Genomic DNA, 115,343 nt, shown 5'->3' with positions numbered 1-115,343 from the left:
TTATCGGCACCCTTGCTACGCCCGCGCTGAGCTTCGCTCAAAGCACGACGCCCATCACGCGTGCGCAAGTGCGCGCCGACCTGATCCGCGTCGAGCAAGCCGGCTATAACCCGGCGACCGCGAACGACCCGCAGTACCCCGCCGACATTCAGGCTGCCGAAGCAAAGGTCGCCGCCGAGCAGCAGCAGGCAGCCGGCGACGTGGGCGGCACGCCGATGAACGGCACCGCCGCAAGCGGCATGCACCCTCACGCTGCCACGCGCGCATCCGCCTCCTGCGTCGGCCCCGTAAGCTTCTGCAATCTCTACTTCGGTAGCTGAACGCCTATGCTGCACACTGTTCGCACTGCCCAGCCGAATCCGTCCGATGGACGGCCGCGCTGGGCAAGCACAGTCCCTTGTCTTTGAGCCCCTATGAACTTCACTCATCTGCTCGCCTTTTACGAAGTGGCTCGTGCGGGCAGCATCAGCGCCGGTGCGGAGCGATTGCACGTGAGCCAGCCGGCCGTGACGCGCGAGATTCGGGAGCTGGAAGATCGACTCGGCATGATGCTCTTCGATCGCCTGCCGCGCGGTGTCGCCCTGACCGAAAGCGGCAAGCTGCTCTACGAGTACGCGAGCCGCATTTTCACGCTGGCGGACGCCGCCGAGAAGGAACTGGCCGAACTCGCCGGCCTCGGCTCGGGGCACATGAAGATCGGCGCAAGCGGCACGCTGGGCGTGTACTTCGTTCCCGACGCGATCGCACAGTTCAACGCACGCCATCCTCACGTTGCCATCGATCTCACGGTCACGAACACCGAACGCGTGGAAGCGGGTCTGCGCGATCTGACGTTCACGATCGGCTTCATTGAAGGGCCTTTCGACGACTCCATTCTTCACGCGCGGCGCATCGGCTCCGACGAGATCGCCGTAATCGCGGCGCCAGGGCATCCATACGCGGGAACGAAGCTGCGCGCGCGGGAACTCGTGAATCAGGCCGTCATCATGCGCGAACCCGGCTCAGGCACGCGCGCCATCATCGAAGAATCGTATCGCCGCGCGGGGCTCGACATCGAGCCGCTGATGTCCGTGAGCGACACGGAAGCAATCAAGCGAATGCTGCTTTCCCAGCACGCGCTCGCCTATATTTCGACGCTCAGCGTGACCGAAGAATTGCGGCGCGGCGAGCTGACCATCATCGAGGTGGAAGACCTGCGCATCGTGCGGCCGCTGCACATGGTATGGGCAAAGGGACGGTCGCTGTCGCCCAGCAGCCAGGCGCTGTTCGACCTGGTAGCGGGCGGCACGCTCAGCACCACGGTTGCCGACGACCCCGCATCAGGCGCTTCCGGAACCGTTGGCTCCGAAAGCGCCCGTAGTGTCAGGCAAAGCCGCCGTTGACGTAGACGATCTGACCGTTCACCCATTCGCCGTCGTCGCCCACCAGAAATGCCACGGTTCCCGCAATGTCGTTCGGCTCGCCAAGCCGCTCGAGCGGCGCGAGATGCGCGAGGTGCTCGATCTGTTCCTCGGTCTTGCCCTTCAGGAAGAGTTCGGTCGCCACGGGGCCGGGCGCGATGGCGTTCACGGTAATGTGCCTGCCGCGCAGTTCGTTGGCGAGCACACGCACCATTCCGTCGACGCCCGCCTTCGAGGCGATATAGGCGCCATAGCCCGGAAACGACTTGGCGATGACACTGCTGGAAAACGCGACGATGCGCCCGCCTTCGCCCAGATGCGAGAGTGCATGAGCCATGATCAGATAGCTGCCTCTCAGGTTCACGCGAATGGTGCGGTCGAACACGTCGAGTCCTTCCGGCACGATCGGCGAGAGCGGCATGATGCCGGCGCAATGGACGACGGCATCGAGGCGGCCGAACGTGTCCATCGTGCGGCGGTAGAGGGCATCGACGTCCGCGGCTTCGCTCACGTCGCCTTTGACGGCGACGGCCTCGCCGCCGCGCCCGAGGATTTCCGTGACGAGCGCATCGGCTCCGGCGGGATTGCCCGCATAGTGGCCGACCACAGCGAATCCGTCCGCTGCCAGACGCAAAGCCACGGCCTTGCCAATGCCGCCCGAGGCGCCCGTGACGAGGGCGACTTTCGACGCTTTCGACATTTCTGCTCCTTTCAGTGTGGTGAGGCACCGGCCTGCCCGGTGCGTGTCCCAATATGCGCGCCGCACCGACACGATGTTTTTCGATTTGCACGCTCTGCAAGCAGACAAACGCAGACACTGCGAAAATCGGCGTCACGAACGAATGCGATGTGCCCGCAAAGGCGCTGCAAAAAGCATTTCAAGACTGTTTTCGCAGCATTTTGGTTTTGTATAATCGCCGCAACTTTCTTGTCGCGACTTCCCGCCGCCGCAGTTCAGGGAAAGTTGTCCACACGCCCGTATCGGGACCTGCCGCATGAATCAGCCAAATGCCGAGGCGATAGCCGCGCCGACACAGAAACCGTTGAATGCGTCCGCGCACGTTGCGAACGAGGCGCTTGTCGAAACAGACGGGCTGTTCCGCGATGCGCCCATTCCGATTCTGATCGAGGACTGGTCAGGTATCAAAGCGTGGGTCGACTCGCTCAGAACGAGTGGCGTAGACGATCTCGAGTCCTACATCGATCGGCACCCCGAGGTGATCGACAGGCTGCGTGAACTGCACACGTTCGTCGATGCCAACGACGCGACGCTCGCGCTCTTCGATGCGGCGTCGAAGGAAGTTTTTTTCGAATGGTCGCGCGAGTTGCTGCCGGCGAACCGGTTCAGCAACTCGCAGGTGCTGCGCGCGATGTTCGAAGGCGACGCATCGTGCCAGGGCGAGCGTGTTCTCACCACGCTCACCGGCCGAAGAGTGCCTATCGTCTGGCGCTGTTCGCTGCCGAAGGACATCGCTCAATATACGCACCTGCATTTCTACGCGTTCGACGTCACCGAGCACAAGGAAAACGCCGACCGGCTGCAGACGCTGCGCGCGCAGATGGCGCGCAACGCGCGCGTCTCGATGGTCGGGCAGCTCGTGGCATCCATCACGCACGAGATCGGCCAGCCGCTCGGCGCGGTCCGCACGGGGCTCGACGCCGCGGTGCGCTGGCTGGATCGGCCCGAACCCAACGTGGCCGAAGCACTCGCCGCGTTCCGCCATGCGTCGCAGTGGACCGACGACATCGCGGGCATTTGCCGGCGTTTGCGCGGCTTTCTTGCGGGCGCGCCAGTGGAGGCGGTCGAACTCGACTGCGCCGAGATCGTGGATTCCGCGATGCTGCTGATCGCATCGGAAGCGAACGCAAACGCGATCACGCTGGCAAAGGAGATCGAGCCCGCAGTCACCGCCTACGCGGACCGCATCCAGCTGCAGCAGGTGCTGACCAATCTCCTGATCAACGGCATCCACGCGATTGCCGCCGCGAGCGCCGCCGGCCGCGAGCCGCTGCTGACCGTGCGGGCACGCCGCTATAACGACTCGCAGACGCTTTTCGAAGTGGTGGATACGGGTAACGGCATCCAGGCCTTGCAGCCCGACGCGATCTTTCAACCGCTTTCCAGCACCAAGAGCGACGGCATGGGCATGGGCCTGCCCATCTCGAAGTCGATTGTCGAAGCGCATGGCGGCGCAATATGGGTGGCGGACACGGGCGACGCCGGCACGCGGTTCTGCTTCACGCTGCCCCGTTCGGCTCGCGCGCACGGCACCGGCAGACCCGTCGCGCACGCCACGCGTGCGGCCGTGCCCGGCAACGACGGTTCGCGCTGAAGCAGCGCAATGCGCATGCACAATTCCCCGGGCTACAGCCACGCCGACGCAACGGCTTCGCACCGTCTAGCGCCGGCAACGTTGGCCACCATCGTGCTCGCGAATGCGATCGAGTTCTTCGACTACTTCTGCTACACGGTCTTCGCCGCCTTCATTGCGCGCACGTTCTTTCCGCATGCCGTAGGCGCATACGGACCGCTGCTCTCGCTCGGCACGTTCGCGGCGGGATTCCTGTCGCGGCCTGTCGGTGCACTCGTCATCGGTACGCAGGCGGACACGGCCGGGCGCAAGCCGGCGCTGTTGCTGACGGCGGCACTCGTCACCGCGGGCTCGCTCGGCGTGGCGCTCACGCCCGGCTATACGACGCTCGGCGTATTCGCACCGATAGCGGTATTGCTCTGCCGGATCCTGCAAGGCGTGGCGGTGGGCGGGGAAATGGGCTCGTCGGGGGCCCTGCTGATCGAGCATTGCCCGACCGGAGGAAAGAGTCTGTACGCCGGCTGGCTGATGGCGGGGCAAGGGCTCGCGCTCGTCGCGGCAGGCGTTTGCGGCATCGCGCTGCACGATCTCCTCACCGCGGAGCAGATCTGGCGATGGGGTTGGCGCGTGCCGTTCGCGCTCGCCGCCGCGCTCATTCCCGTGCAGATCTACCTGCGCCGTCATATTGCCGAGACGTGGCAGCCGCCGCACGAGGCGCAGCCGTTTCGCGGCATGCTGGCCCGCTTGCGCGGGCAATGGCTGCTCGCCATCGTGCTGATCTTCGGCGGCACCGTGCCCACCTATGTAGCCACTTACGCGACCACGTTCGGCGTGGCGGGCGCGTCGCCGTCCGCCTACGCCTCGTTCATGACGACGGCGGCAGTGGGCATGGTCACGCTGGCGCTCTCGGTAGCAGGGGGTCGGCTCGCGGACCGCATCGGCCGCGTGCGAACCATCGCAGTCGCCCGCGCGCTGACGATGTTCGCCGTAGTGCCCGCGTTCCACTACGCGGCTAGGCATCCGCAACCCATCGCGCTCTTTTGCGTCGTCGCGCTGTTTGCGGGGCTGTCCGCACTCGCGGGCGGACCGACCATCGTCGTGATCCTCGAAATGTTTCCGGTACGCGGGCGTGCCCTCGCCATGTCCTTCGTCTATGCCACGGGCGTCGCGCTGTTCGGGGGCACGACGCCGTTCGTCGTTGCCTCCGTCGCCGCATGGAGCGGCTCGCACGCGGCCGCCGGGTGGTACGTGTTCGTGTCCGCCGCCGTCACGTTGATCGCCCTTCTCCTGTTGCGCGCCTCGAACGCCGCGGGCGCGCAAGGCCCCGCCGCCAACGCGTAGCGAGGCGCGTTAGTCGCACGTTAGTCGCCTGCAAGCATGGCATCGTCGCCGTGCGAATCGGCAACGCCCTCACGTTTGCCGACAGCGCGTGCCCCGCTCGCCCGCCACACTCCTTTCCGTCGTCCAGCGCAATGCGCGGCAACCGGCGCGCGCGATGCGGCGCCGCCCCATCGTCGTTGACCCTACGGAAAGGATCGAACCATGTCTCACCATCTCGACTCCCCGCTCGCCCGTCAGGACGTGCGCCTCGATATCACGGATCTGTACTGCTTTCGCGGCGAAACGGGCACTGCGTTCGTGATCAACGTCTGCCACTCGATAGCGGGGGAAGGACGCACGCCCGGCTACCATCCCGAAGGCTTCTATGAATTCAAGATCGATCTGGATCACGACGCCGTCGAGGACCTGACTTATCGCATCACGTTCGACGAACGCGACGCACAAGGCAAACAGCGCTTCGTCGTGCGCCGCATTGCCGGCGCCGACGCAACGGACCCGCACGCGCAGGGCGAAGTGGTGGCGCGCGGCGGCACGGACGAAACGGTGACGGCGCCTTCCGGCCTGCGCGTGTGGGCGGGCCGCGCGGGAGACCCGTTCTGGATCGAACCCGACGTTCTGCATGCGGTGGGCCACGCATTCCAGGACGGCACGCCGCTCGACCTCGGCAACTGGCAACCCGCCGACGCACGCAACCTCTTCGCGGGCCACACGGTGTACTCGATCGTACTGGAGGTGCCCGACGCCGACCTGCTCGCCACAGCCGGCGCCAACCGCAACATCGGCGTATGGGCGGTTGCGACACTCGCCACGGACGCAGGCGGCTGGCGCTCCATCAACCGCGTGGGCCTGCCCATGATTCACCCGCTCTTCACACAGTACAACGAAGTCCTCGGCGACCGCCTGAATGCAGGCCGTCCCGCCGACGACTTCGAGACGTACGGCGCGCAGCTCATCCGTTCCATTGCCGGCGCCGTGCGGGCCAACGGCACGACCGAAGACCCCGAGGGCTATGCCACAGCCGTCGCACATCGCTTTCTGCCCAACATGCTGCCGTACAAGGTGGGCACGCCGGCCGTGTTCGGCGTCGCGCTCTGGAACGGCCGGACCATGACGGACAACGCGCCCGACCTGATGTTCACGATGGCCGCGAACACGCCGATCAGCCTCGGCATCGGCAAGGAGTCGGTCACGTCGAAGCCTTCTTCCACGTTTCCGTACGTGCCCAAAGCCGCCGCATAACGCGGGTGCGCTCCGCCGCGCGAGCCGTGCGCGGCGAGGCGTGCCGCCCTCGCCTTCTCTCTATTGACCGGGTCGCCATGTCTACACGTCCTGTCGCCGCGATGGGCGGTTTCATCGCGCTCCTCCACCTTGTCGGTTGGGGCACGCTGCTCGCGCTCGTCGCGCCGCTGCATCGCGGCGGGGGCTCCACGGCATTGGGCATCGGCGCGGGCATCGCCGCGTACGCGCTCGGCATGCGCCACGCGTTCGACGCCGACCATATCGCCGCCATCGACAACACCACACGCAAGCTCGTGGGTGAAGGCAAGCCTTCGTTGTCGGTGGGCTTCTGGTTTTCGTTCGGCCATTCGAGCATTGTGTTCGGCCTCTCGCTGCTGATCGCGGTGGGCATGCGTTCGGTGTCGAGCCATCTGGTCGACAGCGGCTCCACGTTTCGCACGCTGACAGGCGTACTGGGCGCCGTCATTTCGAGCGGTTTTCTCTTTGTGATCGCGTTGCTGAACGTGGCTGCGTTCCGTGACATCTATCAGGTCTTTTGGCACATGAAGACTGGCCGCTACGACGACGCGTATCTGACGCAGCGCCTCGAAGCCCGCGGCCTCGTGACCCGCGTGCTCGCGCCGCTCATGCGCATCGTGCGCAAGCCCCCACAGATGTATTTCGTCGGCCTGCTCTTCGGCCTGGGCTTCGATACCGCCACGGAAATCGCGCTGCTCGTGCTGACGGGTTCGGGCGCGGCATCGGGGCTGCCGTGGTACGCCATCCTCTGCCTGCCCGTGCTGTTCGCGGCGGGCATGCTGCTGTTCGACACGATCGACGGCTCGTTCATGAGCTATGCCTACGGATGGGCGCTCGACAAGCCCGTGCGCAAGATCTACTACAACCTCGTCGTGACCGGCCTTTCCACCAGCGTCGCGGTGGGCATTGCCACCATCGAAGTGCTGGGCCTGCTCGATGCCGCGCTCGGCGCAGCGGGCAAGCACGGCGTCCTTGCGGCATGGACCTCAAGCGTGAATCTCAACCAGGCGGGCTACGCCATCGTCGGACTCTTCGTCGCGACGTGGGCCGTTTCCGCTGCGATATGGAAGTTCGGACGCATCGAAGAACGATGGTCCGTCGTCCCCGAACACACCGTGCGCGACGCACACGACGCATGACTTCATGGGTTGTCCCATTGACCCGCGTTTCACGCCATCCAACCGTTCAAGGAGATTCGATCATGAACCAAGTCGTCCTCATCACCGGCGCCTCCAGCGGCTTCGGGCGCCTGACTGCCGAAGCGCTGGCGAAAGCCGGCTACACCGTCTATGCGTCGATGCGCAACACGCGCGGCCACAATGCGCCGGTCGCCGAAGAGATGACGGCTCGCGCGCGTGAGGCCGGTACGGACCTGCGCACGGTGGAACTCGATGTGTCGTCGGAAGCGTCGGTGGAGGCGGCGGTCGCGAAAGTGATCGCCGACGCCGGACGCATCGACGTGCTGATCCACAACGCCGGCCATATGGCATTCGGCCCGGCCGAAGCGTTCACGCCGGAACAGTACGCGCAACTCTACGACGTCAATGTGGTGAGCACGCAGCGCGTGAACCGTGCGGTGCTGCCGCACCTGCGCGGCCAGAAGCAAGGGCTCGTGGTGTGGGTATCGAGCAGCAGCGCCGCCGGCGGCACGCCGCCGTACCTTGCGCCCTACTTCGGCGCGAAGGCCGCCATGGACGCCATCGCCGTACTCTACGCGCGCGAGCTGTCGCGCTGGGGCATCGAAACGTCGATCATCGTGCCGGGTGCTTTCACGCGCGGCACCAACCACTTCCCGCACGCGGGCCTGCCCGCCGATCAGGCTCGCGCCGCCGAGTACGAAACAGGACCGTACGCCGGCTTCGGCAAGGAAGTTCAGGAAGCGTTCGCCGCCATCGTGCCGCCGGACGCCGATGCGAGCCTCGTCGCCGACGCCATCGTGAAGGTGGTCGACGCGCCGTTCGGCAAGCGGCCGTTTCGCGTGCACATCGACCCCACCGAAGACGGCGCGAATGTGGGCTTCACCGTCCTGGACCGGCTGCGGGCCGAGATGCTGCATCGAGTAGGGCTAGGCGAGCTGCTCGTGCCGCAGGTCCACACCGCCGCTTGAGCGGGCACGCTGCGTCGGCGCGCGTGCCAGCGTCGCCGGCGCAGCGCGATGCCATCTCGATACATGCCATCCACTCAACCGTCCGGCGCCGGTCGTGCGATGCCCGCCGACCGCGACCGGGCATTCATCTCAAGGAGCGCGGTATGTCCTCATCGTCCGGCAAGGTTGCCATCGTCACCGGTTCGTCGCGCGGCATTGGCGCCGATATCGCCATTCGCCTCGCGCAAGACGGCTTTCGCGTCGTCGTCAACTACGCAAGCCATGCAGGTCCCGCAGAAGAAGTCGCCGCGAAGATTCGCGAGGCGGGTGGCGACGCCTTGCTCGTCAAAGCAGACATTGCCGATCCGGCAGCCACCCTCGCCCTGTTCGATGCGGCCCAAATGGCGTACGGCAGCATCGACGTGGTCGTCAACAGCGCCGGTGTCATGAATCAGGCAAAGATCGTCGATTTTGACGACGCCACGTTCGATCGAACCGTGGCCATCAATTTCAAGGGTGCGTTCAACGTGTCGCGCGAAGCCGCACGCCGGGTGCGTGACGGCGGACGCATCGTGAACCTGACGACGAGCGTGACCGGTATGCGTCTGCCGACGTATGCGGTCTATATCGCCACGAAATGCGCCGTCGAAGGACTCACACAGGTTCTCGCGCAGGAAATGCGCGGGCGCGGTATCACCGTGAACGCCGTGGCGCCCGGGCCCGTTGCCACTGATCTGTTCCTCGCGGGCAAGAGCCCCGAACTTATCGACCGCATGGCGAAAATGAATCCGCTGGAACGGCTCGGGCAGACCGAAGACATCGCGAGCGTGGTCGCCTTCCTGGTGGGCCCGCAAGGCGGCTGGATCAACGGCCAGGTCGTGCGCGCGAACGGCGGCATGTGCTGAATCACGGATGAAACGCGTGGAAGAACGGACACAGGCGTGTCCGTTCCCATGCGTCCATCAACGTTCACCGCGATGCGCCGAGAGCACGGCCTCGACGGCGAGCGATTCCTCCACCAGTTCCTGTACCGACGCACCGATCTTCGCGCGAGCGAACTCGTCAATCTCGAGCCCCGCAACGCTCTCGAACGTGCCGTCGCGACAGATCACAGGCACGCCGAACATGAGCCCTTCGGGCACACCGTAAGAGCCATCGGACGGCACGCTCATCGACACCCAGCCGTCGGCGCTGCCATGAATCCAGTCGCGCATCTGGTCGATGGCGGCATTCGCGGCCGAGGCCGCGGAAGAGGCCCCGCGCGCTTCGATGATCGCCGTGCCGCGACGCGCAACTTCCGGAATGAAGACCTCGCGGTTCCACTGCTCGTCGGCCACGCGTGCCGGCGCCGGCTGCCCGTCGATCAGCGCGAAGCGATAGTCCGGGTACATCGTCGGCGAATGATTGCCCCACACGATCATGCGGCTGACGGCGTCCACCGCGACGCCGCAGCGCGCGGCAAGCTTCGAGACGGCGCGATTGTGGTCGAGACGGATCATGGCCGAGATCGCGTCGGCCGGCAGGTCCGGGGCATAGCGGCGGCCCACCCATGCATTCGTATTGGCGGGATTGCCGACCACGAGCACCTTGATCTCGCGGCTCGCTACCTCGTTGAGCGCCTGGCCCTGCGTGCGGAAGATCGCGCCGTTGGCAGCCAGCAGGTCGCGCCGCTCCATGCCTTTGCCGCGCGGACGCGAGCCCACGAGCATCGCGTAATCGGCGTCGCGAAACGCCACGCGCGGGTCGTCACTGATTTCGATGGAATGCAGCAATGGGAACGCGCAGTCTTCGAGTTCCATCACGACACCACGCAGCGCCTCGAGCGCTTGCGGCAATTCGAGCAACTGGAGGATGACGGGCTGATCTTCGCCGAGCAGATCGCCGCGTGCGATGCGGAACAACAGCGAATACGCGATCTGGCCGGCGGCGCCGGTTACGGCCACACGTCGTGCGGTTTTCGACATCATGAGATTTCTCCAAGGGAGGGGAACGTAAGGGCACAGGGATCGCCGGGATTCCCACGCCCATTCGATACGCCACGCGTTTCGCACACTTCGTGGACCGACGTGGCGTGAGAGCGATCGGATCAGACCAGCGCTGATCGCGAGGGAGCAACGAGGCACGGGGCATGGAACAGTTCGCCACGCGCAAGACCGCGCAACGTACGCGACAGCACGACCACCCAGAAGGCGCCCAGCATCGTCGCGAGCACGCCACCGAACACGGCAAACACAGCGAAGCCTGTCGCGCGATACAGCCCGAAGGTCGCAACGGTGTAGACGCCGAGGGGGAACGTGAACCCCCACCATCCAAGATTGAAGGGCAGGCCTTCGCGGGAATAGCGCACGGTGAAGAGCACGGCCGTGGCCAGCCACCAGAGGCCCACGCCCCACAGCAGCAAGCCGCCGATCAAACCGATTTCTCGCGCGACCAGCGCTGTGGCGGCGAGCGGCGTGCCGGCATACGCAGCGGGCGCGGCGAGGCCGAGGGTCACCAGACCGAGCGCGCCGGTGCCGATTGGACCCAGCGTGAGCCAGCTCGACGGGCCGAGGTCGCGATGCGGAAGCTTGTGAATGACGAGCCGAAAGAAGACGACGGTGAGCACGCTAAACGCGAGCGGCACCGAAAGCGCCCAGAGCACGTAGCCGGCGGCCACGAGGAAGCGGGCCGTTTGCGCATCGACATGCGGCGCCAGCACGGCGGCGCTGGCCGCAGCGACTTCGGGCGCGACGATGGGCAGCAACAGCACCGCCGTGATGCGCTCGAACGCATGGCTTTGGGCCGTGAACATCATGTACGGCACGCCGATGGCCACTGCGATCGCGAGTAGCGCGTCGAGGCACCACAGCTTATAGGCGAGCTGATAGGCGCCGTCGCCCAGATGCGGGCCGGCAAAGAGGACGACTCCGTTGATGATCGGGGCCAGCCCCATTGGCACCGCGCCGAGGAACATCGACTGCAGCGGGTGGTGCAGCATCGGCCGGATCGTCTCGGGATAGAAGATCCCGCGCCCGAGCAGCATCGCCGTGAAGACGGCATAAAGCGCGATGCTGACGGCCCAGAGCGTCTGGGCCAACGTCGTCTGCCCCGCGAAATGCCACGGCAGTCCGGCCAGCACGAGATACACGATCCCGTTGCCCATCGTCATGGCGAACCAGTTCGGCGTGAATTGCCGCACTCTTTCCGCCCATCCTTGCCGACGGTGCGTCGGTAATGCGCCATACGTTTTCGCGTTCATCGCAGTGTCCCTCTTCAAAGGCATCGGATGAATGCAATGTAGAGCGCGGGCTGCCATACGAAAAATACATGTTTGGTATCTGCGGGATACCCGATTGGCATGGCACGCCTGGCATGATCAGCCCCGGGTGAAGAGGCTCGATACCTCCACCAGTTGCGACAACGGACGCTTAATGTGGCCGTCCGCCTTCAGCATGACAAGCCCATGCAGTTGAGCCCAGACCAGATGGGCTTCGTCGTCGACGCGATCTGCGGGAGTCGTAGCGGACAAGGCTTCACGCAAGCGGTTGAAGGCGCCCACGGCGGCGGCTTCCAGCGCGCTTCCCGAGCCCGCCTTGGGCACGAGGTGCGACGCGAACATCAGCCGATAGAGTTCGACATTCGCTTCGCCGAATGCGACATAGGCAAGCGCCATCGCTTTCAGCGCGCCGCCTGCCTCTCCAGCCGATGCGGCGGCGGCCAGCGTCGCCGAGAACTCGTCGAACCCTTCCGTCGTGACCGCCTCGAGCAATGCGTCGCGGTCCGCAAAATGCCGATAAGGGGCCGGCTGGCTAACGCCGGCAAGCCGCGCAAGCGAGGCCAGCGACACCGCATGGGCACCGCTCTGCGCAATCTCTTCCCGTGCGATTCGCACCAGCGTCCGCCGAAGGTCGCCGTGATGGTAGCCGGCCCGCGCGGAGGTTTTTCCGTTTGAATTTTTCGTCATGTGATTATCTATAACATTTTGCTTGACGGCCAGTCAAGCCGCCGCTATGTTATATGTCATCACATCGACGCCTGAGCCCAGACTTCGATGTAACCGAGGCAATCGAGCCAACCGTCTCCATCGAAAGGACTCTCGCCATGAGCCAAATTCTGCTGCCGCTTCCCAGCCGCGATTTCGATCCCTCCGAAGTCGCAGTGAGCTGGAAAATCCTGACCCAGCGCGGCCATCAGGTCGTCTTCGCAACGCCGGACGGCAAACCGGGCGCCTGCGACCCGATCATGCTCTCTGGTATCGGGCTAGACCCCTGGAGCGGCATCCCGGTGCTTCGCAATGTCCGCGTCCTGGGCCGCCTGTTGGGTGCCAACGCGGACGCCCGGCGCGCCTATGCCGAAATGCAGCGTGACGCGAACTTTGCGAACCCCATCCGCTGGGACCAGATCGGACACAAGGACTTCGACGGCCTGCTGTTGGGCGGCGGACACTGGGCGCGCGGCATGCGCGAGTACCTCGAAAGTTCTCACCTTCAGCGCGTCACCACCGACTTCTTTGCCGAGGAAAAACCGGTGGCCGCGATCTGTCATGGCGTGCTGCTGGCCGCCCGCAGCACGCGGGCCGATGGCCTCTCCGTGCTATACGGAAGAAAGACCACGGCGCTCACCTGGGCGCTCGAACGCAAGGCAAGTGTGCTGGCCCATGTCGGGCGCTTCTGGGATCGCAACTATTACCGCACCTATACGGAGGCCGCGGGGCAACCGGCCGGGTACATGTCCGTACAGCAAGAAGTCACGCGCGCCCTCGCCAGCGCCGGGGACTTCGTCGACGTTCCCGCAGGCGACCCCGATTTCCGACGCAAGACGAGCGGTACAGCCCGCGATACCGCGACGGACAATCGTCCCGCCTGGGTGGTGCGCGACCGCAACTACGTGTCCGCGCGCTGGCCGGGAGACGTCCACACCTTTGCCCGCATGTTTGCCGCAGTGCTCGACGCTGCGGCAGTCGAGCGGTCACGATGCGCGGGCGGTGACTCTGGCTCCGGGCAACCGGCCGCACAAACCGCTACCGCTCGCGCCTGACCACACTAACGCCTGCAGAATCGCCAGCAATACGCACTTTACTTCGCATTCCCTATGAATCAGGAAATCATGGTTACTCAAGACGCAGTCGACTATACGCAACACTGGTGGCCCAGTCACAAACCGGCTTTCATGTCGTTGACGAACGGCGGCCCTCAGGTCCGCTATCTGCGCGCGGGCCACGGTCCGGCGCTGGTTTTGCTGCACTCCCTTCGTACCCAGCTGGACCTGTTTCAGCGCGTCATCCCGAAGCTCGTCGGTCGCTTCACCGTGTATGCGTTCGATTACCCCGGCTTTGGGTGGTCGGAAATCGTGCCGGGCGCCGACTATCAAGAGCCGGCAATGCGCACACATGTCGTGAACTTCATCGAACGGCTCGATCTGCGCGACGTCACCCTGGTGGGCGAGTCGCTAGGCGCCACGTTGGCATTGACCGCGGCAGCCGTACTCCGCGATCGCGTGAAACAAGTCGTTGCCTTCAACCCGTACGACTATCTTCCGGGTGTGGAGCGGGCAAATCTGCTCGCGTCCCTCGTCGTCAAGAGCGTGCGCGCGCCCGTTATCGGGCCGGCTTTCGCGGCCATGGAAAGCCGGTCCACACTCGCCGGCATCCTCAAAGGCGGCCTTCACGACCCGCGCAACCTGCCGCCGGACTTCATCGACGAATTGCTGAAAAGCGGAAAACGCCCGGGCTACTCACAGCTCGCGCGCGCCATGTACAGAGCCTTGCCGAGCTACGTTTCGGCAAGACAGGGCTACACAAGGATCGACGCCCCCGTCACGCTGGTCTACGGCGATCGCGATTGGTCGCGTCCGGTCGAACGCGAAGCGAACGTGAAGCTGATCAGGAATGCAAAGACGATCGTTCTGAATGACGCCGGTCACATCGTTTCGCTCGACAAGCCGGACGACTTTGCCCGCTTCGTTCTGGACGCCCAATCAACCCTCTGCCCCGCCGTCTGAAATGCTCCTGGATGACCTGCCCCCCTAGGCACACGCTGCGCGCTCCAACGGCTGGCAGCGTACTCAAACTCACGTTCTATCAAGGACCCACACCGCATGTCGAACACCATTCTTGTTACCGGTGCCACCGGCACCGTAGGCCGCGAACTCGTCAACGCGCTTAAAGCGGCCGGAGCGAACCTCGTGGCCATGTCGTCCACCGGCAAAGCCGTTGAAGGCATCGAAACCCGCCATGCCGATCTCGCGAACCCCGCGAGCCTCGTGCCCGCGTTGCGCGGCATCCACACCCTGTTCCTGCTGCTTCCGCTGCAGGCCGACATGGTCGAACTGGCCCGCAATGCCCTCGACGCGGCCAGAATGGCCGGCGTCAAGCACATCGTTCGCTCGTCGGGGGCCGAAGCCGTGTCCGCAAACCCTTCTGCGGTGGGTCTCGTCCAGAGGCAGATCGACGAGTTGGTGAAGCAGTCCGGTATGGCGTACACGCTGACGCTGCCAAATTGCTTCATGCAGAACTATCTGACGTTCTACGGCGATGCGATCCGCGCAGGGACGCTTTATCTGCCACAGGGCGAGGGAAAGGTCTCGTTCGTCGACGTGCGCGACATAGCGGCCGTCAACGCTTCGATTCTCCGGCAACCTGCCGCGCACGCCGGCAAGACGTACACGCTGACCGGCCGTGAGGCGTTGTCCAACGACGACGTCGTTGAGCGCATTGGCGCAGCGCTGGGACGCAGCATCGGCTACGTGGCCGTGCCGGATGAAGCAGCGATCGCCTCCATGCGGGAAGCGCAGCTGGACGCGTGGTCGATCGAAACCGTCATGAGCTTGAATCGCGCTATCGCGGCCGGCCACGCGGCGGCAGTGAGCCCCGATGTCGAGACGCTGCTCGCGCAGCCCCCGCGCACCTTCGAGCAGTTCGTAACGGATCACGCGGCAAGCTGGGGTGGGAAAGCAGCGCGCTGACGCTGACCGTCCCGGCTGGTACAGTAGGTGCCGCCAGCCGGGACGCAGGACTCGCTTGAAGCCTCCGCTCAATGCGGCAACGTCGGAATCATCCAGCTCAGCACGTGCTGCTGCAGGAACACGAGCACGCCGAGCACCAGCGTCAGGAACACGCTGTGCCAGAAGGTCCGCACGAACACCACGCCTTCCTTGCCTTTGAGGTCCGTGGTGGCCACGCCGGTCGCGATGTTTTGCGGCGAGATCATCTTGCCCATCACACCGCCCGACGAGTTGGTCGCCGCCATCAGCACCGGATCCAGCCCAAGCTGCTTCGCGGCCACCACCTGCAGGTTGCCGAACAGCGCGTTGCCCGACGTGTCGCTACCCGAAAGAAACACGGCGATCCAGCCCAGCGTGGCCGAAACGAGCGGGAACAACACACCCGTGGATGCGACGCCCATGCCGAGCGTATAGCTCATGCCCGAGTAATTGAGCAGGTAGGCCAGCGCCACGATCATCATCACGGTGACGATGGCGATGCGCGTCTGCTTCCAGGTCTGCGCGACGCAGGCAAGGAAGCCGCCGAATCCCACGCGGGTCCACAGCGCCGTAATCACCGCGGCAAGCAGAATCGCCGTGCCGGTTCCGAGCGGCTGAAACGACCAGACCGCCGCATAGGACTTGTGATAGAGCGTCATGTAGACGGCATTGTGCAGGCCGGGCCACTTCACGTTCGCCTGGCCGATCGATGCGATGCCCGCATGCACCCAGAAGATCACAACCACCGAAACGATGATCCACGGCAGCCAGCCGCCGTAGCCGATACGGTCTGCGTGGTTCTTCGCGCGAGCCGAATTGCTCCCTGCATCGCGTGCGATCGCGAACGCCGGATCGGGCTCGGGCTTCCAGACCTTGAGGAAGCTGATCGTGACGATCAGCGAGGTGAGCGACGAGAGCACGTCCGTCAGTTCATAGCCGAGGAAGTTCGAGGTGATGAACTGCGCCAGCGCGAAGCTGCCGCCCGACACGACGAGTGCCGGCCAAAGCTTGCGGATGGAACGCACGCCGCCGTACATGCCCACCACGTAGAACGGCAGCAGGAACGCGAAGAACGGCAACTGGCGGCCCACCATCGCGCCGAGCGTCTGCGGATGCAGCGACGTCACGGCGCCCAGCACCGTGATGGGCACACCAAGCGCGCCGAATGCAACCGGAGCCGTGTTGAAGATCAGCGTGAAGGTGAGCGCCTCGACGGCGGGAAAGCCGAGTCCGACCAGCAGCGCGCTCGTGATCGCCACCGGCGTGCCGAAGCCCGAGATGCCTTCCAGCAGACAGCCGAACGAGAACGCCACGACGAGCAGCACGAGGCGCCGGTCGTCGGGAAGATGGTCGAGCATCCATTGACGGAACTGGTCGAAGCGTCCCGACTTGACCGCGATGTTGTAGAGCAGCAGCGCGTTGACGACGATCCACATGACCGGCATCAGCGCGAGCGTCATGCCGGCGCCTACGGCGTCGAGCGCGAGGCCGGTGGGCATGCCCCACACGCCGATCGCGATCACGAGGCCCGACACCAGCCCCGCGAGCGAGGCCTGCCAGGCGGGCCGGCGCAGAATGCCGAGCATGGCGAGCGCAACCGCGATCGGAACGAGGGCGACGAGAAACGACAGCGCAAGCGAGTTGCCGACGGGTGTCAGCGGCTGCGCGAACAGGGTTCCTGCGGGTAATGCCGAAGCGGCCAAAACGGGATTCACTATGTCTCCAATGTCCCGTGGACGGGACTTTTATCGATATGCTGCCGCGCTCGCAATGAAGCGCTGCTTCGGGATGCGGCGCTGCCCGAAGCAGACGAAAAAAACGGGCGCCGAAGCGCCCGCCCCGTTGCTCAGTCCACCCGCTCCTGACGCTTGAACGCAAGCCGATACCGATGCAGCAGCGGCTCGGTATAGCCGGCCGGCTGGTCCTTGCCTTGCAGCGCGAGCGCGCACGCGGCCTTGAAGGCATACGACGCGTCGAAGTTCGGCGCCATCGGACGATAGTGCGCGTCGCCTGCGTTCTGCGTGTCGACCACGGCCGCCATGCGGCGGAATACGTCGAGCACGAAGTCGCGCGACACGACGCCATGCCGCAGCCAGTTCGCAATGTGCTGACTGGAGATGCGCAGCGTGGCGCGGTCTTCCATCAGGCCCACGTTGTTGATGTCCGGCACCTTCGAGCAGCCCACGCCCTGCTCCACCCAACGCACGACATAACCGAGAATGCCCTGCGCGTTGTTCTCCACTTCGCGGCGGATGTCTTCGTCGCTCCATTGCGCGCGCTCCACGACAGGCACCGTGAGCAGCCCGTCGAGCAGCGCGTCGCGCTCGCTGCGGTAGTCGATGCGCTCCATGTCCTGCTGAACGGCCTGCACGTCCACGTCGTGATAGTGCAAGGCGTGCAGGGTGGCAGCCGTGGGCGACGGCACCCACGCCGTGTTGGCGCCCGCGCGCGGATGCGCGATCTTCTGCTCCAGCATGGCGTGCATCAGGTCCGGCATCGCCCACATGCCCTTGCCGATCTGCGCGCGGCCACGCAGCCCCGCGGCCAGACCCGCGAGCACGTTGTTGCGCTCATAGGCGGTGATCCATGCCGTGGACTTCATGTCGCCCTTGCGCAGCATCGGGCCCGCTTCCATGGCCGTGTGCATTTCGTCGCCGGTGCGGTCGAGGAAGCCCGTGTTGATGAACGCGACGCGCGAAGCTGCCGCCGCAATGCACGCGGAGAGGTTCACGCTGGTGCGGCGCTCCTCGTCCATGATGCCCATCTTGATCGTGGCGCGCGGCAGGCCGAGCAGGTCTTCCACGCGAGCGAACAGCGTGTCGGCGAAGGCCACTTCGCTCGGGCCGTGCATCTTCGGCTTCACGATGTAGATGGAACCCGTGCGCGAGTTGCGCTTCGACTTCAGGTCGTGCATCGCGCACAGCGTCGTCACGACGCCGTCCAGAATGCCTTCCGGAATCTCGTTGCCGTCGCGGTCCAGCACGGCGCCCGTCGTCATCAGGTGGCCCACGTTGCGCACGAACAGCAGCGAGCGGCCGTGCAGCGTGAGCGCCGAGCCGTTCGGCGCGCGGTACGCGCGGTCGGCGTTCAGGGCGCGCGTAAAGGTGCGGCCGCCCTTCGCGACCGTCTCCGTCAGCGTGCCCTGCATCAGGCCCAGCCAGTTGCGGTAGAGCGCAACCTTGTCTTCGGCGTCCACGGCCGCCACCGAATCTTCGCAATCGATGATCGTGGAGACGGCCGCCTCCAGCAGCAGGTCCTTCACGTGAGCCGGATCGGTCGCGCCCACGGGCGTGGAAGCGTCGATCTGGATCTCGATGTGCAGGCCGTGATGCTTCAGGAGAACGGCGGTGGGCGCGGCAGCGTCGCCCTGGTAGCCGACCAGTTGCGACGGGTCGGCGAGCGCCAGCGTGCCCTGTGCGGTCTTGACCGCGAGCGCGCCCGCCTCAACCACGTAGCCGGTCGCATCGCGATGCGAGCCGCCGGCGAGCGGCGCGGCGCGGTCGAGGAAGTCACGCGCGAAGGCCACCACCCGGGCGCCGCGCACGGGGTTGTACGCGCCCTCGCGCGTGGCGCCGCCGTCTTCGGGCAGTGCGTCGGTGCCGTAGAGCGCGTCATACAGGCTGCCCCAGCGCGCATTGGCGGCGTTCAGCGCGTAGCGCGCGTTCGAAAGCGGCACGACGAGTTGCGGACCGGCCTGCGAGGCGATCTCGCTGTCCACGTTCGCCGTGGTCGCCGCAACCTGCGCGGGCGCGGGCACGAGATAGCCGATCTGCGAGAGGAAGGCGCGGTAGGCAGCCAGATCGCGCACCGGGCCCGGATGCGCGCGGTGCCAGCCGTCCAGTTCGTTCTGCAGGCGCTCGCGCTCGGCGAGCAATGCGCGGTTCTGCGGCGTCAACTCATGTACGAGCGTGGCAAAGCCTTGCCAGAACGCATCGGCTGCTACGCCCGTGCCGGGCAGCGCTTCTGTTTCGATGAAGCGGGCAAGCCCTTCGTCGACCTGAAGTCCGTGGTGTTCGATCATTTCGCTTCCTTCCTTCGTCGGCTGATTCTTTAACTCTGATACACGCTCAGGCGGCGACGCTCTTCGCGCCCGCGCTGGCAACCTGTGCGTCCTGGTCGGACTTCACGCCCGACACGCCGACGGCGCCCACGACCACTGCGTCGACGACCACCGGCACGCCGCCCTCCAGTGTCGCGCAGAGTGGCGCGCTAAGAAAGGCGGTGCGACCGCCATTGATCATCTCTTCGTAGGCTTTCGTCTCGCGGCGACCGAGTGCCGCGGTGCGCGCCTTCTCCTGGGCGATGTAGGCGCTGATGGGCGCCGCGCCGTCCAGACGTGCGAACGCGAGCGGGTGCCCGCCGTCGTCCACCACGGCAATGGCCACGGCCCAGCCGTTGCGCTCGGCTTCAGTGCGGGCGGCTTCGAGAATGCGCTGTGCCTCGGCGGCGCCGAGCACGGGTTTGGTCTGCATGTCAGAGGTTCGGTTGAGGGTTGGGGGAAAGCAGGGAATCCACAAGTTCGATCCAGTGGCTGACGGGCGTGCGGCCTGCACCGTTCAGGTGCGTCTGGCAGCCCACGTTGGCCGTGACGATAGCCTCGGGCTGGCCGGCTTCGAGCGCATCGAGCTTGTTGTCGCGCAGTTGCTTCGCGATCGCGGGTTGCGTAACCGAGTACGTTCCGGCCGAGCCGCAGCACAGATGACCGTTCGCTACGCTCGTCAGATCGAAGCCCAGCCGCGTGAGCACGCCCTCCACCGCGCCGCCCAAGCGCTGCGCATGCTGCAGCGTGCACGGGCAATGGACGGCGATGCGCTTGCCGGCGACGGGCGCGAACGCGTCGAGCGGCTCTGCGGCGATGACCTCGACCAGGTCGCGGGCCAGCGCGCTCACGCGCCGCGCCTTGTCCGCATAGGCCGGATCGAAGCGCAGCAGGTCGCCGTACTCCTTCACGAAGGCGCCGCAGCCGCTCGCCGAGATGACGATCGCCTCGGCGCCCGCTTCGATGGCGGGCCACCAGGCGTCGATGTTGCGGCGCGCACGCGCGAGCCCCGCCTCCTGGGCGTTCAGGTGGTATTCGTTGGCGCCGCAGCAACCGGCCCGGGGCGCAGGCGTCACGCTGATGCCGAGGCGGTCGAGCACGCGCGCCGCAGCCGCGTTCGTGTTGGGCGTCAGCGTGGGCTGCACGCAGCCTTCCAGCATCAGCACGCGACGCGCGTGGCGCGCGGGCGGCCGAGGGCTCGGGCGTGCAGTGGGCGCGTGCGCGGGAATTTTCTCGCGCACTACTTCGGGCAGCAGCGCACGCGCGGCGCGGCCCGCACCGAGCAGCCCGGCAAACACACCGGGCCGCGACACGCTGTGACGCAGCCCGGCCCGCAGCCAGCGCTCGCGTGCAGGCCGTACCGTGCGCCGTTCGACCTCGGCGCGGCCGATGTCCAGCAGCGCGTGATAGCGCACGCCGGAAGGACACGTCGTCTCGCAGTTTCGGCAGCTAAGGCAACGGTCGAGGTGCAGGCGCGTCTTTTCCGTCACAGGCTGCCCTTCGAGCACCTGCTTGATCAGATAAATGCGCCCGCGCGGCCCGTCGAGTTCGTTGCCCAGCAACTGGTAGGTGGGACAGGTGGCGTTGCAGAAGCCGCAGTGCACGCAGGCGCGCAGGATGGATTCCGCCTCTTCGGCACGCGCAAGCGACTGCGCGGCTTCGCTCAAATTGGTTTGCATCGTGAGGCACCCAGCGTCAAAGGTCCGCGTACAGGCGGCCCGGATTGAAAATTCCCTGCGGGTCGAGTTGTGCCTTCAGGCGCCGGTGCAGTTGCATCAGGGCGTCGGGCAGCGGCTGGAACGGCGAGTCGGTCAAGCCAGGGGTGAACGCCGTTGCGTGGCCGCCAAGCTCGCGCGCGAGGCTGCGGATGTCATCGGCGCCGGCGGTGGTCTTGAGCCAGCGCTGCGCGCCGCCCCAGTCGAGCAGCGCGTCGCCCGGCAGCGCTGCGAGCGGCGCCTCGAGCGGCACCCCTGCGGGCAGCGACAGGCGCCAGAGCGGCCGTTCGTCTGCGAAAAACGGCAGCGTGAAGTCGCGCAGTTGGGCCCAGAAGGTGGCGTCGGCGTCAGCGCCGCCGATCGCCTCACGAGCGGCCCGCACGGAGCCGGTGCCGCCTTCCAGCCGCAGTTGCAGCACGCCCTGGGCGTAGCAGGCGCCCGTGATGGGCAGCGCGTCGCGGCGCCAGCCGAAGAGCCGTTGGCGCGCGTCCTGCGGCGCAAGTTCAAGCGCGAGGTGGCGCGTGGCGCGCGGCTGCGGCAGCACCTTGAACGACACCTCGGTGACAAGCCCGAGGCAGCCGAAGCTGCCCGCCATCAGCCGCGAGACGTCGTAGCCGGCCACGTTCTTCATCACCTCGCCGCCAAAGCGCAGGTGCCGCGCGTGTCCCGTGATTACCCGGCAGCCCAGCACGTAGTCGCGCACCGCGCCCACCCACGGACGCCGCGCGCCCGAGAGCCCCGCCGCGAGCATGCCGCCCACGGTGGCCGCGCCGCCGAAGAGCGGCGCCTCGAATGGCAGCATCTGCCCCGCTTCGTTGAGCACGGCCTCCACGTCGGCGAGCGGCGTACCCGTGCGCACCGTCATGACGAGTTCGGTCGGGTCGTAGTGGACGATGCCGCGATGGCCGCGCGTGTCGATCTCGCGCACCTCATGTCCATGCGACGCCGCCACGGCACGCCCAAGCCATGCCTTGCTGTCGCCGCCGCGAATGCGCACCGGCGTGCGGGCGGCAAGCGCCGCTTCCACCTGGGCGATCAGCGCGGCGCTGTTGTCCATCGAATCCAGTTCGCGCCGCATCAGAACCGCTCCAGTTCGGGAAAGGGCAGGCCGCCGCGGTGCACGTGCATGGCGCCGAATTCGGCACAGCGGTGCAGCGTGGGGATGTTCTTGCCGGGATTGAGCAGGCCTGACGGATCGAACGCTGCCTTCACGGCGTGGAAATATTCGATCTCGTCGCGCTTGAACTGCACGCACATCTGGTTGATCTTCTCGCGGCCCACGCCGTGTTCGCCCGTGATGCTGCCGCCCACTTCGACGCACAGCTCGAGAATGCGACCGCCCAGCGCCTCGGCGCGGTCCATTTCGCCGGGCTGGTTCGCATCGAACAGGATCAGCGGATGCATGTTGCCGTCGCCCGCATGAAACACGTTCGCGACCTTGAGCCCGTAGTGCTCCGACAATGCGGCGATGCCCTTCAGCACGCGTGGCAGTTCGCGCCGCGGGATGGTGCCGTCCATGCAGTAGTAGTCCGGCGAGATGCGCCCCACCGCCGGGAACGCGTTCTTGCGGCCGGCCCAGAAGCGCTGCCGCTCGGCCTCGTCGCGCGCCACGCGCAGGTCGCTCGCGCCGGCCTCGCGCAGCAGCGCGCCCACCAGTTCGGCGTCTTCCTCCACGTCGTCGCACGCGCCGTCGAGTTCGCACAGCAGGATCGCCTCGGCGTCCACGGGATAGTCCGCGTGAATGAAGTCTTCGGCCGCGCGGATGGCCAGGTTGTCCATCATCTCGAGGCCGCCCGGGATCACCCCCGCGCCGATGATCTTCGCCACCGCGCCGCCCGCGCGTTCGACGTCGTCGAAACTGGCCATCAGGACCTTCACGCTCTGCGGTTTCGGCAGCAGCTTCACGGTGACTTCCACCACCACGCCGAGCATGCCCTCCGAGCCGGTGAAGAGCGCGAGCAGGTCGAAGCCGGGGCTGTCGAGCGCCTCGGAGCCGAGCGTGACGAGTTCGCCGTCGATGGTCAGCACGTCGACCTTCAGGATGTTATGGACCGTGAGACCGTATTTGAGGCAGTGCACGCCGCCGGCGTTCTCGGCGACGTTGCCGCCGATCGAGCAGGCAATCTGCGACGACGGATCGGGCGCGTAGTACAGGCCATGCGGCGCGGCGGCCTGCGAGATGGCGAGATTGCGCACGCCCGGCTGCACGCGCGCGGTGCCCGCGTCGGCGTCGATATCCAGAATGCGGTTGAACTTCGCCATCACGAGCAGGATGCCCCTTTCGAGCGGCATCGCGCCGCCCGAAAGCCCGGTGCCCGCGCCGCGCGCCACCACGGGCACGCCGCGCGCCGTGGCCTCCATGAGCACCGCGCGTACTTCCTCGATGGTGGACGGCAGCGCGACGAGCAGCGGCACCGTCCGATAGGCGGCAAGGCCGTCGCATTCGAAGGGCCGCAGATCTTCGCGGTCAGTCAGGATTTCCAGCGCGGGCGCGCGGACGCGCAGCGCCGCGGCGAGTTCGGCGCGGTCCACCGTCGGCAGCGGGCCGTCGATCGCCTCGTCGTAGGTAAAGCTCATTGCATTGTCTCCATCGCGGGTGCCTCCCCTTGCCGCACCCCGGCGTCTCGAATGCCCGCGATTCTTGGGGCTGGGCGCGCCGCTGTCTACCCCCTTCCGCACTGGTCACACCAGTTCTTTTTCAAGCGCCATTACAGGGGCTCCATTATTTCCATCTATTCCAATAAATTCATGTACTTATGAGATAATCAGGCTATCCCTTAAAAAGTGGTCATACCAGCATGAATAGCAAGGAACAGACGGCCGGCGCCCGGCGCGTTGCCGACGTGGTGGCCGAGCGCATCGAGAAACTGATCGTCGACGGCGTGCTCAAGGTGGGCCAGGCGCTGCCCTCGGAGCGCCGCCTCACGGAAAAGCTGGGGGTCTCGCGCACCGCGCTGCGCGAAGGCATGAAGGTGCTGCGCGCACGCGGCATCATCGAAACGCAGCACGGCAAGGGGTCGTTCGTCGCCAACCTCACGCCGCAGGAGCACATCACGCCGATGATGCACCTGCTCGCGTCGCAGCCACGCACGCTCTACGACCTGTTCGAGGTGCGCGGCATGCTGGAGGCCGAAGCCGCCAGACTGGCGGCGCTGCGCGGCACGGAAGCGGACTTCATCCTCATCACGAGGCGCTATGAGGAAATGAACGCGCCTGAGGCTCAGAATCTACCGCCCGCCGAACGGGCCAGGCTCGATCACGCGTTTCACCGGGCGATCTACGAGGCGTCGCACAACCCCGTTCTCGTCAATACGTTGCAGTCGCTTACCGACCTGCTGCTGAGTTCGGTGTTCGCGTCGGTCAACAACCTCTACCACCGGGAGCCGCTGAAGAAGCAGATCGACCGACAGCACGCGCGCTTCTATAACGCCGTCACGGGACGGTTGCCCGAGCAGGCGCGCCGGGCGGCGAGCGAGCACATCCGCAACGTCGTTGATTATCTTCACGAGATTGAGAACGAAGAGCAGAGGCTCGTGCGGGCAACGCTGCGGCTTGAGGGGTGGACTTGAGGGGTGGTGGGTTTTGTTGTTTGGCCGGTCGCTTTTTTGGGGGGGGGCTGCAGGATGCGTGCTAACGCTGAGATGGACGGCGGGGCGGAATTGAGGGGTTAGGCTTGTAGAGAAAGGCTAGATGGAAACGCTGTCGTCTTCAGGATGGCTAATTGGCGGCGGCGCGGGGTTGAGATATTTGCGGTGCGCCGCTTTTAGATGCGTGGGTGGGGTCGAGCCGAAGGAGTCGTTCACGAGCCCAGCTCTTCGTCCGACTATAGGCTCGGTTGTTAGCCGGGCCCCGCAAAGATAAGCTTCATTCAGAACAATGGGTTGTGTCAGAATTTCTTGGCGCGATCGCGTATGTGTAACCGGACTCACGGGTCCGCCTATTCAGTAGTTAGGGGACAAGAACCGCATCATGGCGAATCGGCCACCACTTACAGACGCTATCGTCGTGGCAGTTTCTCAGCTTGTCGACGATTCTCAAGGCGACCGGCGCGACCCAGCGCACTCGGATATCGAATTCCAAATCGACAAAGCCGGCTTGGCGTCTGCCGATCCGGGTCGGACAAACGGCAAACCAGTCGGAAAATCAAAGCGCGTTCGTGGAGTCTTAAGTTGGGCGCTTTCGAATAACCCTGCCGCCGGAGAAACACTTGTAGCTGGTCTTGTTGCCACGGTTCAAGGCCACGGTGGGTTCCGCGAAACCTCCACCAACTATTGTGGCGCTGAGGCTGTTGCAAATCTTGCCTCGGCTTTCACCACACAAGGGTGGGACCTATTGCCAGACGGATCACTCCAGCCAAAGGTCCTTGATTCCTTGAGAGGTAAGGAACGCACTGCTGCATTGCGCACGTACGCCGATCGTGCACGTCGAGGAGCCTTGGACAGTCCGCTTCTCGCTGGAACAGCCAAAGACCTACTTGAGGCAACAGCTGCCCACGTGCTCGTTCAAAAGTGGGGTAGTTATCCGAGTACGTCGAACTTTCCGACACTGTTAGGGCAAGCATTCACCGCTCTCGGTTTGGCAACCCCAAGTGATGCCGTCGTTTCAGGAGAGCCTGCGCATAAGCGTATGGAGCGCGCTGCATATGAGCTCGGCTGTGCCTTAAATGCGCTCCGCAATAAGGAAGGCACGGGGCACGGTCGGCCATGGGTCAGCGGGATTACGCCGATGCAGGCAACATTTTCTGTGGAGTCCATGGGCAACATTGCATCGCTGATGCTGGATGCTTTGAGTCCATGAGCTTGTCCCCTAATATTTCGCTGCAGCCGACCGTCATCCCGCTGCGCGGGCTGTCGGCGGCTGAGCTCAGGCGTTAGGTTGTCCAGACAGATGACTCGTAAACGAATCTCTGATGATGTTCAAGCTAGTGTTCTTACGCGCTCACGGCGACGTTGTTGCATTTGCTATGGACTCAACCGTGACACAAGCATTAAGCAGGGCCAGATCGCGCATATAGATCAGGATTCGGCTAATGCTGCTGAAGATAACCTCGTCTTCTTATGCATGCCATGTCACGACAAATACGACAGTACCACCCGGCAGAGCAAGAACTTCACGGCTGCTGAGATTCGGCACTTTCGTGAGGAACTCGATCAAGCCCTTACCTCTGCCTTTTCCCAGCCGGTCGCCTTCGGCGAGGTCCTTTCCCAACCACGGCAAAGCTCAGCGAACCATTACATCCGTATTGGCGGGGGCGTCAGTAGCGCCGAACTGACTATTCACACCCTGCCTAACGGCGATGTCCGCGTGGTCGGCGAAGCTCTGTGGGGAACCAATCGGGAGTACGGTCCTAACATCGGCACCCTGGACTTTCTCGCTACGCCAGACGGCGGCGTCGTGCGGTACGAGGATCACTTACTCGGAAAGGAAAGGCCGTACAGGGCCGTTCTGCGCTTCGTCGAGAATGGCCTAGTTTTTGAAGAGGAAGGGTTCAATGGGTGCTTCGGCATGAACGTCACGTTTGCAGGAGAGTACGCAAGGGCAACCTAACAATTCCAAGCCCTCGCCGCTTCGCCGCGCGGCTAAACTCAGGCGTTGACCGTCCGCTTCTGACCCGTCAAGCCCCCAACACCCGAGCGTGACGATCGCTCCGGGCGCAAGACTCATACAAACGCGATGAGTCGACCCGTAGCGGCACCTTGCGTTTCTCCACAACGGACATTCATAGGCATGCCCCACATTTCCCGATCCTTCGCTCAACGCTACACAATCAACACAAAGGCCTTGGGCACACTCAGCGCCCGTTCGTGACACACCCACCAACGATTCGACCACTGCATCGAAACCGCGAAAAAACGCCATTAATCACGCCCCGGTTTCAACGTACGCCCCTCGCCGCATCCCATAGATCTCGATCGCCCAGGCTCGCACGCCATGTTTCAAACTGGGAGCGCCATTGTTCAAAGGGAGCCGTAAGTGGGCGCCGCGGGTCGCCGCTCAAGGAGTACGCCATGCCTTCGATCAGCCACCTTGGCTTAGTTGCGACGGCCAGATTTCCCATTGATTCTGCTTGCCGGTAGTGGATCAGCTCGTGTGCAAGATAAAACGCCTTCCAGCCACGAGGCGCGATAACCAGTCCCAAATTCCCTACGGCTTCTGCCGCGCGCTGCCCCAGTCCAAATAAATCGGCACAGGATGAGGTCGTACAAAACACGACCTGGGGCACCTGCCGAAACGGACCGACCGCAGCCGCTGCCGTAGAGATTCCGCTTTCGTACAGTCGTTGCGCGTCTTCAAGTCGAGCAACGCTGTCGGTGCAGATGTTCGGACGCGGACACGATATCCCCGGCATGAGCGATGGCACGGCAACGCGAAGTGGTTTCACAAAAGCGAGCGCAGCAAGCGGCAGCATTAGCACTGCAAGCATCGACACAAGAAACACGCGTTTCAGATTCATCTCGTTTGCCGTCCTGGTTGAATCATTGAATAGCCTTTCCCGCCATCACCACGCATGGGACGCGTAAGCGTCACCCATGAGACCGCCCGAAGTTGGTCAAACCCGCCCCACACTCACCCGGCGAGAACGGGATCGATCTCATTGCGTGTCAGACCGAATTTCGACATGCGCGCGCGATGGTCCGGCGAACCCAGATATGCCCGAAGCTGCGCGTTTACCGCATTGAGCAAATCGCTGTTTCCTCGATTAAACGAGAACGCTCCGAACGGAAGCGCCCGTTGCGTGCCATTCGTGCCCGGCTCATGCTCCACGGCCTCGAGCATCGAACTGCCCATACGCTGCGCCACGATGCGATTTCCCAGGGCTGTGCTCGCATACGCGTCGATCGCCCCCGAGCGAACGGCAGCAATAGCATCGGCCTGATGCTCGAAGACAACTATCTGATCTTCGCTTACACCCGACGCTCTCGCCGAGTCATGTTGCACCTGTCCCGCAATGATGCCCAGGCGCGCATCGTCGCGTTGGGCGAGTGACGCATAGCTGTCGAGCGCTTTCGGATTTCCCGCCCGAACCAGAAACCCGTCCCCTATCGCCCATACCGGCACGCTGAAGGCGACCAGATTGGCACGTTCGGGTGTCACGAAGAGCGGAACATTCATATCCCAGCGGCCGGCTTCAACGCCGGGCAACAGTTCACTGAACGTCGTCAGGCGATGCTCTATGCGGGTTACTCCGATTGCCCGAAGAATCACTTCGGCCAGGTCAATGTCCGCGCCAGTTGCAGCACGGTCTGCTTTCGTCCAACCGAACGGCGGTTCTTCGATATACGCAATCGTTACCTTCATCGCTGTTTCTCGCGAAATGGAAGCGGCCATCACATCAGCCGATGGTCGACAATTTTATTTGCCTGCGCGGGCATCGCTTTTCCTGCCTTTGCCAGAGACGGCGCGCCGGCTGGCATCCTTCACCAAGCGCTGAGGATTGGCAAGCAGTTCGACCAGCCGTGTCTCGCATCCAGAAAACGAGTACCCACGCCGCTGCGAGACCATGAATGTGAGCGCGCGCATGTGCCATGCACGCCGTCGGAGTTCGACAAGTGTTCCACTCGCAAGGTCGTCCGCAACCATATGACGCGGCATGTGCCCCCAGCACAAGCCACCCCTGAGCAGATCGTGCTTCGCGCCGAGATCATTCACCCACCACTGGCGTTCGCTGGCGACCCCTTGTTGTGTCTTTTCCGCATCGGGCTGATTGTCGGTGACGACAAGCTGGATGTGCCGCCCAAATTCCTCGCGCGGGATGGACCCCGCGATTGCGGCCAGCGGATGCGATGGCGCGCAGACGGTCACCATTTGGGCGTCACATAAATGCTGTCGTTCCATGGTGCCTGGGCTCAGTTCCGGCACGTCCATGATCGTCACCGCCAATGCACACGTGCCGTCGAGAACCAGACGCTCGCCGCCCTGCATGGTCGTCATGCGCAGATTGATGGCAACCGTCGGAAAGTCCGCCTGCACGGTGCGCAGGCATTCGATCAGGTGCGCGCGCGGGAAATAGGTATCCACGGCAATCGAGACCTGGGGGACGCCGGCTTCGGCAATCGCCACCGCGCGCATCTTCATTTCCTCGGTGCGTGAGATCACCCCGCGAGCATCGGGCAGAAGACTGCGGCCCGCAGCCGTAAGCGTCGCTTTGCGCGTGTTGCGCTCGAACAGCATCACATCGAAGGCACGCTCGAGCGCGTTGATCGCGTGACTGATCGCCGACTGCGCTCGCCTCAGTTCCCGCGCAGCCCCGGAAAAGCTTCCCTCATCACACACGGCAACGAAGGCCCGAAGTTGATTGATGGTGACGTTGTCGAGCATGGGTATCCAAAAAGTAGATGACAGCTATAGATATTTAGTCAATTGGCTTCATGAATCAAGAGCGCCAGAATCGTGTTTCCCGCTGTTGTTTCGAAGGATGCACGACATGAACAGACTGAATGGAAAGACCGCTGTGATCACCGGCGGCGCAACCGGCATCGGCCGCGCCGCAGCAAAGCGCTTCATCGAGGAAGGCGCGTTCGTCTTCATTTTCGGCCGCCGGCAGGACGCGCTCGATACTGCTGTCGCCGAACTCGGGCCCTATGCCCGCGCGGTGAAAGGCTCGGTCTCCGATCTGGCCGACCTCGACCGGCTCTACGCGGCCGTGAAGGCCGAGCGCGGAACCCTCGACATCGTCTTCGCCAATGCCGGGGCGGGAAGCCCGCTTCCACTCGGCCAGATCACCGCCGAACACATCGACGAGACTTTCGACACCAACGTGAAGGGCACGATCTTCACGGTCCAGAAGGCGCTGCCGCTGATGGGCCAGGGCGGTTCGATCATCCTGACTGGATCGAGTGCGGGCACCACGGGCGCCCCAGGATTCACGGCCTACAGCGCGAGCAAGGCAGCGGTGCGCAACCTCGCGCGAACCTGGGCAGAGGACCTGAAGGGCACCGGTATCCGGGTGAACGTGCTGTCGCCCGGGGCGACGGCGACCGAACTGGCGAAGGAGGCGTTAGGGGAAGAGGGCCAGAAGGCCTACGGTGCGATGACGCCGCTCCAGCGTATGGCCGATCCCGCGGAGATCGGCGCGGTGGCCGCCTTTCTTGCGTCGTCGGACAGCAGCTTCATGACCGCCAGCGAGGTCGCCGTCGACGGTGGCCTGGCACAACTCTGAGGAGAAGAAATCAAATGACGCAATCGCTAGAAGGCAAAACAGCGCTCGTTACCGGGGCATCACGGGGCATTGGCCGCGCCATCGCCGAACGTCTTGCAAAAGACGGTGCAATGGTCGCGCTAACCTACAACGCCAGCAAATCCAGCGCAGACGAGGTGATCGCCGCCATAGAGAAAGCGGGAGGCACCGCGTTCGCGATCCATGCGGATCTTGTTGATGCAGCGACCATCCCGGCTTTGTTCGAGACACTCGACGGCGAGTTCACCAGGCGCAACGGCAGCAAAACGCTCGACATTCTGGTCAACAACGCGGGCAATTCCGGCTGGGTGGGCTTCAAGGACGCGACGCCGGAAAGCTGGGATACCCTGATGGCGGTCTACGCCCGCGCGCCCTTCTTCATCATTCAGGCCGCGCTCGATCGTCTCGCCGATGGTGGACGCATCATCAACATTTCTTCTGCGGCCGCCACGAAGCCCGTGACGGCCGCGCCCGTCTACTCGATGGCGAAGGCGGCCATCAACACCCTGACCCATACGCTCGCAATCGAGTTGGGGCCACGTGGCATCACGGCGAACGCCGTAGCGCCAGGCTACACGCGAACGGATGCGAACGCGGAGTTTCGGAAGCGTCCGGAACTCGTCAAAGCGGTCGAGGCGCAAATCGCGCTGGGCCGCTTTGGCGAGCCTTCGGAAATCGCCGCCGTCGTGGCGTTCCTGGCCTCCGATGAAGGCCACTGGGTGACCGGCCAGACGATTGAAGCGAGCGGTGGTTACAAGCTCTGAGCGCGCCGGGAAACGAAGGAGAAACAGATGAGTTACGCAATCGTTGGCTTCGGCAAGATCGGCCACGCACTGGCCAGAGCGTTCGCCCGCAAGGGCATCGAAGTATCCGTTGCAACCACGCGCGACCCGGCAAGTTTTGCGTCCGATGCAGCAGCCATCGGACCTACGATCATTCCCCAAACCCTGGCGCAAGCCGTCAAGGCGGACGTCATCTTTCTGGCAATCCGTTTCGAGTCGCACCCGGAGGTCGCGAAGGCGCTGCCCAGCTGGAAAGAAAAGACCATCATCGACGCGATGAACACGTTCGCGCCGCCAGAGGAACTGGACGGTCTTCCGTCCTCGGCTTTCGTCGCGAAAGCGTTCACTGGAGCGAGGCTCGTGAAGGGCTTCAACCATCTGGGCGCCTCCGTCCTTGCCCAGGATCCGGCCGTACACGGTGGCAGGCGAGTCGTGTTCCTCGCGAGCGACGACGACGGCGCCGCAGCGGAGGTTGGCGCGCTCGCGGAAGACCTGGGTTTCGCGCCGGTCAAGCTTGGCGGGCTGTCGGAAGGTGGACTGCTTGTACACGCGCGCGGAGAGAGCTGGGGTCACCTGATCTTCAAGGACCTGGTCAAGTTCGACTGATGAAGAGAGGCGTCGACGCCTGACGCCGCCGGCAGTCGTGACGGGATTCGATGCCCCCAACAACGGCAACGGCGGCACTCGCCCCACCCGCAAGACACCGTCTACCGCCACGCCTGCGTAAACTCTTCGATCACACGCGTCAGATGGGCCTGCATCGCCGTGCGCGCGCCGGTCGCATCGCGCGCCAGAATGGCCGAGAAAATACGCTGATGGTCGTCCTGCGAAGCCGCGCGCAGCGCAGGCGTATGGAAATGCTCCTCGATCTTTTGCCACAGAGGGTCTGCGCGCGAGTTGTCCCACATCGCCGTCACCACGCCTTGCAGCATGCCGTTGCCCGTTGCCCGCGCAATCGCCAGATGGAACTCGCGATCCGCAGCCTCGTTCGCGGCCTTGTCGTCCATGTTCTCGCGCATTGCCCGCATGGCGGCGAAGAGCCGGTCCAGATCGGCATCCCTGCGCTCGGTGGCGGCGAGCGCCGCGATTTCGCTTTCGATCACCGCGCGTGCTCGCAGCGTCTCTATGGGACCCGATCCACGCGACAGTTCGAACCCGATCGATCGCGCTTGCGCCGCCTCGGCCACGTAGATGCCCGAGCCCACGCGCACCTCGACCACGCCCTGCACTTCCAGCGCGATGATCGCTTCGCGCACCTGCGTGCGGCTCACGCCGAAGCGCTCGGCCAGCGTGCGCTCAGAAGGCAGACGCGCGCGCGGCCCGACGTCGCCGGCCACGATCAGATCGTAGATCTGGCTCGCCAGCCCGACGTACGAACGGTCGGCCGCTTCCGCATCGGCGACGCGGCCGTTTGGCGTTTGCGAAACATCGGCCATCCAGTCTTCCCGTAGTCATGGGTGCCGCCAGGCCGGCAGCACAAGTTCGTCAAAATGGTATACCACTTCCCGCGGCACGCCGAGTCCGTCTGCCCGTGCGGCAGCGATCCGCAAGGCATGGCATCACCGCGCGGACAGTGGCCCGAAAGGAAGCACCGGGCGCCGTGGTAAACCACTATCGCGCCTGGATTGGTATGCCAGTGACAATCCGTTGTGTCAGATGGGGAGGCGTTTGCGCAGGCCCTTCTAGTCGCTTCGAGGGAACGCCTTTGAAGAATCCTTTTCGCCGGTTCGGGGCATCCGATCCGGTCCCGCTGTAGCACTTCCGCAAGATTCCCTGCATCACGCACACCGTCCCGGCCATCCGGGCAAGCCGTGCGCCCGCAACCGGTCAACAGGTTCAATCCAACAAACTGGAGACAACATGCTTTCAGGAATCCACGTGCTACGCGCGGCAGCGACCGCGGCATTGGCGCTGTACGCAGGCGCGTCTTTCGCGCAGGCATCCATCGTGTCCGGGCCGTCCAGCGACCCCACCTGCATGGTCCCCTGGAAGAGCGACACGAAGTTCGTCAAGTATCCGAAAAAGAACGGGCCCTACCGCGTCGCGCTGGTGAACGGCTATATCGCGAACACCTGGCGTATCCAGATGATCAAGACGGCGAAGGCCTATACGGCGCAACCGGCCGTCGCCTCGAAGCTCAAGGAATTCAAGGTCGTGTCGACCGGCGAGGACGTGCCCGCGCAGATCTCGGCGGTCAATAACTTCATCGACGCCGGCTACGACGCGATCATCGTGGACGCGCAGAATCCCGCCTCGTTCGGCCCGGCGATCCGCCGTGCGAAGAAAGCGGGCGTCGTGCTGGTCGCCTTCGACAACACGCTCGACAGCGAAGACGCGATCAACGTGGACGTCGATCAGTACGGCCTCGGCGTGCTGTGGGCGAAGTGGCTCGCCGGGCACCTGCCGAACGGCGGCAAGGTGCTCGAAGTGCGCGGCGTGGCGGGCACCTCCGTGGATACCGACCGGCACAACGGCTTCCAGAAAACGCTCGACGCCACCGGCAAGAAGTGGAACGTGGTGCAGGTCTACGGCAAATGGGACGACGGCGTCGCGCAGAAAGCCACCGCCGACGCGATCGCCGTGCAGGGCCATTTCGACGGCATTTCGGCGCAAGGCGGCGACACCGGCGTCGTGCGCGCGATGATCGACGCGAAGCATCCGTTCGTGCCGTTCGGCGGCGAAACGGAAAACGGCTTTCGCAAGTTCTGCGCGCAATACGGCGCCCAGGGTTTGAAGTGCACGTCCGCCGGGAGCGGTCCCGCGCAGGTCGCGGTGGCAATCAAGACGGCGCTCGCCGCGCTCGACGGCCAGACCATTCCCGTGGCGATCAAGCTGCCGCTCGACGTGACCGACGACTCGAAGCTCAAGGCGGGCGTCAACTATTTCCCGAACGAGTCCGACAACTTCTTCGTCGGCAATTCGTTTCCCACGTGCGGCATCAATTTCTCCGCGCAGGAAATCATGAAGCAGAGCCAGGGCAACCAGTAATCCGGTTGGCCCACGACATGACGGGAGACGCAGCATGCCGCAGGACGCGCAGCAGCGGGAGCGACTGGAACGACAGGAACAATCGGAGCAGTCCGAGCAGCTGCTCTTTCAGATGTCGGGCGTGTCGAAGAGCTACGGCGGCGCCGTTGCGCTGGACCATGCGCAACTCGCCGTGCGTCGCGGACGCATCCACGCGATTCTCGGCGAGAACGGCGCGGGCAAGTCCACGCTGCTGAAGGTGATGTCCGGCGTCGTGCAGCCGGACGAAGGCACCATGCGGCTCGACGGCCGCGAAGTCGCGTTCGGCTCGCCTGCCGAGGCGAACGCGGCCGGCATCGTCTGCGTGTATCAGGAGCTTTCGCTGATTCCCGACCTGAGCGTGGCGGACAACATCTTCGCGTCGAACCCGCCGCGCCGCTTCGGCATGATCGACCGCAAGGCTCAACGTCGCCAGGCCGAGGCCGCGCTCGCGCGTGCCGGCGCGCCGGACATCAACCCGCTCGCCAAAGTGCGCGACCTGCCGCTCTCGCGCCAGCAGATGGTCGAACTCGCGAAAGGGCTCGCGCACGAACCGCGCATCCTGATTCTTGACGAAGCCACGTCGGCGCTGACCGCCGCCGACGTGGCGCGCGTGATCGAAGTGCTCAAACGCCTGCGTGACGAAGGGCTCGCGCTGCTCTTCATCTCGCACCGCATGCACGAGGTGAAGGCGCTCGCGGACGAATGCACGGTCTATCGCAACGGCCGTCACGTGATGAGCTTCGAAGCCGGCACGCGCACCGACAACGAGGTTGTCGAAATGATGATCGGCAGGACGTATCAGCATGCTTTCCCGGCCAAACCTGCGAATCACGCTGGCGGTGAAGCCGCCGACGAACCAGCGGAGCCTGGACAACGCCAAACCGCGGCCCCGGTGCTGGCCTGCCGCGACCTCTCCTGGAGCGACACGCTGCGAGGCATCAGCTTCTCGCTCACGCGCGGCGAAATTCTGGGTCTGGGCGGCCTCGACGGACAAGGCCAGCGCGAACTGCTGCTCGCGCTGTTCGGCGTGTTGCGCGGTTGCGCCGGCACGATCGAGATCGACGGCAAGGCCGTGTCGATCGGCAGCCCAATGGCCGCGCGCGCGAAAGGCATCGGCATGGCGCTGATTCCCGAAGACCGCAAGACCGAAGGCCTGATGCTGCCCATGTCGGTGCGCGAAAATCTGTCGTTCGCCGCGCTCGACCGCATGTCCATCGCGGGCGTGATCGACCGCGAGCGCCAGCAGGCGCTGGTCGACCAGATGACCACGCTGCTCGCCATCAAGTCGGCAAGCGTCGACGCGGCCGTGGGGTCGCTCTCGGGCGGCAACCAGCAGAAAGTGGTGATCGCCAAGTGGCTCGCGCGCAAGCCGCGCATCCTGCTGCTGAGCGACCCCACGCGCGGCATCGACGTCGGCACCAAGCAGGAGATCTATCAACTGCTGCGGCGCCTTGCCGACGAAGGCGCGGCCATCCTGTTCTATTCGACCGACTACGACGAGCTGATCGGCTGCTGCGACCGCGTGCTCGTGCTGTACGAAGGCCGCATCAAGAAAGAACTCGTCGGGCAGGAGATCACCGAGCAGAACCTGATCGCGAGCGCGCTCGACCTGCCGGTCGGGCAGCTCTCGCCTTCCACGGGAGTTGCATCATGAGCGGTCTGCGTTACTGGTATGCGGAAAATCGCGGCACGAGCTTCGCGTTCGGCCTGTTCGTGCTGATGTTCGCGATCTATCTGTTCAACTATCCGTCCGCGCTTTCGGCGAACGTGTTCCAGACGGCGGCGAACAAGGCCGTGCTGCTCGCGCTCGTTTCGATGGCCCAGGCGCTCGTGGTGCTGACGGCCGGCATCGATCTTTCCGTGGGCATGATTCTGGTGCTGACGAACTGCATCGGCTCGTGGCTCGTCGTGGGCGACGCGTTGCACAGCGCGCTCGGCATTGCCGGCGTGCTTGCGGCCGGCGCACTGTGCGGCGCGCTCAACGGCGTGATCATCATCTTCGGCCGGCTGCAGCCCATCGTCACGACCATCGCGACGGGCGCGCTGTACTACGGCTTCGCGCTGCTGTTGCGCCCGGTTCCGGGCGGCACGATCAACGACGATCTAGGCGACGCGCTGACCGGCAAGGTAGCCGCCGTGGTGCCGGCGAGCCTGCTGATTCTGCTCGCCGCGGTGGTGATCATCTGGATTCCTTTCAAACGCTCGACCATCGGACGTGCAGCGTATGCGACCGGCTCGTCCGAAGCCGCGGCTTTCCTCTCCGGCATGCCGATTCGCCGCGCGAAATTCGCGAGCTATACGCTGGCTGGTCTGCTCGCCGCGATCGGCGGACTCTTCCTCACCTTCTTCACGGACACCGGCGAAGCAAGCCTTGGCAGTGCCAACTCGTACACGTTGTTTTCGATCGCCGCCGTGGTGATCGGCGGCGTGTCGCTGCTCGGCGGCAAGGGCAGCGCGATCGGCGCGATCTTCGGCGCGTTCGCGTTCCGCTCGATCGGCGACCTGCTCTTCGTATTCAATGTCGACGCGCTGTGGCAACCGCTGTTCCAGGGCGTGATCCTGTTGCTCGCCGTCGCGATCGGGGCATGCGGGCTGTTCAGGGTGCGCAATCGTCTGGAGTGGTTCCAATGACCGACGTTTCCACAAGCAGCCGGGCCACGCTGGTGTCGAAACTCACGCGCAGGGTCGACAAGCCGATTCTCATCTCGTTCGCATGCATCGTCGCGCTGTTGCTCGTGGGCGGCATGTTCTCGCGCAGCTTCACATCCCCCGAATACATCCTGCTGCAATTGAAGGTGGGCGCGTTCCTCGGCATCATCGCGACCGGTCTGATGATGGTGATTCTGCTCGGTCACATCGACCTCTCGCTGCCGTGGACCATCACCGTCGGCGCAATGATGGCGTGCGCCGTCGCGGGGCATGGCGAACTGGGGCGCGTGCTCGCCATTCCGGCCGGAATCGGCTGCGGCGTGCTGATCGGCGTGGTCAACGGCATTCTGGTTGCGCTGCTGCGCATTCCCTCGATGATCGCGACGCTCGCGACCAACGCCGTCGCGCAGGGCATCATGATCGTCTACACGGGCGGGTCGTCGCCGCAGGATTCCGCGCCGGAAGTGATGCGCTGGCTCGCGGCGGGCTGGCTCGTGCCGGGCGTGCCGAACGCGGTCGCACTCTGGGTGGTGATCGGCGGCGCCACGATATTCCTGCTGTCGCGCACGACCTTCGGCCGCACGCTGTACGCGATCGGCAACACCGAGCGCGCGGCGTATCTCTCGGGTATCAACACGCGGCTCGTGACCGTGGCCGCGTTCGCGGTGTGCAGCGCGTTCGCCGCGTTCGGCGGCGTGCTGCTTGCCGGTTACGCATCGAAGGCGGCGCAGTCGATGGGCGACGCCTACCTGCTGCCGGCGATTGCGGCAGTCGTGCTGGGCGGCACGTCGATCCTGGGCGGCCGGGGTTCGTACCTCGGCACCGTGGCTGGCGCGATCCTGATCACGCTGCTGCAGTCGATTCTCTCCGTTGCGCAAATGCCGGAGGCGGGGCGGCAGATCATCTACGGCGTGGTGATCGCCGCCATGCTGCTGCTTTACGGGCGAAGCAAGCGGGAGCGCTAGGTCGCGACCTGTTCTCAGTCGACAATGAACAGCTTCGCACCGGTCCTCGTGTAGGACTGGTGCGGCTCCGCGTTGTCGCCCACCTGGTAGCTCATGCCGGCCGTCAAAACGAACTTGCGCCCGTCTTCAAGCGTCGTTTCCAGTTCGCCTTCCAGGCAAAAAAGAATATGGCCTTTCTGGCACCAGTGATCGGCGAGGTAACCGGGCGTGTATTCGACCATCCGCACGCGGATTTGATTCGGCGTCTCACCAAAAAACCGGGTGCGCCAATAAGCCATGCCGGTTTCGCCGCGGTGCTCCGTTCTTTCAACCTCTGCCCAGTGGGTCGTGCCGAAGGCGAATGCGTCCATTTTCATTCTGTCTCTTCCTTTATGAGTTCCCTTTGCGTCCGCGCAGCGGGGGATGTTCGAACGGTCTCGCTTGCGAGTGTCCTCAACTGGACACGATATAGCCCGCAGAGCCGCATTGCCCGGGTCGCGAGAATTTTCCCGTTGAGAAACAGAGGTAGTTTGGGCTGATGCTGCCTGGCACGGAAGGCAACTGGTTATTCCGGTATGGCTTGTAACAGGCTTCGCCGCGCTTGGCGGCGAGAGCAATTTCGGCCGCCCACTATCGCAACGGCTACGCAGTTTGCAGAACAGACTCGCGCCGCCATCCAGCCGCAGGGAAACGGAATTCTTGAGACTGCGGCCGAGTTCGTGAGACTGGAAAAAACGGAAATTGTGAGACTGCCCGGATCGGCGCCTTGGATAGCCTGAAATCTGGCTTTCCAGAAGCCAGCGCGGTGAGGTGTTCGCCGAACGCAGGTCTCGGATGCCGGGCAGACTCAAACCGGCCGAGGTTGTGTGAAAACTCGAAACTATCCGGTTTTCGGGTGTCGCGTTACCCCTCCCGAGCCGCTTCGAAGCTCGTACGCGGCGATCTGGCGGCCCGGGTTTATCAGCCGGTGCGTTCGGCGCGGGTTTTCACACAGCCTCGGCCCGGAACTGCCTTTCTGCTATCTCAAAAGCAGGCATACTCGCCATCGATAGCTGCGACCAAGCCTCCCTTATAAGCTGTCCCGCCGTTTCTGCGAGCCGAGGGTCCGCTGTAGACGACCGATGTTCCCACTAATAATTCACGATGTTGGAGAGAGCATCGATGAGCACCTCCGATTTTTACGCTGGACTCACTACCCTTCAGTTGCCGCCCGATCGCGACGAGTACGACCTCGGGCACGGACTAACGCTGCGCCGCACGTACGCTCACCTGATGAGTTCGTACACGATGGCGTTCAACCCGCCCGAGGCACCGGGTAAGCATCACCCGGCGCCGTGGAAAGCGACAACGCGTCATGACGCGTTCGACGTGTACACGGAGTTGGTTATCCACAGCAGCTACAAGCCGCCGGGCGATTTGGCACGGTACGATGTAGCTCGAACGATCACGAGCGTGTTGCGGCTGTGCTGCGATCCGACGATACGGTTTCTCGTGCAATCGAGCCATTCCTTCTCCGAGATCGCGGCGATTCCGGATCGCGAGACCCGGCTTACCCCAATTGAATCGACCCCGCAGTACATCCAGCTGGCTCTGGCGCAGCCCAAGCCGTTGATAGGATTGCTGGGTTGGGTCCGAGAATATTGGCCGAATGCCGTGTCGCTCATGGCATCGCACGCCGACTTCCGGCTCGCAATGGAAGCGTTCGAACTCTCTACATTTGTCCCACACCACGCATTGACGCTCGTGTCGCTTTGGGGCGCGCTCGAGGCGCTATTTTCGCCATCAACGTCCGAACTGCGATTCCGCGTGTCGGTGCTGATTGCGTCGTATGTTCATCCGCCCGGCGAAGAACGGCTCGCCCTGCAGCGCGAAATTTTTGAACTGTACGACAAACGCTCTGCCGCGGCACACGGCAAACCAAAGCACAACGATAATCACTTGGTGCAGACGTTCAACATACTCCAGCGCGTGTTGGTTCGGATGATCGAAGACAACGAAGTCCCGAGCAAGGCGGCACTCAACAACATGCTGCTTGGCGCGTCGTGAGCAAATTGCAAGCGTCCACGCCCAATGCGAACTCAGATGATTCCCTTCCTGACAGTCTTGCGAATACCCGATCGAAGCCGGCCAGTCTCACCAATTCACATCGTGGTCCACGTGTGCGGCAAAGGAATTACTAGTTAAGGCGTTGATTTTTTATATGGCCCAGTTTCACGAATTCAGTTGCCCCGCACCAGCCGCGCAGCGGTACGAGCCGTCGTCGCACGCGCATCGTTCGCGGAGCCGTGCGGCATCCGCGAACGTTCGTGGGGGATTAGAAGTGATGCAGCAGCGCGAGACGCACGACGTACTGATTCGGGCCCGATGAGATATCCGCCCCGCCCGGAACGTACGCGTAGTCAAAGTCGGTTCCGGTGTGCGCGTTTATTGCATGCTGATACACGCCTTCCAGGAACACCGACGTGCGTTTCGACATGTCGTAATTGAACTTCGTACTCAGTTGGTGCCACTTGGGATTGAACGCACCGACTGTAGAAGACACGCGCGCCTGCGTGTACGTGTACGCCGCACCCACGTAAAACGCAGGCGTGAGGTGATAGAGCCCGTTTACCTCGAAGTTATCGAACTTCCACGCTTTCCATGTGCCGCCAGCCGGTTGCGTCGTTCCGGTGAAGTACGCATTCGCCGTGGGGTCGTAGACGTCGACATGCGAATACGCGAAGCCGATGAGGGCATTCGCGAACGCGTAATTCACGCCGATGCCGATGTTCTGCTGCGACGACGCGTCGAACGTGTTGTCGCCGGTAATCGCGCCAGTGGAACCGGCATTGCGTGCGTTGTTGATCTTCACATACGACGCGCCTACGGTCAGCCCACCCTGCTGGTATTGCAGCGCCGCGCTATACAGGCGGTTGTTCGCGAAGCCGCCCGCCTGGTTGCTGAATGCGTACATGGCCTCTGCGGTCACGCCGTGCCACACCGGCGAAACGTACTTCACCGAGTTGTTCACGCGGAACGAGTAGTCGGTGTTGTCGTTGTCATACGGATGCGCGAACAGATAGCCGGTCCAGTTCCCGTTTGCGGTGAGCGGGGAGAAGATGTCGACGCTCGGATCGTACTGGCGTCCGATCGTGAACGTACCGTAACGATCGGACGCGATGCCAATGAACGCCTGGCGGCCGAATTCCCGACCGCCCTGGCTCATCTTTCCGTTGTTGACGTCGAAGCCGCTCTCGAGGGCGAAAATCGTCTGGTAACCTCCGCCCAGATCCTCGGCGCCTTTGATGCCCCAGCGGCTGCCGTAATCGTAGCCGCTTTGCAGTTGCACGGTGCCGTGGCCGCGTGCATTGCTCGTGTAGTTGATGCCGTCTTCAATCTTGCCGTACAGCGTCACGCTGCTTTGCGCATGCGCGGCGGCAGCAAGCATGGCCGCGGGCACGACGATCCCCCAACGCTTGTTCATTACGATTTCCCCCAACCCGTTCGTTTTCCGGTCGCAGCGCGTGCGCGCTGCGTATATGTGTCGCGCGTGCCGCGTCGAGGTTTCCCAGCGATGCGACGGGGGGAGTGTAATGAGCCGATTTTCTGCTTTTAGTCCCTCTCAGTGAAAAGGTGCTCTCTAAAATCCGGGCTATTTACCGGGCCAGGAAACGGATAGCACCCATGCTTGCCCTCACTCATTCCACACACCTGAAAGAAGCTGCCCGATCCACGTCGCCACCCTCGTAACGAGGCCATTTCGGGTAATCGCATAGCGGCCTCGTACGTCCTGGGACGCCAGCGGTGTCCGTAGTCACCTGGCCGACCGGCGCCCGTCCTTGCTCGCGCCACTGCTCGAGCGCCGACAACGAATCCCATGTCGCGTTGAAGGTGCTGCTTGCGGCATGCCCCATGCCGGGAATTTCATAGAACCGCACGAACGAATAGACCTGATCCCCGCCGAACTGTGCTTGCAGCCGCCGATAGTATTGTTCCGTCGCGCGCGTGCTGACCAGAACATCGACCAGGCCGTGAACGAGCAGCAGTTTCCCGCCGCGCGCCTTGAACGCAGAGATGTCGGTGCTGGCATCGAGTTGCGAACTCAGGTCGCTGATGCGGTTGGCCCAGACACCCGGCTGCTCCGGATCGAGCGACAGGGAATCGAAGTTGGGGTCGCGCGTGACCGAGTACTTGATCCACTGGTCGGTCAGCACGCTGATGTACGGTGCCGTCGAGGGCATCGGATTCGCCGGCTGGGAAGTGCCGAACGCGAGGAACGTGACGATGGGCTCCACCGGCGAGGTGCGGCTCGTGATACCCAGATCGGCACCCCACACGTTGTAACCCGGATACTGCGTCTCGCCACTCGCCAGCCGGAAGCGAAAGTGCGATGACGTATTGATCGTCTTCAACGCTTCAATCTGTGCGTCCGACAGGCAACTGTCCCCGGTGTCCGCGCCCTTCGCGCAGCGCAACGGCGCGCCGTTCAACGTGGCCGCGGACGGATCGAATCGCGCATTGCATTGCCGCTGATCGCTGATCAGGCCGTCCACCACGCCGTCGAGCGCGTCGCAGGCCTGCATCGCCGCGTCGTACACGGCTTTCCGTTTTCCGACCGAAAGATAGGCGTCAGGCCTCGCGAGCGCACGGTTCATGCGGTGACCGCCGAGCAACGCAGCCGCATCGTCCCATGCCGGATACCAGGCGATTGCGCCGTCCCAATCGGACGGCCAGCGCTGGATCGCGGTGACGGCTTCGCGTCCGCCTGTCGAGCCGCCGGCGAAATACGCCTTGCGTGGCAAGTGCGCATAGCGGGCCTCGATGATGGCGAGCACAGCGTCGTGCGTTTTCTTCAACGCGTCTCCGCCGAAGTTCCTTACCGCCTCGTCGTTGAGCCCGAAGCGCCCGTCCTGAGAGGCGAGCACGTTAGCCTGGTGGCCGGAGTCGCTCGCGAACGTCGCATAGCCGCGACCGAGCGGTACGGGTTTGTCGATTGGCCCATTCGGTACATTGCCCGTCACATCCGGAATGGTGCCGTCGAAACCTCCGCCGCCGAACATGACGACTTTATCGTTCCATTGCGCGGGTAGCGCGGCCTTGAACTGGATGTCGGGTGCCGATCTGTCGACGGGGGCAATCTTGCCCGTAATCGCGCAGTAGTCGGGTAGCGCGCTGGCCCCGCTCCCGCTCGCAGCAATCGGCTTCGCCGCGGTGACGATTGCGCCGGATGTGGGCAATGCGATCTCCGAAGCGGGCACGATAATGCCCTGGAGGCGCTCGCATGCGGCCACGTGTGCGGCGGGCAACGTCGCGGCGAGGCCGGATGCGCACGCCGCCGAAGTGGTGAGGAGGATGATCGCGCGTACAACGCCGAACCTGCGGGGGTGAGCTGGTTTCATGATGTCTCCGTTATGACCGACCTTTGCATCGCGCGATTCGCTCGCGTCTTCTGGCGCATTTCGTCAGGCACCCGTCTCTTGCCTCACTGACCACTGATATTAGTGAGGCAAGAGACGCGATGTAAGGTCATTAACGGACAAGCTGGTGTCCCCGCAGAACACCGTCACCGGCGGCACATATGGCGCGCTCAATGCTTCCCGCCGGCTCGACTTCAATCAGGTTGGCTGCCTAGTTCAGCCGCTTGAGTTCGCCGTCGTCCGCGTACCAGTCGACCGTCTTGCCCGTCGTGTTGATGGTGACTGCACGTGGTTCGCTGAACTGATCGAACGACTCGATGCCCGTTTCGCGCCCTACCCCGCTGTTCTTGAATCCTCCCCAGGGCGACGCCGGGTCCAGACGATGATGGTCATTCACCCACACCATGCCGAATTCCAGCTTGCCCGCCACCCGATGCGCGCGCGCAACGTCCTGCGTCCAGATGGAAGCGGCGAGGCCAAACTGCGTGCCGTTGGCAATGCGGATGGCGTCCGCTTCGTCTTCGAACGGCATGACGACCGTCACGGGTCCGAACACTTCGTCCTGGCCGATCTCCGAATGCGGATCAGCGTCATAGATCACGGTCGGTTCGAGAAAGTAGCCCGACTTCAATGCAGGCGGCACGCGTGCGCCTGTCAGCACTTTCGCACCCGCCGCCTGCGCGCGTTCGAGCATGGCGAGAATGCGCTGCCGCGAGCGATCGGAAATCACAGGGCCAAGCTGAGTCTTTGCATCGGTCGGGTCACCCACGCGAATACGCTCGGCCTTCGCGCGGAAACGTTCGAGGAACGCCGCATACATCGACTTCTGCACGAGGATGCGCGCGCCGCACACGCAGGTCTGCCCCGCGCCGATGAAAGCGGCGAACGCCGCGCCATTCACCGCACGCTCCATATCGAAGTCGTCGAACAGGATCACCGCGCCTTTGCCGCCCAGTTCCAGCGTAGTCAGCGCGAAATTGCGCGCGGCGGCCTCGCCGATCGAGCGGCCCACCTCGGTGCCGCCCGTGAATACGACCTTGCGGATTAGCGGATGCCGCGCGAGTGCCGCGCCCGCTTCGCGCCCTTCTCCGTTCACGACGTTGACGACGCCTCTGGGCACGCCTGCTTCCTGCAGCAGTTTCACGAGCCGCACGGTGGTAAGCGGCGTCTGTTCCGATGCCTTGATGACCACGCTGTTTCCCGTTGCGAGCGCAGGCGCGAGGCTCTTCGAAAGAATCATCAACGGATGATTGAACGACGTCATCAACGCGACCACGCCGAGCGGCACGCGCTGCGTGTAGCAGAGGTAAGGCCCTTCAATCGGAATCACGTCGCTGCGGCGCGTGAGCGCAAGCGCCGCGAAGTAGCGGTAGAACTGCGGCAGCCGTGAAATTTGTGCGCGCGTCTCCGAAATGGGACGGCCGTTGTTTAGCGTTTCGAGCTTGTAGAACTGTTCGAGATCCGCTTCGAACAGATCGGCGAAGCGATTCATGATGCGTGCGCGTTGCTGGATCGACATATCGCGCCACGCCCCGCCTTCGAATGCGCGATGCCCCGCTTGCACCGCGCGATCCACATCGGCAGCCGAAGCCGATGCGAGTGCGCCAATCACTTCGCCCGTCGCCGGATTCAGAATATCGAGCGTGCGGCCTTCTTCAGCATCGGTCCATTCGCCGTCGATCAACAACGGTGCGTCGTAGTGCTGTGTGTTGGTTGTGTCCATTGCGTTGTTCCTGTCAGTTCATCTACTTGAGAGGCGAAGCGTGCGCATCGGCATGAAGCGCGTCGCGCGCAAGCGTGTCTTCCGGCTGAAGGTCTTCGAGTCGCTGTCCCGACGGCTCGACGCCCAGCCATGCAACCACAACGATCTGCACGGCGAGCAAGCCGATCATCATCGCGAGCACGCCGACGATGCCGTATTGCGCGAAAAGCGATACCACGATGAAAGGCGTGACGATGGTGGCGCCGCGTCCCAGCGTGTTGCAGACGCCGGAGGCGCGCAGCCGCACTTCGGTCGGAAAGAGTTCGGGCACATACACGGCGAACAGCAGCGCGACCAGCACGTAGATGGGAACGGTCAGCAGCAGTCCGACGACAGGCAGAATCACGGGGCTCGAGATGAACGGATACATCGCACCGAACACGATCGCAGCAAACGACGAGCCAATGATGGTCCGCTTGCGTCCCCACACGTCGGCCGTGAGCGCGCCGATGGCGGAACCGATAGGCGCGCCCAGCGACATCACGAGCGCAAACCCGAACGACTTCGCAATGCTGAAGCCTTGATGCACGAAGAACGTGGGTAGCCAGGTCACGAACCCATACAGCAGCGTGTTGATGACGACGAGCGTCACGCAGCCGACGATCATCCGTTGCAGCATCGCGCCGCTGAACAGCGAACCGAACGACAGCGTCTGCGGCGCCGCCGCGCCGGGTTTCGTGGACGCGGGCGCAGGCAGCGGCTTGCCGCCTCGCGCAGCCGTGACTTCAGTTTCGATCCGGCTCAGAATCGCGTCGGCTTCCTCATGCCGTCCGACGGAATCGAGCCAGCGCGGCGACTCCGGCAACGACTTGCGCGCATACCAGACGCCGAGTGCACCCACGCCACCGAGCACGAACATCGCTCGCCAGCCGAACGACGGGATCAGCAGCAGTCCGATCAATCCCGCGACAGGCAAACCCGAGACCACGAAAACCGCCATTAACCCTTGCAGCCTGCCGCGCTTCTGCGGCGGCACGAATTCGGTCAGCGTCGAGTAGCCGACCACGTTTTCCGCGCCGAGGCCGAGTCCCATGACGAACCGGCACGCAATCAGCACGCTCATGTTCGGCGCGAGTGCGGCGCCGAGCGATGCCAGACCGAACACGGCCAGATTCGCCTGATACGTGAAGCGGCGGCCGAAGCGGTCGCCGAGAAAACCGGTGCCGAGCGAGCCGAGCATCATGCCGAGAAAAGTCAGCGACACGAAGAGCGCGTTCTGCCCAAGCGTGGAGAAGCCCGATTTCAGCGTCGCACCGAGCACCGTCGATGCGACGTAGATATCGAAACCATCGAAAAACATGCCAATGCCGATCAACCACATGATGCGCCGGTGAAATCCCGACATCGGCAAGCGGTCGAGCCTGGGCCCTGCGTTGACGTTCATGTCTGTCTCCTGTCGACGCGGCAGTGCGTAGCGTTCAACGCTTATCGACGCGCACGTCGTGTTGTATCGAGCTAGCGAAGCACGGCAACGCTCAGCGGGCCTGCATCAATCGCAATGCGTTGACGGTCAGCATGTCGGTCGCGGCGCGGAAGTTCTGTTCGACGCTGCCTTCCTGCGCCGCGAGAAAGAACGCCTTGCACTGCTTCGCGCCGGCTTCGTCGAGCGAGAGAATGCGCGCGGCAAGCGCGTCCGCATCGGCGTGCAGGCTCGCGGGCTCGCATACGCGCGTGACGAGCCCGGCCTGCAAGGCCGCTTCCGGCGCAATGACGTCGCCGAACAGGACCATCGGGAACACGGCTTTGGGCAACGCGTAGCCGCCCAGATAAGCCATGATCGCGGCGGGCGGCAAACCTGCCCGCATCTCCGGGAACGCAAGCCGCGCCGACGACGCGACGAGCGTGAAGTCGCACAGAATCGCGAGCCCGAAGCCGAAGCCGAACGCATCGCCCTGCACCTGTGCAATCGAGATCAACGACGTGTTGCGTACGAGCCGCTTGAGCTCGATCAGACGCGCGACTTCGGCGCGAATCGAGACGGCGTCCCGCCCCGCGCGTTCACGGCCTGTGCAGAACACGTCGCCATTCGCGCGGATGCGCAGCACGCGTGCTCGCGGCTGCACGGCTTCGCTGCGCACCGCGTCCGACATCGCGTCGAACATCGCACCCGACACCTCGTTGCCGGCCTCCGGGCGGTTCAGCGTGAAGGTGAGCGTGTCGCCGGTATGTTCGATCAGAACGGGGGCCTGCAATGGACTGCGATCCATGTCGTCTCCTGTTGTATAATCTGTATACAGCGTATTCATAGAATTTCGAGGTGTCAATGCCCGCCGCAAAAACTGCTTCCTCAAAGGCCACGACGACCCAAACGCGCGAGGCGCCCAGCCTGGAATCGATCGCCACGCGATATCACGCGCAACTGCGCACGCTGGACTCCACGGGCGATTCGTTGAGCGACGGCGTCGTCGTGCCCGCGTTGCGCGAGGCGATCGTGGAGGGCGTGCTCGCGCCGGGCAGCCGTTTATCCGAGGTCCAGGTCGCGAAACAGCTGAACGTCAGTCGCACGCCCATGCGTGAGGCGTTCGCGCAACTCGAGCGCGAAGGGCTGGTGACCATCCTGCCGCGGGTGGGCGCCTACGTGCGGTCAGTCACACTGCGCGACGTGGAAGAGATTTATACGGTGCGTGCCGCGCTCGAATGTCTCGCGGTGCAGCTCGCATCCGAGCGCATGACTGCGCTCGGTACTGCGCAACTGGATGATGTGATCGAGGCGATGCGGACAAGCGTCGATGCGAACGACGTGGCAGCCTATGTCGATGCATTGGACCGCTTTTACACAATCGTCATGACGATTGCCGACAACCGCACGTTGCAGCAGAGCCATGCGTCGCTCATCGGGCCCGTGCGTCGACTGCGCCGCATCGCGATGGCGCGAGGCGGACGCATGCGCGCGTCGTTCGAACAGGCCGTGCGAATTCGCGATGCCATCGTCAATCGCACGAAAGACGTGCAGCAACTGATGCGGGAACAGCTGCAGGGCGCGTGCGCCGCCGCAGTCGATGTACTGAAAAATGCCGGGAAATAGACAGAGAGACAGAGGCAGGCAGGCGCCACGTTCACGCACCCTGCCTGCGTCATGAAGCCCGGCGTGAAACAGCGCATTGCCGCTACCGTCGGGGCGTACGTTCAGCAAACCAGATTGCGATCGACATGACGGCGATGCCGGTCAGTTGCAGGTAGCTCAAATGCTGACCGAGAAATAGCCGGTCTATCAGGATCGCGACCGCCGGATACACGAACTGGAACAACGCGATGCGGCTGGTGTTCAGGCGCGCCATGCCGCTGTATATCAACGTGTAGGCCAGACCGGTGTGAATGGTGCCGAGCCCGGCAAGCCACAGCCACGACGTGCCCAGCGCAGGCCAGCCGTGCTGCGCCGGCCAGATCCACACTGTCAGCGTGCCGATCGCGCACTGCCACCACGCGAGGATGCCCGCAGGCAGGTTGCGCAGACGCTTCGCGATGATCGTGACGCATGCCATGCAGAACGCCCCGACGAGGCACAGCACGACACCGAGCCAGTAACCTTGCCCAACGTCGCCCGCTGCCGGACGTTCGGCCATTCCCGTCGCCAGCACGAGGCCAGACATCGCCAGCGAGACCGCGCCAATGCGCCGCCTGCCGATCGATTCCTTCAGGCACAGGGCACCCAGCACCAGCACCCACATCGGCTGAACGTGAAAGAGCACGATGGCGACCCCGGTCGGCATTCGCGCGATGGCGGTGAAGAACAATGCCCAGCTCAAGACCATCAGGGAGCCGGCGGTGAGCACCCACGGGCCGGTGGTTCGCGTCAGTCGCAAGAATCGCGTCTGGCGACGCAACGCCACCCAGAGCGTGAGACCGATCAGGCCGAGCGCACAGCGGAACCACGTTGCCGTCAGCGGATCGGCGTGCGCTTCCTTCACAAAGATGCCGATCGTGCCGAGCAGCGCGCAACCGAGAACAAACGGCCATACGCCGGTGGAAGGGCCGGCCGCGGCCAGGCCGGCGGGCGCGTCGCGAAGGTGCGGGTTCGTATTCATGCGCCCAGTGTGGATTTCCTTCACTCGAACGAAAAGCGCATAATTCGAAGCCTATCCATTCGAAATTCGAAAGTCGAAAGCGGCGGAAACCATGAAACAGCGCGACGTACAGACAGACTGGCTGAGATGCTTCGTCGCCGTGGTCGATGCCGGATCGCTGTCGAGTGCGGCAGGCGAGGTGCATCGGTCACAGTCGGCGGTGAGCATGCAGCTCAAGAAGCTTGAAAGCGCGCTGGGGCTGCGGCTCGTCGAGCGCGGCCCACGCTCGCTCGAACTCACTCACGACGGCCAGACATTGCTCGGCTACGCCCGCCGAATCCTGGACCTGCACGCACAAGCCCAGATTGCGCTGAAAGGCGAGCAGCTTACCGGCCGCGTGCGGCTCGGCGTGCCCGACGACTATGCCGCGAAATACCTGACGCCGGTGCTCAAACGGTTCGCGCCGCGGCATAGCGGCGTCGAAATCGAACTGATCTGCGAGCAATCGACATCGCTCATTCCACGCGTGGCGAACGGTGAACTGGACATCGCGCTGGTGTCGCGCGATCACGCGCGGCGCGGCACGCTCCTGTTTCACGAACCGATGGTCTGGGTTGGCGCAGCGCAATTCGAGTTGTGGCGACGCGATCCGATTCCCATCGCCGTCTACGAGAGCGAGAGTCTCGCCCGACGCAGTGCGATCCATTCACTGGCGCAGCAAGGGCGGCGCTACAAGGTGGTCTACAACAGTTCCAGTCTTGCCGGGCAGATCGCGGCAGTCGAAAGCGGGTTGGCTGTGGCGGCGCTGACGCAATGTAGCGCGCCCGAACATCTGCGCATTCTTGGCCCCGACGAGGGTTTGGGGCCGCTCGAACCGATGGAGGTGGCCGTCTACCGAAGCCGCGATTCGCGCGGCTCGAAAGCCGTGGACACGCTGCACGGCTTGCTGGTCAAGACGCTACGCCAGTCGGCTTCGGCTTGATACGTATCAAACGGTCGCCAGCGGACGCTCCGTACATTGGCGGCATGGCGAACGAACAACGAACCGGACGGTGGGGCCTGCTGGCCCTCGCACTTGCCGCGGCCGCATTGGCGGCGGGCGGCTATGCGCTGCTGCGCTGGCCCACGTTGTTCGGCCGCGGCAACGCGCCTTCCCAAATCGTGGTGTCGGGCAATATCGAGGCGCACGAGAGCGTTCTGAGCGTCACGCAGGTGCAGGCGCCCATCGTTTTCCTGCCGTTCGACGAGGGCGCACGGGTGCCTCGCGGCACCGTGCTTGCGCGCCTGGACGATCATCTCTACCGGCGCCAGGTGGAGATCGATCGCGCCAACCTCGACGTGCAGACGGCACAAGTGGCCGCCAACCGCAGCACGCTCGACGCCGCCCAGCAAAGCGTGTCGAGCGACCGGTTCGACCTTGCCGAGAAGAAGCACGACTACGAGCGCGCCGAGACGCTCGCCAGTCACGCGGCGGTGTCGCAGCAGGCCCGCGACCTGGCGCTGACGGCGTTCAGGCAGTCGGCCGCCACGCTCGCCCATGACGAAGCGCTCGTCGCCGCCGCGCGCAATAACGTCGCGCTTGCGGCCGCCAATGTGGAGGCCGCGCAGGCACGGCTCAAACTCGACGAAACGACGCTTGCCTACACGGAATTGCGCGCGCCGTTCGACGGCGTCATCGCGGTGCGCGAAGCCGAACTGGGCCAGCTTGCGGGCCCCGGCGTGGCCGTCGTCACGCTCGATGAACTCGACCACGTGTGGCTGCGCGCGTACGTGAACGAGCCCGACATCGGCAAGATTCGGTTGGGCGAGGCGGTCACCGTCCGTACCGACGCCTACCCGGCGAGAGACTACCGCGGCCGCATCAGCTTCATCTCGCCGCAAGCCGAGTTCACGCCGAAGACGGTGGAAACACACGCGCAACGCGTCACGCTCGTCTACCGCATTCGCATCGACATCGACAACCCGACGCACGAGTTGCTGCCCGGCATGCCGGCCGACGCGACGATTCCCACGCGCGCGAGCGGACAATGAGCACGCCGGCAGGCACGCCCGCCATCGTGGTGGAAAACCTGGTGCGGCGCTTCGATGCGAACGAAGCCGTGCGAGGCGTTTCGTTGCAGGTGGAGCGCGGCGAAGTCTTCGGACTCGTCGGTCCCGACGGCGCCGGCAAGACCACGCTGATGCGCATGCTGGCTGGCGTGCTGCGTCCCGACGCGGGCCGCGTGGTGGTCGAAGGCATCGACGTCGCTGCCGACCCCGAGCGCGCAAAGACCGTGCTGAGCTACATGCCGCAGCGTTTCGGGCTTTACGAAGACCTGACGGTCAACGAGAACATCTTCTTTTACGGCGAACTGTTCGAGGTGCCGCGCGCCGAATACCGGCCGCGCGTGGACGAACTGCTTCACGCCGCCGGTCTCGGCCCGTTCAGGCGGCGGCTGGCGGGTCAGCTTTCGGGCGGCATGAAGCAGAAACTCGGGCTGATCTGCGCCCTCGTGCACCGTCCGGCCGTCGTGCTGCTCGACGAGCCCACGACAGGCGTGGACCCGGTCTCGCGACGCGACTTCTGGGCCATCCTCTACCGGCTGCGCGAGGAAGGCGTGACGATCGTGATGTCCACCGCCTACATGGACGAAGCCCAGCGCTGCTCGCGGCTCGCGTTGCTCCATGCCGGGGAGGTGCGCCGTTGCGATACGCCCGAACGCCTGAAGCAGACCATGGCCGGCGCGCTGCTTTCCATTGCGGGCGACGATCCGCGTGCGCTGGAGGCGCAGATCGAGGGCGCGCCAGGCGTGCTGGGCGTGCTGCTGATGGGCGACCGGATTCACGTGCGCGTGGATGACGGCGCACGGCGCGCGCCGGAACTCGAAGCGCGGCTTGCCGCGTGCGGACTTTCGCACGCGCCGGTCGAAGCGGTCGAGCCCGGCATAGAAGACGTGTTCGTCGCGCTCGTGGGAGACACGGCATGACGGCGCCCGAGGCCGAGGCCGCACCCGCGGGCGCCGCACCGCCCATCGTGCTTGCGCGCGGGCTCACGAAACGCTTCGGCAAGTTCACCGCCGTGGACGCCCTCGATCTTTCGATCGCGAAAGGCGAAGTAGTCGGATTCATTGGCCCGAACGGCGCCGGCAAGTCAACGACGATCCGCATGCTCTGCGGCCTGCTGACCCCGAGCGGCGGCAACGCCTGGGTGGCGGGCTTCGACGTGGGCCGCGACCCCGAATCCGTGCGCGCCCACATCGGCTACATGTCGCAGAAGTTCTCGCTCTACGCCGACCTGACCTGTCGCGAAAATCTGCGCTTCTTCGCCGGCATCTATCGCGTGCCGCGGGCGGTGCTCGACGAGCGCCTGCGCTTTGCGATCGAGATGGCCGGCATCGTGGGCCGCGAAGACATGCTCGTGCGCACGCTCGCAGGCGGCTGGCGCCAGCGGCTCGCGCTCGGTTGCGCGATCCTTCACCGGCCGCCGGTGCTTTTCCTCGACGAACCGACTTCGGGTGTCGAACCGCAGGCTCGCCGGCAGTTCTGGAATCTCATCCACCGGTTTGCGGCGGACGGGGTCGCTGTGCTCGTATCCACGCACTACATGGACGAGGCCGAATACTGCAATCGCATCGCCCTCATCGACGCGGGGCGGCTCGCGACGGTGGGCAGCCCGGGCGCGTTGCGGGAAAAGGCGCTCGGCGGCACGCTCTTCGAGCTGGCCGCCGCTTCGCTGGGCGAAGCCGTGCAGACACTGCGCGCGACGCCCGGCGTGCTCGACGCGGCGATCTTCGGCGACAAGCTGCACGTGCTCGTCTGCGACACGCCCGGCGCACCGGCTGCGGCCCTCGCCGCCGGCCTGCCGGCGCGGCTGGCGGCGGCCGGCATCGCCGCATCGGCGCCGCGCGCGATCCGGCCGAGCCTCGAAGACGTATTCGTGCGGCTCGTGGAACGCCCCGCGCAGCAGGAGGCGTCATGAGGCCGCGCCGCCTCTTCGCCATCGCCTTCAAGGAGACGCTGCAGATATGGCGCGATCCGCGCAGCCTCGCCATTGCGCTCTTGATGCCGTTCATGCAGATGCTGCTGCTCGGCTACGGCGTGAGTCTCGACATCCGCCACGTGCCGCTTTGCGTGCACGACGAAGCGCGCACGCAGACGAGCCGCGAGCTCGTTGAACGTTTCGTGTCGTCCGGCTGGTTCTCGGCGGTTCATACGCTCGACAGCGAGCGCGCCGTGCGCGAGGCGATCGATCGCGGCCAATGCAGCGGCGCCGTGACGATTCCCGTGGACTTCACGCGCACGCTGACCACAACGGGCGTCGCGCCCGTGCAAACCGTGTTCGATGCGACGGACACCAACACGACCAACATCGCCACGGGTTACGCACAGGGTGTGGTGGCGCAGATCACGACGGCCTTTGCTGCGCGCTGGGCGTCGGACCACGGGCTGCGAACGTCGACGGTCGGCACGGTCGATCTCGAATCGCGCGTTTGGTACAACGAGGGGCTCGACAGCCGCAACTTCATCATTCCCGGCGTGGTGGCCGTCATCCTCGCGCTGGTGGGCGCGCAACTCACCTCGCTCACCATTGCGCGCGAGTGGGAACGCGGCACGATGGAGCAACTCATCTCCACGCCCGTCACGCCGCTCGAAGTACTGGTGGGCAAGCTCATGCCGTACTTCGCCGTCGGGTTCGTCGATGCGGTCTTCTGTCTCGTGGGCGCCGTCTTCTGGTTTCACGTGCCGTTTCGCGGCAGTCTGCTCACACTCGCCACCACCACCGCGCTCTTTACGCTCGTCGTGCTCGGCATCGGTTATCTGGTCTCGGTGCGCATTCGCAGCCAGCTTGGCGCAAGTCAGGTGGCGCTGCTGCTGACGATGCTGCCCACCACGATGCTGTCGGGCTACACGTTCGCCATCGAGCAGATGCCGGCCCCGGTTCGCGCCGTGACCTATATCGTCTATGCGCGCTACTACGTGGCGATTCTGCGCGCCGTGTTCCTGAAGGGCAGCACGCTGGCCGAACTCGCCGCGCCGCTCGCGGCGCTCACGTTGTATGCCTTCGTGATCGGCTGGTTCAGCGTGCGCGCGTTTCGCAAGCATCTGGACTGAAGCGGGGCGACACCATGTTCGAACGCATCACCGCGATGCTCGTCAAGGAGTTCCTGGAACTGAAGCGCGACCGCTGGGCGCTCTTCCGGATCGTTGTGCCGCTGATCGTGCAGGTGATCGTCTACGGCTATGCGGCAACGTTTACGGTCAACCACGTCGCGACGGCCGTGCTCGATCTCGACGGTAGCGAGGCGAGCCGCGACCTCACTTCCCGCTTCGTCGCCACAGGCCGCTTCGACATTGTCGACGTCGCCCACACGCAGAAGGACATCACGCACGACCTCGACAGCGGCCGCGCCGATCTCGCACTCGTCATGCAGGCGGGCTTCGGGCAGCATCTGCTGGATGGGCAACGCGCGCCGCTGCAAATCCTCGTAGACGGGACGAACTCGAACACCGCGCTCATTGCCCTTGGCTACGCCAGCCAGATCGTGGCCGCGTTTCAAGCCGACTCACAGCGCGCGGCCTGGCCGACGTCCGCGGGCGCGGCACAGCCATCGGTTTCCGTCGCGCTCGTCGCACGCCCCTGGTTCAACGAAGGGCTGGAGGACCGCTGGTTCTTCATTCCCGGCGTGGTTGCCACGCTCACGCTGCTGCAGGTCATGACCTTGACCGCATTTGCGGTCGTACGCGAACGCGAGGTGGGCACGCTCGAGCAGATCATGGTGAGCCCCATCCGGCCCGTCGAATTCATTCTCGGCAAGACGGTGCCGGCGTTCCTGATCGGGCTCGCCGACGTGGCGATCGTGACTACGCTCGGCATTACCTGGTTCGACGTGCCCTTCGTGGGCAGCTGGCTCGTCATGCTGGTAGGTGTCGTGCTGTTTCTGTTTGCCGTGCTCGGCATGGGGCTGCTCATGTCGACGTTCTCGCGCACGCAGCAGCAAGCGTTCGCGTTGAACTTCTTTTTCGTCAATCCGCTGTTCATCCTCTCGGGATTCGCGTTTCCGATCTCGGCCATGCCGCCGGTGCTTCAATGGCTGACGTTTCTCAATCCGCTGCGTTATTTCCTCGTCGTGCTGCGCGCCGTGTTCCTCAAAGGCGCGGGAATGGGCGTGCTCTGGCCGCAGTTCGCGGCCATGGCCGCACTCGGCGTCGTAATGCTGACGTTCAGCGTGCTGCGTTTCAGTAAATCGCTCGATTGAATTCGCCCTTGGCGCGTGGCCCTTCGCCCTTGCCCTTCGCCGTTGCCGTGAACAATCGAACACAACGCACGCGCGGACCCGGGCACTGGCATGAACGCGGGTCAGGTTTTTGCCGAGGCGTCAGCACTTCGTCCGCGAGCGGCTTCAGCCTGCCGCGATCACGAACGTACCGGCCGCCACGAGCGCACCACGCCAGAGCCAGTCGAAGTTGATCCAGCCACGACGCAATAGCTCGAGCCCCAGATACTCGTAGGCGGCAAGCGCGATAAGCGCGGTCGCGCCAAGCGTCGCGAGCGTATGAAGCACCGTAAACTGCAGCGAAACTTCGAGCGGATCGAGCACGCCATGAAGCGCACCGCATGTCGGCAGCAACGCCGGCATCAACATGAGCCCCGCGCCGTGCAGTGTCGCCATCAGCGCCGACCACGCCACGAGCCCGACGAAACCAGCCGTCATGCCGACGCGCACGCGATGCCGGTGGCCATACACCTGCTGCCACGCCGCCCAGCCGATCAGCACGGCACCGAGCATCCAGTGCAGGCGGGAAAGCGGCAGCCACGCATCGAGCACGGCCGCCGAACTCGTGAACAGCAGGATCGAGGCTGCATGGCCCAGTGCGATGGGCGGCAGCGCCATGAGCAACGCACGACGACTGCCGCGCTGCAGCCCCAGCGCCGTCGCGAAGAGCCACCCCATCGCGGGATTCACGCCATGAAAGACCCCGCTGCCGATCACGGCAGCCCAGATGGTCCAGTTCGCGTCGAACAGGCCGCTCATCGCGCACCCGGCACGTTCACAGCGGTTCAGGGGTAGCAGTACGAATCGGACGAACAGTCACCGCCCTCCAGCCGGATCTGGTGCGGCCGGTGCGACTTCGGCCACTCGAGCAGGAAGCGCTCGTCGAACGCGATGCCGCCTTCGGCTGCCGCGTCGAGCTTGACCATCCAGCCGTCGATGCCGTCGGGATAGAACTGCTCGTCGATCGCGCCGTAGAGCGAATTCGTGAAGTACACGCGACGGCCGTCGCGGCTCACTTCGATCATCTGCGGGCCGCCGTTGAGCGCACGGTCCCGCGCACGCGGATGCGCCGCGCGCGAAACAATGCCACCGACACGCACGCTACCCGTGAGGCGCGCATTTTCGGGATCGGACACATCGTACTGGCGCAGGTCGCCGGTGCCCCAGCAGGCGACATACAGGAAGCGGTCGTCGAGCGAAAGGGCGATATCCGTGACGAGGGGCGGCACGGCCGCAAAACTCTTGAGCATGGGCGGAAGCCATTCAGGGTCGGCCGGCTCGGCGGGAATCTCGATGATCTTGCGCGCCGCCCAGCGATCGCCGTCCAGATACCACTGCCAGATCGACGCAGAGAGGTCTTTCAAACTGATGACGGAGTTCACGAAGCCATAGGGCCGCGTGGGGTTGTGCGCGGGCCGCAGTTCGAACACAAGCTGGTTTTCCGCGCCGAAATCGAGCACCTGCTTGTGCTGCCGCGTATGCAGATCCCAGAAATGCAGGCGGTGGCCGTACTGGCCGCCGAGCAGCACCTCGGGAACAAGACCGTTTTCGAAGCTCGCCGGCAGACCCCATTCGCTCGACACGAGCGTGTCGTAGCCAAGGTGCCACCAGCCGTCATAGGCAAGCTGTTGCGGTCCACGATCGATTTCCCACTGGCCCAGGATGTCGAAGCTCTCGTGGTCCATCAGGAAGATGCCGCCCGGTGCGTCCCCGTTCGCATTCGCGAGCGCGGTGACATAGATGCCCTCTGGGCCGCAATGCACGGTGTGCGGCCGCGTGTAGCCCGCCCGTTGCGCAACGGTGTCGGGTTCATGCACGCGCACGATTTGGGGCCGCCGCGGATCGGGCTTCGTATCGACGATATGAATGCGCGACGAACGCAGCCCCGGCACGACGAGATAACGCCGCTCCGAATGCGGATGTGGCGCGTTGGGGCACAGACACGAACTGCAGGCGTTCCAGCCGAAGTGATGGAGTTCGTCGCCGACGTTGGGCATGGGCAGTCTATGCACGATCTGTGCGAACTGTGCCGAGCCGGGGTCGAGATCGACCACGTCGAGCGTGTCGGGTACGGTACGCGCGGGATCGAAACTTGCGACGTACGCGAGTGTTTCCTTTGGAGCGTCGCCTGCCATGCGGGCGGATGGATAGAACGTCGGGTCCGGCTTCCAGGTTGCCATGTCTGCCCCCTCCTCAGTGAGCCCTCATGATGCACCCGCATGCGGCGCAATGCCATGGACTCGCCCCTTATTCCGCGCAGCGAAATGCATATCAGCGAAGGTGGAAGTGCGCGGTGCGAGTACAGGCGTGACATCGCCCCTCCATTTCATGCTGGCCCGCGGTTCGTGTTCCTGCATTCAACCAACGCACCACCATCACTGCGCCCTGCGGCTCGACACCACCACGCTGGAAATCCGCCGAATTCAACTTCACACCTACGCCGAAGCCTGGTGCAATGTCGACCATCGAACTTCGTGGTCTAGGGATGAATGGTTTCGCCGCGATTCAGCATGCCGATGAACTCCGCGATCTTGCGCGCCCGTGTTGCCGGCTTTTTGGCGTTTTGTATCCGGAACAGAATGGCGTAGCGGTTTCGGCTATTCAGCGTCGCAAAGAACGCGCTGGCCTTGGGATTGGCATCCAGCGCGGCCTGCAGGTCGTCCGGTACGACCGAGTTGCTGGCTGACGTATAGGCGGCCTCCCAGCGGCCATCCTCTTTGGCCTTTCCGATTTCCCGCATGCCCGAGGGAAGCATTCGGCCTGCGGCGATCAGCGCTTCGGCCCGGTCTCTGTTGAGCCGAGACCAGATGCTTTTCGCGGAGCGCCGGGTGAAGCGTTGCAGCCAGTATTCTTCGCTTTCCGCCCGTTTCTGACCGTCGATCCAGCCATGACAAAGCGCACTCTCCAGCGCCTGTTCGTAAGTCAAGGCAGGCTGCCCGGCGCCCTTTTTGGCGAGGCGCAGCCATATCCCGGTCGAGGTGCTGCCGTTTTGCGTCAACCAGTTTTCCCATTCATTCTGATCGAGGAATGTCAGCCGAGGCTCAGTCATGGAAGATCCAAATGGTTGCATTCAGGCAGCGAGGCTTTTCGTTCACCGAAACCTCGCAGATTACCGATTTGCGCAGATTTGGGAATACCCGGGTCATCGAGCCGTCAGCGCATATCCATCGGAATGATTCGCTCAGGCACGCGAATGCCGACGACATTCGGAATGAAAGCAATCGTTCAGTCGCAGTCGACCTCTCAAGCTTCGCGCTTAGCTGCCTGAGAGCCGCATGAGGCTTTCAGCCGTGGCAACAATGGCCTCTTCCCGCGGGCGGGGCGACCAGCCCAGCAAGCGCATGGCCTTTTCGCTAGTGGCATTCAGATTCAAGCCCAGCAGCGGCAGCGACCCTCTCAACGCTGGATCCCTAAGTGCGCCAAGGCGCACCAGCCAGTTAGGCAGCACCCGTGTGGATACCTTGCCGGCAGCCGGCCCCACGCGCGCTTTCAGCACTTTAGCCACGTCCGCGAGCCACATGCTTTCGCCGGCAATGGCAAGAAAGCGCTCGCCGCGGGCGGCTTCATGAGTCATGGCTCGCAGATGCAGATCCGCAACGTCCCGCACATCGACAAAACCCGAATTGATTTTCGGGTTTCCCGGCTGGCCGTCCAGCATGTTCTTGATCAACCGGATGGAGTGCGAATAGTCGGCGCCAAGCACAGGTCCGAGCACCGTGACGGGGTTAATGGCAGACAACTCCAGACCCCGCCCTTCCCGGGCGATGAAGTCCCAGGCCGCGCGTTCCGACAGCGTCTTCGACTTCTGATAGGGCCAGACATTCGTGCTCGTCAGGTCGCTCCAGTCGGTCTCATTGAAAGGCCGCGTCATGGGTCCATGTCCCGCACAAATCGCCCCGAAAGCGGAGGTCAGCACCACGCGCCGGGCACCAGCATCGCGCGCGGCGCGCAGCACCCGCAAATTGCCATCGACCGCGGGCCGGATCCAGTCCTCTTCGCTTGCCTGAGTGCCGGTGGGTGTCGGTGACGCCCCGTGTATCACGTAGGCACAGCCGGCTGCAGCCTCTGTCCAGCCTTCGTCCGAACACAGATCGGCAGCGACGAATGACAGGCGATCGCCAGGTTCGGCCCCGCCTCTGCCGAGGTTTTCGCGTACCTCGGCTTCGCGCATCAGCGAACGAACCGTGGTCCGCACGCGATAACCCTCGTTCAGCAGCGCCAGAATGCAGTGCTGCGCAATGAATCCGGTTCCTCCCGTGACGAGAACCCCTGTGTCGTTGCTTTTGCTGGTCATGTGGATTTCCATGATGGCCGTCCGCCGGCAGGCGTTTGATGGCATTGCCTTGAATGTCCCGGGACGAAGAACCGGAAGATTAAGGCGCAACCTCCGCACTGTTAATGCTCTATAGTCCGACTTGCTTGCGCGACAGTACGATCATGAGTGCCGATCCCTTCTCCGACATCCTCAAATTCACGAACGCCGAATCGCTGGTGACAGGTGGCTTCACGGCCGGCGGCACCTGGGCCATCCGTTTTCCGGTACCGGAAAAGATCAAGTTCTTCGCCGTGGTGAAGGGTGCCTGCTGGGTTTGCATCGACGGCGAGACGGAGCCCATTCGCTTCGGAACCGGGGACGTCGGCCTGCTGACGGCGAAGCGCGCTTTCGTGCTCGCCAGTGACCCGGGCATCGCGCCCATCGACGCGATGAGCGTGTTTTCCGGTGCGGGAAGATCGACCGCCATGCTGGGCGACGGCAGCGACTTCGCCTACATCGGCGGCCATGTTCTGCTTGACCCGGCAAGCGGGCAGTTGCTGTCGGACGTCCTGCCGCCGTGGATTCACGTGCCGGCGGCTTCACCGCAGGCCACCTCCTTCCGGTGGCTTCTCGACCAGCTCGTGGAGGAACGTGCGGGCGACCTGCCTGGCGCAGCGCTCGTCTCGGCGCAACTCTCGCAACTGCTCTTCATCCAGATTCTGCGCGCCCACCTGAAAACATCTGCGCCCATGTCGGGGTGGCTGCGCGCGTTGGGCAACCCACGCATCGCGCCCGCGCTCCGCTTGATGCACGACGACCCTGCGCGCTCGTGGCATCTCGATGAGCTGGCAAGCGCATGCGCGATGTCCCGCACCACGTTCGCTTTCCACTTCAGGACGAGCGCGGGTGTCGCGCCGCTGACCTATCTCGCGCAGTGGCGCATGCGCCTTGCCGAACGCACGCTGCGCGACGAGAACACGCCGGTGGCCGTGGTTGCGCAGTCGCTCGGTTACTCGTCCGAAAGTGCCTTCAGCAACGCCTTCAAGCGCATGACCGGCCATTCGCCGAAGGCGTACCGCCATCTCGCGCGGGCTGCCGCTTCCCGCACCGCTGAAAGCGGGACCCGCGGCGCTCGCGAGGAAGAAGCCTGAACCACGCCCCATGTGTTGAACCGGCTGGCGCAAGGTCACGCGCCTGCGCCGCTGCGTCCAATTCAGCATCCACTACAGCCTGTCGAAACGCACCGACATCTATATCTTCGACACGTTCCAACGGAAATCCGGACCCCATGCCGTTGCCGACCTGTACCTGTATGCGCCGTTCACCAGCAGCACGCAGAACGTCGTAGTCGCCGGAATCAGGCACCGCTTGAAATGGGACGACCGCGAGACGACGTTCTGGCGGTCCTGTCATCGAGTACAGAGGGCATCAATGACGATGCGCATGCGAGGCCGGGCGCGACAGGCGCGGCACCGACACAAAGCATGGCGTCTCGCAACAATTACAGCGCGCGCACGATCCCGCCATCCACACGGATGTTCTGGCCGGTGATGTAGCCGGCGCCCTCAGACAGCAGGAATGCGACGGTCTTTGCGATTTCCCCGGTCTTGCCGAAACGGCCGGCCGGGATTCGCGCAACGATTTCGGGCGTCTCCGGCCAGCTATCGATGAAACCGGGCAGCACGGAGTTGATACGAATGTTCTCCTTCGCGTAACGATCCGCATACAAGCGCGTGAACGAACTGAGTGCCGCACGAAGCGCGGACGATACCGGCATCGCCTGCTCGGGCGCATCCGCCGCGAAGCTGGAAATATTGACCACCGCCCCGCCGCCTTGCGCCTGAAAGACCGGGGTCACGCGGCGCAGCACACGTGCCACGTTAAGCACGATCAGATCGAGGCCGGCGTGCCACTGCTCGTCTTCGATGGATAACAGGTCGCCCTTGGGCGGATGGCCCGTGTTGTTCACGACCGCATCGATACGTCCATACTTCTCGAGCGTTTCGCGCACCAGACGGTCAATATCGGCCACCTCGGTCACCGACCCCGACATTCCGAAACCGCCCAGTTCCGTTGCCAGTTCGACAGCGCTACCCGACGGCGACATCAGCGCGACCCTATAGCCGGTGGCTGCAAGTTCCCTTGCTATCGCCGCGCCCATGCCCTTGCCTGCTGCCGTCACGATCGCTACTTTTTCTACAGCCATGATGTTCTCCGGATGGATGGGCCGACCACTGGAAGCAGGCGCCTTTTTGCTGCGTTTCGCCGCAATATAGGACGATACAATGCCAGTGTCGAATGATGATTTCTCCCGTCTGCCAGTAGATTTTCTACACTATGGATACGCGAAAGACACCCGCCTTGCCTCCGCTCAATGCCCTGCGCGCATTCGAGGCGGCGGCACGCAATCTCAATTTCAGGCTGGCCGCCGAAGAAATCGGCGTCACCCAAGGGGCCGTCGCGCAGCAGGTTCGCCATCTCGAAAATGTTTTGTCGCTTCGGCTTTTCGAACGGCTGCCGCGAGGGCTCGCGCTTACAACGGAAGGCCTTGCGTATTTTTCCGCGGTCCAACGCGCGCTGAACATCATCCAGGACGCTACGGAAGCGCTCAATCGCCGGTCATCGTCACTCACGATCAGTACGACCCCCTCTTTCGCGTCGAAATGGCTTATTCCCAGACTGTCCGAATTCAGTGAATCCCATCCGACAGTCGAAGTGCGCATCATCGCCGACGAAAAGCTATGCACGTTCAAGGCCGACGGCGTCGACATCGCCATTCGCCTCGGCAAACCGCCTTTCGGCAAAGGGCTTGTCGGCGAGTTGCTGTTTCCTCTCGAGATTTTCGCGGTAGGCAGTCCGTCGCTGCTCGACGGTCCCAAGCCGCTGACCAAACCATCGGATTTGGCGAGGCACGTGCTGCTCCACGACGCACACGACTTATGGCCGGAATTTATCGCTGCGCTGAAGCAGGGAAGTCGAGTCGACCCCACCAAGGGACCACGCTTCAATCAATCGGCACTCGCCATCGATGCAGCCGCCGCCGGCCAGGGCATCGCATTGACCAGCGAACCCCTCGTCGAGCGAGACATTGCGGCAGGCAGGTTGCGCCGGATTTTCGATTTTTCGCTCGCTCTTTCGCTCGGCTACTACGTCGTGTATCCGGAAGGTTTATCGGATTCGGGCGCAAAGCGAGCCATGCGGGATTGGCTCCTGGCGCAGCGAAACAGGGACGGGCAACACAGCGCCATCAACTCGCTTCACGTCTGATCGACTGTTCACTGCGCGGGCGGAATGCGTGAAGCGCGCGGCATCGACGCAGCAGCACGTCTTCGTTCACGAGCATCAGGCGCATCACGTACGGAGCACGTCGCCTTATCCTCGTCGGCTGCCAAAGCCGGTAAAGAAAGCCTCGGCATTCGCCGCGAGCGTCTCGATGTGATAGCCGCCTTCCTGCACGATCACCGATGGCAGTTGCAACGCGCCGACCGTCTCGCCCAGTCTCGCAAACCCTTCGGTCGTGACAGCCACCTTCGATTGCGGATCTTCCCGATAGATGTCGAAGCCGAGCGCAAGGACCAGCACATCGGGCTGAAAGCGGTTCAGCACACGCAACGCAGCGTCCACCCGCTCGAAAAAGACGGCTTCGGACGAACCATGCGGCATCGGCAGGTTCACATTGAAGCCTTGTCCTGCGTCGGCGCCAGTCTCTTCTTCATATCCCGCTACGACCGGATAGAAATTGGTCGGGTCGCCGTGAATGGATACGTAGAGCACGTCGGCACGCCCGTAGAAAATTTCCTGCACGCCCTGGCCATGATGCATGTCGGTATCGAGAATCGCGACGCGCTCGAAGCGGCTGCGCAGCGCCTGTGCCGCGATGGCCGCGTTGTTCAGATAGCAGAACCCGCCCGCTGCATCGCGCCGCGCATGATGGCCGGGCGGCCGGCACAGCGCCCAGCTTTCGTGCGCACCTTCATTGATGTCCGCCGCGGCGGCCAGCGCGCTTTGTGCGGACCAATAGGCGGCCCGCCACGTGTTCTCGCCAATGGGACAACTGCCGTCGGCCAGATAGCGCGCCGCTTGCGCGAGCACGCCGCGCAGCGGATTGGGCTCGCGCACGTAGACATTCGACATCACTTCATCGCCCCAGTCGTCGGGCATTTTCTTCCAGTCGCGATGCGCTTCCTCAAGGAACCGCAGGTAGTTCATGTCGTGCACCGCGGCGAGCGGCGCGACGCCGCGGTCGGCGGGTTCACGCACGTCGAAGCCCAGCGAGCGCGCGGCGGCAACCAGACGCGCCACGCGCTCAGGCACTTCCTGCGGGGCGCGCATCTGGCCGCGCGACAGGTAACTGCGCGGATGGTGCAGCAACTGTGCAGGGTGAAAGTACGTCTTCATCGGAACACCTTTTCTGCGATGGTTCAGTGTGAATCCACGGTGGAGGTAGAGGCAGATGTGGTGCCGGCGCGCGCAAGCACCGCATTGAGCAGCACATTCGCGCCACGCGTGACGTCGTCCGGCAGCGCGTCTTCCGCTTCGTTGTGCGACAGGCCACCAACGCATGGAATGAAGACCATCGCGGTCGGACAATGGCTCGCCAGCAGAATCGCGTCATGCCCCGCGCCACTCACGATGCGCTCGCTGGTATAGCCGAGCGCGTTCACGGCGTCCTGCACGAGCGCGACGCACGAGCCGTCGAACGGCGTAGCAACGCTGCGCCAGTACGTGTCTACAGCGACCTGTACACCGCGCTGCGCGGCAATGTGCGCGCACGTATCGCGCAACGCTTCGCTCATCGCGTCCACTTCGCCGTCGTCGTGATGGCGCAGATCGACGGTGAACGACACCTGTCCCGCAATCGTGTTGCGCGACGCATCCGGAATGCCGATCTCGCCAATCGTGGCAAGTCCGCGCGGCGCATAGCCCGCCACGATGCGCTCCAGTTCGAGCGCGATCTGGGCGGCGGCAAACAGCGCATCCTTGCGGTACGGCATGGGCGTGGTGCCCGCGTGCGCCGCCATGCCGGTCACCGTGACGTCGAGCCAGCGGATCGCCTGGCCGCCTGTGACGACGCCGATCTGCGTGCCATTTGCTTCAAGCACCGGGCCCTGTTCAATATGCGCCTCGAAATACGCATCCACCGGCGTGCCGGTCGCTCGCGTGCCGCGATAACCGGTCGCAATCAAAGCGTCCGCAAGACTGACGTTGTGTGCGTCGCGTCTGGCGAGCGCATCCGCAAGCGGCATGGCGCCGGTAAACACCGCCGAGCCCAGCATTGCGGGCGTGAAGCGCGCGCCTTCTTCGTTGGTCCACGATACGATCTCGATCGGCTTTTCCGTGACGACGCCGGCATCGTTCAGAACACGCACCAATTCCAGCGCAGCCAGCACACCATAGACACCATCGAAGCGGCCGCCATGCGGCTGCGTGTCGAGATGGCTGCCCACCAGTACCGGCGCTGCGTGCGGATTCGTGCCGTCACGCCGGGCAAACAGATTGCCCACTTCATCGACACTGACCGTCAGATTCGCTTCGCGGCACCACTGCGCGAACAGGGCCCGGCCGAGCCGGTCTTCTTCGCTCAGCGCGAGCCGTCGCACGCCGCCGCCCGGCGTCGCGCCGATCTGTGCCATGTCCATGAGGCTTTGCCACAGCCGCGCGCCATCGACCTTCAACAGAGGTTTCATCGTCATTGCGTCGAATTCCGGTTGATGCTTTCAGTTCACGCCGAGCGCTTCCGCTGCGTCGCTGTGCGTTGCGCGCCGTGCGTCGAGCGCGACGATGCAGATCAGCGAAACGCCCGCGAGACACGTATAGAACACCGCGAGCGGCCACCATTGGCCGACATAACGATGCGCGAGCCACGTGCCGACAAGCGGCGTCAGACCGCCTGCCATCGCGCCGCATACCTGATACGCGAGCGAAATGCCCGAATAGCGCACACGGGTGGGGAATATGCCGCTGACAAAGCCTGCGATCACCGAATAGAAGCCCGACATGCACACCGTCGCAATGGCGATGCCGAACACCATCGGCAACCGCGTGCCGCCTTGCACGAGCACGAACATGGGGTACGGCGAAATCATGGCGAGCAGCGCCATCAGTTTGAGAAAGCGCACGCCGCCCATACGCTCGCCGAGCCACGCGGCCACCGGCTGCCACAGGAACTGGATGACCGCGACCGCAAACAGACAGTCGAGAATCAGCGAGCGCGTCACGCCCACGTATTGCGTGGTGTACGCAATCATGAACGTATTGGTGAAATAGACGCCCGCAATGCCCAGCGTATTCGCGCCCATGCACAGCAGCACGAGGCCCCATGCCGAGCGGAAAACCTCGGCCACCGGCAGTTTCACCGTGCGGTTCGCTTCCTTCACGCGCGCGAATTCCGGCGACTCGTTCACGCCGAGCCGAATGACGATACCGACGACCAGCAGCACCGCACTCGCGAGAAACGGCAGACGCCAGCCCCACGCGAGAAAGTCGGCCTTGTCCATCGACGACACGGCGCGGAACGCCACGAGCGACAGGATCAGGCCCGCTGGGCTGCCGAGTTGCGCGAACGAGGCAAAGAACGTGCGCTTGCCCGGCGGGGCATGCTCGCCCGCCATCAATACCGCGCCGCCCCATTCACCGCCTACGGCGATGCCCTGCACGATACGCAGCGCCACGAGCAGTACGGGCGCCAGCGCGCCCACACTTCCATACGACGGCAACAGCCCGACGCAAACCGTTGCGGCGCCCATCATCATCAACGTGATCATCAGCGCGTTCTTGCGACCAATGCGGTCGCCAAGGTGGCCGAATACGATGCCGCCCAGCGGCCGCGCGAAGAAGCCGACCGCGAAGGTCGCGAACGACGCCATCGTGCTGACGAAGCGGTCGCCCGAGGGAAAGTACAACTCGCCGAACACGAGCGCCGCCGCGGTCGCGTAGATATAGAAGTCGTACCACTCGATCATCGTGCCGATGAACGCTGCCAAGGCGGCGCGCCCGGGCTGGCGGAGTGAAGAACTGGATGGCGTCATGCTGGCTCCTGAAGCACGTTCGGCGTGATGGTGGCGACCGGCGGCGTGCGTGTTGTTGTGAGTGCCTGGGCGGTTTGCCCGGCCTATTTCCCGCGCATGAGCCATTTATCGGTAGCCAGAAAATATTAGTCAAATTTCGAGTTATTATTTCGCGCATAAATCTAGCTAATACTTAACTCGATCTGGCTGCGGCGGGCTGCCGCGAAAGGCATGACGGTGCGCGCGGACCTCGCGAATTTTCTGAACGACCGGCTCGACTGGAACCTGCTGCGCACGTACCTCGTCATCATGCAGGAGCGCAGCCTGAGCCGCGCTGCGGCACGGCTGCACGTGACCCAGCCGGCCGTGAGCCAGGCGCTGCGTCGCCTCGAGGAAACACTGGAGCGCAAGCTGATTGAACGGCGCGGCCCGTATTTCGCACCAACCGAGGCCGGCGAAGCCGTTTATCAGATTGCCAGCGACATTTACGGCAACATCTCGCGGCTCGAAACCGATCTCGACGAGCGCACAGGCGACATCTCCGGCACGATCCGCCTGCTCACGATCAGCCGCATCGAATCGCCGGTCTACGACGAATTTCTCGCAGACTTTCACCGCGCCTATCCACGCATCGATCTGCAGATCGAAGTGATGCGTTCGTCGGACATCATCTCGTCCCTGCTGCAGAAAACGGCGACTGCGGGGTTAGCGCTGTGTCGTACGCCGCACGAAAAGCTCGGCATGCAGTGCTTCCTGAGACAGCGCTATGCGATGTTCTGCGGCCGGCATCATCGGCTGTTCGGCAAATCGCAGCTGGCGATGGAAGATCTGCTCGCAGAAAACTTCGTGTCGTTCACGAGCGACCAGATTGGCGACAGTCTTTCGCCATTGACGGTGTTTCGCGACCAGAAAGGCTTCACCGGGCGAATCGTCGCGTCGTCGCCGAGTCTGGATGAAGTCCGGCGGCTCGTTTTCGCCGGCTATGGCATTGGCTGCCTGCCCGAACATATCGTGCGCGACGATCTCGCCCAGCAGCGGCTGTGGAAATTGCCGCCCGACGAAGGCCTCATCGACGTCGACGTATTCCTGCTATGGCATCGCGAACGCAGAATGAACGCGGCGGACCAGGCGTTTCTCGACAGCATGGAGCGCTGCATGCACCAGTATTCCCTCGTCGAGCGGCTGGGGAAGTGACGCAAGAACGTATCGAGGCCAATTCCGGCGAGCGATACGCTCGCATTGTTCCCGTCGCTCAGTCCGGCACGCTGGCATCGCTCACCCTGTTCACCCTGCCCACCCTCACCACCACGGTCGCCTGAACCCATGGCGCTTGCGCCAGCGCGGCCGTGACCTGCCCGTCATTCAAGGGCAGATCGATCACACGTAATGGCGCCGGGTCGCTGATCAGCGGTGCGTCCTGATCCAGGCGCACGTCGATACGTTGCAGATCATCCGTAAGCCCCACGCCGGTGGCTTTCAGAATCGCTTCCTTGCGAGTCCAGCAGCGTTGGAACAAAGGCAGCCGCTCATGCGGCATCGCCTCGCCGATGCATCGTCGTTCGGCCGGATGGGCCACCGCAGGCAACAAGCCCCGGTAATCGCCTAGGCCCGTAAACGTTTCGAGATCGATGCCCACAGGATCGTGCCGGCTTACGGCACACGCGATCCATCGGCCGGAGTGCGAAAGACTGAAGGCCGGGGCGTTAGGCAAGAACGGCTTCCCATAGGGGCCGAGACGGAACGCGTAGGGTGTAGAGGCACCACGGGAGCGCACCAGGTGATGAACCATCGTGCGCCCCAGCACGAAGTTGTGGCGATCCGAAGGCTGATGGAAGCGCGCTGACCGCTGGCGATCTTCGTCCATCAGCAGGCTGTCATCGCCGAAAGCCTCGGCCCCGTTCAGGACGAGCACGAAGGTGAAGCCGCGCGCCAGTGCGTCGTCACAGGCATGGCGAGCGTCGTGCCATAACGCTGCCGCCGTGGCGTGCAGCACCGTCACGGAGTGGCTTGCACGCGGCACCTTCGATACGTCTCGCCCGGTCATGCCAACTCCCGTGAGTCTCGCCATTTCTGACTGGCGTCGTACTATGCAACCGGCGAGACCGCCTGGTCAGCGTCGAGTCAATTGCGCCGCAACAGCCACATCAGGTACGGACCGCCAATAAGCGTTGCGATAATGCCGGCCGGCATCTGCTGCGGAAACACGACGTTGCGGCCCAGCCAGTCGGAGAGCACCATCAGCAGCGCGCCAACCAACCCTGCCACGAGCATCTGCGAATGCGCCCGTGAGAATCCCATCAGCCGCGCAAGGTGCGGCGCCATCAAGCCGACGAACGACATCGGCCCGATCACCACTGTCGCGCCTGCCGTCAGCGCAGCCGCCACCGCAAGCAGCCACAGTCGCACGTGTCGCGTGCGAATGCCGAGCGCGTCCGAAACGGCACTGCCAAGAGGCAGGATGTCGAGCCATCGCACGCTGATCGAGGTTATGGCTGCGCCCGCCACGGCAGCGGTCGCCACAGCGATAGCGGTCGCGGGAAGCATCGCGTAAGTGGAGCCGTAAAGCATGGCGCGCAGCACACTCGCGTAAGCACCGCCGCTGGCTGTTGCCAGCACCACGACCGATTGGGACAACGCACTGATTGCAATGCCCGCGAGCAGCAGATGCTCGGGCGCGAAGCCGCTACGTCGCCCGATGGCAACGAGCGCGACAAGACTCGTCAACGCGCCCGCCGATGCCCCCGTCAGCAATGCCGGCGTAGACGGTCCCACCAGGATCGCGGCGGCGAGCATGCCGAGCATCGCGCCTCCGCTTACGCCCAGCAAATCGGGGCTTGCCATCGGATTGCCGGTTACGCGTTGCAGCAACGTGCCCGCGAGCGCGACCATCACGCCGGCACCGAGCGAAGCGACGAGCCGCGGCATCCGCCAGAATTCGACGTCCGCCCATTGCCGTGCACCGGTCCACGCCCAGCCGTGCACTGACATCGAAAAACGCAGCGAGACCACGATGGCGATGACGAGCAGCGCGCCCAACAGTAGCGAAGCCCGACGCGCGGAGCCGCGTGCGGGCTCGCCGTCTGACAACGCAGGCTGCGGGCCTTGCACGCGCATGCGGTACAGCATCCAGAGCAGAAGCGGCCCGCCGAGCAGCCCCGTCACCGCGCCGGTCGGAAGCATCTCGCCCATCATGCCCGGCAGACTTTGCACCGCCTGGTCAGCAAGCGTAAGCAACATCGCGCCGGCGAGCGGCGCCCACAGCATCTGCTCCTGAGGCCGGCGCGCGCCCATTGCACGCGCGAGTGCCGGGCCACCCAGTCCAATGAAACCGATGACGCCCACCGCGCTGGTGACAAACGCGCTCAGCAACACGGCGATACCGAGCGCCGCGAAGCGTGCCCACGCAACGGAAAGGCCCAGTTGCCGCGCGCCGCGATCGTCGAGCGAAAAGAGCGTGAGCGGCCGCACGAGCAGCGCGGCGCCGACCGCGCACAGGACGACACGCGGTGCGAGCCAGGTTGCGGTTGCCCATCCGCCTTGCACGAGCGAGCCGCCGCCCCAGATGAACACGGACGTGAGCGAACGCTCGTAGACAATCGTGAGCAATACGGAAAGCGCGCCGCAATAGAGATTCACGATCATGCCGGCCAGCACGACGGAAACTGCGGCGAAACCCTTGCGCCACGTGAGCGCCATCGTCGCGAGCATGGCGAGCGCGGAGCCCGCGAACGCAATGGAGAAGCGCCCATCCAGCGCGAGTGACGGCACCACGATGGATGCCACCGTCAACGCGAAATACGCCCCTGCGGAGACGCCGAGGGTCAACGGCTCCGCGAGTGGGTTACGCAAGACCTGCTGGAAGACGACGCCCGCGAGGGACAAGGCGGCACCCGCCATCAACGAAACGACTAGACGCGGCAGCCAGGCGTAGTGCGCCACGATCTGCGGCAATGACGCATCGGCGCTTATTGATACGATCCCGGGCCATTGCGCGACGGGCAATTGCGTCGCGAGCGTGCGGGCTCCTAGCGCAACCGTCGCGAGAATCAGAAACGTGGCGAGATACCACGCGCGCGGCGTACTGTCGGCGTGTGTGGCGTTCGTAAGGCGATTCAAGTCCCCACTCCCTCAAGCGCCTGCGCAAGGGCGCTCGCAAAACGCATGGACGTCGTCAACCCGCCGAGTGCCGGCAACGATGCAATCGACTGCGCACGATCCTGTTGAACGAAGGGCAGCGCGCGCCACACGGGACTCTTTTGCAGCTGCATCGCCGCGCCGGGCGGCACGCCGATGACGACCGCTTGCGCATCCCTGTCGTGCGCGAGTGCGGCAAGATCCGCTTGCGTCGTCCCTTGAGCGTCGGTCGGGCCGCGCCACGCGTTGCCGATGCCAAGTTGCGCCATCACGCCGCCGAACAGGCTGTTTTTGCCGAACACAGATAGGTGGCGATCGTCGATGGGATGCAGCAGATAGACAGGCCGCCGCGTCGCGCGAAAGTGTGCCAGTCGTTGCGATGCGTTTTTCAGCGCCGCGTCGGCGCGTGCGAACAGTGCATCGGCCGCGGCAGTGCGGTCCAGCCGTTGCGCCAGTTCGCGTGTCGCCATGCACACAGCCGGATAGACCTCGATGCCGGGTCCGAAAAGCGGCACCACCTGGGTGGGCGCGATTCGTTGCAGCAGGCTCATGAGCGGCGCATGCCACGGCGTCACCACGATCAGGTCGGGCTTCAGCGCGCCAATCACTTCGAAGTTCGGCTGATAGAGCAGCCCCGTATCGACAACCGATGCCGGCAACGGCGGATCGCCATCGAGCATGCGGTACCACGGCGGCCGCGAAACGCCGACGGGCACCACGCCGATCGACAACACGATCTCGGTCAGTGGCCAGTCGAGCACGACGATCCGCGGCGTGGACGCCGTGCTAGTGGCAACCGCTGCCTGAGCCCACGCGAAGCCTGCCGGCGAGGCAAACGCCGCAGTCGCCGCTGCCAGCCGCGAGAGTGCACTTCGCCTTCCATGACGAAAACCGGCATCGGCCACGACACAGGCAGCGCGCTTCGCGTCTGAATCGTTACCCGGCATCGGCATAGGATTCCGAACGATTCTCACCACTGATACCGCGCCGTGCCGAGCACCGTGCGCGTCGCGCCCCAGTAGCACACCGCCGACGACGTGCAGTACGAGATGTACTCGCGATTGAAGACGTTCGACACATTGAGCGCGAGACGCCAGTTCTGAATGTCGTAATGCGCGCCGACATCGACGAGCACGCGGCCCGGCACAGTGAACGTGTTGGCGGCATCGCCCGCCGAACTGCTCATGTAGCGCACGCCGGAACCCACGCCGAAGTTGCGCAGCGGCCCGTGGTGGAACGTGTAGTCCGCCCAGAGCGAAGCCGTGTTGCGCGGCGCGATGGTGGGGCGCTTGCCATAGTTGCCCGTCGAGCGCGTGCTCTCGGTCACGATCTGATTGACGAACGCGTACGACGCAATGAGCTTGAGTTCCTCGGTGACGTTCGCATGCGCCTCGACCTCGATGCCGCGGGAGCGGATCTGGCCGGTCTGGATAACGAAGCCCGCGTGCGAAGGATCGACGACAGAGACATTGTTCTGCGTGAGATTGAACGCAGCCACCGAGAAGTAGCCGTCGAAGCCGCGCGGCTGGTAGCGCACGCCCGCTTCCACCTGCTTGCCCGTGGTCGGCGCAAACGGCGCGCCGGCATACGTGGCACCGAGCACCGGCTGGAACGACTTTGCATAGCTGACGTACGGCGCGATACCGCTATCGAACTCATAGGCCAGGCCCGCGCGCCACGTGAAGGCATGGTTGTTCACGTGGTAGGTGGTGGCACTGCCGGTGGTCAACGACGTGGTTTGCTGATTGCCGCCCGCCCAGTCTTCGCGCACGCCAAAGGTCAGCACCCACTTGCGCCAGCGCGCCTCGTCCTGTGCATAGACACCCACCTGGCTCAGCGAGTAATCAAGCCGCGTATTCGCCTGCTGCGTGGGTAGCGACGAGAAATTCGGGTTGTAGAGGTCCACCGTGCCCACCACGCCGTTGCCTTCCGTGTCGCCGAGCATCGAGCGCTGGTAGTCCACGCCGAAGAGCACCGTGTGCGCAACGCTGCCCGTCGCAAATTTCGCCTGAGCGTGGGTGTCGACTTCGAATTGCGAGTAGTGCTCGTTATCGACGTTCGCCCACATCGAGACGGTGCGCTTGTTCGCCGCGAGGGCACTGGTGACCGACGTCTGATAGTAGTGGTCGTCGATGTGCAGGTAGCGAACGTTTTGCGACACGCTGAACGTGTCGTTGAACGCGTGCTCGAACTGGTAGCCGAACCAGTACTGCGTGCGGTGCATGCCGTCCCGGTTCGGGTCGCCGAAATACTGGTCCGGCCCAAGATGACCATTTGGATTACTGAACAGCGTGGCACCCGCCGGCACGGGATTGAACAGGCCACCGTTCGGGTCTCGCTGGAAGCTGCCCTGCAGCGTGAGGGTCGTGTTGCGGTCAGGCCGGATCGTCACCGAAGGCTGGATCGCAACGCGCTGGTCCTTGATGTCGCTCACCTGCGTTTCCGCGGTGCGGCCAAGGCCAGTGATCCGGTAAAGGACGGTGCCGTCCTTGTCCACCGGACCGCTGAAGTCGAAACCGAGCTGGTAATTGTTGTGGTTGCCGATCTGCATCATCACTTCGTGATAAGGCGTTTCGGTCGGCAGCTTGCTCACGTAGCTCACGAGGCCGCCGGGGCTACCCTGTCCGTAAAGCACCGAGGCGGGACCGTGGAGCACCTCCATGCGCTCGATGAAATATGGATCGATACGCGGCGTTGCAAAGCGCGGCGATTGATAGAGATGAAGTCCGTCGAGATACGAGTCCAGCGTGAAGCCGCGGCCGTACAGCTGGTCGAAGCGGACGTCGGTGCCGTCCTGCGTGTAGACGCCCGCGGTGTAGCGCAATGCCTGGTCCACCGTCTGCGCGCCCTGGTCGTCCATCTGCTGGCGCGTGATGACGGAGATGCTCTGCGGGTTCGTGAGCAGCGCAGAGTCTGTCTTGGTACCGGTCTTCGAGCGCGTGGCGACATAGCCCACACCCGGGCCGTCCGGCGCCTGAGCCGACTGCCCGCGAACGTTGACCACCGGCAACACCTGCGCGTCCGATGCTGCGGCGGGTGCGGCGGGTGCGCTCTCCTCACCCACTGCGTGTGCGCTGACGGCCAGCATGGCCGACGTCAAGGCGGCACACAAAGGCCGCAGGCGCAATCCGCGATGCTGCCCGCGTGCGGCCGATATCCGTGAAATTTTCTTGTGTCTTCCCGTTCTCATTGCTCGCTTTACCCCGTTCGATGCCGATCTTGATGTCGCGAAATATTCTCAAAATTCGCCATGAATGTAAACGCAAATCACTCTCATTACGTAAAACGCTTGTGTTGTTGGCAGTTTGTAGGGGCATCCGCCCCTTCGCCCTCCTCGCCTCCAGTCAGGTAGTCACGGTCTGAAGCGCTTCCAGAAGCTGCCCTGCCAGCGCCGGGTGATGGACGATGCTCGTGTGAGTGGCATCCAGTTCCCGCCAGTGCACCTGCCCCGCGGTCCATTGCGCCCAATCCATCCGGCGTCGCGGGTCGGCGGTGCGCAACGCACGCCAGACGTGCAGGTCGGCGTCGATGCGCGGCAACGTGTGGTGCGCCATCAGCGCGGCATGCATCGCGTCGACGGCGAATGCTTCGCCTAGCAGCGTCCGCTCGCCGCGCGTCACAACGGTTTTGTCGAACGATGCGGCCGGCTGCTCGTCCGAGGCCAACGGCTCCAGGCCGTCTTCGCGATGCGTGGCCGTATCCACGATGCCGACGAACGACACGCGTCTGCCGCGCCGCGCCAGTACGTCGGCGATTGCAACGGCGAGCCGCCCTCCGAACGACCATCCGAGCAGCGCGCACGGCCCTTCGGGCTGAAGCGCTTCGATACAGGCGGCGTAGTGGGCGGCCAACGCCTCGAACGTCTCGCCACGCCACGGTGCGCCTCGCAGGGCCGGCGCCTGCAAGGCGATGACGGACACGCGGCCATTCAGCGCCTGCGCCAGCGTGCGGTATTCGCCCACCATGCCGTAGCCCGGATGCAGGGCGAAGAGCATCGTGGACGCGCCGAGCGCATTCAGCGGCACGGCCGGAAGCCGCGCATCGTGTGGCGGTGATGCGTCCGACGATGCGTCCAGGGCGCGCGTGCGCTCGATCGTCTGCCCGCTTTTGCGACGGCGTGCGAGCCAGTCCGACAACGCCGGCGCCGGCGGCACCGGCAAAGCGGACTCGTAGACTGCGCGCGCCACCCAGCTCGCGGCCACGTCGTCGTGACGTGCCCGGGCGTGAAGCGCTTCCGGAGCCGGCGGCCATGGCGACAAGAGCGACGACATGGGCGACGGCCGTGGCGACGCCACCTGCTCGCGGCCCGACGATGGAGCCACACGCAGGTGCTCGACCAGTTCGCCGAGCGTCGTTTCGAACGACGTCATGATCTGTCGGGCAACGGCCTCGCTGACGAATTGCGGCGCGTAGCCCCAGCTCAGCGAAAGCGAATCGCCGGCAATCCAGGCATTGACGTCGAGCGCGCGATCCGGCGTGCGTGCACGCGCCGCCATCGCAGCCCCCGACGACTCGCTCGCAAAGCCGAAACGATCTCCTGTACGGAACGTCTGTTCGAAGCGGCCCAGATAGTTGAATGCAATCTCCGGAACCGGCAGTGCCTTCAACGTGGCCCTGGCGCTTTCGTCCGCACATCGCGTGAGCAGCCCCCAGCCGAAACCACGCCGAGGCACCGCGCCGAGCCGTTCGTGTACGCGCAGCAACGCGTCTTCAGGCGCCACGGACGCGCCCGGCAACGCCAGCGGATACTGCGTCGTGAACCAGCCCACGGTGCGACTCAGGTCCACACCCTCGATCACATCTTCGCGGCCATGGCCTTCCAGCTCGACGAGCACCTCATCTCGCGACGTTACTTCGCATATCGAACGAGATAGCGCCGCGAGCAATACCTCGTCCACACGCAGCCGATACGCGCGCGGCGCCTCGCGCAGCAGCAACGCGGTGAGGTCGGCAGAGAGTTTTGTTCGCAGCGTTTTTTGTGGCTGTGCGTGCGGCGTGCACTCGGAAAAGAGGCGACCGCCACGTAACGCAGGCGCATCGAGCGCGACTTGCCACCATGCCAGCTCGTGCATGAGTTCCGCGGATCTCGCATAGCGAAGCAGATGACGCACCCACGAGCGCCACGATGTCGATACCGCCGGCAACGTGATGGGTTCGCCGCGCTCAGCCTGCCCGTACGCCGTCTGCAGTTCGTCGAGCAGCACGCGCCACGACACACCGTCCACCGAGAGATGGTGGATCGCCACCAGCAGCCGCGTTTCCCCTTCCGGCGTCTCGAAGTACCCCAGCCGCCACACCGGGCCACGTTCGATATCCAGGCTCGCCTGGATGCGCCCGCACGCCACCTCCAGTTCCCCCAGTGACGCCAGCGGTTCGCTGCGCACCAGGTCTTCACCGATCTCATGCGCTGCGATCTGCTTCCAGCCCTCTTCCTGTTTCACGAACCGCAGCCGCAGCGCGTCGTGCCGCTGCGCCAGGGCCCTCGCGGCACGCTCCAGCGCAGGCACGTCCAGACGGCCCCGCACCTTCAGCAGCACCGCCTGGTTCCAGTGCGATTCGCCCTGCGGGTAGCGTTCGAAGAACAGCCGCTGGATCGGCGTGAGCGCAAGCGGCTCATCGTCTTCGACCACGTTCGCGGTGGCCTGCGCTTCGAGCCGCTCCACGCGCTGCGCGAGCGCGGCCACCGTGGGATGCTCGAACACCTGCCGCGGCGTGAGCTTCAGCCCCGCCTGTCTCGCCTTCGCGATGATCTGCAGGCTCTGGATCGAATCGCCCCCCGCCTCGAAGAAGTTCTCCGTCACGCCAAGGTCGTCGCGGCCCAGCACCGCGCACCAGACCGACAGCAGCAGCGCCTCGGTCTCGTTCGACGGTCCCACCCGCCCGCGCGGTACCTCCTGCGGCTGCGGCAGCGCGGCCCGGTCCAGCTTGCCGCTGGGCATCCACGGCAGACGCTCCAGCACCGTCACCGACGACGGCACCATGTAGCCCGGCAGCTTCTGCTCCAGCGTCCGCTGCAGGGTATCGGGCTGTGCTTCGCCCGATACACAGCCAGACACATATGCCGCCAGCCTGCGCTTCTCCCCCTCGCCCGTCACCACCACCGCCGCCTCGCGCACGCCCGGGCACTGCCGCAGCACCGCCTCGATCTCCCCCGGCTCGATGCGCTGCCCGCGCAGCTTCACCTGCTGGTCCAGCCGCCCGAGGAATTCCACCGTGCCGTCCTCGCGCATGCGGCACAGGTCGCCGCTGCGGTACTGGCGTGCACCGGGTCCGCCGTACGGGTCCGGCACGAAGCGCTCCGCCGTGAGCGCGGCACGCCCCAGGTACCCGCGTGCCACCGTCGGGCCGCCGATGCACAGTTCGCCCAGACCGCCCACCGGGGCCCCGTCGCCGAATGCGTCCAGCACGCGGGCCGTGCGGCCCGGATAGGGGCGGCCGATCGGCACCGTTACCTCGCCCGTGTCTTCGTCCTGTGTCCGGCGGTACAGCGCCGCTATCGTGGTCTCCGTGGGGCCGTAGAGGTTGTCCAGCCGGATGTCGCCGAGCGGTCCCCCGCGCCAGTGCGCGAGCGCATCGCCCGGCAGCGCCTCGCCGCCCACCGTCACCTGCCGCAGGCGCAGGGCCTCGCGCGGCGGCGCATGGCGCTGCCACTGCTGCCACAGCGCCGTCGGAATGCGCGCGAAGGTCACGCCGCGGCTCACCAGCCGCTCGCCCAGCCCCTGCAGGTCCCACGGCTGTTCGCCGCGCATCTCCACGGTCGCACCCGTGAGCAGCGCCGGCAGCGTCTCGTGCAGCGCCACGTCGAAGTTGACCGTCGACGAGTGCAGCACCGTGTCGGCCGCGCTGATGCCGTAGGTCGCGAGGAAGTCCTGCAGGTGCGTCCACAGCGCGCCGTGGCTCACCGCCACGCCCTTGGGGCGGCCTGTGGAGCCGGAGGTGTACAGCACGTAGGCAAGCTGGTCGGGATGCAGCGGGGACACGAAGCGGCCGGCTGGCACTTCATCGTGCTGCCCGACATCGATCACCTCGCAACCCGCCAGCACACCGGCCATGCGCTGTGCGCTCACCGCGTCGGCCACCACGCGCGTGATGCCCGCGTCCTGCATCATCTGCGTCAGGCGTGCGGCCGGGTACGCCGGGTCCAGCGGCACGAAGGCCGCCCCCGAGCGGATGATGCCCACCAGCGCCGCGATCAGCGCCGGGCCGCGTCGCACGCACAGTCCCACGCGATGTTCGGCGCCTGCGCCGCGTTCCATGAGTTGCCGGGCGACTGCTGCCGACCATGCATCGAGTTCGCCGTAGCCCAGCGATTCGTCCTCGCAGCGCACCGCCACGGCTGAGGGCGTGCGCTGCGCCTGCGCCACCAGCGCTGCCCCTAAAGACCCGAACGGATAGCGCGTCAACGTAGCCTCACCGGAACCACGCGTCAGTAGCTCAAGCTCGCCGACACGCCGCGCAGAGTCCTCCCCCAGCTGCCGCAGCACCGTCTCGTAGTGCGTCGCCAGACGCTCCACCGTCGTGCGATTGAACACATCGACCGCGTAATTGAACATCAGCCTCAGCGCGTGCCCGTCATCGACCACGTTCAGCGCGAGATCGAACCGCGCCGTGCCCGTTCCGCTTTCCTCGGCCTGCACGACGAGACTCGGCATCGCCACCGACGCCTCGCTCGTCGCCTGTTCGAGGTTGAACATCACCTGAAAGAGCGGCGCGCGGCCAAGGTCGCGCTCGAGATGAAGCGAATCGACCACGCGGCCGAACGACACGTCCTGGTGCTCCTGTGCCTCCAGCACACGTGCATGCAAGCCCGCAAGCAGCGCATCGAACGGCATGGCGCCAGAAACGTCGGCCTCGATGACGAGCGTATTCACGAAATAACCGATCAGCGCCTCCGTTTCGCGTCGTCGCCTGCCTGCCGACGGCACGCCTATGCGTATGCACGTCTGCCCGCCATATCGGTACAGCAGCGCCGCATAGGCGCCGAGCAGCACCGTGAACAGCGTCGTACCGTGTCGGCGCGCGAGGTCACGCAACGGCCGCGCGAGTTCGGCGCTCACGTCCACGCGGCAGCGCCCGCCATCCACGCTGCGCACCGCGGGTCGCGCACGATCGAGCGGCAATTCGAGCGCAGGCCGCTCCACGCCGAGCCGGGCAATCCAGTAGGCGAGGTCGTCGTCGGGCACGCCGTCGCGCCATTCTTCCTGCCACGCAGCGACGTCGCCAAAATGAATGCCGGGCTGCGGCAACGACCGCGCAATATCGCTTCCTTCCCTCTCTTCGCGCCCATCACTTCTAATCGCAGCACCGTACAGCGCCGCCAGTTCGCGCACGAGCAACGCCTGCGACCAGCCATCCGAAACGATGTGATGGGTCACGACGAGCAAAACGTGGCAGTCCGTATCAAGCGCAATCAGATCGACACGCAGCATCGGCCCCGCTCGCAGATCGAACGGCTCGCGCGCCGCTTCGCGCAACGTCTTGCTCAATGCAGCCGGCTCATCGAGCACACGCTCCCGCCACGCGTAGCCTGCTGCGTTAGCGATCCGCTGAAGCGCCGTGCCATCCCGCTCGATGAAGGTTGCGCGCAGCGCACCATGCCGTGCAACGAGCGCATCGAACGCACGACGCAGCGCGCGAACGTCGAGCGCGCCCGTCAGCCTCATCGCACGCGAAAGGTTGTAGGCAGGGCTCGACGGATCGACGTTCCACAGAAACCAGAGCCGCTGCTGCGACGCGGACAGCGGATAACAACGGCCGCCGTCATCCCGCTCGGACGAATCGCGCGAAAGCGGCACGACAGGCAAGTGCGCCGGATCGATGCCCTGCTCGCGCACCCTCTCGCGAAAGCGACGCCGCTGTTGCACCGGCAGTGCCGCGTATTTGCGCGAGATGGCGAGCGCCTGGCTCGTAGCGTCCTGACCGCCCTGAAAGCCGGATGCGGTGTGCGCCACCGCAGGAGCCTCGCCGTGCATCGCATCGGTTTGTGCAACCGCACTGACAGCCGGTTCGTTGGTCGCCGTAGTCGACATATCGTGGAGCGCCTCAATCGAGTTCATCGAACAGTCCGTCGAGTGCCTGCAATGCGGCGGCTTGCGCTCGCGGTGCGTCGGCTGTAGCGGCATCGGCGGCATCAGTGGTATCGGTGGCAAGTGCCGCGGCGAGTCGCGCGGGCGTGGAAGCGTCGAATAGCATCGCGAGCGCCACCTTTCGGCCCAGCCCCTCCGAGAGCCGCGCAATCACGCGCACCGCCGCGAGAGAATGGCCGCCCATTACGAAGAAGTCGTCATCCGCGCCAACGCGCGCAATGCCCAGCACCTCGCCGAATGCCTGCGCGATCAGTGTCTGCGCTTCGCCCACGGGTTCGGCCCACGACACGTCGTCCGCACCCCGATCGCCGAAGCGCGCGAGTGCATTGCGGTCGAGCTTGCCGTTCGCGGTGCGCGGCAGCGCGTCGATTACATGGATCGCGGCCGGCACCATGTAGGCCGGCAAGCGCGCACGCAGCGTTGCCCGCCATTCCTGCGGCAACGCCCGGCCGTCGTTCACCACGACATAGCCAATCAACCGCGGCTCCGCATTGCCCACGCCCGGCACGAGCGCAACGGCCGCGTCGCTTACGCTATCGAACTCGCGCAGCGCCGCTTCGATCTCGCCAGGCTCAATGCGATATCCGCGCAGCTTCACCTGCTGGTCGATGCGACCCAGGCATTCGATGTCGCCCTCGCGCCGCTCGCGTGCAAGGTCGCCCGTGCGGTACATCCGCGCGCCGGGCGGTCCCCACGGATCGGGCACGAAGCGCTCAGCCGTGAGCGCAGCGCGACCGAGATAACCGCGCGCCAGGTTGTCGCCGCCGATGCAAAGCTCGCCGATGCCGCCTTGCAGTGTCAGCGCCCCACTCGCATCGACGATGCGCAGCGTGTTCGCATGCAGCGCGCGACCGATCGTGACGGCCCCGCGAGGCACGACGCGCGCGCACGTGGACCAGATCGTCGTTTCAGTCGGCCCGTACAGGTTCCAGAGCGAGACGCCGCGCGCCATCAATTGCGCGGCAAGGTCGGGCGCCAGCACTTCGCCTCCCGAGAGGGCTGCGAAGCCACGCCCGTCTGCGGGGCCGCGCCAGCCTGCTTCCACCAGCAAGCGCCAGCCGCTCGGCGTGGCCTGCATGGCCGTGGCGCCGCTCGTCTCGATCAGCGCGGCGAGCGCTTCGCCATTGCCGGCCGTTTGCGCATCGGCAAGCTCGATGCACGCGCCCTTCGTGAGGGGCAAGCAGAATTCGAGCAACGAGATATCGAACGAGGACGTCGTGACCGAAAGCAGCACGTCGTGTTCGGAAAGGCCTGGCGCGATACCCACGCTCGCGATGAGCCTCGCCAGTGCGCCATGCGAAACCGCGACGCCCTTCGGACGGCCTGTCGATCCCGACGTGTAGATGACGTAAGCAAGCTGATCTGCAGTAACGGGCCGTGCCGGCAGCGGCCCTGCACTTTCCGCGTTCGTGGGCAGATCTGCGTCGATCACGATGCGCCCATCAAGCCCATCTTCAAGTCGCTCGATTCCTTCGGTATCCGCAATGATTCGCGTAATGCCCGCGTCATCGAGCATGAAGCGCAAACGGTCGGCCGGGAACGACGGATCGAGCGGCACGTACGCCGCGCCGCTGCGCCACACACCGAGCATGCTCGCGATGAGAGCCGGCGATCGGCGCATACAGACGGCGACGCGTTCTTCGCGAGCCACGCCGCTTGCGCGCAGTCGTGCGTCGATTGCCGCAGCCCAGCGCGCCAGCGTCGCATAGTCGAAGGCGGCGCCGTGCTGACGCACCGCGATGCGCGTCGGCACACGCGCGGCCTCGGCGGCGAAGCGCTCGTGGCACGCAAGCCACGCTGTTTCGGGCAACGCTTCGGCATGAGGCGCACCGCGCTGCACGACTACGTCGCCGATAAAACGCGCCGCGTGCTCGCCTTCCTCGGCCAGCGCATCGAGCAGCATCAAATAGTGCCGCTGCAACGCAGCGATCTGCGCCTGATCGAGCCGCCGGCTGTCCCAGCCCCAATGCAGTTCGAGCTGCTTTGCCGGCAGGATGGTCAGCGTCAGCGGATAGTGCGTGCGCTCAACGGCATCCACACGCTCCACGCGCAAGCGGCTCGCGTCGCTGCCCGTCACGCGTTCCGCACGCGCGGCAACGGGATAGTTTTCGAAGACGATGAGGCTGTCGAACAGCGCATCGCCGCTTCGCCCCGCCCATTGCTGCAACGAAGCCAGCGGCGTGTGCTCCACTTCGCGCACCTCCAGGTTCCAGCGCTGCACCTCTGCCAGCCAGTCCGACACCGCTGCCTCGCCGGGTACACGTACGAACACGGGCAAGCTGTTGATGAAGAGACCGAACATCTCCTCCGCGCCTGCAAGCGTGGCCGGGCGACCCGACACCGTGACGCCGAACGCGACGGTGGACTTGCCGCTCAGCCGCGCGAGCAGCACGGCCCACGCGCCTTGCATGAGCGTGTTGAGCGTCACGCGATAACGCTGTGCCGCGCGGCGCACGCGCTGGTCGAGCGCGGCGTCGAGCTGCGTCACGGCCTTTTGTGTCACGGCCCTTTGCGTCACAACTTCTGTCGGCGCGCGCTCAGGGCTCTCACGCGACGCGGCAAGGCTCGCCGTCAGCGTGCCTGGATCGTCGAGCGCCGCGAGCCTCTCGAGCCACCAGTCCCGCGGATCGGGCTGCTTAGCAAGCCACTCCACATAGCGGCGGTACGGCGGCGGCACCGTCGCCACCCGTGCCGCTTCATGCCGTGCGCCGAGCGCGCGTTCGTAGTCGTCGAAGACTTCGTTCAGGAGCCGCGCACCGCTCCAGCCGTCGGTGAGCACGTGATGGTGGGTGCGCACGAGATCGAAGCGGCCGTCTGGACGCAGGAACACGTTGACGCGCATGAGCGGCGCCTGCGATGCATCGATGCCCGCCGCGAGATCGGCCGCTCGCCACGTCGCAAGGCGAGCCTCGTAGTCCGAGGCGTGGGCATTGCCGATATCGCGCCAGTCGTGCACCGTGAACGGCAACGCCGCCTCGCGCTCCACCACCTGCATCAACATACCGTCAGGATGCCGTACAAACCGCGTACGCAATGCGGCGTGACGCGCGACGGCGGCCTGCCACGCGGCGCGTAGCGCGTTGGCGTCGAAGGGACCAGCAAGCGTCAGCTGAAGCTGGTTCACGTAGACGCCCTGGCCGTGAGCAAGCTCGCTGTGATAGAGCAACCCCTGTTGCAGCGGCGTGGCGGGGTAAATGTCTGCAACGCTGCCCAGCCGCAGACCGAGCGCGCGCAACTGCGCGTCGTCAAGGCCCGAGAGCGGGAAGTCGGATGCGCTTGCGCCGGGCGGCGCAACCATGCAGTGCGCGATGAGCGAGCCGACTTCGAAATCGAAGTCGGCTACAAGACGCTCCACCGTTTCGCGATCGATCCTCGCCGGATCGAAACGCCAGCGCAGCAGCAGCGTGTCGCCTGTGACGATGCCGTTGAGGTCCAGCGCGTAGTCGAGCCGCGCGCCGTCGCCGTGCGTGGCGCCCGCAGGCTCGGCGCTGAACGTGAAGCGCGAGTCGGCATCGAGCGACTGATCGAAGCGGCCCAGATAGTTGAAGCTCACCGCCGGACGCCGACGCTCGCGACTCGCATCGAGCAAGCCCCAATGCAGTCCCTTGTGCGGCACGGCGCGCACGCGCGTCTTCACCGCGACGAGCGCGTCGCCGGGCGCGACGTGCGCAGCGGGCAACGCGACGGGAAAACGCGTGGTGAACCAGCCGACAGTGCGACTCAGGTCCACGCCGTCGATCACATCTTCGCGGCCATGGCCTTCGAGTTCGACGGCAACCTCCTTCGCGCCGCTCCATTTTCCGAGTGCACGCGCCAGCGCCGCGAGCAGCAATTCATCGACTCGCGTGCGGTATGCACGCGAAGCGTTTTGCAGCAGATCGCGCGTGCGTGCGGCGTCGAGAGTCCAGTCGAGGGTCGCGCTGTGCGCCATACGCGTGCCCGCGGCGGGGCGGAACGGCAGATCGGCCGCGGCGTCGAACGCGGAGAGTGCCTGCTGCCACCACGATGCTTCGGATTGCACCGGCTCTGTTTGCGCATAGCGAAGCAGATGACGCACCCACGAACGCCACGATGTCGATGGCGCCGGCAACGTGACGGGCTCACCGCACTCAGCCTGCCCGTACGCCGTCTGCAGTTCGTCGAGCAGCACACGCCACGACACACCGTCCACCGACAGATGGTGGATCGCCACCAGCAGCCGCACTTCCCCTTCCGGCGTCTCGAAGTACCCCAGCCGCCACACCGGTCCACGTTCGATATCCAGGCTCGCCTGGATACGCCCGCACGCCGCCTCCAGTTCCCCCAGTGACGCCAGCGGTCCGCTGCGCACCAGGTCTTCACCGATCTCATGTACCGCGACCTGCTTCCAGCCCTCTTCCCGCTTCACGAACCGCAGCCGCAGCGCGTCGTGACGCTGCGCCAGGGCCCTCGCGGCACGCTCCAGCGCCGGCACGTCCAGACGGCCCCGCACCTTCAGCAGCACCGCCTGGTTCCAGTGCGATTCCCCCTGCGGATAGCGTTCGAAGAACAGCCGCTGGATCGGCGTGAGCGCAAGCGGCTCATCGTCTCCGACCACGTTCACGGTGGCCTGCACATCAAGCCGCTCCACGCGCTGCGCGAGCGCGGCCACCGTCGGATGCTCGAACACCTGCCGCGGCGTGAGCTTCAGCCCCGCCTGTCTCGCCTTCGCGATGATCTGCAGGCTCTGGATCGAATCGCCCCCCGCCTCAAAGAAGTTCTCCGTCACGCCCAGGTCGTCGCGGCCCAGCACCGCGCACCAGACCGACAGCAGCAGCGCCTCGGTCTCGTTCGACGCTTCCACCCGCCCGCGCGGTACCTCCTGCGGCGGCGGCAGCGCGGCCCGGTCCAGCTTGCCGCTGGGCATCCACGGCAGACGCTCCAGCACCGTCACCGACGACGGCACCATGTAGCCCGGCAGCTTCTGCTCCAGCGCCCGCTGCAGGATATCGGGCCGTGTGTCCCCGGACACATACGCCGCCAGCCTGCGCCTGTCCCCCTTGCCCGTCACCACCACCGCCGCCTCGCGCACGCCCGGGCACTGCCGCAGCACCGCCTCGATCTCCCCCGGCTCGATGCGCTGCCCGCGCAGCTTCACCTGCTGGTCCAGCCGCCCGAGGAATTCCACCGTGCCGTCCTCGCGCATGCGGCACAGGTCGCCGCTGCGGTACTGGCGTGCACCGGGTCCGCCGTACGGGTCCGGCACGAAGCGCTCCGCCGTGAGCGCGGCACGCCCCAGGTACCCGCGTGCCACCGTCGGGCCGCCGATGCACAGTTCGCCCAGACCGCCCACCGGGGCCCCGTCGCCGAATGCGTCCAGCACGCGGGCCGTGCGGCCCGGATAGGGGCGGCCGATCGGCACCGTTACCTCGCCCGTGTCTTCGTCCTGTGTCCGGCGGTACAGCGCCGCTATCGTGGTCTCCGTGGGGCCGTAGAGGTTGTCCAGCCGGATGTCGCCGAGCGGTCCCCCGCGCCAGTGCGCGAGCGCATCGCCCGGCAGCGCCTCGCCGCCCACCGTCACCTGCCGCAGGCGCAGGGCCCCGCGCGGCGGCGCATGGCGCTGCCACTGCTGCCACAGCGCCGTCGGAATGCGCGCGAAGGTCACGCCGCGGCTCACCAGCCGCTCGCCCAGCCCCTGCAGGTCCCACGGCTGTTCGCCGCGCATCTCCACGGTCGCACCCGTGAGCAGCGCCGGCAGCGTCTCGTGCAGCGCCACGTCGAAGTTGACCGTCGACGAGTGCAGCACCGTGTCGGCCGCGCTGATGCCGTAGGTCGCGAGGAAGTCCTGCAGGTGCGTCCACAGCGCGCCGTGGCTCACCGCCACGCCCTTGGGGCGGCCTGTGGAGCCGGAGGTGTACAGCACGTAGGCAAGCTGGTCGGGATGCAGCGTTGCAGTGAAGCCGCCGGCTGGCACTTCATCGTGCTGCCCGACATCGATCACCTCGCAGCCCGCCAGCACGCCGGCCATGCGCTGCGCGCTCACCGCGTCGGCCACCACGCGCGTGATGCCCGCGTCCTCCATCATCTGCGTCAGGCGTGCGGCCGGGTACTCCGGGTCCAGCGGCACGAAGGCCGCCCCCGAGCGGATGATGCCCACCAGCGACGCGATCAGCGCCGGGCCGCGTCGCACGCACAGTCCCACGCGATGTTCGGCGCCTGCGCCGCGGTCCATGAGTTGCCACGCGACCGCCGCCGACCATGCATCGAGTTCGCCGTAGCCCAGCGATTCGTCCTCGCAGCGCACCGCCACAGCTGAGGGCGTGCGCTGCGCCTGCGCCACCAGCGCTGCCCCTAAAGACATGAACGGATAGCGCGTCAACGCTGCTTCACCGGAACCACGCGGCAACAGCTCAAGCTCGCCGACACGCCGTGCAGAGTCCTCCCCCAGCTGCCGCAGCACCGTCTCGTAGTGCGTCGCCAGACGCTCCACCGTCGTGCGATCAATCCGCGCCCCATCCCACGACCATTCGAGCGCCAACCCCTGCGCTCGCGGAATGATCGCGAGTGCCAGCGGATAGTGCGTCGGGTCCACCGATTCAACGGCGCCAATTTCGAGGTCGCCGTCGCCATCGCGCGCAACGTCCACGGGGTAGTTCTCGAACACCACGAGGCTGTCGAACAGCGCATCACCGCTGCGCCCTGCCCACTGCTGCACCTGCGCGAGCGGTGTGTGCTCGTACTGCCGCAGCGTCGCAAACGCCTGCTGCAAGTCGCGCAGCCACACGCCCACGTCCGCGTCCGCCTTCACCTCCACCCACACGGGTAGCGTGTTGATGAAAAGGCCCAGCATGCGGTCGATGCCCGGCACATGCGCGGGACGCCCCGAAAACGTCGTGCCATACGCAACGCTGCGCCGATGTCCGTAGCGCGCAAGCACCACGGCCCACGCTCCTTGCATCAGCGTATTGAGCGTGACTTCGTAGCGGCGCGCCGCAGCCTGAAGTTGCGAAGCCAGCGTGGCATCGATCCGTTGCCTGCGCGCATGCGTGCCCGCTTCCTGCACGCGTGGCGCAGGAACGCTCGCCGTGAGCGTCGCGGGGTCGTCCTCGCAGAACGCCTGCGCGGTGCGCTCGCGCCACCAGGCCTGCGTCTCAGCGTCGCTCGCCGCCGCGCGAATCCATTCGACATACTGACGATACGGCGCAGCGGATTCAAAAACGACGGACGTACCCGCCACACGCGCCCGATAGTCCCGCAAAATTTCCCCAACCAGACTCGCCACGCTCCAGCCATCGAGCAGCACATGATGGTGCGTCCAGACCAGATCGACCGTGCGTGCGTCGCGCACGAACAGCGCAATGCGCATCAATGGCGCAGCATCGAGTGCCATGCCCGCAGCGAGATCGCGCTCGCGCCAGGCAGCAAGACGCGCATCGTAGTCGCCGGCAGCAGACCAGTCGTGCATCTCGAACGGCAACGTGAGCCGCCGATGGACGATCTGCATCGCCTCACCGCCGTGCGACCACGCAAAGCACGTGCGCAGAACGGCGTGACGTTCGAGCGCGGCCTGCCACGCCGCGCGCATCGCGTCTCCGTCAATCGTGCCCGTGAGCGTGACACGCATCTGGTTCAGGTACGCCGTCTGCCCCGGCTCCGCAACAAGCGAGTGATAGAGCAGCCCGCTTTGCAGCGGCGTGGCCGGATAGACGTCTTCGATGTGCTCGGGCGCGAGACCGAGTGCGCGCCAGAGATCGGTCGAATACGACGTGCCGGTACCCGCGGACTGCGCGTCGCTGCGTGCGTGCTGCGGCGACGCGGCCCGCGCCGCGCGTGCCAGGCTCTCGACAGTCGGCGCCTCGAACACCATGCGCGGCGTCAGATGCAGCCCGGCGTCGCGCGCCTTGGCGACGATCTGCAAGCTCAGGATCGAATCGCCGCCAACGACGAAGAAGTTGTCGGTCACGCCGATATCGTCGCGACGCAATACGTTGCGCCAGACCGCGAGCAACGCTTCTTCGTCGGGGCTCGACGGTGCCACCGCGCGTGTCGTACTCGTCGCTTCGGGCGCGGGCAACGCCCGGCGATCCAGCTTGCCGTTCGGCGTAAGCGGCAAACGTTCGAGTTCCACGTACGAGCTTGGCACCATATGCAACGGCAGACGCGCACTGAGCCAGGTCTGCCAGCGTGCAACGTCGGTTCCGCTCTCGCTGTTTTCGGGCACCACGTAGGCCACCAGCCGCTTTTCCGCACCCTCTCCGCCTGCGACCACAACCGCCGCCTCGCGCACCGCTTCGTGTGCCAGCAGCGCCGCCTCGATCTCCCCCGGTTCGATGCGGAAGCCGCGCAGCTTCACCTGGGCGTCGTTGCGTCCCAGGTACTCCAGGTCGCCATCGGGCAGCCGACGCGCAACGTCGCCCGAGCGGTACAGGCGTGCACCCGGCTCGCCGTACGGATCGGGCACGAAGCGTTCCGCCGTGAGCCCTGGCCTGCCCAGATAGCCGCGCGCGAGCCCCGCGCCACCCACGTACAGTTCACCCACCGCGCCCACCGGCACGCGGTTCAGGTCCGCGTCCAGCACCTGCAGCGTGAGGTCGTCCAGGGGCGTGCCGATCACACTACGCCCCGCCTTCAGTGCCGCGTCATCGAGCAGGCGGTAAGTCACGTGAACCGTGGTCTCGGTGATGCCGTACATGTTCACGAGCGACGGCAGCACACCCTTTGCCTTCGCACCTTCGGCCCAGCGCGCAATGGATGCCGGCTCCAGACGTTCCCCGCCGAAGATCACCGTGCGCAGCGCCGTCAGCGTGTTGTCGCGGTCGGCCTGCGTCAGTTGCACGAACGCAGACGGTGTCTGGTTCAGCACCGTCACGCCTTCGCGCCTGAGCAGCGCGTGGAAGGCCGATGGCTCGCGCGCTGTCCAGTGCGGCACGATCACGAGCCGGCCGCCATGCACGAGTGCGCCGAAGATCTCCCACACGGAGAAGTCGAATGCGTACGAGTGAAACAGCGTCCATACGTCCTGCCCGTTGAAGCCGAAGCGGGACTGCGTGGCATCGAAGAGACGCGCCATGTCCGCGTGCGTGATGCCCACGCCTTTGGGGCGGCCTGTCGAGCCCGACGTGTAGATCACGTATGCAAGCTGCTGCGCATGCGGAGGAACGAAACGCTCCTCTTCAATACCGGCAACAACGTTGCGCAACGCCCCGGCATCGATCACCGGACGCCACGCGAACAGGTCGTCATGCTGTGCGAGGCTTTCGGCATCGGCCACGATGGGGCCCAGCCGCGCATCCTCGACGATGTGCGCAAGGCGCTCACGCGGATACGACGGGTCGAGCGGCACATAGGTCGCGCCCGAACGCAGCACGCCCAGCAGCGCAGCAACCAGCGCAGTGGAGCGCTGCATCGCGACCCCGACGCGCGTTTCGGCCTTCACGCCGCACCGTTTCAGTTCAGCCGCAATCGCGCGAGACCAGACATCGAGCTGCGCGTAGGTCACGCGTTGTTCGCCATCGATCACCGCAATCGCGTCACCGCGTTGCGCCGCGCGCATCGCGATACGCGACGCAACGTCGAGCGGTTCGGGCCAGCACGCCTTGGCACGCGGTGTCGGTTCATCACGCAGTTCGGGCAGTTCGAACGACGCAAGCGGCCGCTCGGGGTTCGTGGTCCATGCGTCGAGCAGTCCCGCGAAATTGTGTGCGAGGCGTTCGATCGTGGATGCATCAAACACATCGGTGGCGTAGGTGAACGCGAGATCGAGCCCCGCATCCGGCCTCTGCGCGATGTTGAGCATCAAGTCGAATTGCGCCTCGCCGTTGTGCGTCGGTTGCACCGTCACGTTCAACGCATCGCCGAACGACGAGCCGAGATCATGGTGTTGCTGTTGATTGACGAGCACCTGGAAGAGCGGCGTTCGCGCGAGGTCGCGCTCGGGCTGCAATGCCTTGACGACGCGCGCAAACGGCACGTCCTGGTTCGCGTAAGCGCCCAGCAGCCGCTCACGCACATCGTCGATCAATTGCCCAACATGCATTGCACCGTGCGGTGCCGTGCGCAGCACGACGGTGTTGACGAAAAAGCCGGCGACGTTCGCCGCGCCAGGCAGATCGCGGCCCGCAAGCGGCACACCGATGCGGATGTCGCGCTCACCGGTGTAGCGATAGAGCAGCGCGTCGAACGCTGCGAGCAGGGCCATGAAGAGCGTGGCCTGGCGCTTGTCGGCCAACGCGCGCAGCGCCTCGGTGGTCGCGGCCGGCACACGTATGTGGAGCCGTGCGCCCGGCGCGCGCCGCGCGTCGGTGCGAATGCGGTCGAATGGCAGCGCGAGCAGGTGCGTCGTTTCGTCGTCGGTGGCAAGTTCGGTGCACCACCAGTTCAACTGGGTTCTCTCTCGCTCGGGCGTGAGGCGCGCGGCGCGCCTCTGCATCACGTCGCAGTAGGCGGTCCATGCGGCAGCGGCAACCGCCGTTTCATCGCCGCGCTCGCCGGCACGACCTGCGGCGAATGCGCGATAGAGCCGCGAAAAATCGTCGAACAACAGGCCCACCGACCAGTCGTCGCCAACGATGTGATGAAGCACGAGATGCAGCACATGCTGGTTGTCGGCGAGACGAACCAGCGTTGCACGCACGGGCGGCTCGGCCATAAGGTCGAACGGCTCACGCGCAAGTTCGCTCAGACGCGCAGTCACCGTTGCCTCTTCCGCGCTTGCGTCGGGCCGTTGCAGATCGAGCAAACGAATTTGTGCAGCCGCCCCGGCATCCACACGTTGATGCGCAACGCCCTCCGTCTCGCCAAAGCGCATGCGCAGCGCCGGATGACGAACGCTCAACGCAGCGAATGCGGCACGCAGCGCGTCCACGTCGAGGCGACCATCGAAACGCAACGCGCCACTCACGTGATAGGCGCTGCTGCGCGGATCCAGCTTCCAGATGAACCACAGGCTTTCCTGCGATGCAGAGAGCGGTATCGGTGCGCCGAGGGCGCAATCCACGATCGGGTGACGCGCGCCGTCGCCTTCGTCGCTGTCGTTACCGCTGAGTGTCGACGCCTCTGCCTGCGCAGACGACGTGCCGCGCACGATCGCGGCGAAGTCTTCGAGCACGGGGTGTTCGAATAGCGCGCGCAGCGTGGGGGCATCGCCGAACACGGCACGCATGGCCGAGATGGCCCGAACGGCGAGCAGCGAATGGCCGCCAAGCCGGAAGAAATCATCGCGCGCGCCAACACGGTCGACGCCCAGCACGTCCTGCCAGATCGCTGCGAGCTTCGCTTCGGTTTCGTCGCGAGGCGCCACGAACGAAAGCGGCGACGTGGACGCGAATTCCGGTACAGGCAACGCCCGGCGATCCAGCTTGCCGTTGGGCGTGAGCGGCAAACGTTCGAGTTCCACGTACGAGCTTGGCACCATATGCAACGGCAGACGCGCACTGAGCCAGGTCTGCCAGCGTGCAACGTCGGTTCCGCTCTCGCTGTTTTCGGGCACCACGTAGGCCACCAGCCGCTTTTCCGCACCCTCTCCGCCTGCGACCACAACCGCCGCCTCGCGCACCGCTTCGTGTGCCAGCAGCGCCGCCTCGATCTCCCCCGGTTCGATGCGGAAGCCGCGCAGCTTCACCTGGGCGTCGTTGCGTCCCAGGTACTCCAGGTCGCCATCGGGCAGCCGACGCGCAACGTCGCCCGAGCGGTACAGGCGTGCACCCGGCTCGCCGTACGGATCGGGCACGAAGCGTTCCGCCGTGAGCCCTGGCCTGCCCAGATAGCCGCGCGCGAGCCCCGCGCCACCCACGTACAGTTCACCCACCGCGCCCACCGGCACGCGGTTCAGGTCCGCGTCCAGCACCTGCAGCGTGAGGTCGTCCAGGGGCGTGCCGATCACACTACGCCCCGCCTTCAGTGCCGCGTCATCGAGCAGGCGGTAAGTCACGTGAACCGTGGTCTCGGTGATGCCGTACATGTTCACGAGCGACGGCAGCACACCCTTTGCCTTCGCACCTTCGGCCCAGCGCGCAATGGATGCCGGCTCCAGACGTTCCCCGCCGAAGATCACCGTGCGCAGCGCCGTCAGCGTGTTGTCGCGGTCGGCCTGCGTCAGTTGCACGAACGCAGACGGTGTCTGGTTCAGCACCGTCACGCCTTCGCGCCTGAGCAGCGCGTGGAAGGCCGATGGCTCGCGCGCTGTCCAGTGCGGCACGATCACGAGCCGGCCGCCGTGCACGAGTGCGCCGAAGATCTCCCACACGGAGAAGTCGAACGCGTACGAGTGGAACAGCACCCATACGTCCTGCGCGTTGAAGCCGAAGCGGGACTGCGTGGCGTCGAAGAGACGCGCCACGTCCGCGTGCGTGATGCCCACGCCTTTGGGGCGGCCTGTCGAGCCCGACGTGTAGATCACGTATGCAAGCTGCTGCGCATGCGGTTGCGCAAACGTTGCGTCTACCTGCGAAGCATCGCCCTGAACTCGCAACACGCTTTCATCAAGCAACGCGACGCCCGGCAGCAGCGATGCAAGCCTTGGCATGTGCGCGGGCTCGGTGAGCACCGCGTCGAGCCCCGCATCGAGCGCGATCTCGCGCAAGCGGTCGTCGGGATAGGCGGGATCGAGCGGCACATAGGCCGCGCCCGAACGCAGCACGCCGAGTATCGCAGCAACCAGAGCGGGCGAGCGCGTCATTGCTACGCCGATGCGACGCTCGCCCGCTCCTGCGCAAACATGCAGGCACCCCTGCGCAATGCGAGCCGACCATGCATCGAGTTCGCGATACGTTACCGACGCGGGCACACCATCGTCGCCGGTAAAGCGGATTGCGACAGCATCCGGTCGCACCCTGGCCTGTGTTTCGATGCGCGTGGTCACGGCCTCGAAAGGGAACGTGGACGATGTGCGCCCGGCATCCGCGGTTACATCGTCGAGCGCGATGTCGCGCAGCCGAGCGTCGTCCGATGCTTCGACCCGTTGAGCCATTCGATCGAGCACGCGTTCGAAATGCGTTGCAAGCCGCAACACCGCATTCTCCGAAACATGCGCGGCGTGCCAATGCCATTCGATCCGGAGCCCCTCACCCCGTATTTGCGGCGCCGTCCCACGCGGTGCAGCCACGAGCGTAAGGGGCAAATGCGTGCGGCTGTAGGCATCGACGCCGCGCAGACCGACGGCCTCGCGCTTCGCATCGATAGCTTCGTCGAGCGGATAGTTTTCGAATACGACGAGGCTGTCGAAGGGCGAACTGCCACGCACTCCCGCCCACTGCTGCAACGAGGCGAGCGGCGTGTGCTCGACCTCGCGCAATTCGGCGTTGCTGCGCTGAAGCGCGGCAAGCCAGGCGGCGATGGGTGCAGCAGGTTCGACATCGACGGCCAGCGGCAGGCTGTTGATGAAGAGCCCGACAATGGACTGCGCCGCGGGCAATTCCGCAGGCCGCCCCGACATGGTGGTGCCGAACACCACCTGGCCGCGCCCCGAAAAATGCGCGAGCACAAGAGCCCAGGCCCCTTGTACAAGCGTGTTGAGCGTGACCTGCGCACGCCGCGCCGCACGTTGGGCACGTGCGTAGTCCATCGCGCCGATTTCGCGCACGACACGCCGGGTCTCGTTCGCGTCGTTCCCAGCGGCGCCTCGCGGCACGCGGTTTGAATCGAAGAACGCATTGCCGCCGAGCGCATCCGCAAGACCGGCGGACGTCTGGAACGCGGCAAGTCGCGTGCGCCAGAAGGCGCTCACGTCGGGCTGCCGACGCAGCCAGCGCACATAGTCCACGTAGCGCGACCCTGGCGCGTTATCGAACGTGGCATCGGGCGTCATGCCGGGCTCGTGTCCATCGACCAGCGCGGCATAGGCGCGCACGACCTCGGACGCCACCTGCGCCGTGCTCCAGCCATCCGTCAATGCATGGTGGTGCGTCCAGAGCACGTCATGCGCACCGTCCGGCCGCACGAAGGCATCGACACGCATGAGCGGCGCGGCCTGCAGATCGAAACCACGAGCCTCAATCGAAGCGCGTGCGCTCTGGAACGCTGCTTCATAGGCATCGGCCGTTTCGGCTTGAAGAGGATGCAGATCGAACGGCAACGCGGCGTGCCGCTCGACGACCTGAAGCGGTTCGCCACCAGGCGGGCAAACAAAGCGCGTACGCAGCACGGGATGACGCGCCACGACGATTGCCCACGCGCGACGCATTGCATCCACGCGCAGGTTCGCAAGGGTCAGGCGCAGTTGCGAAACGTAGAGGCCCGGGTCGCCCGCGAACATGCCGTGAAAGAGCAACCCCTGTTGCATCGGCGTGGCTGGATAAACCGCTTCCACGGCATCGCGCGCAACGCCGGCCTGCGCGAACCATTCGTCTTCCTCTGCTGCGTTGTGCTCACCGGCGACCACACGTTCATCGACCCCAGCGACCGGAGGCTGCGCGGCACCCGGCCTCGGTACATCGGCGGGCAATGCAATCGCGACGCGCGCCGCCGCTTCGATGGTCGCGTAGTCGAACATCTGTTTCGGCGTGAGCTTGAGCCCTGCGCGGCGCGCCTTCGCGATGATCTGCAGGCTCAGTATCGAATCGCCGCCAATCTCGAAGAAGTTGTCCGAGATGCCGATGTCCTCGCGTTTGAGCACCTGCTTCCATATTGCGGCGAGCGCACGCTCGGCTTCGTTGCGCGGCTCGACGCGTACGGTGCGTTGCGCCGTTGCTTCGTCGCAGGACGCAGGCAGTGCCGCGCGATCCACCTTGCCGTTGGCCGTCAGCGGCAACGCCGCAAGCACCTGCAGCGACGACGGCACCATGTAGTCGGGCAATTGCGCGGCGAGCCGTGCGCGAATGGCGTCGATGTCGAGCGGTGCGGAGGACGTGAGATACGCCGCGAGCTTCAACGGTCCGTCGCCTTCGTCTGCACGTGCGATGACAATCGCATCGCGCACGCCTTCCTCGCCGCGCAGCCGCGCCGCAATTTCTTCGGGTTCCACACGAAAGCCGCGAATCTTCACCTGGTCGTCGAGTCGACCGAGGAACGCGAACTCGCCGCGAGGCAAGCGCCGGCCCTTGTCGCCGGTGCGATAGAGTCGCGCGCCGCGTCCCGCGGAATCGGGCACGAAGCGCTCCGCCGTGAGCGATGGTCGGCCCAGGTAGCCGTAGGCCACGCTCGCCCCACCGATGCAAAGCTCCCCTGTCACGCCCTTCGGCACCGCGTTGCCGTCCGCATCGATGATGCGCGCTTCCACGTGCGCGAGCGGCGTGCCGAGCGGCAGCGTCGTCGCGCGCCCGGCGTCGCCCGTGTGCGTGAGTACGCCGACCGCCGTTTCGGTAGGCCCGTAGTGATTGATCAGCACGCAGCCCGAGCGCAGCAAGGCCACCTGCGCAGCGAGCCTGACCGGCGCCGCCTCGCCGCCCACCACGAGGCAGCGTCGCGGCAACACCGACGCAGGCGCATGGCCCTGCATCAACGCATCGAGATGGCCAGGCACGATCTTCAGCAAATCCACCGCATGCGTGTCCATGTAGGTGCCGAAGGCATCGGGGTCGCCTGCCACGTCGGCGTCGATGGCGTGCAGCGTCCAGCCGTGCCACAGCGCGCCGAAGAGCGCCGTGTGACCCAGGTCCGCGGCAGGCGTCGATATCCACGCCGCGCTGGCGATGTCATCCGGCAAGCGCTCGGCGAGGCTGCGCAGATACGCCGCAAGCGCCGCATGGCTCAACATGACGCCCTTGGGCTGGCCGGTCGAGCCCGAGGTGTAAATGACGTAGGCGGGCCAGACGAAGACGCTGTCGTCGGCGGGCGGCATCGGCGCGATCTGCGTGTCGGCGTCATGTGGAACACGCTGCGACTGCGCATCGACCAACGGCACACCTTCAGGCCACCACTCGCCCAGCGTCGTGCCGCTGCCCACGATCACGCGCGCGGCGCAGTCCTGCGCCTGCCAGCGCAGGCGCGCCGCAGGCAACGCAGGATCGAGCGGCACGTAGCAGCCGCGCAGCCGCCAGACGGCGAGCACGCTCGCGACGAATGCGGCACCGCGCGGACACGCAATGGCCACGCGATCGCCGGGCTGAACGTGCGCACGGGCGAGCTTCGACGCGAGACGGCCGGACCACGCCCACAGGTCCTGCCAGTTGAGCGGCCCATCGCGATCCACAACGGCTGTCGCATGAGGCCGCTCGTTGGCGAATCGCGCAACGCGGGCGGGCAAGAAGTGAAGATCGAATTGATTGGCTTGCATGAGGCCCCGTCCTTAGTGCAGGTACGTGTCGGCAGCGAGCTGCGCCGCGCCGGCCGGTTCGTTGTTCAGTGCCGCGTCGTTCGGCTCGCCTTCGGTCTTGCCTTCGCCAAGCATGAATTGCGCAATCGCGCACGCAGGCGCCGCGGCCACTTCGTCGAGCAGCGCCACGTAGTGCTGCGCGAACTGCGCGACGAACGCCTCGTCGTACAGCGCAGCCGCGTAGGCGAATACGCAGTCGAGCCCTTCGTCGCCGCGCCGCAGTACGTCGAGCGCGAGTTCGAAACGCGCTTCGACGGTGCTTGCATCGGTCTGCATGAGCGAGCCGCGCACACCATCCAGGTCGAGCGACGTAGCGAATTCGTCGTGGAGCACGAACTTGATCTGTGCGAGCGGATGCGCGGCGAGCCCGCTTGCGTGCTCGCGCCGCTCGCCGTGCGCGGCCACGACGCGATCGAACGGCACGTCTGCGTTGGCCTGGGCCTGAGTGCTGTCGTCGCGTACGGCACGCAGCAACGTGACGAACGAATCGGAACCCTTCACCGATGCGCGCATGGCCAGCGTGTTCACGAAGAAGCCGATCAGGCCATCTGTTTCCACGCGGTCACGGCCTGCAACGGGCACCGCCACGACGATGTCGCGCGCGTGGCTGTAGCGATAGAGCAGCGCATAGAAGGCCGCGAGCAGCACCATGAAGAGGGTGGCGCGCTCGGCGCGTGCAAGCGATTCGAGACGCGCGGTGAGCGCAGGCGGAACGCACACGCGTGTACTTGCAGCGCGCGGGTCGTATGGCGCGCAGCGCTCATGGTCGGTGGGCAAATCGATGGGCTGGTCGTAGCCGCTGAGGCGAGTACACCAGTAGTCGAGCTGCGCGTCGAACACCGCTCGGCCCTCGCCCGCGAAGTGTTCGCGCTGCCATGAAGCGTAGTCGGCGTACTGCACGGGCAGCGCCGGCAGTGCGGCAAGCACGTTTGTTTCGCCGCGTCGCGCCGCACGATACGCCGCGCCGAACTCGCGCAGCAGAATGTCGACCGACCAGCCATCGACCACGATGTGATGCATGACGATGTGCAGCACATGTTGCGACGCGCACCGCAGGAACGTGGCACGAACAAGCGGACCGCGCTGGAGATCGAATGGAGTACGCGTGCGTTCGTACAACGCGGCATCGAGCGTGCCCCGCTGCTTCGAATACGCTTCGTCCAGATCGACCACGTCCCACGTCCATGCCGACGCCGACTGCTCTGCCGGCACGATCTGCTGACGCGGCACGTCGCTCACTTCGACGAAGCGCGTACGCAACGCTTCGTGCCGGCGCACGAGTGCGTCGATCGCGGCACGCGTGGCATCGATGTCAGGCAGGCCGTCGAACGAGAGCGTGATGGGCACGTTGTACGCGGCGCTCTGAGGATCGAGACGCCAGAGCACCCATAACCGCTCCTGCGGCAACGAGAGCGGCGCATCGCCCGCACCGCGTCGTGCCAGAGCTGCGGGCGCCGGCATATCGCCTGTGAATGAGGACCATCGCGCGTCGAGCGCGACGCCGAGCGCGGCGGGCGTGGTGTGGGCGAACAGCAAACCGGGCGGCACGTCACGTGCAAATCGTTCGCGCAGCCGCGCGGCCACTTTCAGCGCGAGCAGCGACCGGCCACCGAGCAGGAAGAAATCGTCCGATGCACCGGGCAATGGTATGTCGAGCACGTCGCGCCATACCTCGGCAATGACACGCGCGGTTGCCGTCAGGGGTTCGTCATGCGGCTTCTTTGCCGCTATCGCGTCGCGGTTGCGGTAGCGCGCATCGTGCACCGCAAACGGCACGATCGCCGCGCTGCGCCAGGCGTCAAGACAGGCGCAGCGCTGCAGCTTGCCACTCGACGTGCGCGGCAGATCGCCGGGTTCGAGCAGCAGGATCAGTCCGACCTCGTAGCCGAACGCTTCGCCCAGTGCGCCCGAAATCGCCGCGAAAATGCGCTCCGAAGCGATTCGTCTGCCTCGGCCACGTGGCACTTCCGCGGCCACGCCGATCGCTTCGGTTTCCTCTGCACCCTCTGCGCCTTCGACCGGGAACGCCGCAATGCGCCCACGCCGCAGCGATTCGACACGATCGGCCAACACGGCTTCGAGATCCTGTGGGTACACGTTCTCGCCGCGCAACACAATCATGTCTTTGCGGCGACCGCAAACGAACAGTTCGCCTGCGTCGATGAAGCCCAGGTCGCCAGTGCGCAACCATCGGCCGGGAAAACCTGGTGTGTCGTCGAGAAACGTGTCTGCCGTGGCTTGCGCGTTGTGCCAGTAGCCCTGCGTAACACTAGGCCCGCTGCACCATATTTCGCCGACGCGCCCGTCGTTCAGGCGTTCGCGCGTGTCGGGGTCGACGATCGCGAACGTGTGGGCCCATGCCGGCCCACCGCAGCCGACCACGGCCTTGGCGTCAGCATCGCTTGCAGGCGGCAATGCGAGCGGCGTGGGCCTGGCGAGTGCGGACGCTGAAAAACGGCGCTCCGCAGCACCCGTACCGGCCTTCACGCCCGAAACGAACAGCGTTGCTTCCGCAAGGCCGTAGCACGCGTACATGGCACGCGGGCCGAGGCCGTGCGATGCGAAGCGGGCCACGAAGCTTTCGAACGTGGCCTGGCGAATCGGCTCGGAGCCGCAGAATGCGACGCGCAACGAAGACAGATCGAGACCGTCGAGCTGCGCGTCGCGCACACGCTCTGCACAGAGCCTGAACGCGAAGTCGGGGCCGCCTGTGTGCGTGGCCCGCTCGGTCGCCACACCCATGAGCCAGCGCGCGGGGCGTTCGAGAAAATGCAGCGGCGAGACGAGCGTGACCGGAAAGCCACAGAGCAGCGGCATCAGCACGCCGGCGATCAGCCCCATGTCGTGATAGAGCGGCAGCCACGAGAACATGCGATCGCCGGGACGGCAATCCATGGCGTGCGCCATCACTGCCACGTTGATGCACAGATTCGCGTGACCCACCATGACGCCCTTCGGCGACGCCGTGGACCCCGACGTGTACTGCAGAAACGCAATCGCCTGCGGGTCGACGTGCTCGACGCAAAACCCGGCGGCTGGATCGACGTCGCGCGCCGACGCATCGACGAGCACCGCATCCCCCAGCCCGTTACCCGCGACCGCCGCCGCAAGACCCGCGCGAGACGATGCGTCGAGCACCGCGATGCGCGCCGCGCAATCCGACGTCATACGGCGCAACCGCTCCACATGCGCGCTGTGCTGCGCTTCAGGCGGATAGGCGGGCACCGCGATCATGCCCGCGTACTGGCACGCGAAGAACGAGACGACATAGTCGAGACCGCTCGGCAACATGAGCAGCACGCGATCGCCCGCTGCGCCGTGCCGGCGCAATACCGCCGCGAGACGACGCGCGCCGGCGTCGAGCGCTGCGTAGTTCAACTCGCGCGCATCCGACTCGCCATCGGCAAGAAACCGCACTGCCACCTGATCGGGACGCTGCCGCACATGGGCCTGCAACGCCGAAACCAGATCGTATGCCGGCGGCGTGCTCATCACACCTTCAGCATGGCGCGTACCGTCGCGACTCGCGGCAGGGTTCGCGGGGCGCCGCGTCTCGATCACAGTCATCCTTTCCTCCTGGGTTTCGCCATGCTTCGCGTCGGGCATGGCAAAAGAGCATGCGAATTCGCACCGCCGCGCGTACCTGCTAGGCACGGGCGGCGGCACAACGTCGTCATTGCGGGGGATTGGCGCGGCGTTTCTGCGGAACGCCTGTGTAGGGACTGCTTGATGCTTGCCGGGGTTGCCCGATACCTGCTTCAGTACGCGAAGCTGATGGGCGCGCCGCCGCGCGGATGTGGCACGACGCCCATCGGTACGCCGTAGATCTCGGCAAGCGTCGCTTCTTCGATAAGCGTTTGCGCGGCACCGCTTGCCAGCAGCGCGCCGCGCTTGAGCGCGATGAGGTCGTCGCAGAAACGCGCCGCCATGTTGACGTCGTGCAGCACCACCACGACGCCCAGCCCACGCCGCTGGCTGAGCGTGCGCACGAGATCGAGCACTTCGATCTGATGCGCGATATCGAGCGCCGAGATGGGCTCGTCCAGCAGCAGACATTGGCTGTCCTGCGCGACCAGCATGGCGATCCACGCGCGTTGCCGCTCGCCGCCCGAGAGGTTGTCCACGAGGCGGTCCGCGAAGTGAGCGATGTCGGTCAATTCCATGGCTTCGTCCACCCGGTCACGGTCGGTGCCCGTGAAGCGGCCGAGCGCGCCGTGCCACGGATAGCGACCGAGCGAGACCAGTTCGCGCACAGTCATGCCGTTGGCGCCGGGCTGCTGCTGCGGCAAGTACGCCACGCGTCGCGCAAACGCGCGGTTGTCCCACTCGGGCAGCGCTCGCCCTTCGAACGAGAGCGAGCCGGACGTAGGCGTCTGCTGACGCGCAAGCAGCTTGAGCAGCGTCGATTTACCCGAGCCGTTGTGACCGATGAGGCCGCATACGCGACCCGCCGGCAACGTCAGCGTGAGCGGCTGCAAGAGCACGCGTGGGCCCACGGCGAACGACACGTTGTCGAGCACGTACATCGGTTCGCGCTGCGGTTGTCGGGGTTGCCGGGGTTGCCCGATGGAGAGAATCGAAGCGTTGACGTTCATGATGCGGACATTCCAGATTGAGGAGCCACCGCCAGATCGGCGCAATGCACTGCTTCGAGCGGCATGCGCCCAAGTGCAGCGCCCGGCCCCTCTTCGACGATGCGGCCGAAATCGAGCTTGATGAAGCGGTCGGCAAGCGAGAAATAGCGGTCGTCATGCGTGATGACGAGCACGGTCTTGCCCTTCGCTTTCAACCCCGGCAGCAGGCGCCGGTAGAAGACGTCTTTGAACAGCGGGTCCTGGTCGGCGGCCCATTCGTCGAACACATAGAACGGCCGGTCCTCCAGGTAAGCGACGAGCAGCGCGAGCCGCTTGCGCTGCCCTTGCGACAACTGGAGCGTGGAGAAAACGCCGTCTTCCACACGCACCTTGTGGGCAAGCTGAAGCTCCTCCAGCAATTGCTGCGCGAGCGCATCCAGACCTTGCTGCGGCAGGCCCAGCAGGTTCTCGAAGAGGAAGAAGTCGCTGAACACCACCGAGAACTGCTGGCGGTACAGATCGCGTTGCGCTTCCTCCACCGGACTGCCGTCTAGCAGCACGTGGCCGCTTTCCGGCACATAAAGGCCGACGAGCATCTTCGCGAGCGTGGTCTTGCCGCTGCCGTTGCCACCGATCAGAAAGACCACCTCGCCGGGACGAAACGCGAGATCGATGGGACCGAGCGTAAAGACCTCGTTCTCCTTCTCGCGGAAATAGCGGTGGGTCGCACCTTGCAGCGCAATCGTGGAGAACGGTTTGACGGCGGCCGGCGCGAGCGATTTTTCGGGCGGCAGTTCCGCGCTCACCTGTTCGATGCGTTCCAGTGCCACGCGTGCCGAACTGAGGTTCGGTATAGCGGACAGCACCGCCTCGATGGGCATGATCATGTAGACGAACACGATGGCGTAGCCCGACATGACGTGCGCGTCCACGTGAATGTGACGCGCAAACACGAAGAGAGTGAGGCCGATGAAGGCGAACAGAATGCAGTTGCCCCAGCTCGATGCCGCCGCGTAGAGCATATAGCCGCGCGTGCGCTGCACGCGCACCGCTTCGACGTTGGTTTCGAGCGTGTCGTCGATAAAGGCGCGCTTGCGCTCGCGGTGCAGCTTCAGTTCCTTCGCGCCGTCGAAGAGCGCGCGAAAGTGTTTGACGAGATCGTCCTCGCGCTTGCGCGAGCTGCGCAGATGAAACATCGCGCGCGTATGTGCATAACGAAAACCCGCCATGCCGAGCACGATGGAAACAACCGCCACGGCCAGAATGGGCCACGACAGATAACCGAGATAGACGAGGCAGCCCACGATCACGGCGCTTTGCATCGCGAGCGACGGCAGGCTCACGAAGAACACGACGATCGTATCCAGGTCTTGGGTCAACACGGCGAGCGACCGTGCCGCGCCCTGCTTTTCCAGATGCGGATACGACGCCTCGCCAATGCGCCGGATGGTGCGCATGCGCAGCGTCGCCTTCGCCTTTTGCCCCAGCCACATGAAGAGCGACTGCGCGAGCGTGCGCATGGCCACGACCACGACGCCGACCGCCAGAAACTGCCAGCCAAGGGGCGTGAGCTGCTCGGGCGCCGCACTGAGCGCCTGATTGACGAGCGCAAGCAGCGCAGCATTGCCGAGGCCACCCGCGACACTCGCCGCGAGCGCGACGGCCAGCGCCCAGCGCGATTTGCTTACCAGATGCAGAAGTAAGGACATGTATTTCCTTTGATGACGAGAGGTGCGCGGACATGCCGTGGCAACGGCTTCTTGCAGGCGCGGGTGTTCATTGCCGGCCCGCGCCCGCGCGGCATGCCCTTACGCGTCCTCTTCGCCACGGCCGCTCGCGGTTGCAGAAGCATGTTCGTGTTTGTGTTCGTGCGCCTGCCGTATGCGTTTGAGAAACGGACAACGATCGCCCGCAGGCACGTTCGCGTCCTCGAGAAAATATTGCTTCCACTCGAGATTGCCGGGATCGCCGAAAAACCCCAGATCGGGATGCGCGGGAATCTCGTCCCACGCATCCAGCCGCTTGCGCACTTCGTTGCGCGCCTCGCGGCCAATAACCTTGTTGGTGATCGTATCGACGAAGACCGAGCGCGGCTGAAACAGCAGGACCATGCCCGGCCCCAGGTTGCGGCTGCGGCGTGCGCGAAACGAAGGGCACGCACAGACCACGAACATCTGCACACCGGCATATGAGAACTCCCATGCTTCTTCCATCGGGTCCGGCTGTTCGTCGGCCTGCGCGTCGGGGTCGAGGTCGTGCAGCTGCTGCAGGATGCGCCAGAACAACTCGCGATAAGCGCTGTGCGAAAGCGGCTGCACGTCGGGCTCGAAGAACACGGCCAGATTGTTCCTGCGGTACTGCGGTTGAGCCGAGAGCGTCGCGAACGTTTGCATCGTCGCGGGCAGTTCGCGCGTGTCTTTGCCGTTGACGAACGAATAGAACATCTCGCCGCGCCGCTCCGCTATCGTGCCGAAAAAGCACGGATAAGCCGGGTCCAGCACCTGTGCGCGCAGCGTCGAATACGATGTGGCGAGCCACTCGGGAATCGACGCCGTAGCGCCCGTTGTGCGCCCTGCGATGACACGGCTGCGCCAATCGCCTGCATCGAACGCCAGGGGACCCGGGCGGCCGCCCGGCATCTGGCCGAACGCGCCTCCATTGCCTGCTTCCATCATTCGCTTCCTGCTCCACGTTTGAGCGCGACATGCGCGCGGGCTTTCCCGGGCCTTGGGGCCGGGAACGTCGTTGCTGCAATCGTGGGGAAGCGACGCCTTTCGTCTCGGTATCTTTCATGCGGCGCCACGGGTGAGGAATATGCCCTGCGCGGGCGTCAAACCGTTGCCGGCTGATCGAGTTCGGCAACGAGTGCATTGACCCACTCGTCGGGAATGATCGGCTGGTGGTACGTGCACTCGTGCGAAGTCACGGTGGAACCATGCAGGCGACCATCGGGAATCAGCACCTTGTCGCCGATGTGCATTTCAAGCTGCATGCCGACGTTGCCCCAGAACAGCATGTCGCCTTCTTCGATCGTCACGAGCCGATGATCGTTGTGCACGTGGGTGGTCGAACACATCTCCATCGGCTCGATGAACGTTTCGCGATCGATGTCGGGATACTCGGCATCGATGCGCGCGCTGATGCGATGCGCGAACGCAACGTAATGGCGAATCGAGGAGAGCCAGCGCAACTGCTCGCCGAGATCCCAGCGCGCGCGCTCGGCCAGCCGCTCGGCCGCGACGATGCCTTGCACGCACTGGCCGTGCGCCTGATCGCCCATCTCCACGGCCAGACGCCGCAGCGCTTTCGCGCAGCGCTGGACAAGTTCGTTCTTGAGGGTCGTTGCCTCTGCCGGTGCCCTGCCTGCGGGCTGCAAATGGGCACAGGCGCGCTCCAGTGCGAGACCGAACGCGAGCCACTCGGCCTCGGCACCAAAGGCAGCGCCGACGAGCCCGAACGCGCGGTCCGGACGGCGCGCCAGCGCGTAGAGCAGATTGCATTTCGCGGTGCTCGTCGGCAGATAGAACTGCCAGTAGGCGTGCTGACGGCCCGTTACGCCCATTGCAGCCGCTACGCGTTCCAGCAATGCGTCGTCGGGCGTTGCGGCATGCAAGGTCGGACGCTCAGCTGGCGCAAGCAGATCGAAGAAGCCACTCGCCTGTGCTCGTGCCAGCGCGCGGCGCTTCGATACCGCAAGCGCCCAGCGTTGAACCATGATGAAACGCAGCCCTTCTTCGAGATAGTCGTTGGCGACGAGGCGCGCGAACGTGTCGCTCCAGAAGGCAAGTTCGGCGTCGACGATGGCCGCGAGCCGTGCGCTTGCCCTCTCCACGGACTCACCCGCGTCGACGTCTTTGCTCAGGTACTCGAACGCGTAGGCCTCCAGAAAAGGCGCGATCTGTGCGCCGAGTACACGCGTGTGCTCATCGTGGAATTCGGTGAAACGCCGCCATGAATCGGGACTGCTGCCTGCCGGAGCGCGGGCGATGTCCAGCTCGTAGATCGACATCAACGTGCGACCGGAGGCCAGTGCCGCCAGACGGCTCACGTTGTGCGGCCGCACGGGCTTCATGAACTTGAGGAACGCAAAGTCCTCGGGACGCAGCGGCCGACGATGAAAGTCGTCGTCCAGCACGAGTTCATCCACGGTTGCGCTGCGAAAGGGCGCAGCCGCCGCGAATGCCTTGATGAGCGAGACGTAGTGCTCGCTCTTGCCCTCGAACGGCGAAAAGTCGAAGAGCGGAAGCGAATTGGAATGCGTGGTCATCGGGTCATTCTCCAGTTCTCCAGGTTGCCATCCTCGATTTCGAGCGATACGAGCAGCGCGATTGCGTTCGCGTTCACGTCTGCGTTTGCGGTCCCTGCCCTTACGGCGTGGCTGCGCCCGACTCGCCCGTCATGGCAACGAGCACACGGCGCCTGCCCTCGTATGGCGCGCGGCCATGCGATATCAGCACGTTATCGAGCACCATGAGATCGCCGTCATGCCAGTCGAACGAGAGCATCGTTTCGCGATAGACGGCGCGAATCTCGTCGAGCATGGCGGCTTCGATGGGCGTGCCGTCGCCGAAACAGGTGTTGCGCGGCAAACGGTCTTCGTCGACAACGTCCAGCAGCGCTTCGCGCAGCGCCTGCGGCAGATTCGTGAAATGAAAGAGATGCGCCTGGTTGAACCAGACGCGCTCGCCGGTAACGGGGTGACACAGCTCCGACTGACAGACCTCGCGCGTACGCAGCGCCTCGCCATCGTCCAGCCATTCGTATTCGATGCCACGCTCGCGGCAATAACGATCCACGTCGGGGCGTTCAGTGGTGCCAAACACCTGCTGCCATGGCACGTCCAGACCATTGCCATAGTTACGCACGTACATGACGCCGCGCTCGGCGAAACGCCGGCGCAGCGACGGCGACAGCCGCTCGTACACGCGCCGGCTGTCGGCCACCGGCGTGGCGCCGCCCCGTGCCGACGCCACGTCGCAGTAGAACCAGATGCGCGCGGGCCAATGGCGCGTATAGGACTGCTCGTTGTGCTGATCGATCCACTGGTCGGCGGGATATTCCGTGGAGGAGTAGACGCCATTTTCGATGCGGCTTCGCGGCGTGGAACCGAATTCGTAGTCGAGCGCGCGACCGAAATGCGAGACGAAGCGGTCGAAGCCGCCAACTCCCGCCGGATGAAAGCCGCGCAACAACACCCCGCCGTGACTCGACAACGCCGCCTCGATACGCGCGCGCAAGACCGCCAGACTCTCGTCGAGCGGACGGCCGTCTTGTGCCTCGATCACCGCGAGACGCGTGCCGTTGCTTTCGAACACCTGCTCCCTGAGCGCAACCGTATGGGTCAATAGCGTCATGAAGGCTCTCCCGCGAAAGATGGCGCAGCGTCCGCGCACTTCGCTTCGCCGGGCGCCAACGCGGCCTCGAGTGCGGCGGCTATGGCGGCAAGTACCGCGTCTGCGTCTTCGGTGATGAAGAAATGCCCGCCGGGGAAGCGATGAATCGCGCAACGGTCCCGCGTTTCGTGGGACCACGCTTCGACGTCTGCCACATCGTGCGTTGCCGGGTCGTCACGTCCGATGAAGACGTCGATCGCGCAGTCGAGCGGCTGACGGCCCGAGGCCACTCGCATGGCGAAGTGAGCGGGATGCACCCCGCACAAATGGAAATCGGCACGCAGGGCGGGCAGCATGAAATCGATGAACTCGCGGTCGTCGAGTAGCGCCGTGGGTGTCCCACCACGCACGCGCAGGCGCTCGACAAGCACTTCGGATCGAGCCTCGAGCCAGTGCGTTTCGATGCCCCGACGCGCAGGCGAAACGGTTCCCGACGCACCGAACCAGACGGGACCGGGAAGCCCGCGCTGCCGCAGCGCGTGGGTCAGTTCGAGGCCCACGAGGGCGCCCATGCTGTGGCCGAAAATCGCGAACGGGGTCTGCGTATCTAAAGCGCCCGCGACCTCGTCAGCCACCGAGCTAATGAGAGACGGCCAGTCGGCCAGAAGCGGGCGGTCGCGCTTCACGCCATGGCCGGGCAGATCGATCGCCATGACGTCGATGAACGAAGGCAACTGGCGCGGCCATGTCCGATAGAGCGCCGCGTTGCCGCCCGCGTGCGCAAGGCAAACGAGCGTGATGGGCGGCATAACCCCAACCTCTTGCGTCGCGGCGCGCATCGCTCAGACAGCCGCCGTTCCGGCGCCGCGCGACGCCTCTCCTGCTTGCGCCATCGCCTTGCGCAGGCTCAACGGACGCATGTCGGTCCACACCTCGTCCACCCACCGGAGGCATTCGTCCTTCAATCCCGACTTGCCCGCGGCGCGCCAACCGGCGGGAATCGCCTTGTATTCCGGCCAGATCGAGTACTGCTCTTCGTCGTTCACCACCACGACAAACTGCGTGTTTTCGTCGCCCCAGCTCATAATTTTTCCGTCCTCCGCACGTTTCAAATGAATGCGAATGCAAGTCATTATCATTTACGTGATGATGGATAGAGCAAGGCACGCTGTCAAGTTACTTTTTGTGGAGCGCTAGCGCTTACGGGCGCGAGCCTGTACCCGCACTCCTCGTGAGGCGGCTTCGGCTCGGAAAGGTCATCGTGATGACGAGTCCGCCATCGGACGCGTTGGAGACCTGAAGCGTGCCGCCGTGATGGCGGACGAGGCGGCGCACGATCGCGAGCCCCAGGCCGCTGTGCGCGGTGCCGCCGCGCGCAGGATCGAGCCTGACGAACGGGCGCAGCACGCGGTCGAGGTCAAGCTCGGGCACGCCGGGACCATGGTCGCGCACCACGAGTTCGTAATGGTCCTCGTGCGCTCGCGTCGAAATCTCGACGGGCGGCTCGCCATAGGTCAGCGCATTTTCGACGAGGTTCGAGAGGATACGGTCGATATCGACCGTGGGCAGCATGAAGTCCGGCCCCGCGTGCAGATCGAGCGTGACGAGCGCATCCGCGTCGGGTTCGCCGCCGGGACTCAGTGCATCGGTGTAATCGCGGCGGCAGTGCGTGTCTACGCTGATCTGCGGCGAGCCTTCGGGGCTCTCGCGGGCGAAGTCGAGAAACTGCGTGATGACGCGCGACATGGATTCGGTATCGCGCAGAAAGCCGTCGCGATCGGCGCGGTCGGTCAGCAGGTCCGCACGCACCTGCATGCGCGTGATCGGTGTGCGCAGGTCGTGCGCGATGCTCGCGAGCATCACGGCGCGCTCGCGCTCGGCCTCGGCCAGTTCGCGCGTCATGTCGTTGAAGTCGTCGATCAACTCGCGCACCTCACGCGGTCCGCGCTTGCGCACGAGGCTCGCATGAACGCCCATGCGATGCTCGCGCGCCGCGGCGGCGAGGTCGCGTACCGTCCCGTTGAACCGCCACGCGAGCACCACCGCGACCACGACAGCAAACGCCAACGTCAACGCCAGCGCGCCGGTGAAGCGGTAGAGCGGCACGTCTGCCTGCGGCAGCACGATGCCGCGCGTGCTGTCTGCCGGGAGCACGCGCAGCGTGCCGTCGTTGTCCATTGCCACGTGGGTGCCCGGCGGCAGCACGTGCCGCAGTTGCCGTTCGATGGGCCCGATCGTGTCGACGCGAAAGCGCTGCGCCTCAGCGGTCGGCAGTTTCTTCAGGTCCACGAACGAAATGCCGAGGATGTTCGCCACCGACCGCTCGCCGCTCTCCTGCCCGCCCATGCTCGCGGCCGCCTCTACGACGCGCGAAATATGGAAGGCGGCGAGGCTTGCGCGGGTTCGGTCGATCAGCAGCAGCGACGTGAGGTGAACCAGCACGAGCAGGCCCACCGTCGTGATGGCGAGCCGGCCGAACATCGAATCAAACGGATTCTTCATCGGCCGGGCTGTCGGGAATGAACATGTAGCCCACGCCGCGCATGGTCTGAAGCCGGCGCGGATTGGACGGATCGTCTTCGATCAGGCGGCGCAGGCGCCACACCGGCACGTCGATGCCGCGTTCCGTTACTTCGGCGTCCGGACCGTAGAGCAGTTCGATGAGCCGCGTGCGCGAGAGTGTTTCCATGGGATGCGAGGCGAGCACTTCGAGCAGCGCGTACTCGCCGCCGGTGAGCTTCACAGGTTCGCCCTCGCACAGCAACGTGCGCGACGAGAAGTCCAGTTCGAAACGGCCGAACCTGCACGGCACGCGCTTCTCCTGCGCCGCCGTGGTTTGCGGCCGGCCCTGGCGGCGCAGCACTGCATGAATGCGCGCGAGCAGTTCCTGCGGCATGAACGGCTTGGCGAGATAGTCGTCCGCGCCGAGTTCAAGACCCAGCACGCGGTCCACGCCTTCCGCACGCGCGGTCAGCATGATGACCGGAATCGTGTCGCCGCTGACGCGCAACTGTTTGAGCGCGGTGAGGCCATCCACGCCCGGCATCATGAGATCCAGCACGATGATGGACGGACGCTCGCGCTCGAGCCGCCGCGCCAGATTCGTGGCGTCGTGCAAGACAGAGAAAGCGATGCCGCGCTGCTGGAAGAACTTGCGCAGCAGGTCGCGCAGTTCGGCGTCGTCGTCGACGAGCAGGACTTGCAGCGCGGAGTCGGGGATGGAAGGAGCGTGCACTTCGGGCATTCGGGGCGGCGTGAGGACGGAATGATGGTAGCCCGGAGAGGGCCTGGCTGGCTTTCGGAATATTACTGAGATTTGCGCCCGCTGACGAAACCGGCACGAAAACCGGGCCGCGCGGGTATTTCGTACGCCGAAAGCCCGATTCTCTTTCGGCTGTCTTCGCGCGTCACGGGACAGTAAGTTTCCGTAAGCACGAAAAAATGCGCCGTCGGTAGCGTTACGCCTTGCCCAGCACCGGTTCCGCAGGGGTGCCGCCAAGGTGCCACTAAAGCGTCCGGTGCCGTCCCGCTCTCGTATTGCGAGGCATCGCGAGGCATCGCGATGTCCAAACAGGTCAAAGATGAAAACGCCAATCCTTCCGAACCACGACGCGCCCCGCCGCACGGCGCCCAGGCCGCGCCGGCTGTTTGCCGCACTCTCGATACTCGCGATACTCGGCACCGCCGGCTGTAGCAAGCAGGCCGGCGGGCCGCCCGCCGGCTTCGCCGCCCAAACCGCCCAGGTGGGCGTGCTCACGCTCGCGCCGCAGCACATCGTGGAAACCACCGAACTCTCCGGCCGCCTTTCCTCGCAAAAAGTCTCCGACGTGCGCCCGCAGGTGGGCGGCATCATCCTCAAGCGCCTGTTCGTGGAAGGCGGCGACGTGAAGGCGGGCCAGGTGCTTTACCAGATCGATCCGGCCACGTACCAGGCCGCCTACGACCAGGCGCGCGGCACGCTCGAAAACGCGCGCGCCACGTTGGCCGATGCGAAGACGAAAGCGGACCGCTACACGGAACTCGTGAAGATCAACGCCGTGAGCAAGCAGGACTACGACGACGCAGTCGCCGCCGTCCACCAGGACGCCGCCACCGTGACAGCCGACGAGGCAGCGCTCGAATCCGCGCGTGTGAACCTCGAATACACGCGGGTGCGGGCGCCTATTTCCGGGCGCATCGGCGCATCCACGGTGACGGAAGGCGCGCTCGTCACCTCGGGCCAGACCACTGCGCTCGCCACGATCCAGGCGTATGACCAGATGTACCTCGACGTCACGCGGCCCAGCGTCGAATGGCTGAAGCTGCGCAAGGCGTTCGCTTCCGGGCGCCTCAAGAAGACGGGCACCGACAGCGCCGCCGTCACGCTCGTGATGGAAGACGGCACCGAATACGCGCACCCCGGCGCGCTGCAGTTCTCCGGCGTCACGGTGGATGCCACCACCGGTTCCGTCACGCTGCGCAGCACGTTCCCGAACCCTGAGCGCGAATTGCTGCCCGGCATGTTCGTGCGCGCCCGTCTTGAAGAGGGCGAGAACGACAACGCGATACTCGTGCCGCAGATGGCCGTGACGCGCGCGTCGGACGGCAAAGCGAGCGTCTACGTGGTGGACGCGGCCAGCAAGGCGCAGCAGGTGCAGGTAGTGGCCGACAACGCGTTCGGCGACCAGTGGATCGTGACGTCGGGCCTGCATGCGGGCGACCGCGTGATCGTGAGCGGTCTGCAAAGCGTGCATGCGGGCGCGCCGGTCAAGGTCGCCGCCGATACGTCGCAGACGCAGGAGAAAGCGGCATCCGCCGCATCCGATGCAGCCGACGCATCCGCAGCCGACACGGCCTCGGTCGTGTCGGCACAACGCTAGGCGGAGAACGGCATGGCAGAGTTCTTCATCAAGCGTCCCATTCTCGCGTGGGTCATGGCCATCGTCATCATGCTGGTGGGTGCGGCGGCGGTCACGACTCTTCCTGTCGCGCAGTACCCCACCATCGCGCCGCCCTCGGTGCAGATAACGGCCACCTACCCCGGCGCCTCCGCCGACACCGTCGCGGCCACCGTGACCCAGGTGATCGAGCAGAAGCTGAGCGGCATCGACAACGTGCTGTACATGTCGTCCACGAGCAGTTCCGCGGGGCAGGCCACCATCACGCTGACGTTCAATCCCGGCACGAATCCCGACATCGCGCAGGTGCAGGTGCAGAACAAGGTGACGCAGGCCACGCCTACCCTGCCGGAGACCGTGCAGGAGCAAGGCGTGCAGGTGGCGAAGGCATCGACGAACTTCCTCCTGATCGTCGCGCTCTCGTCGCCGGGCGGCACCTGGAATTCGGTGGATCTGGGCAACATCATCGCCACGCAGATCGAAGATCCGCTTTCGCAGTTGAACGGCGTGGGCGACGTGACGCTGTTCGGCGCGCAGCACGCCATGCGCATCTGGCTCAACCCCGTGAAGCTGCACAGCTTCGGACTCACGACCTCGGACGTGACCACGGCTATCACGAACCAGAACGTCGAACTTTCCTCGGGGCAGGTAGGCGGGTCGCCGGCAACGGATTCGCAGGCCATCAACGCGACCATCCGCTCGTCGAGCCTTCTGACCACGGCCGATCAGTTCGCCAACATCCTGCTGCGCGTGAACACCGACGGCTCACGCGTGCTGCTGAAGGACGTGGCGCGCGTCGAAGTGGGCGGCGACAGCTACGAGACGTCGTCGCGCCTGAACGGCAAGCCCGCCGCGGCGCTCGCCATCAAGCTCGCCACGGGCGCCAACGCGCTGGATGCAGCCAACGCCGTGCGCGCGAAGCTCGCCGAAATCCAGCCGCAATTGCCGAAGGACGTCGCGATCAGTTATCCGTACGACACCACGCCGTTCGTGCGCATCTCGATCGAAGAAGTCGTGAAGACGCTGTTCGAAGCCGTCGTGCTCGTCTTCCTCGTGATGTACCTGTTCCTGCAGAACGTGCGTGCCACGCTGATTCCGACCATCGTGGTGCCCGTTGCACTGCTCGGCACGTTCGGCGTGATGTCGATGATCGGTTTTTCGATCAACGTGCTCTCGATGTTCGCGATGGTGCTCGCCATCGGCCTGCTCGTGGACGACGCCATCGTGGTGGTGGAAAACGTCGAGCGCATCATGAGCGAGGAAAAGCTGGGCCCGAAGGAAGCCACGCAGAAAGCGATGGGGCAGATTACCGGCGCGCTGATCGGCGTGACCACGGTGCTCACCGCCGTGTTTATTCCCATGGCGTTCTTCGCGGGCTCCACGGGCGCGATCTACCGGCAGTTCTCCATCACCATCGTCTCGGCGATGCTGCTGTCCGTCATGCTCGCGCTCACGCTTACGCCGGCGCTGTGCGCCACGCTGCTCAAGCGCATCGACGTGGAGCACCACGAAAAGCGCGGCTTTTTCGGCTGGTTCAACCGGTGGTTCGCAAAGAGCAACGCGGGCTACAGTTCCACGCTCGCTCGCGTGGTCGCGCGGCCCGCGCGTTACATGCTGCTCTACGGCGTGATCGCAGGCATCGTGGCGCTGCTCTATGTCACGCTGCCCTCCTCGTTCCTGCCCGACGAAGACCAGGGCTACTTCATCGTGTCGATCAGCGCGCCGGCGGGCACGCCGGCCTCCCGTACGCTGAAGACGGTGGAGGCCGTGGAGCAGTACGTGCTGAAAGACGAGCCGGGCGTCAAGCAGATCATCGCCATCAATGGCTTCAGCTTCAACGGGGAAGGACAAAACAACGCCATTGCGTTCGTGGACCTCAAGGACTGGAGCCAGCGCGGCGCCCATGACAGCGCACAGGCCATCATCGCGCGCGCCAATCAGCATTTCGCCGGCAATCGCGACGCGCGCATCTTCGTGCTGAATCCGCCCGCCATTCAGGAACTGGGTACGCAAAGCGGCCTCGACTTCGAGATAGAAGACCGTGGCGACGCAGGCCACGACAAGCTGCTCGCGGCACGCAACCAGTTCCTCGGCATGGCGTCGCAAGAGCCGACGCTCGCAATGGTGCGCCCGTCCGGCCTTGAAGACACGCCGCAGCTGAAGGTGGACATCGACCGCGAAAAAGCCAACGCGCTGGGGCTTTCCATCTCCGACGTCAACGACACCTTGCAGACCGCGTTCGGTTCGTCCTACGTGAACAACTACATCGACACGGGGCGCGTGCAGAAGGTCTATGTGCAGTCCGACGCGCCGTATCGCATGATGCCCACGGACCTCGGCAACTGGTACGTCAAGGCCAGCAGTTCGTCGTCCAGCTCGTCGTCGAGTTCGGGTTCAAGCTCGTCCTCGTCTTCCACCACGACGACGAGCACCACAGGCTACGACTCCACGATGGTGCCGTTCTCGTCGTTCGCAAAGAGCCACTGGACGTTCGGGCCGCCGCAGATCGAGCGTTACAACCGGCAGCTCGCCATGGGTATTTCAGCCGCCACGCGGCCTGGCGTGAGCACCGGCGAGGCCATGAACGCGGTCGAGCAGCTCGCGCACAAACTGCCGCCCGGCTTCGCTCTGGAATGGACGGGACAGTCTTACCAGGAGAAGCAGGCCGGCTCGCAGGCTACGACGCTCTACGCGATCTCGCTCGTCGTCGTGTTCCTGTGCCTCGCAGGTCTCTATGAAAGCTGGTCGATTCCGCTCGCCGTGCTACTCGTCGTGCCGCTCGGCGTGCTGGGCGCGTTGCTTGCCGCTCACGGGCGCGGACTCTCGAACGACATCTACTTCAAGGTGGGGCTGCTGGCCACGATCGGGCTTTCCACGAAGAACGCCATTCTGATCGTCGAGTTCGCGAAGGACCTCCAGGCGCAAGGGCACAGCCTTGTGGATGCCGTGCTCGAAGCGGCCCACATGCGTCTGCGACCTATCCTGATGACCTCGCTCGCGTTCGTGTTCGGCGTGCTGCCGCTCGTCATCAGCACGGGCGCCGGCGCCAGCGCGCGCCACGCTATCGGCACGGGCGTCACGGGCGGCATGATCGCGGCCACGGTGCTCGCCATCTTCTTCGTACCGGTCTTCTTCGTCGTGGTGCGCAGACTGTTCAAGGAACACGGTCACACCACGGACTCCGCTGACATCAACGAGGGCAACGCATGAAACGCACACTGATCGCCCTTCTCTGTGCGGCCGCACTGGCAGGCTGTACGCTCGACCCGACGTACCAGCGCCCGGCCGCGCCGGTCGACAGCACCTGGTCCACCGTGCCCGCGCCGGCGCAGCAGAAGCCCGCGCAGGGTACGGCTGCGGCACCGCTGGGTGCCGACCTCGGCTGGCGCGACTTCTTCAAAGACCCGCGCCTGCAAAAGCTGATCGAACTCGCGCTCGCCAACAACCGCGACATGCGCGTGGCCGCGCTCAACGTAGCGGAATACGAAGCGCAGTACCGCATTGCGCGCGCGAACATCGGCCCGACCATCAGCGCATCCGGCTCGGTCACGCGCGAACGCGTGGAAGGCTCCACGAGCGCCTACAGTTCGAGCAGCGCGAGCGTGGGCCTCACGTCGTGGGAAATCGACTTCTTCGGCCGCCTGCGCAGCCTGAAGCGCCAGGCGCTGGAGCAATATCTCTCGACGGACGCCGCGCGCACCAGCACGCAGATCAGCCTGATCGCGACAGTCGCCACGGACTATCTGCAACTGCTTTCCGACGAAGCTCTGTTGCAGATCACGCAGAACACCGTGGACGCCGACCAGCACACCTACGACCTCACGGTCAGCATGATGAAGATGGGCAGCGCGTCGCTGCAGGACGTGCGCCAGGCCGAAAGCTCGCTTGCCAGCGCGCGGTCGAGCCTCGCTTCGTACACGCGTGCAGTGGCGCAGGATCGCAACAACCTCGTCGCCGAAATCGGCGCGCCGCTGCCCGACGATCTGCCGCAGGGCCCGTCTCTGATGGAAAGCGAAAACACGCTTGCGGACGTTGGCGAAGGCGTGCCGTCGGATCTGCTCACGCGCCGCCCCGACATTGTCGAAGCGGAGCACACGCTGAAGGCCGCCAACGCGAACATCGGCGCGGCGCGGGCAGCGTTCTTTCCGAAGATCGAGCTGACGGCTTCGGCGGGCACCACGAGCGGCAGCCTCTCGAACCTCTTCAAGGCCGGCACGGGCGCGTGGACGTTTGCACCGTCCATCTCGGTGCCCATCTTCGACTTCGGCTACAACCGCGCCTCGCTGGACGTGGCGAAAGTCGAAAAGGACATCGACATCGCCAACTACGAAAAGGCCATCCAGACGGCGTTCAAGGAAGTGTCCAACGCGCTCGCGGGACGCACGACCTACGTCACGCAGGTGGCTGCGGACCGCGACTACGTGGGCTCGGCGCAGCAGTACTACGACCTCGCCCAGGCACGCTACCGCAGCGGCACCGACAGCTTCCTGACGCTGCTCGACGCGCAGCGCACGCTCTACACCGCGCAACAGCAACTCGTCACCGACATGCTCGCCAAGCAGTCGAACCTGATCACGCTGTACAAGGTGCTGGGCGGCGGGTGGTCGGAGACAGGCGCGGTGGCGCAGCGCTAGTCGTGCGTGCCACAGACCGCTGGCCGCTCGCCATCGCGGAAATACGCGCGCTCAGAACGGCGTGGCAATCTGCGCCTGAACGACGAGGCTGTTGCGCGTGCGGTTGCGCACGGCCGTTTCGGTATAGGCGTTGAGCCACAGCGCGCGG

General features: G+C 65.1%; 83 protein-coding genes (2 of these 83 running past the window's edge). 36 read left to right on the top strand and 47 right to left on the bottom strand.

The window, feature by feature from the left end; translation table 11 throughout:
- On the top strand, positions 1-320 hold the 3' portion of the coding sequence (locus P2869_RS19205; RefSeq protein ID WP_126876038.1) for a DUF4148 domain-containing protein. 28 nt of this gene lie to the left of the window's left edge; only the last 320 of its 348 coding nucleotides appear in the window; the start codon falls outside the window, past its left edge; it ends in the stop codon at positions 318-320.
- Between the two features lie 93 nt (positions 321-413).
- Positions 414-1,382 carry a LysR substrate-binding domain-containing protein gene (locus P2869_RS19200; RefSeq protein ID WP_277599206.1) on the top strand — a complete coding sequence of 323 codons (969 nt, stop codon included), beginning with the start codon at positions 414-416 and terminating at the stop codon, positions 1,380-1,382.
- On the opposite strand, the gene P2869_RS19195 is transcribed toward P2869_RS19200, so the two are convergent.
- Positions 1,363-2,100, bottom strand: a complete 738-nt coding sequence (locus P2869_RS19195) for an SDR family oxidoreductase (RefSeq protein ID WP_277599205.1) — start codon at positions 2,098-2,100, stop codon at positions 1,363-1,365. The two genes, P2869_RS19200 and P2869_RS19195, sit on opposite strands and share 20 nt — an antisense overlap.
- Positions 2,101-2,395: 295 nt before the next feature.
- Between P2869_RS19195 and P2869_RS19190 the strand changes: the two genes are divergently transcribed.
- From P2869_RS19190 to P2869_RS19165, 6 genes are all read left to right on the top strand, one after another.
- Complete coding sequence (locus tag P2869_RS19190; RefSeq protein ID WP_277599204.1) at positions 2,396-3,733, top strand: HAMP domain-containing sensor histidine kinase; 1,338 nt, start codon at positions 2,396-2,398, stop codon at positions 3,731-3,733.
- Between the two features lie 15 nt (positions 3,734-3,748).
- Complete coding sequence (locus P2869_RS19185; RefSeq protein WP_126876042.1) at positions 3,749-5,053, top strand: MFS transporter; 1,305 nt, start codon at positions 3,749-3,751, stop codon at positions 5,051-5,053.
- A gap of 201 nt (positions 5,054-5,254) precedes the next feature.
- Entirely contained in the window at positions 5,255-6,292 is a 1,038-nt protein-coding gene (locus tag P2869_RS19180; protein ID WP_126876043.1) for a DUF4331 family protein, read from the top strand.
- Positions 6,293-6,369: 77 nt separating this feature from the next.
- On the top strand, positions 6,370-7,449 hold the full coding sequence (locus P2869_RS19175) for a HoxN/HupN/NixA family nickel/cobalt transporter (protein ID WP_277599203.1): 1,080 nt from the start codon (positions 6,370-6,372) through the stop codon (positions 7,447-7,449).
- Positions 7,450-7,511: 62 nt separating this feature from the next.
- Positions 7,512-8,417: an SDR family oxidoreductase gene (locus P2869_RS19170; RefSeq protein WP_277599202.1), complete on the top strand. Its 906-nt coding sequence runs from the start codon at positions 7,512-7,514 to the stop codon at positions 8,415-8,417.
- Between the two features lie 143 nt (positions 8,418-8,560).
- On the top strand, positions 8,561-9,301 hold the full coding sequence (locus tag P2869_RS19165; protein ID WP_277599201.1) for an SDR family oxidoreductase: 741 nt from the start codon (positions 8,561-8,563) through the stop codon (positions 9,299-9,301).
- A 57-nt stretch (positions 9,302-9,358) separates the two neighbouring features.
- Here the strand turns inward: P2869_RS19165 and P2869_RS19160 are convergent, their stop codons facing one another.
- The 3 genes from P2869_RS19160 to P2869_RS19150 form a co-directional block, all read right to left on the bottom strand.
- Positions 9,359-10,360 carry a malate dehydrogenase gene (locus P2869_RS19160; protein ID WP_277599896.1) on the bottom strand — a complete coding sequence of 334 codons (1,002 nt, stop codon included), beginning with the start codon at positions 10,358-10,360 and terminating at the stop codon, positions 9,359-9,361.
- A 122-nt stretch (positions 10,361-10,482) separates the two neighbouring features.
- Positions 10,483-11,634 carry a TDT family transporter gene (locus tag P2869_RS19155; RefSeq protein WP_126876047.1) on the bottom strand — a complete coding sequence of 384 codons (1,152 nt, stop codon included), beginning with the start codon at positions 11,632-11,634 and terminating at the stop codon, positions 10,483-10,485.
- 117 nt (positions 11,635-11,751) lie between these two features.
- Positions 11,752-12,339, bottom strand: coding sequence for a TetR/AcrR family transcriptional regulator (locus P2869_RS19150; protein ID WP_240658752.1), 588 nt, complete (start codon positions 12,337-12,339; stop codon positions 11,752-11,754).
- A 137-nt stretch (positions 12,340-12,476) separates the two neighbouring features.
- Between P2869_RS19150 and P2869_RS19145 the strand changes: the two genes are divergently transcribed.
- The 3 genes from P2869_RS19145 (at position 12,477) to P2869_RS19135 (ending at position 15,338) form a co-directional block, all read left to right on the top strand.
- Entirely contained in the window at positions 12,477-13,412 is a 936-nt protein-coding gene (locus P2869_RS19145) for a type 1 glutamine amidotransferase domain-containing protein (RefSeq protein WP_277599200.1), read from the top strand.
- Positions 13,413-13,466: 54 nt separating this feature from the next.
- Positions 13,467-14,375, top strand: a complete 909-nt coding sequence (locus tag P2869_RS19140) for an alpha/beta hydrolase (RefSeq protein WP_277599199.1) — start codon at positions 13,467-13,469, stop codon at positions 14,373-14,375.
- A gap of 96 nt (positions 14,376-14,471) precedes the next feature.
- Complete coding sequence (locus P2869_RS19135; RefSeq protein WP_126876049.1) at positions 14,472-15,338, top strand: SDR family oxidoreductase; 867 nt, start codon at positions 14,472-14,474, stop codon at positions 15,336-15,338.
- A gap of 68 nt (positions 15,339-15,406) precedes the next feature.
- Here the strand turns inward: P2869_RS19135 and P2869_RS19130 are convergent, their stop codons facing one another.
- The 6 genes from P2869_RS19130 to glcD all read right to left on the bottom strand — a co-directional run bounded on the left by P2869_RS19130 (position 15,407) and on the right by glcD (position 23,687).
- Positions 15,407-17,071, bottom strand: coding sequence for an L-lactate permease (locus P2869_RS19130; RefSeq protein ID WP_026121168.1), 1,665 nt, complete (start codon positions 17,069-17,071; stop codon positions 15,407-15,409).
- Positions 17,072-17,202: 131 nt separating this feature from the next.
- Positions 17,203-19,377: a malate synthase G gene (locus P2869_RS19125; RefSeq protein WP_277599198.1), complete on the bottom strand. Its 2,175-nt coding sequence runs from the start codon at positions 19,375-19,377 to the stop codon at positions 17,203-17,205.
- 46 nt (positions 19,378-19,423) lie between these two features.
- The gene (locus P2869_RS19120) at positions 19,424-19,828 is read right to left on the bottom strand and encodes a heme-binding protein (protein WP_277599197.1); all 405 of its coding nucleotides are present in this window, start codon (positions 19,826-19,828) and stop codon (positions 19,424-19,426) included.
- 1 nt (position 19,829) lies between these two features.
- Entirely contained in the window at positions 19,830-21,074 is a 1,245-nt protein-coding gene (gene glcF, locus P2869_RS19115; RefSeq protein WP_277599196.1) for a glycolate oxidase subunit GlcF, read from the bottom strand.
- Positions 21,075-21,090: 16 nt separating this feature from the next.
- A complete protein-coding gene (glcE, locus tag P2869_RS19110; protein ID WP_277599195.1) occupies positions 21,091-22,188 on the bottom strand; it encodes a glycolate oxidase subunit GlcE in 1,098 nt (365 codons plus the stop codon).
- Positions 22,188-23,687 (bottom strand): glycolate oxidase subunit GlcD, encoded by a 1,500-nt coding sequence (gene glcD, locus P2869_RS19105; RefSeq protein WP_277599194.1) that lies wholly within the window; start codon positions 23,685-23,687, stop codon positions 22,188-22,190. The genes glcE and glcD overlap by 1 nt, the downstream gene beginning before the upstream one ends.
- 221 nt (positions 23,688-23,908) lie before the next feature.
- Here glcD and glcC point away from each other — a divergent pair, with 221 nt between their 5' ends.
- The 3 genes from glcC to P2869_RS19090 all read left to right on the top strand — a co-directional run bounded on the left by glcC (position 23,909) and on the right by P2869_RS19090 (position 26,657).
- Positions 23,909-24,679, top strand: a complete 771-nt coding sequence (gene glcC / locus P2869_RS19100) for a transcriptional regulator GlcC (protein ID WP_126876055.1) — start codon at positions 23,909-23,911, stop codon at positions 24,677-24,679.
- A 400-nt stretch (positions 24,680-25,079) separates the two neighbouring features.
- Positions 25,080-25,907 carry an abortive infection family protein gene (locus P2869_RS19095; protein ID WP_175852843.1) on the top strand — a complete coding sequence of 276 codons (828 nt, stop codon included), beginning with the start codon at positions 25,080-25,082 and terminating at the stop codon, positions 25,905-25,907.
- A gap of 90 nt (positions 25,908-25,997) precedes the next feature.
- Positions 25,998-26,657, top strand: a complete 660-nt coding sequence (locus tag P2869_RS19090; RefSeq protein WP_277599193.1) for a hypothetical protein — start codon at positions 25,998-26,000, stop codon at positions 26,655-26,657.
- 328 nt (positions 26,658-26,985) lie between these two features.
- On the opposite strand, the gene P2869_RS19085 is transcribed toward P2869_RS19090, so the two are convergent.
- From P2869_RS19085 to P2869_RS19075, 3 genes are all read right to left on the bottom strand, one after another.
- Positions 26,986-27,564 (bottom strand): hypothetical protein, encoded by a 579-nt coding sequence (locus P2869_RS19085; protein ID WP_277599192.1) that lies wholly within the window; start codon positions 27,562-27,564, stop codon positions 26,986-26,988.
- Between the two features lie 113 nt (positions 27,565-27,677).
- Positions 27,678-28,409: a transporter substrate-binding domain-containing protein gene (locus P2869_RS19080; RefSeq protein ID WP_277599895.1), complete on the bottom strand. Its 732-nt coding sequence runs from the start codon at positions 28,407-28,409 to the stop codon at positions 27,678-27,680.
- A gap of 54 nt (positions 28,410-28,463) precedes the next feature.
- A complete protein-coding gene (locus P2869_RS19075; protein WP_277599191.1) occupies positions 28,464-29,429 on the bottom strand; it encodes a LysR family transcriptional regulator in 966 nt (321 codons plus the stop codon).
- 106 nt (positions 29,430-29,535) lie between these two features.
- On the opposite strand from P2869_RS19075, the gene P2869_RS19070 reads away from it, so the two are divergent.
- The 3 genes from P2869_RS19070 to P2869_RS19060 are packed head-to-tail and all read left to right on the top strand — an operon-like array spanning position 29,536 to position 31,676.
- Positions 29,536-30,270: an SDR family oxidoreductase gene (locus P2869_RS19070; RefSeq protein WP_277599190.1), complete on the top strand. Its 735-nt coding sequence runs from the start codon at positions 29,536-29,538 to the stop codon at positions 30,268-30,270.
- A 14-nt stretch (positions 30,271-30,284) separates the two neighbouring features.
- Positions 30,285-31,052 (top strand): SDR family oxidoreductase, encoded by a 768-nt coding sequence (locus P2869_RS19065; protein ID WP_277599189.1) that lies wholly within the window; start codon positions 30,285-30,287, stop codon positions 31,050-31,052.
- 27 nt (positions 31,053-31,079) lie between these two features.
- Complete coding sequence (locus P2869_RS19060; protein ID WP_277599188.1) at positions 31,080-31,676, top strand: NADPH-dependent F420 reductase; 597 nt, start codon at positions 31,080-31,082, stop codon at positions 31,674-31,676.
- A 101-nt stretch (positions 31,677-31,777) separates the two neighbouring features.
- Here the strand turns inward: P2869_RS19060 and P2869_RS19055 are convergent, their stop codons facing one another.
- Positions 31,778-32,506 carry a FadR/GntR family transcriptional regulator gene (locus tag P2869_RS19055; RefSeq protein WP_277599187.1) on the bottom strand — a complete coding sequence of 243 codons (729 nt, stop codon included), beginning with the start codon at positions 32,504-32,506 and terminating at the stop codon, positions 31,778-31,780.
- Positions 32,507-32,930: 424 nt separating this feature from the next.
- Between P2869_RS19055 and P2869_RS19050 the strand changes: the two genes are divergently transcribed.
- The 4 genes from P2869_RS19050 to P2869_RS19035 all read left to right on the top strand — a co-directional run bounded on the left by P2869_RS19050 (position 32,931) and on the right by P2869_RS19035 (position 37,693).
- The gene (locus P2869_RS19050) at positions 32,931-34,058 is read left to right on the top strand and encodes a sugar ABC transporter substrate-binding protein (protein ID WP_026121165.1); all 1,128 of its coding nucleotides are present in this window, start codon (positions 32,931-32,933) and stop codon (positions 34,056-34,058) included.
- Between the two features lie 112 nt (positions 34,059-34,170).
- On the top strand, positions 34,171-35,733 hold the full coding sequence (locus tag P2869_RS19045; protein WP_277599894.1) for a sugar ABC transporter ATP-binding protein: 1,563 nt from the start codon (positions 34,171-34,173) through the stop codon (positions 35,731-35,733).
- Positions 35,730-36,710 (top strand): ABC transporter permease, encoded by a 981-nt coding sequence (locus P2869_RS19040; protein ID WP_277599186.1) that lies wholly within the window; start codon positions 35,730-35,732, stop codon positions 36,708-36,710. The genes P2869_RS19045 and P2869_RS19040 overlap by 4 nt, the downstream gene beginning before the upstream one ends.
- Positions 36,707-37,693: an ABC transporter permease gene (locus P2869_RS19035; protein ID WP_277599185.1), complete on the top strand. Its 987-nt coding sequence runs from the start codon at positions 36,707-36,709 to the stop codon at positions 37,691-37,693. Before P2869_RS19040 ends, P2869_RS19035 begins: the two co-directional genes overlap by 4 nt.
- A gap of 14 nt (positions 37,694-37,707) precedes the next feature.
- Here P2869_RS19035 and P2869_RS19030 read toward each other — a convergent pair whose 3' ends face one another.
- Complete coding sequence (locus P2869_RS19030; RefSeq protein WP_017773402.1) at positions 37,708-38,049, bottom strand: DHCW motif cupin fold protein; 342 nt, start codon at positions 38,047-38,049, stop codon at positions 37,708-37,710.
- Between the two features lie 784 nt (positions 38,050-38,833).
- Between P2869_RS19030 and P2869_RS19025 the strand changes: the two genes are divergently transcribed.
- Positions 38,834-39,718, top strand: coding sequence for a hypothetical protein (locus P2869_RS19025; protein WP_277599184.1), 885 nt, complete (start codon positions 38,834-38,836; stop codon positions 39,716-39,718).
- A 268-nt stretch (positions 39,719-39,986) separates the two neighbouring features.
- On the opposite strand, the gene P2869_RS19020 is transcribed toward P2869_RS19025, so the two are convergent.
- The 5 genes from P2869_RS19020 to P2869_RS19000 all read right to left on the bottom strand — a co-directional run bounded on the left by P2869_RS19020 (position 39,987) and on the right by P2869_RS19000 (position 47,037).
- Complete coding sequence (locus P2869_RS19020; protein ID WP_017773401.1) at positions 39,987-41,135, bottom strand: porin; 1,149 nt, start codon at positions 41,133-41,135, stop codon at positions 39,987-39,989.
- Between the two features lie 214 nt (positions 41,136-41,349).
- A complete protein-coding gene (locus P2869_RS19015; RefSeq protein WP_277599183.1) occupies positions 41,350-43,050 on the bottom strand; it encodes a tannase/feruloyl esterase family alpha/beta hydrolase in 1,701 nt (566 codons plus the stop codon).
- A 229-nt stretch (positions 43,051-43,279) separates the two neighbouring features.
- A complete protein-coding gene (locus P2869_RS19010) occupies positions 43,280-44,791 on the bottom strand; it encodes an aldehyde dehydrogenase (protein WP_277599182.1) in 1,512 nt (503 codons plus the stop codon).
- A 22-nt stretch (positions 44,792-44,813) separates the two neighbouring features.
- Entirely contained in the window at positions 44,814-46,214 is a 1,401-nt protein-coding gene (locus tag P2869_RS19005) for an MFS transporter (RefSeq protein ID WP_277599181.1), read from the bottom strand.
- Positions 46,215-46,305: 91 nt separating this feature from the next.
- Entirely contained in the window at positions 46,306-47,037 is a 732-nt protein-coding gene (locus tag P2869_RS19000; protein ID WP_277599180.1) for an enoyl-CoA hydratase/isomerase family protein, read from the bottom strand.
- A 56-nt stretch (positions 47,038-47,093) separates the two neighbouring features.
- On the opposite strand from P2869_RS19000, the gene P2869_RS18995 reads away from it, so the two are divergent.
- Entirely contained in the window at positions 47,094-47,855 is a 762-nt protein-coding gene (locus P2869_RS18995; RefSeq protein WP_199542080.1) for a GntR family transcriptional regulator, read from the top strand.
- A gap of 82 nt (positions 47,856-47,937) precedes the next feature.
- On the opposite strand, the gene P2869_RS18990 is transcribed toward P2869_RS18995, so the two are convergent.
- A complete protein-coding gene (locus P2869_RS18990) occupies positions 47,938-48,855 on the bottom strand; it encodes a DMT family transporter (RefSeq protein WP_176048873.1) in 918 nt (305 codons plus the stop codon).
- Between the two features lie 91 nt (positions 48,856-48,946).
- On the opposite strand from P2869_RS18990, the gene P2869_RS18985 reads away from it, so the two are divergent.
- From P2869_RS18985 to P2869_RS18960, 6 genes are read left to right on the top strand one after another with little or no spacing between them, the layout of a single operon-like run.
- The gene (locus tag P2869_RS18985; protein WP_277599179.1) at positions 48,947-49,816 is read left to right on the top strand and encodes a LysR substrate-binding domain-containing protein; all 870 of its coding nucleotides are present in this window, start codon (positions 48,947-48,949) and stop codon (positions 49,814-49,816) included.
- 44 nt (positions 49,817-49,860) lie between these two features.
- Positions 49,861-50,865, top strand: coding sequence for an efflux RND transporter periplasmic adaptor subunit (locus P2869_RS18980; RefSeq protein WP_277599178.1), 1,005 nt, complete (start codon positions 49,861-49,863; stop codon positions 50,863-50,865).
- Positions 50,862-51,800, top strand: a complete 939-nt coding sequence (locus P2869_RS18975) for an ABC transporter ATP-binding protein (RefSeq protein ID WP_277599177.1) — start codon at positions 50,862-50,864, stop codon at positions 51,798-51,800. The genes P2869_RS18980 and P2869_RS18975 overlap by 4 nt, the downstream gene beginning before the upstream one ends.
- The gene (locus P2869_RS18970; RefSeq protein WP_277599176.1) at positions 51,797-52,792 is read left to right on the top strand and encodes an ABC transporter ATP-binding protein; all 996 of its coding nucleotides are present in this window, start codon (positions 51,797-51,799) and stop codon (positions 52,790-52,792) included. The genes P2869_RS18975 and P2869_RS18970 overlap by 4 nt, the downstream gene beginning before the upstream one ends.
- Positions 52,789-53,925, top strand: a complete 1,137-nt coding sequence (locus P2869_RS18965) for an ABC transporter permease (RefSeq protein WP_199542074.1) — start codon at positions 52,789-52,791, stop codon at positions 53,923-53,925. The genes P2869_RS18970 and P2869_RS18965 overlap by 4 nt, the downstream gene beginning before the upstream one ends.
- A gap of 14 nt (positions 53,926-53,939) precedes the next feature.
- Positions 53,940-55,070 (top strand): ABC transporter permease, encoded by a 1,131-nt coding sequence (locus tag P2869_RS18960; protein WP_277599175.1) that lies wholly within the window; start codon positions 53,940-53,942, stop codon positions 55,068-55,070.
- A 144-nt stretch (positions 55,071-55,214) separates the two neighbouring features.
- Here the strand turns inward: P2869_RS18960 and P2869_RS18955 are convergent, their stop codons facing one another.
- The 5 genes from P2869_RS18955 to P2869_RS18935 all read right to left on the bottom strand — a co-directional run bounded on the left by P2869_RS18955 (position 55,215) and on the right by P2869_RS18935 (position 59,382).
- Positions 55,215-55,847, bottom strand: coding sequence for a hypothetical protein (locus tag P2869_RS18955; RefSeq protein WP_017773389.1), 633 nt, complete (start codon positions 55,845-55,847; stop codon positions 55,215-55,217).
- 26 nt (positions 55,848-55,873) lie between these two features.
- Positions 55,874-57,268, bottom strand: coding sequence for a selenium-binding family protein (locus P2869_RS18950; RefSeq protein WP_277599174.1), 1,395 nt, complete (start codon positions 57,266-57,268; stop codon positions 55,874-55,876).
- 91 nt (positions 57,269-57,359) lie between these two features.
- Positions 57,360-57,554 (bottom strand): hypothetical protein, encoded by a 195-nt coding sequence (locus P2869_RS18945; RefSeq protein WP_277599173.1) that lies wholly within the window; start codon positions 57,552-57,554, stop codon positions 57,360-57,362.
- A gap of 13 nt (positions 57,555-57,567) precedes the next feature.
- Positions 57,568-58,137, bottom strand: a complete 570-nt coding sequence (locus P2869_RS18940; RefSeq protein ID WP_277599172.1) for a YdeI/OmpD-associated family protein — start codon at positions 58,135-58,137, stop codon at positions 57,568-57,570.
- 207 nt (positions 58,138-58,344) lie between these two features.
- Complete coding sequence (locus P2869_RS18935; RefSeq protein WP_277599171.1) at positions 58,345-59,382, bottom strand: aldehyde reductase; 1,038 nt, start codon at positions 59,380-59,382, stop codon at positions 58,345-58,347.
- A gap of 104 nt (positions 59,383-59,486) precedes the next feature.
- Here P2869_RS18935 and P2869_RS18930 point away from each other — a divergent pair, with 104 nt between their 5' ends.
- Positions 59,487-60,494 carry an AraC family transcriptional regulator gene (locus tag P2869_RS18930; protein WP_277599170.1) on the top strand — a complete coding sequence of 336 codons (1,008 nt, stop codon included), beginning with the start codon at positions 59,487-59,489 and terminating at the stop codon, positions 60,492-60,494.
- A gap of 350 nt (positions 60,495-60,844) precedes the next feature.
- Here the strand turns inward: P2869_RS18930 and P2869_RS18925 are convergent, their stop codons facing one another.
- Positions 60,845-61,549, bottom strand: a complete 705-nt coding sequence (locus P2869_RS18925; protein WP_277599169.1) for an SDR family oxidoreductase — start codon at positions 61,547-61,549, stop codon at positions 60,845-60,847.
- A 131-nt stretch (positions 61,550-61,680) separates the two neighbouring features.
- Between P2869_RS18925 and gcvA the strand changes: the two genes are divergently transcribed.
- Positions 61,681-62,610 (top strand): transcriptional regulator GcvA, encoded by a 930-nt coding sequence (gene gcvA / locus P2869_RS18920; RefSeq protein WP_277599168.1) that lies wholly within the window; start codon positions 61,681-61,683, stop codon positions 62,608-62,610.
- 105 nt (positions 62,611-62,715) lie between these two features.
- On the opposite strand, the gene P2869_RS18915 is transcribed toward gcvA, so the two are convergent.
- The 3 genes from P2869_RS18915 to P2869_RS18905 are packed head-to-tail and all read right to left on the bottom strand — an operon-like array spanning position 62,716 to position 66,371.
- Positions 62,716-63,741 (bottom strand): histone deacetylase family protein, encoded by a 1,026-nt coding sequence (locus P2869_RS18915; protein ID WP_277599167.1) that lies wholly within the window; start codon positions 63,739-63,741, stop codon positions 62,716-62,718.
- A gap of 23 nt (positions 63,742-63,764) precedes the next feature.
- Positions 63,765-65,030: a Zn-dependent hydrolase gene (locus tag P2869_RS18910; protein WP_277599893.1), complete on the bottom strand. Its 1,266-nt coding sequence runs from the start codon at positions 65,028-65,030 to the stop codon at positions 63,765-63,767.
- A gap of 30 nt (positions 65,031-65,060) precedes the next feature.
- Positions 65,061-66,371 carry an MFS transporter gene (locus tag P2869_RS18905; RefSeq protein ID WP_277599166.1) on the bottom strand — a complete coding sequence of 437 codons (1,311 nt, stop codon included), beginning with the start codon at positions 66,369-66,371 and terminating at the stop codon, positions 65,061-65,063.
- Positions 66,372-66,587: 216 nt separating this feature from the next.
- On the opposite strand from P2869_RS18905, the gene P2869_RS18900 reads away from it, so the two are divergent.
- On the top strand, positions 66,588-67,544 hold the full coding sequence (locus tag P2869_RS18900; RefSeq protein ID WP_277599892.1) for a LysR family transcriptional regulator: 957 nt from the start codon (positions 66,588-66,590) through the stop codon (positions 67,542-67,544).
- Between the two features lie 58 nt (positions 67,545-67,602).
- Here P2869_RS18900 and P2869_RS18895 read toward each other — a convergent pair whose 3' ends face one another.
- The 4 genes from P2869_RS18895 to P2869_RS18880 form a co-directional block, all read right to left on the bottom strand.
- Entirely contained in the window at positions 67,603-68,394 is a 792-nt protein-coding gene (locus P2869_RS18895; RefSeq protein ID WP_277599165.1) for a 4'-phosphopantetheinyl transferase superfamily protein, read from the bottom strand.
- 77 nt (positions 68,395-68,471) lie between these two features.
- Positions 68,472-70,466, bottom strand: a complete 1,995-nt coding sequence (gene fhuB / locus P2869_RS18890) for a Fe(3+)-hydroxamate ABC transporter permease FhuB (protein WP_277599164.1) — start codon at positions 70,464-70,466, stop codon at positions 68,472-68,474.
- On the bottom strand, positions 70,463-71,431 hold the full coding sequence (locus P2869_RS18885) for an ABC transporter substrate-binding protein (protein WP_277599163.1): 969 nt from the start codon (positions 71,429-71,431) through the stop codon (positions 70,463-70,465). The genes fhuB and P2869_RS18885 overlap by 4 nt, the downstream gene beginning before the upstream one ends.
- 23 nt (positions 71,432-71,454) lie before the next feature.
- The gene (locus tag P2869_RS18880; RefSeq protein ID WP_277599162.1) at positions 71,455-73,572 is read right to left on the bottom strand and encodes a TonB-dependent siderophore receptor; all 2,118 of its coding nucleotides are present in this window, start codon (positions 73,570-73,572) and stop codon (positions 71,455-71,457) included.
- Here P2869_RS18880 and P2869_RS18875 point away from each other — a divergent pair.
- A complete protein-coding gene (locus P2869_RS18875; RefSeq protein WP_233411657.1) occupies positions 73,571-73,738 on the top strand; it encodes a hypothetical protein in 168 nt (55 codons plus the stop codon). The genes P2869_RS18880 and P2869_RS18875 overlap by 2 nt on opposite strands.
- 90 nt (positions 73,739-73,828) lie before the next feature.
- Here P2869_RS18875 and P2869_RS18870 read toward each other — a convergent pair whose 3' ends face one another.
- The 12 genes from P2869_RS18870 to P2869_RS18815 form a co-directional block, all read right to left on the bottom strand.
- Positions 73,829-79,540 (bottom strand): non-ribosomal peptide synthetase, encoded by a 5,712-nt coding sequence (locus tag P2869_RS18870; RefSeq protein WP_277599161.1) that lies wholly within the window; start codon positions 79,538-79,540, stop codon positions 73,829-73,831.
- A complete protein-coding gene (locus P2869_RS18865) occupies positions 79,527-95,738 on the bottom strand; it encodes a non-ribosomal peptide synthetase (RefSeq protein WP_277599160.1) in 16,212 nt (5,403 codons plus the stop codon). Before P2869_RS18865 ends, P2869_RS18870 begins: the two co-directional genes overlap by 14 nt.
- Before the next feature lie 12 nt (positions 95,739-95,750).
- Entirely contained in the window at positions 95,751-99,344 is a 3,594-nt protein-coding gene (locus P2869_RS18860) for a condensation domain-containing protein (protein WP_277599159.1), read from the bottom strand.
- 191 nt (positions 99,345-99,535) lie between these two features.
- On the bottom strand, positions 99,536-100,372 hold the full coding sequence (locus P2869_RS18855) for an ATP-binding cassette domain-containing protein (protein ID WP_277599158.1): 837 nt from the start codon (positions 100,370-100,372) through the stop codon (positions 99,536-99,538).
- Entirely contained in the window at positions 100,369-102,060 is a 1,692-nt protein-coding gene (locus P2869_RS18850; RefSeq protein WP_277599157.1) for a cyclic peptide export ABC transporter, read from the bottom strand. Before P2869_RS18850 ends, P2869_RS18855 begins: the two co-directional genes overlap by 4 nt.
- Before the next feature lie 99 nt (positions 102,061-102,159).
- Positions 102,160-103,023 (bottom strand): YqcI/YcgG family protein, encoded by an 864-nt coding sequence (locus P2869_RS18845; RefSeq protein WP_277599891.1) that lies wholly within the window; start codon positions 103,021-103,023, stop codon positions 102,160-102,162.
- Positions 103,024-103,181: 158 nt separating this feature from the next.
- Positions 103,182-104,618, bottom strand: coding sequence for a peptide synthetase (locus P2869_RS18840; RefSeq protein WP_277599156.1), 1,437 nt, complete (start codon positions 104,616-104,618; stop codon positions 103,182-103,184).
- Positions 104,619-104,718: 100 nt separating this feature from the next.
- Positions 104,719-105,705 carry a TauD/TfdA family dioxygenase gene (locus P2869_RS18835; RefSeq protein ID WP_277599155.1) on the bottom strand — a complete coding sequence of 329 codons (987 nt, stop codon included), beginning with the start codon at positions 105,703-105,705 and terminating at the stop codon, positions 104,719-104,721.
- On the bottom strand, positions 105,702-106,493 hold the full coding sequence (locus P2869_RS18830; protein ID WP_277599154.1) for an alpha/beta fold hydrolase: 792 nt from the start codon (positions 106,491-106,493) through the stop codon (positions 105,702-105,704). Before P2869_RS18830 ends, P2869_RS18835 begins: the two co-directional genes overlap by 4 nt.
- 33 nt (positions 106,494-106,526) lie before the next feature.
- Positions 106,527-106,769, bottom strand: coding sequence for an MbtH family NRPS accessory protein (locus P2869_RS18825; RefSeq protein WP_277599153.1), 243 nt, complete (start codon positions 106,767-106,769; stop codon positions 106,527-106,529).
- Between the two features lie 115 nt (positions 106,770-106,884).
- The gene (locus P2869_RS18820) at positions 106,885-108,186 is read right to left on the bottom strand and encodes an ATP-binding protein (protein ID WP_277599152.1); all 1,302 of its coding nucleotides are present in this window, start codon (positions 108,184-108,186) and stop codon (positions 106,885-106,887) included.
- A complete protein-coding gene (locus tag P2869_RS18815; protein WP_017773364.1) occupies positions 108,170-108,928 on the bottom strand; it encodes a response regulator in 759 nt (252 codons plus the stop codon). Before P2869_RS18815 ends, P2869_RS18820 begins: the two co-directional genes overlap by 17 nt.
- A 337-nt stretch (positions 108,929-109,265) precedes the next feature.
- On the opposite strand from P2869_RS18815, the gene P2869_RS18810 reads away from it, so the two are divergent.
- Genes P2869_RS18810 through P2869_RS18800 form a run of 3 tightly spaced genes read left to right on the top strand, consistent with a single transcriptional unit; the run spans position 109,266 to position 115,195 of the window.
- Positions 109,266-110,543 carry an efflux RND transporter periplasmic adaptor subunit gene (locus P2869_RS18810; RefSeq protein ID WP_277599151.1) on the top strand — a complete coding sequence of 426 codons (1,278 nt, stop codon included), beginning with the start codon at positions 109,266-109,268 and terminating at the stop codon, positions 110,541-110,543.
- A gap of 12 nt (positions 110,544-110,555) precedes the next feature.
- Entirely contained in the window at positions 110,556-113,771 is a 3,216-nt protein-coding gene (locus tag P2869_RS18805; RefSeq protein ID WP_277599150.1) for an efflux RND transporter permease subunit, read from the top strand.
- A complete protein-coding gene (locus tag P2869_RS18800) occupies positions 113,768-115,195 on the top strand; it encodes an efflux transporter outer membrane subunit (protein ID WP_277599149.1) in 1,428 nt (475 codons plus the stop codon). Before P2869_RS18805 ends, P2869_RS18800 begins: the two co-directional genes overlap by 4 nt.
- 51 nt (positions 115,196-115,246) lie before the next feature.
- On the opposite strand, the gene P2869_RS18795 is transcribed toward P2869_RS18800, so the two are convergent.
- Positions 115,247-115,343, bottom strand: partial view of a transporter gene (locus tag P2869_RS18795; protein ID WP_017773360.1) — the 3' end only. It continues 917 nt past the right edge of the window; the window shows 97 of its 1,014 coding nt (coding positions 918-1,014); its start codon lies beyond the right edge, outside the window — the gene reads right to left on this strand; the stop codon is at positions 115,247-115,249.

The organism is Paraburkholderia sp. SUR17 (genome assembly GCF_029536165.1).
Classification (GTDB): domain Bacteria; phylum Pseudomonadota; class Gammaproteobacteria; order Burkholderiales; family Burkholderiaceae; genus Paraburkholderia; species Paraburkholderia kururiensis.
Note: the sequence above shows the minus strand (reverse complement) of the source record. Positions and strands in the feature narration are given on the sequence as shown.

What these genes read in the sequence shown, in the direction of transcription:
- P2869_RS18995 (WP_199542080.1), top strand. Translation starts at nt 47,094, where the DNA reads ATGCCCGCCGCAAAAACTGCTTCCTCAAAGGCCACGACGACCCAAACG.
- glcF (WP_277599196.1), bottom strand. Translation starts at nt 21,074, where the DNA reads ATGCAAACCAATTTGAGCGAAGCCGCGCAGTCGCTTGCGCGTGCCGAA.
- P2869_RS19090 (WP_277599193.1), top strand. Translation starts at nt 25,998, where the DNA reads ATGACTCGTAAACGAATCTCTGATGATGTTCAAGCTAGTGTTCTTACG.
- P2869_RS19075 (WP_277599191.1), bottom strand. Translation starts at nt 29,429, where the DNA reads ATGCTCGACAACGTCACCATCAATCAACTTCGGGCCTTCGTTGCCGTG.
- P2869_RS18840 (WP_277599156.1), bottom strand. Translation starts at nt 104,618, where the DNA reads ATGACCACGCATTCCAATTCGCTTCCGCTCTTCGACTTTTCGCCGTTC.
- P2869_RS19170 (WP_277599202.1), top strand. Translation starts at nt 7,512, where the DNA reads ATGAACCAAGTCGTCCTCATCACCGGCGCCTCCAGCGGCTTCGGGCGC.
- P2869_RS18825 (WP_277599153.1), bottom strand. Translation starts at nt 106,769, where the DNA reads ATGAGCTGGGGCGACGAAAACACGCAGTTTGTCGTGGTGGTGAACGAC.
- glcC (WP_126876055.1), top strand. Translation starts at nt 23,909, where the DNA reads ATGAATAGCAAGGAACAGACGGCCGGCGCCCGGCGCGTTGCCGACGTG.
- P2869_RS19005 (WP_277599181.1), bottom strand. Translation starts at nt 46,214, where the DNA reads ATGAACGTCAACGCAGGGCCCAGGCTCGACCGCTTGCCGATGTCGGGA.
- P2869_RS18810 (WP_277599151.1), top strand. Translation starts at nt 109,266, where the DNA reads ATGAAAACGCCAATCCTTCCGAACCACGACGCGCCCCGCCGCACGGCG.
- P2869_RS19035 (WP_277599185.1), top strand. Translation starts at nt 36,707, where the DNA reads ATGACCGACGTTTCCACAAGCAGCCGGGCCACGCTGGTGTCGAAACTC.
- P2869_RS18940 (WP_277599172.1), bottom strand. Translation starts at nt 58,137, where the DNA reads ATGACTGAGCCTCGGCTGACATTCCTCGATCAGAATGAATGGGAAAAC.
- P2869_RS18980 (WP_277599178.1), top strand. Translation starts at nt 49,861, where the DNA reads ATGGCGAACGAACAACGAACCGGACGGTGGGGCCTGCTGGCCCTCGCA.
- P2869_RS18925 (WP_277599169.1), bottom strand. Translation starts at nt 61,549, where the DNA reads ATGGCTGTAGAAAAAGTAGCGATCGTGACGGCAGCAGGCAAGGGCATG.
- P2869_RS19060 (WP_277599188.1), top strand. Translation starts at nt 31,080, where the DNA reads ATGAGTTACGCAATCGTTGGCTTCGGCAAGATCGGCCACGCACTGGCC.
- P2869_RS18930 (WP_277599170.1), top strand. Translation starts at nt 59,487, where the DNA reads ATGCTCTATAGTCCGACTTGCTTGCGCGACAGTACGATCATGAGTGCC.
- P2869_RS18860 (WP_277599159.1), bottom strand. Translation starts at nt 99,344, where the DNA reads ATGACTGTGATCGAGACGCGGCGCCCCGCGAACCCTGCCGCGAGTCGC.
- P2869_RS18985 (WP_277599179.1), top strand. Translation starts at nt 48,947, where the DNA reads ATGAAACAGCGCGACGTACAGACAGACTGGCTGAGATGCTTCGTCGCC.
- P2869_RS18990 (WP_176048873.1), bottom strand. Translation starts at nt 48,855, where the DNA reads ATGAATACGAACCCGCACCTTCGCGACGCGCCCGCCGGCCTGGCCGCG.
- P2869_RS19185 (WP_126876042.1), top strand. Translation starts at nt 3,749, where the DNA reads ATGCACAATTCCCCGGGCTACAGCCACGCCGACGCAACGGCTTCGCAC.
- P2869_RS18815 (WP_017773364.1), bottom strand. Translation starts at nt 108,928, where the DNA reads ATGCCCGAAGTGCACGCTCCTTCCATCCCCGACTCCGCGCTGCAAGTC.
- P2869_RS18965 (WP_199542074.1), top strand. Translation starts at nt 52,789, where the DNA reads ATGAGGCCGCGCCGCCTCTTCGCCATCGCCTTCAAGGAGACGCTGCAG.
- glcD (WP_277599194.1), bottom strand. Translation starts at nt 23,687, where the DNA reads ATGAGCTTTACCTACGACGAGGCGATCGACGGCCCGCTGCCGACGGTG.
- P2869_RS18955 (WP_017773389.1), bottom strand. Translation starts at nt 55,847, where the DNA reads ATGAGCGGCCTGTTCGACGCGAACTGGACCATCTGGGCTGCCGTGATC.
- P2869_RS19190 (WP_277599204.1), top strand. Translation starts at nt 2,396, where the DNA reads ATGAATCAGCCAAATGCCGAGGCGATAGCCGCGCCGACACAGAAACCG.
- P2869_RS19030 (WP_017773402.1), bottom strand. Translation starts at nt 38,049, where the DNA reads ATGAAAATGGACGCATTCGCCTTCGGCACGACCCACTGGGCAGAGGTT.
- P2869_RS19070 (WP_277599190.1), top strand. Translation starts at nt 29,536, where the DNA reads ATGAACAGACTGAATGGAAAGACCGCTGTGATCACCGGCGGCGCAACC.
- P2869_RS18885 (WP_277599163.1), bottom strand. Translation starts at nt 71,431, where the DNA reads ATGCCGGGTAACGATTCAGACGCGAAGCGCGCTGCCTGTGTCGTGGCC.
- P2869_RS19165 (WP_277599201.1), top strand. Translation starts at nt 8,561, where the DNA reads ATGTCCTCATCGTCCGGCAAGGTTGCCATCGTCACCGGTTCGTCGCGC.
- P2869_RS19050 (WP_026121165.1), top strand. Translation starts at nt 32,931, where the DNA reads ATGCTTTCAGGAATCCACGTGCTACGCGCGGCAGCGACCGCGGCATTG.
- gcvA (WP_277599168.1), top strand. Translation starts at nt 61,681, where the DNA reads ATGGATACGCGAAAGACACCCGCCTTGCCTCCGCTCAATGCCCTGCGC.
- P2869_RS18905 (WP_277599166.1), bottom strand. Translation starts at nt 66,371, where the DNA reads ATGACGCCATCCAGTTCTTCACTCCGCCAGCCCGGGCGCGCCGCCTTG.
- P2869_RS19085 (WP_277599192.1), bottom strand. Translation starts at nt 27,564, where the DNA reads ATGAATCTGAAACGCGTGTTTCTTGTGTCGATGCTTGCAGTGCTAATG.
- P2869_RS18945 (WP_277599173.1), bottom strand. Translation starts at nt 57,554, where the DNA reads ATGGTCGACATTGCACCAGGCTTCGGCGTAGGTGTGAAGTTGAATTCG.
- P2869_RS18950 (WP_277599174.1), bottom strand. Translation starts at nt 57,268, where the DNA reads ATGGCAACCTGGAAGCCGGACCCGACGTTCTATCCATCCGCCCGCATG.
- P2869_RS18910 (WP_277599893.1), bottom strand. Translation starts at nt 65,030, where the DNA reads ATGAAACCTCTGTTGAAGGTCGATGGCGCGCGGCTGTGGCAAAGCCTC.
- P2869_RS19175 (WP_277599203.1), top strand. Translation starts at nt 6,370, where the DNA reads ATGTCTACACGTCCTGTCGCCGCGATGGGCGGTTTCATCGCGCTCCTC.
- P2869_RS18850 (WP_277599157.1), bottom strand. Translation starts at nt 102,060, where the DNA reads ATGTCCTTACTTCTGCATCTGGTAAGCAAATCGCGCTGGGCGCTGGCC.
- P2869_RS18880 (WP_277599162.1), bottom strand. Translation starts at nt 73,572, where the DNA reads ATGCTGGCCGTCAGCGCACACGCAGTGGGTGAGGAGAGCGCACCCGCC.
- P2869_RS19000 (WP_277599180.1), bottom strand. Translation starts at nt 47,037, where the DNA reads ATGGATCGCAGTCCATTGCAGGCCCCCGTTCTGATCGAACATACCGGC.
- P2869_RS19015 (WP_277599183.1), bottom strand. Translation starts at nt 43,050, where the DNA reads ATGAAACCAGCTCACCCCCGCAGGTTCGGCGTTGTACGCGCGATCATC.
- P2869_RS19140 (WP_277599199.1), top strand. Translation starts at nt 13,467, where the DNA reads ATGAATCAGGAAATCATGGTTACTCAAGACGCAGTCGACTATACGCAA.
- P2869_RS18915 (WP_277599167.1), bottom strand. Translation starts at nt 63,741, where the DNA reads ATGAAGACGTACTTTCACCCTGCACAGTTGCTGCACCATCCGCGCAGT.
- P2869_RS18805 (WP_277599150.1), top strand. Translation starts at nt 110,556, where the DNA reads ATGGCAGAGTTCTTCATCAAGCGTCCCATTCTCGCGTGGGTCATGGCC.
- P2869_RS19025 (WP_277599184.1), top strand. Translation starts at nt 38,834, where the DNA reads ATGAGCACCTCCGATTTTTACGCTGGACTCACTACCCTTCAGTTGCCG.
- P2869_RS19145 (WP_277599200.1), top strand. Translation starts at nt 12,477, where the DNA reads ATGAGCCAAATTCTGCTGCCGCTTCCCAGCCGCGATTTCGATCCCTCC.
- P2869_RS18845 (WP_277599891.1), bottom strand. Translation starts at nt 103,023, where the DNA reads ATGGAAGCAGGCAATGGAGGCGCGTTCGGCCAGATGCCGGGCGGCCGC.
- P2869_RS19135 (WP_126876049.1), top strand. Translation starts at nt 14,472, where the DNA reads ATGTCGAACACCATTCTTGTTACCGGTGCCACCGGCACCGTAGGCCGC.
- P2869_RS19045 (WP_277599894.1), top strand. Translation starts at nt 34,171, where the DNA reads ATGTCGGGCGTGTCGAAGAGCTACGGCGGCGCCGTTGCGCTGGACCAT.
- P2869_RS18875 (WP_233411657.1), top strand. Translation starts at nt 73,571, where the DNA reads ATGGCCGACGTCAAGGCGGCACACAAAGGCCGCAGGCGCAATCCGCGA.
- P2869_RS19010 (WP_277599182.1), bottom strand. Translation starts at nt 44,791, where the DNA reads ATGGACACAACCAACACACAGCACTACGACGCACCGTTGTTGATCGAC.
- P2869_RS18800 (WP_277599149.1), top strand. Translation starts at nt 113,768, where the DNA reads ATGAAACGCACACTGATCGCCCTTCTCTGTGCGGCCGCACTGGCAGGC.
- P2869_RS18855 (WP_277599158.1), bottom strand. Translation starts at nt 100,372, where the DNA reads ATGAACGTCAACGCTTCGATTCTCTCCATCGGGCAACCCCGGCAACCC.
- P2869_RS19195 (WP_277599205.1), bottom strand. Translation starts at nt 2,100, where the DNA reads ATGTCGAAAGCGTCGAAAGTCGCCCTCGTCACGGGCGCCTCGGGCGGC.
- P2869_RS18865 (WP_277599160.1), bottom strand. Translation starts at nt 95,738, where the DNA reads ATGCAAGCCAATCAATTCGATCTTCACTTCTTGCCCGCCCGCGTTGCG.
- P2869_RS18975 (WP_277599177.1), top strand. Translation starts at nt 50,862, where the DNA reads ATGAGCACGCCGGCAGGCACGCCCGCCATCGTGGTGGAAAACCTGGTG.
- P2869_RS19055 (WP_277599187.1), bottom strand. Translation starts at nt 32,506, where the DNA reads ATGGCCGATGTTTCGCAAACGCCAAACGGCCGCGTCGCCGATGCGGAA.
- P2869_RS18835 (WP_277599155.1), bottom strand. Translation starts at nt 105,705, where the DNA reads ATGACGCTATTGACCCATACGGTTGCGCTCAGGGAGCAGGTGTTCGAA.
- P2869_RS19150 (WP_240658752.1), bottom strand. Translation starts at nt 12,339, where the DNA reads ATGACGAAAAATTCAAACGGAAAAACCTCCGCGCGGGCCGGCTACCAT.
- P2869_RS19180 (WP_126876043.1), top strand. Translation starts at nt 5,255, where the DNA reads ATGTCTCACCATCTCGACTCCCCGCTCGCCCGTCAGGACGTGCGCCTC.
- P2869_RS19160 (WP_277599896.1), bottom strand. Translation starts at nt 10,360, where the DNA reads ATGTCGAAAACCGCACGACGTGTGGCCGTAACCGGCGCCGCCGGCCAG.
- glcE (WP_277599195.1), bottom strand. Translation starts at nt 22,188, where the DNA reads ATGCGGCGCGAACTGGATTCGATGGACAACAGCGCCGCGCTGATCGCC.
- P2869_RS18830 (WP_277599154.1), bottom strand. Translation starts at nt 106,493, where the DNA reads ATGCCGCCCATCACGCTCGTTTGCCTTGCGCACGCGGGCGGCAACGCG.
- P2869_RS18870 (WP_277599161.1), bottom strand. Translation starts at nt 79,540, where the DNA reads ATGAACTCGATTGAGGCGCTCCACGATATGTCGACTACGGCGACCAAC.
- P2869_RS19065 (WP_277599189.1), top strand. Translation starts at nt 30,285, where the DNA reads ATGACGCAATCGCTAGAAGGCAAAACAGCGCTCGTTACCGGGGCATCA.
- P2869_RS18970 (WP_277599176.1), top strand. Translation starts at nt 51,797, where the DNA reads ATGACGGCGCCCGAGGCCGAGGCCGCACCCGCGGGCGCCGCACCGCCC.
- P2869_RS19095 (WP_175852843.1), top strand. Translation starts at nt 25,080, where the DNA reads ATGGCGAATCGGCCACCACTTACAGACGCTATCGTCGTGGCAGTTTCT.
- P2869_RS19120 (WP_277599197.1), bottom strand. Translation starts at nt 19,828, where the DNA reads ATGCAGACCAAACCCGTGCTCGGCGCCGCCGAGGCACAGCGCATTCTC.
- P2869_RS18960 (WP_277599175.1), top strand. Translation starts at nt 53,940, where the DNA reads ATGTTCGAACGCATCACCGCGATGCTCGTCAAGGAGTTCCTGGAACTG.
- P2869_RS19020 (WP_017773401.1), bottom strand. Translation starts at nt 41,135, where the DNA reads ATGAACAAGCGTTGGGGGATCGTCGTGCCCGCGGCCATGCTTGCTGCC.
- P2869_RS18820 (WP_277599152.1), bottom strand. Translation starts at nt 108,186, where the DNA reads ATGAAGAATCCGTTTGATTCGATGTTCGGCCGGCTCGCCATCACGACG.
- P2869_RS18895 (WP_277599165.1), bottom strand. Translation starts at nt 68,394, where the DNA reads ATGACCGGGCGAGACGTATCGAAGGTGCCGCGTGCAAGCCACTCCGTG.
- P2869_RS18935 (WP_277599171.1), bottom strand. Translation starts at nt 59,382, where the DNA reads ATGACCAGCAAAAGCAACGACACAGGGGTTCTCGTCACGGGAGGAACC.
- P2869_RS19125 (WP_277599198.1), bottom strand. Translation starts at nt 19,377, where the DNA reads ATGATCGAACACCACGGACTTCAGGTCGACGAAGGGCTTGCCCGCTTC.
- P2869_RS19080 (WP_277599895.1), bottom strand. Translation starts at nt 28,409, where the DNA reads ATGAAGGTAACGATTGCGTATATCGAAGAACCGCCGTTCGGTTGGACG.
- P2869_RS19200 (WP_277599206.1), top strand. Translation starts at nt 414, where the DNA reads ATGAACTTCACTCATCTGCTCGCCTTTTACGAAGTGGCTCGTGCGGGC.
- P2869_RS19155 (WP_126876047.1), bottom strand. Translation starts at nt 11,634, where the DNA reads ATGAACGCGAAAACGTATGGCGCATTACCGACGCACCGTCGGCAAGGA.
- P2869_RS19040 (WP_277599186.1), top strand. Translation starts at nt 35,730, where the DNA reads ATGAGCGGTCTGCGTTACTGGTATGCGGAAAATCGCGGCACGAGCTTC.